Consider the following 112,731-nt stretch of genomic DNA (forward strand, 5'->3'; position numbering starts at 1 on the left):
AGCGAATCGGTCGGTGCACTCGTCCCGTCCGTCAGTCCGTTCTCCTGCGCCTCTTCTCTATTTGCAGGAGGCACCACCTTGAACAAACCCACCGAATTTCGCGCCAGCGATGCCCACGTCGACGAGGCCGCGATCCAGGCTTTGCCGAACTCGCGCAAGGTCTACGTGACCGGTTCGCGCGCCGATATCCGTGTGCCGATGCGCGAAATCAGCCAGACCGATACATCGACCAGTTTCGGTGGCGAACAGAATCCCGCCATCTACGTCTATGACTGTTCCGGGCCCTACACCGATCCGCTCGCCAAGATCGATGTACGCAAGGGCCTCGCGCCGATTCGCGCCGCGTGGATCTCCGAACGCAGCGACACCGAACTGCTGAACGGTCTGACCAGCGACTACGGCCGCATGCGCGAAGCCGATGCGTCGCTCGATCCACTGCGCTTCGAGCTGACCCGTCAGCCGCGCAAAGCCAAGGCTGGCGCCAATGTCAGCCAGATGCACTACGCGCGCCGCGGCATCGTCACGCCCGAAATGGAATACGTCGCGATCCGCGAGAACCTCAAGCGCGAGGATTACATCGCGTCGCTCAAGGCCATCGGCGCCAAGGGCGAGAAGATGGCGGCGATGATGCTGCGCCAGCATCCGGGCCAATCGTTCGGCGCCAGCATTCCGGCGATGATCACGCCCGAGTTCGTCCGCGACGAGATCGCCCGCGGCCGCGCCATCATCCCGGCCAATATCAACCACCCCGAAGTCGAGCCGATGATCATCGGCCGCAACTTCCTGGTGAAGATCAACGGCAACATCGGCAACAGCGCGGTGTCCTCGTCGATCAATGAAGAAGTCGACAAGATGACCTGGGGCATCCGCTGGGGCGCCGACACCATCATGGATCTGTCGACCGGCAAGAACATCCACGAAACGCGGGAATGGATTCTGCGCAATTCGCCGGTGCCAATCGGCACGGTGCCCATCTATCAGGCGCTGGAGAAGGTCAACGGCAAGGCCGAAGACCTGACGTGGGAGCTGTTCCGCGACACGCTGATCGAGCAGGCCGAACAGGGCGTCGACTACTTCACTATCCATGCCGGCGTACTGCTGCGCTACGTGCCAATGACCGCCAACCGGATGACCGGCATCGTCTCGCGCGGCGGCTCGATCATGGCCAAGTGGTGTCTGGCGCACCACCAGGAGAATTTCCTCTACACGCACTTCGAGGAAATCTGCGACATCATGAAGGCGTACGACGTGTCGTTCAGCCTCGGCGACGGCCTGCGCCCGGGCAGTGTCTGGGATGCCAACGATGAAGCACAGCTCGGCGAGCTCAAGACGCTGGGCGAACTGACGCAGATCGCCTGGAAATACGACGTGCAAGTGATGATCGAAGGCCCGGGCCACGTGCCGATGCAGCTGATCAAGGAGAATATGGATCTGCAGCTCGAATGGTGCGACGAAGCGCCGTTCTACACCCTCGGCCCCTTGACCACCGACATCGCCCCCGGCTACGACCACATCACCAGCGCCATCGGCGCGGCGCAGATCGGCTGGTACGGCACCGCAATGCTCTGCTACGTGACACCGAAGGAACACCTCGGCCTGCCGAACAAGGACGATGTCAAGGAAGGCATCATCACCTACAAGCTCGCCGCGCACGCCGCCGACCTTGCCAAGGGCCACCCGGGCGCGCAGATCCGCGACAACGCGCTGTCGAAGGCGCGGTTTGAATTCCGCTGGGAAGACCAGTTCAACCTCGGCCTCGATCCGGACCGCGCGCGCGAATTCCACGACGAAACCCTGCCGCAACAGGGCGCCAAGGTCGCGCACTTCTGCTCGATGTGCGGCCCGCACTTCTGCTCGATGAAAATCACCCAGGACGTGCGCGATTACGCCGAAAAGCAGGGCATTGCCGCGGAAGAAGCACTGAAAAAGGGCATGGAAGTAAAATCGATCGAGTTCGTGAAGCAAGGGGCCGAGGTTTATCACAAGGCCTGATTTCCTCGTATTGCCAATGAAAAATGGCCTGCAATGCGGCCGTTTTTCATTTTCAGCCTCAACGGCTGGATGTACCGCCCAGGACGACCGGCCTTGCTTCGGCAAAGGCCGGCGCGCAGCCGTCTTTCGCTGACAACAACGGTATCCTCACCGGCCAAGCGATGGCGAGCGCCGGATCATCCCAGGCAATAACCCGCTCGTCGCTGGCATCCCAATACTCGGTCGCTTTATAGAGCAGCTCGACCGTCTCGCTCATGGCCAGAAAACCGTGCGCAAAGCCGGGCGGAATCCACAACTGACGCTTCTCGGCAGCATTCAATCTCACACAGAAGCTCTGGCCATACGTCGCGGAACCAGCGCGCAGATCGACAGCGACATCAAACGCCTCGCCGCGAATCACCCTAACGAGTTTGCCCTGTGGCCGATTTTGCTGGTAGTGCAAACCGCGCAGCGTCCCGAACACCGACAGCGAGTGGTTGTCCTGAACGAAGCGCACCGGCTCGCCGAGCGCGGCGGCAAAATCTCGCTCGTTGAAGCTCTCATAAAAAAAACCGCGCTCGTCTTCGAACACGGTCGGCTCGATCAACTTGACATCAGCGATGGCCATTTCAATCAGCTTCATCAGAACACCGTATCGTCGAGCAGCGCGGTCAGGTAGCGGCTGTAGTCGTTATTGCCGAGTGCCGCAGCCAGTCCTCGGATATCTGCCGCATTGATCCAGCCTTGCCGATAGGCGATTTCTTCGGGGCAGCAAACCTTGAGCCCCTGACGCGATTCGATCGTCTGGATAAACTGGCTCGCCTCGAGCATCGCCGCCGGCGTACCGGTATCCAGCCAGGCATAGCCGCGCCCAAGTATCCGCACATCCAGCCTGCCTTGTGCAAGGTAAGCCGCGTTGACGTCGGTGATTTCAAGCTCGCCACGATGCGATGGCTGGATGGTTTTGGCAATCTGCACCGCTTGTGCATCGTAAAAGTACAGACCGCTGACCGCGTATGACGACTTCGGCCACAACGGCTTTTCTTCGATGTTCAGCGCCTTACCCTGCGCATCGAACGCGACAACGCCGTAGCGTTGCGGATCATTGACCCGATAGGCAAAAACCGTTGCGCCCTGGGGTTGGGCTGCGGCAGCTTGCAATAGGGCGGCCAGATCGTGACCGTAAAACAGGTTATCGCCAAGCGCGAGCGCACAGCAATTGTTACCAATGAACACCTCGCCGATCAGCAGCGCCTGAGCCAGCCCATCCGGAGATGCTTGCACCGCGTATTGCAGCGAAATACCCCACTGGCTGCCATCACCGAGCAATTGCTCGAAACGCGGCGTGTCCTGCGGGGTCGAGATAATGAGGATCTCGCGGATGCCCGCCAGCATCAGCGTGCCGAGCGGGTAGTAAACCATCGGCTTGTCGTAGATCGGCAGCAGCTGCTTCGAGACGGCGAGCGTCGCCGGATACAACCGGGTGCCCGAGCCTCCTGCGAGGATGATGCCCTTGCGCGACGTCATCGGGCGGTTCCGTACAGTTGTTTGATCACGTCAGCGACACCGATTTGCCACTGTGGCAGGGTCGTGCCCAGGGCTTGGCGCAGCTTGCGCGTATCCAGCCTGGAATTCGCCGGGCGCGCCGCGGTCAGCGGGTATTCGATCGCAGTGACGGCGCGAATTGCCTCTGCGCTCAAAGTCAACGGCATACCCAACGCCTGTGCGGCGCGGACAATGGTTTGTGCATAGCCATGCCACGATGTTTCACCCGCCGCCGTCAGATGATAAGTGCCTTGAATCTGTTCCCGTTGTAGGCATTCGACCAGCAATTGTGCGCTGATGTCCGCAATCAGGCTGGCCACCGTCGGCGCCCCATATTGATCGGCAACGACCTCCAGATGCTGTCGTTCATGCGCCAGCCGCAAGATCGTTTTAAGAAAATTGTCGCCATGCGCGCCGAATACCCAACTGATTCGCACAATCAGATACCGGCAACCACTCGCATGGATCGCCTCTTCGCCTGCCAATTTGCTCCGGCCATATACCGACAAGGGTTTAGGCGTATCGGTTTCAAGATAGGGTTCGGCCTTGCGGCCATCAAACACGTAATCGCTGGAGTAGTGCAGCAACAGCGCATCCAGGCGCAAGGCCTCGGCGGCCAGAATGGATGGCGCCATCGCGTTGACTGCATAGGCCAACTCAGGCTCTCGCTCGGCTTGATCGACAGCGGTATAGCCCGCAGCATTAACGATCACATCGGGCCGAATATCCTGCACCAGTGCGCGCAGCACGTCAGGATTAGCGAAATCGCAATCGCGGCGACCAACCGCAATCACCTCGCCCAGCACGGCCAGACTGCGTTGCAGCTCAAAGCCAATCTGACCATTTTTGCCAGTAAGCAAAATACGCGGCATTCAGCCCCCCGTCGGTGCCGGGTCAATACCCTCCGCCCACACCGGATTAGCCAAAGACCATGCCACGGTTTTGCGCAAGCCGGAGTCAAACGTCTCGGCCGGCTCCCAGCCCAACTCGCTCCTCAGCTTGTTTGCGTCGATCGCATAGCGACGGTCATGGCCGGCACGATCTGCCACATGGATGATCTGCTTTGCATACGATAGGCCGTCGGCTCGGGGCTGCAGTGCATCGAGCAAGTGGCAAATCGCACTCACTACCTGAAGATTGGTTTTCTCGTTGCCCCCGCCGACGTTATAACTCTCGCCAACGATGCCAGCATCCAGCACCCGGCGAATTGCGGCACAGTGATCGCCCACATACAGCCAATCCCTCACTTGCTGACCATCGCCATAGAGCGGCAGCGTTTTTCCGGCCAAGGCATTCTGAATCACCAAAGGGATCAGCTTTTCCGGAAACTGATACGGGCCAAAATTATTGCTGCAATGAACCACCTGCACCGGCAAACCATAGGTCTGATGCCATGCGCGCACCAGATGATCCGCTGCGGCCTTGCTCGCCGAATACGGACTATTGGGCTGGTAACGGTGCTCTTCTGTGAATGGTGCATCATCAGCCGCCAGTGCACCATAAACCTCATCGGTCGAAATATGCACAAAGCGGAATGCATCCCCTGCCTCATCAGATAATGCCTCCCGGTAGGCACGGGCACACTCCAGCAGGTTAAAGGTGCCGACAATATTGCTCTGGATAAACGCATCCGGGCCACTGATCGAGCGATCCACATGCGTTTCAGCTGCGAAATGGATCACCGCGCGCGGCCTGTACGTTGCCAACAGCTCGGTCACGCACTGCCTGTCGGCTACATCGCCCCGAACGAAGTGATGCCGTGCATCACCTTGGAGTGAAGCCAGCGCGACCGCGCTGCTGGCGTAGCTCAACACATCCAGGTTGATCACTGGCTCATCGCGGCAGGCCAGCCAATCACGTACAAAATGACCACCGATAAAGCCGGCACCACCGGTGACAAAAAGCATTCAACATTCCCCAAGCACAGCAGCCTAAACCAAATGAAGCCCTTGGGCCGGGAAAACCCGGAAAGCTACGGGACGCCAGCCACTGCCCCGCAGCATAGAACGATCCACTACGTTCTTGCTACGTCCTCGCTGGCCGCCATGCCTCGGAGAGCATTTTTGATCGCAGTTTGGCCTGCGGATCCGCCATCACTTTCCGTTTGAAGTCGATAATAAAGGCCGCAAGAACCGCGACAAACAGCCCCAAAACCAAGGCCATCAACACGATCAAACCTCGCTTGGGGCTGATTCGCTTTTGCGGCGGCGTTGCCACATCAACCACTTGAATATTGCTTTGCTTGGATTCGTCCAGCTTGGCCATTTCTACCTGCCGCGCCAACGCCTCGAATAGCACTTCGTTGTATTTCACATCACGCAGTTTGCGCACGTATTCAAGGCTTGCTCCAGGTACCTTGGCTTTGGTAATCAATACGCCGTCAACATCCTGACCACGGGTATAACTAACCAGCTTGGCGCGCAGACTGGCAACCTCGGTTTCCAGCTGCTTCACTTGCGGGTTTTCACCGGTGGCATAGTTGCGCATCGAAGCCAGCTGGACTTCTCGCGCGGCAACCTGCGCCTTCAGCTCGGAAAGCGAGTCCACCGTCGCCCGGCTCTGCTCGTCCAGCTTGACCACACCGGTGCGCTCTTGCAACTGCTTAAGGCTCACCTCCGCCTCGGCCAGCTTAGTCTTTACATCCTTGAATTCGACCTCGAAATACTGCCGGCGCTGCGCGGCTTCGGTTACGGCCAGCAGTGTCATCAGATTTCGCAACTGGCCCACATAGGCATTGGCCATCGCGGCAGCTTGGGCTGGCGATTCATCTTGAATGGAAATGGTAATGAACCCATCCTTGCCACTGACAATTTGCGTCCGCTTTTTTAAGGCTTCAAGTGCATCGTCACTAAAGTGCTGTTTATATTGCTGCTGTAATTTGAACTGTTTCAGAATCGGCTCACGCACCCGACGGCTTTCCAGCATCCCTATGTAGATCGCATTGGGATCCTTCAGGCTCGCAGCCCCGGCGGCGAGCCCGCCCAAACCACCGGCCATACCCCCCAGCTGCGCGAGCAAGGCGCTGCTACCACCTTGCTCTTTCGGGGGCAGAATCGTTGTTTTTGCCTGATAGACCGGCGTAGCCAAAAGCGCATACGCCAACCCCAAAAGGGTAAAAAACAGGGGTATCAAGACCAATATCCGTTTGGCCTTGGCAAGTACGATCAATAGATCAAAAAAATCAAACTCACGCTCTTGAGGAGCAAGACGCTCCCGCTCATTGATGGGTAAATCAGCAAGTTGTGACATGGCTATCGGCTTGAATAAGGGGTAGAAGACTGCAACAGCTCATCAAGCATCAATCCGTCAACACCTTGATACCAGCTGCACCAAGTCCGAATTGATAAAAGATCTGCGCCCACTCTTTCAACTCTTGCGTCCAGGAGCTGTAATCCGCACGCATTGGCAATGCAATCGTATCGCCCGGGTACGCTTTCAGCGAGTCAACCGAACCGAACCAACTGCCCTGGCGACTTTCCACGCTGCCGTCTGCCCGGATCAAATAGGTATAACTGTCGTCTGCGTAGCGGGTTGGGCCACCAGCGAGCTTGATGTAATCGGCAGCCGAGCGATTATCTCTATAGACAAAGGCATTCTGGCTTTGCACGGCCCCCAGCACATAAACCGTGCCTGGCCGGCGTGGCACCGAAAAAGTATCGCCATTTTGCAAAGGGATATCGGGTAAATCAGCGGTCATGCTTTGCGGCCCCGGCATATTCAGCACAATTCGCCCGGAGGCCTTCAACTCACGCATTTTTTCGATCTGCTTGCGGTTACGCTCGGCTTGCTGGGAAACGGCCTGCACATTATCGGCGCTACTGAGATTGACCAGTCGAGCATTGGCCGCGCTCTGGCTATCCTGCTCGAAACGATCAAGTACCTCTTGCAGCCTTTGCTGCTGCTGCTGGCGTACCGATTCGCGCGTCAGTTCGGCCGCATAAAGATAGCCATACGAAGTAACGCCGCCAGCTCGTTCGACCAGCTGTTTCAACGTTTCCCCCGGTTGAACCTGGTACACACCGGGCTGCGCCACTTCACCGCCGATGCGAACGTATTCGCTGCCGATGCGCGGCGCAACGGCGAATGCCTGCGGTACAACCAAGCGGTATATATCGGATGGCTGCAACTTGATGCTGGCCAATGTCCCTATATCGGAACGGGCCAGATCAAGCGTCGTGACTGACTTGAATTGGCGCTCAATTTGCTTTTCTACGACAACGGACTGGCCTTCTGCCGCACCGTCCATTTCTCCGGCCCAACCAACCAGATCCTTCAGCGTTTCGCCCTGCTTCATTTCATAAATGGCAGGTCGTTTGACATTGCCGTTGATTGCGACCATCGCCTTTGCTGGTGGCAGCAAGATGACATCACCATCTTGCAGCTGGACATCCTTATCGCGCTGGCCGTTGATCAGGAGGTCGTACAGATCAAAACGGTTGACCACCTTACCCGCACGTTTCAACTGAATCTCGCGCATGGAGCCGTTTTGTGAAGGCCCACCTGCCGCAAAAACAGCATTCAGCAGGGTGCTCATCGCAGAAAAACTATACGAGCCCGGCGCACGCGCCAAGCCAACGACATAGACCTGGACGCTCCGCGCCTGTGAAATCGTCGCGGTCAAATCGAAATTGACAAAAACACGATTGATCGCCTTCTTCAACGACGATTGCAAATCACGGTATTTGATTCCAGCCACATGAACGTTGCCGACACGCGGCAAATAGACGGCGCCACTGCGATCGACCGTCACGGTCAGATCGATATCCACCATACCCCAGCCACGAACCTGAATTTCATCTCCGGAACCAATCACATAATCGCCATTGACCTGTGAATTCTGCAAGGGCGCATATGCCGAAGACATGTTTCGGAATAGATCATGACCGAAGATGTCGAGTGCCCTATCATTGGGAAGGTTGAAAGCGAGGTTAGCCGTATTTGCGAAACTGACAAAAGCGGATGGCCGATCATCAATCACTGGCGGCGCTGGCACCTGCGATTGCTGTGACCGAACGGCTGGCGAGGTCTGCACGATGCTCGGCAGATCGGGCGCCCCCCCCCCTGTAGCAGGCCCGGGCACTTGTCCTGCAAGCACAACCGAGCTCGCGCCAGCTAACATGGCCAGCGACACCAAAGCCTTACAAAAATGATTCATACCCTGGAAGTGCATATCGGTAACTTCAGCCAAACCTTCAAAAGGAGTCGATTCTATTTCGTCAGTCCCCGACAAGTCAATTTGTAAGGAAAAAATAGTATTTTTCTTACAAATTGTGCGCAAGTCAATCAATTTGAAGAGCATTCCCTATACTCCAGTAAAGTGACGAGCAAACCTACTAATGCATTTAAATAACCCAGTCATGATGACGATTACATCGTAGTTCTGACCATCAAAGCGACGTAAGCACGGCGACAGATTAATTCATCGCCCAACGCGGAACTAAGATATTGCTTCCGTTATAATCCTTCGGATTTCATATACCTGCTGCCCCGTTACCCATGAGCCTGCCGCTGAACCACCTCGAACTCCTTTCCCCCGCCAAGAACGTCGAGATCGGCCGCGAAGCGATCCTGCATGGGGCGGATGCGGTGTACATCGGCGGGCCGAGCTTTGGCGCGCGGCATAATGCCTGTAACGACGTCAGCGAGATCGCCGGGCTGGTGAAGTTCGCGCACCGCTACCACTCGCGCATTTTCGTCACGCTCAACACCATCCTGCACGACGCCGAGCTCGAGCCGGCTCGCAAGCTCATTCACCAGCTCTACGATGCCGGCGTCGATGCGCTGATCGTACAGGACATGGGCATTCTGGAGCTCGGCATTCCGCCGATCCAACTGCACGCGAGCACGCAGTGCGATATCCGTACGCCGGAGAAGGCGCGCTTCCTCGCCGATGCCGGGTTCTCGCAGGTGGTGCTGGCGCGCGAGCTGACACTCAACAAGATCGCCAGGGTGCGCGACACGCTGCCACTGGACACGACGATCGAGTTCTTCATCCACGGCGCGCTGTGCGTCGCGTATTCGGGCCAGTGCAATATCAGCCACGCCGACAACGGCCGCAGCGCCAACCGGGGCGATTGCTCGCAGGCTTGCCGGCTGCCGTACACGCTGACCGACACCGGCGGCCGGGTTGTCGCGTTCGACAAGCATCTGCTGTCGATGAAGGACAACGACCAGAGCGCCAACCTTGAAGCGCTGATCGATGCCGGCGTGCGCAGCTTCAAGATCGAGGGCCGCTACAAGGACATGGGCTATGTGAAGAACATCACCGGCCACTACCGCGTGCTGCTCGACGAAATCCTCGAGCGCCGGCCGGAGCTGATCCGCGCATCCAGCGGCAGCACCGAGCTGTACTTCGCGCCCGACGTCGACAAGAACTTCCATCGCGGCCATACCGATTACTTCGTCAATGGCCGCGAAGGCGGCGACATTGGCGCCTTCGATTCGCCGAAGTACGTCGGCGTCGAACTGGGCACGGTCGGCAAGCTCGGGGCGAACTGGTTCGAGCTCGAAGCCAATGCGCCGCTCGCCAATGGCGATGGCCTCAATTACATGAAGAAGCGCGAAGTTTTTGGCGTACAGGCGAATACGGTCGAAAAAGTCGGTGCCGGCGAAGATGGCACGATCTGGCGCGTGTTTCCGAACGAGGCGATGGCCAGTCTGGCCGGGCTCAAGGTCGGTAGCCGCATCCATCGCAACCGCGATCACGGCTGGGAGAAGGCGCTGGCGCAGAAATCGTCCGACCGGCGCGTTGGCGCATGGCTCACGCTGGCCGACAGCGCCGACGGCCTCGCCCTCACCGTGACCGATGACGACGGCTGTAGTGCCACCACGCTCGCGCCGATGGCACTCGAAGCCGCCAAGGATGCCGGCAAGGCCGAAAGCAATCTGCGCGATGGTCTGGCCAAACTCGGCAACACCATGTTCACCGCGCATGATGTTTCGCTGCATCTGGCACAGCCGTGGTTCGTGCCGGCGTCAACGCTCAACGCCTTGCGCCGTGATGCGATCGAACAACTGGAAACCGCGCGGATCAAGGCGTGGTCACGCCCCGAGCGCAAGCAGCCGATCGCGCCACCGGTGGCGTATCCGGAAACCTCGCTGTCTTTCCTCGCCAACGTCTACAACCAGGCCGCGCGGGCTTTCTACACCAAGCATGGCGTGCAGCTGATCGCCGCCGCCTATGAGGCGCACGAGGAACCGGGCGAAGTCAGCGTGATGATCACCAAGCACTGCCTGCGCTTCTCGTACAACCTGTGCCCGAAGCAGGCCAAGGGCGTGATCGGCGTGAAAGGCCAGATCAAGGCCGAGCCGATGACGCTGAAATCGGGCTCGGAAACCTACACACTGAAGTTCGACTGCAAGCCGTGCGAGATGCACGTGATCGGCAAGATGAAGCCGCACATTTTCAAATCAGCGCAACCGGGCAGCGCGCCGGTGTCGTCCATCACCTTCCACCCATCCCGGCCGGTGTAAGCTGCCAGCAGCCCGCTGCTTGCCTAAGCTGGATGATCGACCATGGCGCAGCGGTGGTGACATGCGTATTCCTTCCTCCTATGTAGTCATCGTGGCGCTGGCTGCGATCACCACCTTGCTGATTCCGGCAACAGCGGATCAGGTCTTCTCGCTGGGCTATGTCAGCCTCGCCAGCGGCTGTATCTCGCTGGTGCTGATGGCTGCGGCGATCCTGTTGGCGACACGCTGGCGCTGGATCGAGGCGCCGCTCGGCGGGCTGGATCAGGTTTATAACAGCCACAAATGGCTGGCGATCTGGGCGCTGGCCTTCGCATCGATCCATCTGGTGTACAAGGCCAAGCTGCCGGATGCGCCCAATATCGTCATCTGGCAGGTAGAGCCGTTCTGGACCCGCAGTCTGCGGGGCTATGCCTTTCTCGGCCTGATGCTGACGATCATCCTCGCGCTCAACCGCAAAATCAGTTACGACCGCTGGCGCTGGATGCATCGGCTATCCGGGCCGATTTTCGTTGTGGTCGCACTGCACTGGCTAACCATCAAATCACCCATCAGCCCAAGCAGCCCGCTTGGCCTCTGGCTCTGGTTCTGGGTACTGATCGGCACCTTCGGATTCAGCTACAAATGGCTCCTTTACCCATTGATGGGCAAGCGGCACCGCTATCGCGTCGAGACCGCCGAGCGCGATGAACGCACGCTCTCGCTCGTACTGGCGCCGATCAATACGCCGCTGCAATTCAAGGCAGGTAACTTCGCCTTCCTGTCGTTTGTCGTGTCGGGATTGCGTGAACCGCACCCCTTCACCATTGCCACCGCGCCCGATGCACAAGGTCGTTTGCGATTCCTGATTCGCAATGCCGGCGACTTCACCGCAGAGCTGAACTGGAAAGCCAAACCGGGCATGGAAGTCGACGTCTACGGCCCCTACGGCGACTTCGTTCGAGATACATCCCGCTGTGGCCCCGAACTGTGGATCGCCGCCGGCGTCGGCATCGCACCGTTTCTCTCATGGCTGCACAGCCTCGATGCCGATACCGTGCACCGGGCCCATTTGCTGGTGCTGCGCGGCAACGAACGTTTTCCGGAGGCCAGCGCACTGCGCGCACTCGCCGGAGAAAAAGGCGTCAAGCTCGATCTGCTGGAGGCGGGCAGCAGCCGGCACGCCAAAAGTGAGCGGCTTGCCAGTCTGATCGCCAACGCAGCAGATGATACCGAGGTCTATTTTTGCGGGCCGGCGGCGCTGCGCGACAAGCTCGTCAAGGCAATCACCCAGCGCGGCTTGCCGATGGCGCAATTTCACTTCGAGCTATTCGATTTTCGCTAAACGCGTCTCACACCGGCAGCCTGCGACACCGCATCCCTTCGATGCGGTGCCCGAACCGCTCAGCCGCCCAGCAGCGCCCGGCGCAAGCCTTCGGGAATCTCGGTCAGGATCAGCGTGCCGTTGTCGCGGTCGTAAATCACCTGACCACTGCGCAGGCTGTTGCGATCGAACTCGATTTTCCAGTGGTCGGCGGCGGCCTTGAAATGCGTCAGCGGTCGGATCGCACGGCGGTCGGGGACGAAACCGCTGGCAACCGCCTTGTCCTCTTCGTTCAGCGCTTCGCGCAGCAGCCCCGGCGAATCGGGCCATGCGCGCTCGACCAGTGTATCCAGACTCACCGGTTCGCCCTCCTCGCCACGCTCCTCCAGATAACCGTGCGCGCGCTCGAACAGCGCATCGCGGGTCTCGGTCGGCATCGCCTGACGCTCGGCAAACTCGGCCAGCCCCTGCACCAGCTTCTGGGTTTCCTTCAGCGCAATCACCACATCGTTGCAACCGAGGAAAAGCTTGAAGTAGTTGGCCACATCGCCACGGCCCTTGAGGAAGCTGATGCAACGCTCGGTGCCGCGCTGCCACGCCGACAGATCAATCCGCCCGGCCACGCGCAAGTTGGCCAGATCGAGATGCGGGCTCTCGACGATGTCCAGATCGTCGCTGATCGCCGTGCCGATCACCTCGGACACCAGCGCGACAAACAGGTAATCGATACCGGCGTGCTCGACCCGGGCGATCAGCACATAGCCACCCGCCGCCAGCGGCTCCTGCTCGGCGCGCACCTGCAGGTGCTGCATCATCAGTTGCGACAGCGTAGCGAAATCGATCGACTGATCGACCACATGCTGGCGGATGAAGCGCGGCATCGGGAAATTGTCTTCGTCGCTCTCGAAGCGCCCGTAACCCTTGCCGGCGCGTTCGCTGTAACGGTCGACCAGATGATCGACAAGGCGCTGTGCCGCCTCGGATTGCTGCACCTCGCCCCGGCGCAAGGCGATCGAAGCCGGCCCTTGCGGCGCCTTGATCAGCTGGTGGACGACGAGGTTGCGGATGGTGTGTTCAGAGGCAGTCATGCGCGGGCCGGATTGAAAGCATAAAACGCGATTGTCCCACTTCACGCACCAAGCCCCAACTACAATGCGGCCAGCCCAGAGGCTGGCCGGGAGACGAATTACAGGTAGCGGCTCCAGAGGACGCGGGCGGTGGTCGCAGAGGATGCCCCTGACCCAGCACCACTACCAGCGCTACCGTCACCGGGCCTGCTACCATCAAGAATGATAGTGGTAGACGCAGAAAATTTGTTGGTGGTTGTGCTGCTCCCACTCTGATGACCGGTCGTGACATAACCGTAGATAGTTGCCGCACCACTCGTTTCTACAACGTCGGCAGCGGTTAGATCCCCATGAATATTGCTATTTGATCCAAGCGTTATTTTCCCACCTGAAAACACTCTATTGGCACTCACTGGATCGACTTTGTATCCACCAGCCAAAAGGGCAACACTTCCAACACTGATGTTTCCAACCATTACCTGACTCAGCGTTGGCGGCTGGACTGACGCACTTCCAGGGCAAAAATTGCTCGGGTAATTGGAAAATGGCTTATTTGCAGACGGCAGAAAATTTCCTTGACAAATATCTACATATTGCGCGGAATTCAGCGCAAAAACAGTAGGTGATCCGCCTTTGGTAAGGATATTACCCGTAGAAATGATCGTGTTATTATATGTTCCGCCGTCAATCGTGAGCGACCCTTCGAACCACAGCACTCCGGGCATCATTGCCGTAGGCGCTGTTAAAATCCATCCGAACGTCGAGTTATAGGCAAGCCTTGAAGTTTTACTATTTCCCTGATCAACAATCAAAACATAGGGGCAGACACTCTTGGCCAAATCCGAGCATAATTTTGTATAAGTTACGTTGTTTTCTTTGACTTCTGAAAGGTAGTAAGCCCCTCTCGCAATGCCATTAATGTTTGAAACGGTAACACGAACATTCGTTCCTTCCATCTCAAATGCATAATTGGCATTACCCTTCAGGGCATACGCATCGATTTCGCTGGAAGTCAGGTCGTCCAATACCAACGCGGGTACATTCACAACAAGATTGGGGTTCGATCCGACATTAACCGTTCCTTGCTTAGTTCCTACTCCTTTGACCTCCCCCCTGATTCCATCAGTTGGCCAGTATGACGAAGCCGTGAAATCACCTTCACCCTGCAGAGCGGCAACTCCCGCCACACTACCAGTATTAATATTACCTTTCGCCAAAACCGTTCCGCGCACGCTTGAGTTTCCATCAAACCCAGCAGCTCCTCGCGTTTTTACATCATTGATTAGTGCACTACTCTTAATCAACACATTGTCATTGGCATAAATTAACCCGACTGGACTGGTGCCGTCTTTCCCCCGCATGGGAGACTTTATCGTAACCTTACCCATTGATTTAATTACGTCAAAATAGCTCGTATTAGTTACAGATATATCACCTTTCGCGGCAAGTATCGCACCTCTATTGCCGTCCGAATCCAGATTGACATGCCCAGTAGCAAAAATTGAGTTAAAACCGACGATCGTACCTTTATTCGTATCAATATTTCCATCAACGGAAAAATCATAGTTTTCCGCCCCTTTCAAGATAATTTCTCCGGAAAGTGCCAAATCACCTTTGATGTTCACTGCTTTGGGCGTCCCTTTTGAAGCCGAGGTAGACGCCAACGCATAGACGACCTGTACCGTCGACGTGGATTGCGCGCGCGTGCCACCCGCGGTCGTACCGGTCACTTCCACGGTCAATTGGGTCGGCACTGGCTTGGTGCCAGCCACTGCGTCTGAGCCAACCACCTTGGCGGTCACACCGGATACCCCCGCCAATGTCAGCTCTATCTTATTGTCCTTGGTGGCTGCGCCCAGCACTTTCAGGTCATCCTGACTCAAGCTGGTGAGATAGACCTTGATCACCTCGACACCCGTCCAAGCCTTGACCTGTGCTTGCGTCATGGCGTGCGAGGAAACCTGCTGTTCTTGCGTGCCACGCACGTAGTAAACGGTACCCAATACCGCCGCTGTCAGCGACAACCCTGTCAGCAGCAGGATCAGGATCGTGGCGATGCCTCGCTGGGCGGCACGAACGGAAATCCGGTGTCTTGTACGCATCATGGCGAATCTCATGGTGTCGGTGCCAAGTGAATATTGGCCAGACAGGTGGAACTAGGTTGAGCGAATTGCGTGTCGCCGGTCGTGCCTGCGTTACTGCTGAGCATCGACAGCTTGACGACGAAGCGGGCCGTCGTGGTTTCCGTGGCGCCGGCCGGCACCGTGGCGGCGATGCCGAAAGGCACGCAGCCAGCCGCCGAGGTCTTGTTGACGCTGATAGTGACGGCGTTTGGCACCACACCGGCCGGGGCTGTTTTGCCCGGATCGACGTTGGGCGGAACCAGCCAGTGGCTGGCGCTTGCCAGATCAATACCCGTTGCACCCCAGATGCCGCTTGGCGACGTGCAGCCGGTTTTGGAAAAGTACTTCAAGCCGCCGCCGGTCGGTGCGTACAGCAGCGCACAGGTATTGACTGCCGCCGAGGCATCGACCCAGCGCCAGAACAACGCATTGCCTGTTGCTACGGTAGTAGACAGCGTGGCCGCCGTCGGTGCCGAAATGCTGTCGTCCGCAGCGTCGGTATAGAGGCGAAAATCGGTGGTTTCGACGAAGGTGTTGAGGCCAAAGCCCGCACTTTGCAGAGACGACTGCACCGACAGAAAGCCCGCTGTGCGCGCACCATCTTGCGATGCGCCAATTTTGCTGAGCACCGTGGTCTGCAGCGTGCTTTTATACAGTCCCATCATCGCCAGCACGATGATCATCGAAATGGTCAGCCCAACCATCATGCTGATAATGGAAATGCCGCGCTGAAGCCGCATGGCGGTTCTCGTCATTGCGCCCCCTGAATGGTGCTGACAGCCACTTCGCCTGTGCCGCCGAGTAGTTCTCTGGACGTGCTGGTATCGCTGGTCGCAACGGAAATGCCGGTCACGACGGCATTTGCAGGCAGGCTGACCGTGGCAATCCCATTGGTGGCAATGGTCACAGGGTGAGTGCCGCCACTCGCAGTATTCCTGTCGCAGGTCACGGCCAATGCCAGCGTACTGTCGCCAACCTTGATGCTGGGTGCGCCGGCACACAGACCGCTGACCCCGTCGGTGGATAGTTTTTCCCGGATCTGGGCAACCACGATGCCCTGACTATTACTGTAGCGCTGCGCCACCGCCGCGCGTGAAGCGGCGTAAGTCAGTCCCAAGCCGATCGCAGCCATCAGCACGATGCCGATCAGCGCTTCGAGCAGCGCTTCGCCACGCTGGCGCACCTGCCGATCAATGCAGAATCTTCTGCGTCCCGTCATCGTCATCTGAAGTTTCATCGCCGTCGCTCACGGAATAACTGGATACAGTAGCCATACCTTGGTTGGAAAAGCCCAAACCCGTTGCAAGGCCGGTCAGGCTGATCGTCGTGCTTGTGGGCTTGCTGCCGCGCCAAACGGCATTGGTCGTGGTACAGGTCACTGCACCCTCGCACACCAATAATTCGTTATCCACCAGCCGCAACACGGCGGCATTACCGGTGGTGGCACCACTCGGGTTGCGCAGCGCCACGGCCTTGGCATGGGCAAAGCCCTGCTTCAAGGTACTGTCGACCTGCTGCACCCGCGCGCTCTGTCCCCAGCGCTGCGTGAACGGCACGCCGACGGCGAGCAGCAACGCGAGGATCGCGATGGTGATCATCAGCTCGATCAGCGTGAAGCCGCGGTGGATTACCACTTGCCCAACCCGCCACACGCGGCCACCGCAGCGGTCGGGGTGCGGGCGCCGGCGCTGTTCAGTGTCAGGGTGCAGCCGGTCATGCCACCCTTACCCGTCGCGGTCAGGGTGTAGTTGGCTCCTGCCGCGGAGAGGTAGGTGTAGTCGAAATCGTTGGTCTGCGCCGGCGTCCAGGTCGTCGCGACCGTCGTCGCAACGGCTGCCGTTGCCTTGGTCGGATAGGTCAGTGTTTTCTGGTAGATGTTTTCCACTGCCAGCGACAGGCTGGCAAGGTCAGCCCCGGCCGTTCTCGCCTTGCTCTTCTTCACGTAATTGCCGTACGCCGGCAGGGCAATGCTGGCGAGGATGCCGATGATCGCGATGGTGACCATCAGTTCGATCAGGGTGAAACCGGCTACGCCATAACCCCTAGGGGTAACTGCTTGTTGCGTTTGCATTTATTCTTGGATTTGGAAAGCAATGGATTGCCCAATCTATCACACCCGTAAGTAAATGGCATGTCGCAACAAGGGCTTACACTCGCAGTGTGCGTAAGCCCCAAATACATGCGCCCCCTAAGCTTCGCCGCCCCCGTTGCGTGCGATCAGGTCGCGATACCAGTAGAAGCTATCCTTACGCACCCGCCGCAGCTCGCGTGCGTCGGTTTCGTCGCGGTCGACGTAGACGAAGCCGTAGCGCTTCTGGTAGCCGTTTAGCCACGAGAGGATGTCGGTGAACGACCACGGGCAGTAGCCGATCAGTTCGATGCCGTCGCTGATCGCTTCGCGGCAGGCGTCGATGTGGCTTTGCAGATAGGCGATCCGGTAGTCGTCGTGGACGGTGTCGTCGTCGCCGAGCACGTCGAATTCGCCGAGACCGTTTTCGGTGATCATCATCGGCAGCCGGTAGCGGCTGCCGATGCGGCGCATGCCGATGCGCAGCCCGGTCGGGTCGATCGCCCAGTCCCAGTTCGACGTCTGCAGGTGCGGGTTAGTCACGGTCCGGTACAGGCCCGGCACGCCCGACGACGGCGTTGTGCCCTTCTGGCCGGTGGTGTTGATGCGCTGCATGGTCACGCCGTCGCGAGGGTTGTCGGTGAACGTCGTGGTGTAGTAGTAATTGACGCCGACGAAATCGGGCTTGCCGCGTGCGAGCAGTTCCAGATCGCCGGGCTGGATGTCCGGTGCTTCGCCGGTCTCGCGCAACCAGTTCAGCGCCGCCTGCGGATACTGGCCGAGGCAGTAGGTATCCAGCCACCAGTGATTGGTGAACTCCTCGGCGTTTTCGAACGCCAGCATGTCGGCCGGGCTGCTCGACGCCGGGTAGGCCGGCGAGTAGGCAAAGCTCGGGCCGATCAGGCCGCCCTGCACGTGCTCGCGGAACGCGGCGATCGCGTTCGCGTTGGCAAGGAAGGCGTGGTGGTTGGCGGTGTAGAAGCGCTTGCGGTCCTGCACCGCCGGCGGGTGCGTGCCGAGCTGGTAGGCGTTGGTCAGGTTGTAGTTCTGCTCGTTCAGCGACACCCAGTATTTGACCTTGTGGCCGTAGCGCTGGAACAGCGTCACGCAGTAGGCGGTGAAGTCGTCGACGATGGCCCGCGATTCCCAGCCGCCGTATTCATCCTGCAGCGCCTGCGGCAGATCCCAGTGATACAACGTCAGCACCGGCGCGATGCCGTGGGCGATCAGTTCGTCGATCAGCGCGTCGTAGAACGCCAGCCCGGCCTCGTTCGGCTCCCCGCGCCCTTGCGGAAAAATGCGCGGCCAGCTGACTGAGAAGCGGTAGGCGCTCAGCCCCTGCTCGGCCATCAGCGCGACGTCCTCCCTGAAGCGGTGATAGTGATCAACGGCGACCTCGCCGTTACTGCCCTTGAAGGTCCGGCCGGGCTCCTTGGTGAACACGTCCCACACCGACGGCCCCTTGCCGTCGGCGTCCCATGCGCCCTCGACCTGATACGCCGCCGACGCGGCGCCCCAGAGGAAATCCTGCGGAAACGGTTTGAGGCGGGCGTGATGCATGGCAAGGCTCCGGTTCGGGATCAGGCTTTGAGCTTACGCCATCGTCCCCGCCGATCGCAGCGGCAGAATGCCGCTGGTGGCGATGCGCGTACCCCCCCTTAACCGTTCGTGATGCCGGCCAGCACCTGTCCCGTCGGCCCGGCCAGCGCGGCCGATTGGCAGTGGCCGGTCTGGTCGTCGAAGAAGAAATCCGGTTCGAACGCGGCAAGGAAAGGACCTTTCTCGAGTCCGCCAAGGAACATCGCCTCGTCGACCTGGATGTTCCAGTCCATCAGGGTGCGGATTGCCCGCTCGTGCGCCGGTGCGCTGCGCGCGGTGACCAGCGCGGTGCGGATCTTCATCGTCGCGTCTGCCGCCTGCAGCCGGTGCAGTGCCTCAAGGAAGGATTTGAACGGCCCGGCCCGCATCGGCACGCGCGAATGCGCGACTTCGTGGGCGTGAAACGCCGGCAAGCCTTCGCCCTGATAAATGCGCTCGGCCTCGTCGGAAAACAGCACCGCGTCGCCGTCAAAGGCGATGCGGATTTCATTGGGCCGCTCGGCCGCGCGCACCGATTCGGGGTAGACGTGCGCGGCCGGGAAGCCGGCGTCGAGCGCCGCGCGGACGTCGTCGGCATTGGCCGACAGAAACAGATTGGCCTTGAGCGGGCCGAGATAGCGGTAAGGCTCGCGTCCCTGGGTGAACACGCCGCGCTCGAGCTTGAGCCCGTGCGCGCCGGCCGAATGAAATACCCGCAGCCCGCTGACCGGGTCGTTGCGCGACAGGATCACCACCTCGACCCGGTGCTCGCCGCCGGCGTTGAACGCCAGCAGCTTCTGCACCAGCGGCAGCGCGACGCCGGCGCCGGCCGAGGCGTCCAGCCGCGCCATCTGCAAGGCCATGTAGGCGTCGGCCGCACCGGACTCGAACACCCGGTTTTCTTCTTCGAAATCGAACAGCGCGCGCGAGGAAATCGCCACGACGAGCTTGTTATCGAGCGTGAACGCCATCATTTGAATCCGGTTAGACCCCAAACCACAGTGTATCAGCCCGTCCCCTTGCTTCGGGACGGCGGGAGCGCGCCATGATCGATCTGTATTACTGGACAACACCGAACGGCCACAAGGTGTCGATTTTCCTCGAAGAAACCGGTCTTGATTACACCATCCACCCGGTCAACATCGGCAAGGGCGAGCAGTTCGACCCGGCCTTTTTGAAGATTGCGCCGAACAACCGCATTCCGGCGATTGTCGATCAAGATCCGGCCGATGGTGGCGCGGCGATTCCGCTGTTCGAATCGGGCGCCATCCTGCTGTATCTGGCCGACAAGACCGGCAAGCTGATTCCGCAGAGCCTGCGCGGCCGCAACGCCGCGCTGCAATGGCTGTTCTGGCAGATGGGCGGCCTTGGCCCGATGGCCGGGCAGAACCACCATTTCAGCCAGTACGCGCCGGAGAAAATCCCCTACGCGATCGACCGCTACGTGAACGAAACCGCCCGCCTGTACGCGGTGATGGACAAGCGCCTTGGCGAAGCCGCGTATCTGGCCGGCGACGACTACAGCATCGCCGACATCGCCGCCTATCCGTGGGTGGTGCCGTACGAGCGTCAGGGCCAGGATCTGGCCGACTTCCCGAACCTGCAGCGCTGGTTCGACGCGATCGCCGCCCGCCCGGCGGTGCAGCGCGCCTACGCCAAGGCCGAGGAGATCAACCCAAGCAAGCCGATGAGCGACGACGAAAAGAAGGTGCTGTTCGGGCAGGACGCCGAAACGGTGCGCAAGCACTGATCTGTCCGCCCGGCCCGTACGCCGGGCGGCATCCGGCAGCGCCGGTCAGGCCATGCCCATGGCCGGATCGCGGTTGCTGTGCTTGCCGGTTTCCACCCGGCCGGCAAAGCACCGTACGAAACCGCCGCCCGTACTGACGCTGAAGTCGTACCACCCGCCCATCCACGCCAGCTGCCAGTGCTGCTCGATCTGCATGCCCGCCGGTACCTCGAAGACCCATGGGCCATCCTGCCGATAGGCATTGGGCTTGACCGTGAACGTGCATGGCACCGTACCGGTATTCAGCATGGTCAGGTACACCGCGTTGCCGACCACCTCGTAACAGACGCGGATTTCCGGATTCGCACCACCGGCGGCAATCGCAGCGGTATCGCCCCGGAAGCCGCGGTGAAAGCCGTTCGGCCCCAGCACCCACAGATCGTACTTGCCGGCGTCATTGCGCAGCGTGTCCCACAGATCGTCGAGCTGTTTGCCCGCTTCCACCGTATAGCGGCGCGGGATTCGATCCAGATGCAGCCGGTCGTACACATGGAAGACCGCACCGGCGGTGCCGGTATTGCTGAAGATCAGCCGCACGCCGCCCACCGCCGTGTCGGCGCGGGCGCTGACATGCAGCTCGTACGGCAGCGCGCGTGATGGTCGCACGCCCGGCGCCTGTACCGGCTTGAGCTGCAATGCCTCGGCCGGCAGCGCGACCTGCGCCAGTGCCTGCTGCTGCGCACGGATCGTATCCGCCTGCGCCTTGCTCAGCGCCGGCATGGGCGGCAGCTTTTCGGTATTCGGGTTGACGAAGTTGAATGCCGAGGTCAGATCGCCGCACACGGCGCGGCGCCAGGCGGAAATATTCGGCTCGAACACGCCGAAACGCTGTTCGAGAAAGCGGATCACCGAGGTGTGATCGAAGGCCTGCGAGTTCACCCAGCCGCCGCGGCTCCACGGCGAAATCACGTACATCGGCACCCGCGGCCCGGGGCCGTAGACGCGCTTGTCCGGCGCCGGTTGCGACGTCGTGCCCGGCGCGACCGGATGGGTATAGCGCTCGAAGGCATAGTCGACGGTCGACAGCCCGGCGCTGCTGCCATCCGGATTCAGTGACGGCGCCGACGGCGACGGCACGTGATCGAAATAGCCGTCGTTTTCATCGAAATTGACCAGCAGCACCGTGCGGCTCCACACCTCCGGATTCGCCGTCAGCGCTTCGAGCACCTGCTGGATGTACCACGCGCCCTGGATCGGGCTGGACGGACCGGGGTGCTCGGAATACGTCGCCGGCGCGACGATCCACGACACCTGCGGCAGCCTGCCGGCGGCGACGTCGGCAGGCAGGCTGTCGAGAAAGCCGCCGTCGGGCATGGTGTTGCCCACGCCCTTGTAGAGCGGATCGATCGCGTCATGCCCCGGCGCGTACGGAATGTACGGGCTGCCGGCCGGGGTATTGCCGATCGCCTCGTTGGCCTTGCGATACTGGCGGAAGCCGGCCAGCGGGTTGTCGCCGAAGTTCTCCGGCAGGTTCTGGTACACCTTCCAGCTGACACCGGCTTGCTGCAGCCGCTCCGGATACGTCGTCCAGGTATAGCCAAGGCTTGATGCCCCCAGGCCGTCCCACTCGTTCACCACCGCGGCCACGCCGGCGCCGGTCGGGCCGTTGGTGCCGGTCCAGAGGAAGAGCCGGTTGGGATTGGTGCCGGCATGCACGCTGCAATGGTAGGCATCGCACAGGGTAAACGCGTTGGCGAGGGCGAACTGGAAGCCCAGTTCCGCCTCCTTGTAGTACCCCATGGCCGCATTGGTTTTATAACGGGGCCACTGGCTCATGCGCCCGTCGTCCCACGCCGTGTGGGCATCGCCCCATGAATGCGGCGTACCGCTGACGCGCTGCGCGTTGCCCTTGCTGCTGTCGAGGTGATACGGCATCACCACGCGCGTGCCGTTGCTTTGCTCCCACACCGACTTGCCGCCGGCCAGGGGAATGCTGAAACGGTCGCCGAAGCCACGCACGCCCGGCAGGGTGCCGAAGTAATTGTCGAACGAGCGGTTTTCCTGCGTCAGGATCACCACGTGCTGCACGTCGTTGATGGTGCCGGTGGCATTGTTGGCGGGAATCGCCAGCGCCCGGCGGATCGCCGGCGGAAACACCGCCATCGTCGAACCGATGGCCGCGGCCTGAAGGAATTTGCGTCGATTGAGTGTCGTCATGATCTGCTTTTGCAAAAAGCGGGCATGGCAGGTGCATGCCCGGCAAGGTCAAGGAGCGCAGTGCTTCTGCGGCTGCGATGCATCCGGCGGCGCCGGCGTCGGCGTGACCGGGATCGGCACCGCGGTCGGTGCGGGTGACGGTGACGGCGCCGGTGCCGCGCCGTCGTCACTGCCGCCGCATGCAGCCAGCGACAGGCTCAGGGTGGTCATCGCCAGCAGGCGGCCCGGGCTCAGGAAAAATGGCGTGGGTTTCATCGGTGTTTTCCGCTTAGGGGTTGAGCGTGGTCAGCGAGCGGTTCGACGCGTAGATCGAACGCAATTCGGTCAGCGTCAGCGTCCGCGACCACACCGCGAAGTCGTTGAATTCCATCTTGCCGCGCGGGGTGGCGCAGCTTGGCGTGCCGCAGTTCCGCTTGTAGTACTGACCGGTGCCGTCCTCGTTCAGGCCCAGTACGCCCAAGCCCTTGAGCTTGCTGATGTCGGTATTGGCGATGGTCTTGTTCTCGGTTTTTTGCTCGCCGATGACCGGGTCGAACAGATAGGCGCTCATTTTCTTGTTGGCGGTGTCGACGCTCAGCGCCAGATACGCCCACTGGTTCGCGCTGAATCTGGAACCGGCAATTTCGTCGCGCACGCCGCCGCTGCCGATGTTGAAGCGCACCTCGCAACCGGTGAACATACCCAGTGCGATGCCGGGATTCGAGCCACTGTCGTAGTTCTTGTTGGACACGATCGCCGCGCCATTACCGGTCCCCATGACGCAGTCGGTCCGCAACCAGAAACCGATCGTGAACTGCGACAGCCCGGCGAAATCGGCGCCGTTCTGCACCAGCTTGTAGCCGCTGTAACCGCTGGCATCGGCGAGCGTGCCGTCGACCCGGAGCGCCTTGGCACCGAACGCGTCGGCGACGAGGCTGCCGCTGTCGATGCCGGTGGCCCAGTTCTGCAGCAGCGATCCGCCACGGACATCGGTGATGCCGCTGTCGAAGCCGTAGAAGTACAGCAGTCCGTTGGTGAGCGAGCGCTCGAGCACCACCGGTTTGACGTAATCGAGCTGCGCCAGAATGGAAACGGGAATCCCGTTCGCCACCACGGTGTAATTGAAGCGGTACAGGCCCGACGCCGCCTGCGCGACGCTGCTGTCGGTAAACGCCGTGGCATCGCCGGGCAGCGTTTGCAGCTTCTGGCCGTCGCGCCAGATTTCGATGCTGCGGCCGGCGTCGGCAAACGAGCGCCAGCTCAGTTGCACGCTGGCGTGATCGCTGCCGGCCTTGCTGCGCAACTGCGCCACCGCCGGATCGGCGAGCAGCGGCGCGCCGTCGATGCCATGACCGGCAAGCGCCGGCTGCTTGCCGGCAAACGCCAGCACCGTCGGGGTGATGTCGGCCAGGCTGGCACGGGCGTAGAGCGCGTCAAAACTCGCCGGTACCGCATCGTTGCTGCCGAGCAGCGCATTGCCGTCGCGGTTGAGCGCGATGAAGGTCAGCGCGTTGTCCAGCGTCGGCAGGCCGTCGCCGCTGCCGGTCTTGGCCAGACCGTGCGCGGCGGTCACGACGACCAGCCAGTCTTCGCCCGGATGGGCCGCAGTACGCTGCGCCACCGCCGCTTGCAAACGCCCCAGCGCCGCGTCGAGATTGGCGAGCACATTGCGATAACCTTGCTGGAAGCCGCTGCTGGCGGCCGCATCGGCCGGCGAATGGAATTGCGCATAAATCAAATCGTAACCGTCGCGGATCCGCGCGCTGGCGCCATCGGCGACGCAGCCGTCGACATTGGCGCAATCGGTGAGGCTGTCCAGCCGGCCGGCGTTCTGCTCGCGTACCAGCAGTTGCGCCAGCGCCGACGATCCGGCCACGCCGGCGGTTTTCGCGCTGCGGCCATCCTTGAGCAGCTTGAAGACGCTGTCGGCGTGCATTGCCTGCCCCGGCGCGTCCGAGCGGACCTGATGGCGGTTGGCCCAAGTCCCGGTCAGCAAGGTGGCCCAGCCCGGGGTATCCAGCGTGGGCTGCTGCGTTTGCGTGCCGCTGACGCCACCGCTGTAGGCAGGCAGCACCTTGAGCCTGGCGAGGTTGGGCAGGCGCCCCTGGGCGATGCCTTCCTTCAGCTGCGGATAGGTCAGCCCGTCGAGCTCGACCAGCAGCACTTTCCTCGCCGTGACCGCAGGAGCCGGCGTGGGCGCTGGCGTAGGGGCCGGCGTCGGATGGCCATCGACGGGCGGCGTACTCGCGTCATCACTGCCGCCGCCGCACCCCGCCAGCACCGCGATCAATGCCAGCGCACACCCCGCATACACGTGCTTCTTCCACAACATTTGCTGCCCCCTCATTGCGCCCGCCGAGCGGTACGCGGGTGATGGCGTCGAATGACGCCAATTGCGCCCTAGCTTAGGGAGGCAGCGCGTCAGCATCATTGCCATCGCCGCAGATGGGCTGATACCGGTATTGGTAAAACGTGGACTCAGACAGGTGCGGGTTGCACATGCGCCAGAAAGGCGCGCAGCAGACGGGCGTTGCTGCGCTCCTTCAGGTGATACAGGTATTCGGACAGCTGCGGCGCGGCGGCAGAGAACGGAATCGCCCGCAGATCGGGATGCTGCGGCGCTTCCGACTGCGGCAACAGGCTGCAGCCCATTTCCCGGTGGATGGCGGCGATGATCGCTTCACGACTACCGATCACCATCATCGGCGCCGGCACGATGCCAACCGTGGCCAGCGCAGCTTCGGTGGCCTTGCGCGTCATTGACCCCTCTTCGCGCAGCAGCAGGCGCACATGCCGCAACTCGTCCAGGTCGATCGATGCGCGGCGCGCCAGCGGGTGATTGCGATGCACGACCAGCAGCAAGGCGTCCCGGGCCAGCAATACCCGGGTCAGGCGCGCATCGTCGATCGCGTGCGACGACACGGCGATATCGAGCCGATGATCGACGAGCATATCGATGATCTGCTGCGAGTTGCCAACGTCGAGCGTGATCCGCAGCTGCGGATGCGCCCGGCCGAAGGCATCGATGCACGAGAGGATGTAATGCGGCCCGGTCACACCGACGCGCAAATGGCCGACGTGCAAATCGCCGGCATTGCGCAGCGCGAAGTCGACATCGCCCAGATGGCGCATCAGCCCTTCGATCATCGGCAGCAGGCTGGCCCCGGTTTCGGTCAGATCCAGCCGGCTGCCGCGCCGGTGGAACAGCGCCACGCCATAGGCCTCCTCCAGCTGGCGAATCCGGCTGGTCACGGTCGGCTGGCTCACATTCAGCCGCTTGGCCGCGATGGTCACGCTGCCCTGGCGGGCCGCTTCGAAAAAAGAGGAAAGCAGAATCGAAAGCACGCAACGCCCCCTGTCGATCAGGGGTGCAACCTTAGGCGGGCAATGTGACAGTTTGCCCGTTGATTGCAAAATCAATCATCGCATCCCTCGCCGGACAAATAAAAAGCGCCGCTGCTGCGGCGCTTTTTGCACAAAGCGTACCGACTCAGGCTTCGGTGGTCGGCGAATCCGGGCCGTTCTTCTTCACCGACTCAATGCCGTTTTCCATCGCCGCCTTGCTGCTGTAATACTCGCTGCGGCCGATTTCCTGGTGATTGGCGGCCTTGAGAATGAAGTACGGCTCACCTTTCGAATTTTCTCGACGCTCGTAACGTTCTTCCAGTGGCGAGTTGGTTTTCACCGACTCGATCCCGTTCTCGGCGGCAGCTTTGCTTTTGTACAGTTCGCTGGTCAGAATCACCTGACCGTTACTGGCCTTGAGATTGAACATGTGCTGACCGTCTTTGGCCAGTTTGAGCTCGTATTTACCTGACATAATTGTCCTCCTGATCGAATGGGCCGAATCCCGCGACGCGGCTGCTCGTTAAAGTATGGGAAAGGAGTGCCATCATGCAACTGATGTATTTCCTGTTGGCAACAGCCATCGGCCTTGTCGTGCCCTTACAGGCTGCGATCAACAACCATCTCAGGCTGCTGATCGGCGGCAGCACCGTGCTCGCGGCGCTGCTGTCCTTCGGGGTTGGCACCATCGCGCTGACGATCGCCGCGCTCGTCACGGGCCAGCGCTGGGCCGGGCTTGCCAATCTGTCCCAGGCGAGCGCCTGGCAACTGGGCGGCGGCATTCTTGGTGCCTTCTTCGTGTTTGGCTCGACGCTGATCGCCCCCCGCATCGGCGTTGCGGCGATGATCTCGCTGATCATCGCCGGCCAGGTCTGCGCCTCGCTGCTGTTCGATCGTTTTGGCATTCTTGGCATGCCGTTACGCGCGATCGGCGGCTGGCGCTTGCTCGGCGCGCTCCTGGTCATCGTGGGCGTGGCGCTGGTCAATTTCGGCGACAAACTACCGCGCGGCTAGCCCCGCTACCGGTGTCATTTTTTCCATGCGCCGACATGAAAAACTGCCGGGCTTTCCGGACGGCGCTGCGCGATCATTCGCAGCATGAACATGTCATCCCTGTCCCGCCATCTCGGCCCTGCATTCGCCCCGCTCCTCGGGATTGCCATTGCCGCCGCGCTCGCCATCGGCCTGCTGACCGTGGTGCGCGATCATCTGCTCGCCAAGCCGGTGCTGCAGGATGCCGCGATCACGCTGAGCAACGGCCAGCTGGCTTCGGCGGCCGACTGGATCGCGGCCAATCGCGGCACGGCCTACAAGCAGGAAGCCGGCAAGCCGTGGACACTGAGCGACAATAGCTGAGCGCTTCGGCCAAGGGCCGCCGCCAACCTAGCCGGTCCGTACAGCCGCAATGAAAAAACCCGCCATCGAGGCGGGTTTTTTCATCTGGCAGCAGCGAAAATCGCTTAGCCCTGGATGCCTTCAAGCATTTTCTGCAGTTCACCCGAAGCGAACAGCTCTTTCATGATGTCCGAGCCGCCAACGAATTCACCGTTGATGTAGAGCTGCGGAATCGTCGGCCAGTTGGCGAATTCCTTGATGCCCTGACGTACTTCCGGGTCTTCGAGCACGTTCACCGCAGCGAACGAGACGCCACAGTTCTTGAGGATTTGTACCGCGCCGGCGGAGAAGCCGCACATCGGGAATTGCGGCGTGCCTTTCATGTAAAGCACAACCGGGTTGGCGGTGACGGTCTGGCGGATGGTGTCTTGTGCGCTCATGGCGGCCTCAAAAAAGTCGATCTATTTACTCGGGTAATTGTACTGGCTGGTGTGCCGCTCAAGCAAGGCGGCCGCCGCTGACGCGATCCAGCCCGGCCAGATCGGTCCACGTCTGTACCTCGACGTAGCCGGCGCCGGTCAGCAAGGCACGGCTGGCCTCGCCCTGATCGAAGCCGTGTTCGAACAGCAGCCAGCCCCCCGGCGCAAGGTGGTCTTGCGCGCCGGCGACGATCACGCGGATGTGCGCGAGGCCGTCGGCAAAATCGGTCAGGGCACCCTGCGGCTCGAAGCGCAGATCACCCTGCGCCAAATGATGATCACCGGCGACGATGTACGGCGGGTTGGAGACGATCACGTCGAATGCTTCGCCCGCCAGTGCGGCAAACCAGTCCGACGCCATCATCCGCACCTCTGCGCCCAACGCCGTGGCATTGCCGCGCGCCACGGCCAGCGCCTCGGCACTGATATCGACCGCGCTCACCGCCAGATCGGCGCGTTCCAGTTTCAGCGTGATCGGGATGCAACCCGAGCCGGTGCCCAGATCGACGAGTCGTGCGCCCTGTGCGGCGCGCGCCAGCGCCAGTTCAACCAGCAGCTCGGTTTCCGGGCGCGGGATCAGCACCGCCGGGTTCACGGCAAAATCGCGGCCGTAGAACTCGCGCGAGCCGACGAGATAAGCGACCGGTTCGCCGGCGCGGCGCCGTTCGGCCAGCGCCGTGAAGGCGGCGGCGGCGGCAGGCGCGACCTCGTCGTTGCCATGGCCGATCAGCCAGGCCCGGTTCACCTGCAGCGCGAACTGCAACAGCACGCGGGCGTCGACGGCATCGAGGCCGGATTCGGCCAGTAATTGGCGGGGTGTGGTCATTGGGCCTGTGTGATTCGAGGTGGTGCGGCATCGTCGAGCTGTACCCGCCGGACCGGCTGCGCATGGGCGCCGTGCCTGGCGATGATGGCCATGATCTCGACCAGCACCGATTGCTTGATGCGGTGAAACTCGACCCACACCGTGGTGTGGGTAAAGCAGTAGATAAAGAACTGCAGCGACGATTCACCAAAGGTGTCGAAATTGACCATCAAGGTCTGGCTCTCGTCGATCTCCGGATGGTTCTGCAGCATCTCGCGCACCTCATCGATGATTTGCGGCAGCACGGCGATGTCGTCGTAGCGCAGGCCGATGGTTTCGCGAATGCGCCGGTGGCTCATCCGTGACGGGTTTTCGACGGTGATGGTGGTAAAGGCCGAATTGGGCACGTACAGCGGTCGCTTGTCAAAGGTACGTATCGTCGTCAGCCGCCAGCCGATTTCCTCGACCATGCCTTCGATCTCGCGGTCGGGCGAGCGGATCCAGTCGCCGATGCCGAACGGCCGGTCCAGATGGATCATCAGCCCGCCGAAGAAGTTGGCGAGCAAATCCTTGGCGGCGAAACCGACCGCGATACCGCCGACCCCGCCGAAGGCGAGCACGCCGGAAATCGAAAAGCCCAGCGACTGCAATGCCACCAGCGCGGCGGTGACGATGACCGAGATCCGCAGCAAGCGGCTCACCGCCATCGCCGTGGTCGGATCGACATTGGGGCGCAAGGCCATCACCGCCTGCGCCACCCGGTCGATAAAGCCGACCAGAAACCAGCTCAGCAAGACGATCACCGCCAATGCACGCACCGGCGCCACGTACTCGAATACTTCCGATTTGGCATACGGCGCCGCCAGACCGGCGGCGACCGACAGGCCGAGCACCCAGATCAGCCAGCCCAGCGGACGCTTGGCCGCGCCGATCAGCGCATCGTCCCAGAACGTGTGCGTACGCTGCGCCAGCCGCACCGCCAATCGGGACAGCAGCGAGCGCACCAGTGCATTGATGCAGACGGTCACCAGCACGACGGCAAAGACTTCGTAAATCCACGCATCGTTGCGGTAAACGGACTGCAACCAGTCCCAGGCAGTACTCACAGACATCGGCTCTCCCTCTTGGCTCATCCGGGCAGCGGCATCGTCGGGCGCGCAGCATGACCTGAAGCAGACCCGACACTAGTCCGTGTGTTCCCGATTGCCGACTTATTACCGCGATCGCCGCCCATTGCCGGCGATCAGGTGAGGAAAATCGTCGCCAGACCGAGAAAGATAAAGAAACCCATGCTGTCGGTCACCGCCGTCAGCAATACGTTGGAGCCATAGGCCGGATCGCGACCGAGTTTTTGCATCGTGAGCGGCACCAGAATGCCGACCAGCGCCGCGACCAGCAGGTTGAGCATCATGGCCGCCATCATCACCACGCCCAGCGCCCATTGCCCGTACAAGAGATAGGCGATCAGCCCGAGCACGCTGCCCCAGACCACACCGTTGAGCAGCGCGATGCCCAGCTCCTTGACGATCATCCGGGTCGTATTGCCCGGCGTGATATGGCCGAGCGCCAGACCGCGGATGATCAGCGTGATCGTTTGCGTGCCGGTATTGCCGCCGATGCCCGAGACGATGGGCATCAGCGTCGCCAGCGCCACCAGATCGGCGATCGTGCCCTCGAACGCACCAATCACCCGGCTGGCGATAAAGGCGGTGCAGATGTTCACCGCCAGCCACGGCCAGCGGTTCTTGGTCGACTTCCAGATGCTCGAGAACAGGTCTTCGTCCTTGAGGCCGGCGAACGACAGCGACTCCGAATCCTCGCGCACCACGTCGAGCATGTCGTCGACGGTCAGCCGCGCGATCACCCGGCGGTTGGCGTCGACCACCGGCGCCGAGACCAGCGCGTAACGGTCGAACGCGTTGACCGCATCGTCAAGCCGGTTTTCCGGGCTGAAGGTGACCACATCACGCGCCATCACCGCCGCCACCTGCTGCCGGGGCGAATTCAACAGCAGGCGCTCCAGCGACAACACCCCGACCAGGGTGCGCTCGCGGTCGACGACAAAGAGCTTGTCGGTGTTCTCGGGCAGCGCGGTAAAGCGGCGCAGATAGCGCAGCACCACCGCCAGCGTGATATCGGCACGGATCGTCACCATATCGAAATCCATCGCCGAGCCGACTTCGTCGTCGCGATACGACAGCGCGCTTTGCACCTGCGCCCGCTCGGCCGGTGCCAACGCACCCATGACTTCGGACAGCACGTGCTCGGGCAGGTCGGGCGCCAGATCGGCCAGATCGTCGGCGTCGAGCGTGCCGGCGGCGGCGACGATTTCGTCGCTGTCCATGCCCTTGAGCAGCGATTCGCGTACCGCGTCGGAGACTTCCAGCAGGATCTCGCCGTCGCGCTCGGCGCGCACCAGCTCCCACACGGTGAGCCTGTCGTTGCGCGGCAGCGCTTCGAGGATCTTGGCGATATCGGCCGGGTGCAGGCGATCGAGCTTGAGCGACAGCTCGGCCAGATTCTGTTTGTGCACCAGCTGCTCGACCAGATCGTGTTTGACCATCGCCTGCTTGTGCACCATGCCTTCGATCAGCCGGTGCCGCTGCAGCAGTCGTTCGACCTGCTGCAGCGTCTCCTGAAAGTTGTCTTGTGTCTTTCGGCTAGGCATGGTCATGCGAAAGTCTTCCCCAAATCGGCGGGCCGAGTGTAGCAGATCACTACGACGCGCCTTGCGTCTGCGCTTATAATCGCGCGGTTTATATCGATCAACCCGGGGCTTTGCCATGCTGTCTGCTTTTATCCTGTCGCAAGGCCGTCTTATCCAGGTTCCGATCGAGAATGCCGCCGATCTCGCCCGCCCCGAGGTGTTCTGGGTTGATCTGGTTGACCCGTCTGATGCCGAGCGCGATCTGGTCGAATCGGTGTTCCGCTACGAGCTGCCCGAAGACGAAGACCTTGAGGACATCGAGGAGTCGGCACGCTGCTACGTCGACCACGCCGGGCTGCATCTCAACTCCTATCTGCTGCATCAGGACAGCGAAGGCGCGGCCAACGTTACCGTCTCCTTCTTGCTCAACCGCGGCCGGCTGCTGACGATGCGCCAGGAAGAGCTGGCGGTATTCCGGCTGTTCCGGTTACGCGCACGCGCACAACCGGGCTTTGTCGAAAATGCCGAGGACGTGCTGCTCGGCATCTATGCGGTCGCGGTCGAATACGACGCCGATGTACTCGAAGGCGTCTACACCAGCCTGGAAAGCGTCAGCTCCCGTGTGCTCAAGCGCAGCGATTCGCTCAACGACGAGGCGATGGCCGAAACGGTCTCCGACATCGCCCAGCAGGAAGACATCAACGGCAAGGTACGGCTGGACCTGATGGATACCCGCCGCTCGCTGTCCTTCCTGCTGCGCAGCCGCACGCTCAATCACGAACAGGAAAACGATCTGCGCGAGATCCTTCGAGATCTGGAGTCGCTGAACAACCACACCGCCTTCCTGTTCGACAAGATCAACTTCCTGATGGACGCGGTGATGGGGCTGATCAATCTGGCGCAGAGCAAGATCATCAAGATCTTCTCGATCGCCGCGGTGGTGTTCCTGCCGCCGACGGTCATCGCCTCCACCTACGGGATGAACTTCGACCTGATGCCCGAGCTGAAATGGGCGTTCGGCTACCCGTTCGCGATCGGGCTGATGATCCTCTCCGGCATCGCGCCGTACTGGTTCTTCAAGCGCAAGGGCTGGCTGTAAACACCGGAGCCTGAATGCGCGTGCTCGTCACTGGTGCGGCCGGATCTGGAACCAGCACCCTCGGTGAAGCCTTGGCACAGCGATGGGGCGTGAGATTTCTCGAGGCCGATGCCTATTTCTGGCTGCCCACGCAACCGCCGTTCTCAGCGAAACGTGAGCCGGCGGAACGGAAAGCGCTGCTTGTTCAAGCCCTGGAAGGCCACGGCAGCTCCGTCGTGGCCGGGTCGGTCATCGCCTGGGGCCCGGAGATCGAAGACACATTCGATCTGGTCGTCTTTCTCTACGTCAGCACCGAAGTTCGCCTGCAGCGGCTGAAGCAACGCGAGGAGACGCTGTTCGGCCAGGCCAACCCCGCCTTTCTTGAGTGGGCGTCGCAATACGATGCAGGCCCTCCGGAAGGTCGTAGCCTGGCCAAACACAATGCCTGGCTTGCTGCACGGCAGTGTCCGGTCGTGCGGCTCGTTGGCGACCATCCGGTGACCGAGTTGCTGTCCCGACTGGTGGGGCCGCTGTCTCACACCTCATTCGGGATGGGCTAAGGTCCGCCCGTTGATCGACTTCACTACTACACTGAACTTGCCAATAGGGCGTGAAGACGCGGCGGGCGAGCGGCGTCATTAAGGTTGATTTCGCAACCATCACCCCCATATGCTGGCCTCTGACTTCGCAAGACAGGACTGGTTGCGCAATGAGTGTCCCGAATCTCACTACCGCGCTGAGCGGCCCCCTTCAAGATCTTGAGCGCCGCATTCTCGACGCCCAGCCTGAAATCGAGCACTGGTTCCGCAATCAGTGGCAGGAATACACGCCGCCGTTCTACGGCTCGGTTGATCTGCGTAACGCCGGTTACAAACTGGCGCCGGTCGACATGAATCTGTTCCCCGGTGGCTTCAACAATCTGAATCCCGAATTCCATCCGCTGGCGGTGCAGGCGGCGATGAGTGCGCTGGAGAACCTCTGCCCCGACGCCAAGCGCCTGCTGCTGATCCCGGAAAACCACACGCGCAACCAGTTCTATCTGCAGAACGTCGCCGCGCTGGCGAAGATCCTGCGTCAGGCCGGCCTCAAGGTTCGCCTTGGCACGCTGAACCCGGACATCACCGAGCCGACCGTGTTCGAGCTCGCCAACGGCACCGGCATCGTGCTCGAGCCGCTGGTGCGCAAGGGCGACCGGGTCGGCCTCGCCGATTTCGATCCGTGCGTGGTGCTGCTGAACAACGACCTCTCCGCCGGCGTGCCGGCGATTCTGCAGGACATCGCCCAGACGCTGCTGCCACCGCTGCACGCCGGCTGGTACACCCGCCGCAAGACCACGCACTTTGCCGCCTACGATGGCGTCGTCGCCGAATTTGCCAAGCTGATCGGCATCGATCCGTGGGTGATCAATCCCTACTTCACCCGCGTCGGCGGTCTGGATTTCCAAGCCCGCGAAGGCGAAGACCGGCTGGCCGCGGCAGTCGACGAGATGCTGGAAAAAATCCGCATCAAGTACGCCGAACACGGCATCACCCAGACACCGTTCGTCATCGTCAAGGCCGACGCCGGCACCTACGGCATGGGCATCATGAGCGTGAAATCGGGTGAAGAGCTGCTCGGGCTGAACCGCAAAGCACGCAACAAGATGTCGGTGATCAAGGAAGGCCTGCAGGTCCACGACGTGATCGTCCAGGAAGGCGTGCCCACCTTCGAGCAGATCGACGACGCGATCGCCGAGCCGGTGGTCTACATGCTCGACCGCTTCGTCATCGGCGGCTTTTACCGCGTGCATACCGATCGCGGCATCGACGAAAACCTCAACGCGCCGGGCATGCATTTCGTGCCACTGGCATTTGCCCAGCCACTCTCGACCCCCGATTGCGACGGTTCGCCCGATTGCATCGCCAACCGCTTCTACGCCTACGGTGTCGTCGCGCGGCTGGCGCTGCTCGCCGCCGCGCACGAACTCGAAACCACGGCGCCGCCCGTCGCGGTTGCGGCTTAAAAGGAATCACCATGCGCCTGCTCGTCATCGCCGATCCGCTTTCCGGTTTCAAGATCCACAAGGACACGACCTATGTGATGCTGCGCGAGGCGGCAAGGCGCGGCTTCAAAATCCACACCGCGCTCGCCGACGATCTGCGCGTCACCCGCGGCCACGTCGAAATCAACGCGCAACCGTTCGCGTTTTCCGCCACCCAGGAATACAAGCACTGGTTCGTTTCGGGCGAGGTGGCCGGGGTGCGGCTGAGCGATTTCGACGCGGTCATCATGCGCAAGGACCCGCCCTTCGATCAGCAGTATCTGTACAACACCTATCTGTTGAGCCTCGCCGAAGCGCAGGGCGCACGCGTCTTCAACCCGGGCCATGCGCTGCGCGAATACAACGAGAAGCTGTCGATTCTCAAGCACCCCGAATTCACCATCGACACGCTGGTGACCCAGCGCGACGACGACCTGCGCGCCTTTCTGGCCGAGCAGCACGACGTGATTCTCAAACCGCTCGACGGCATGGGCGGCATGGGCATCTTCCGGCTGCGGCGCGACGATCCGAACATCGGCAGCATCATCGAGACGCTGACCGATAACGGCACGCGCACGATCATGGCGCAGCGTTACCTGCCGGCGATCAAGGACGGCGACAAGCGCATCCTGTTGATCAACGGCAAGCCGGTCGACTGGTGTCTGGCGCGGATTCCCAAGGACGGCGAAACCCGCGGCAACCTGGCCGTCGGCGGCACCGGCGTCGCCCGGCCGCTGTCGGGGCACGACCGCGAGATCGCCGAGGCGCTCGGGCCGAAACTGGCCGCCGAGGGTCTGCTGCTGGTCGGGCTGGATGTGATCGGCAAGCATGTGACCGAAATCAACGTCACCAGCCCGACGTGCTTTCGTGAAATCACCGATCAGTCCGGCATCGACGTCGGCGCGCTGTTCATCGACGCGCTGGAGCAACGGGTTTCCGGTTGATGCGCCGGCTGCTTGGCCTGATCATCGCCGCCGCCAGCCTGCTGCTCGCCGGCTGCGGCGCTGATCCGCTCTACAAGCAGGAAGGCTATGTGTTCGGTACCCGGGTCGAGGTGTCGATCTGGGGACTGCCACAGCAGGATGCGGCCAGGCACGTCGCGGTGATCCTGGCCGATCTGGATAGGCTCAATGCCAAGTTGCACGCGTGGCAACCATCGGACATCACCCGGCTCAACGCCCATTTCGGCCGCAATGAATCCGGCAATGCCGACACCGAACTGATCGCACTGCTCAAGCAAGCCAAGGATTACGAAGCACGCTCGGACGGGCTGTTCAACCCGGCCATCGGTGGCCTGGTGACCGCCTGGGGCTTTCACCGCGACACCTTCTCGCCGGTCACGCCCGATCCGGTCACGCTCGCCATCCTGCTCGAGCGCAAGCCGTCGCTCGCCGATGTCGAATTCGGCGACGGCGGCGTGGTCAGCAGCCGCAATCCGGCGGTGAATATCGATCTGGGCGGTTTCGCCAAGGGCTGGGCGCTCGATCGCGAAGCGGCCTATCTGCGCAAGAACCGCGTCTACAACGCGCTGCTCAACATCGGCGGCAACGTGCTCGCGCTCGGCAAAAAAGGCAACGAGCCGTGGACCATCGGCCTGCAGCACCCGCGCCAGCCACAAGCGATGGCGACACTGGCGCTGCGCGACGGCGAGGCCATCGGCACTTCGGGCGACTACCAGCGCTACTTCATCAAGGACGGCCGCCGCTACAGTCATCTGATCGATCCGCGTTCTGGGTCACCGGCGCAGACGATGGAGGCCGCCACCGTGCTGGCGCCACCGTCACGCGAAGCCGGTGCGATCTCCGATGCGGCGACCAAACCGGTGTTCATCGGCGGCATCGGTCACGCGCGCCACTACGCGCAGCGCTTCGGTATCAGCGAAGTGCTGATCGTCGCCAACGACGGCAGCGTTTACATCACGCCGGCGCTGCAGTCGCGGCTGAAATGGCTGATCCAGCCGCCGCATTTATACCGCTTGCATTAGCACAGTCGGCCCGCCCCTATCGCGGAAATGCGCCGATTTGAGTTATAACACTGGATTGTTCGGCCTCAAGCCAAGATAGGAAGTAGCCCCGCATGATCGGCATCATCATCGTGACTCACGTGACGCTCGGCGACGCCCTGTACGCCTGCGCCCAGCACATCATGGGGCGACCGCTGCCCAATCTGGCCCAGCTCGCCGTCAGCAAGGCAGACGATCCGGATACCGTTGTGCTGCGCGCACGGGAACTCATCGAGCAACTCGATGACGGCGCCGGCGTCTTGCTGCTCACCGACATTTACGGCGGCACGCCGTCCAACGTCGCCAACCGGCTGATCATCCCCGGCCGGATCGAGGCCGTTGCCGGCGTCAACCTGCCGATGCTGGTTCGCGCACTGACGTACTGCCATCAACCGCTCGAAGTCGTCGTCAGCAAGGCGATTACCGGCGGACTCGAGGGCGTGCTCTACATGCTGCCCGAATCGCACTGATCCAAACGGAGACCCATAAAAATGCCGGTTCAGGACGTGCTCATCGTCAACAAACTTGGGCTGCATGCCCGTGCTTCCAGCAAGTTCACCCAGCTTGCCAGCCGTTTTCAATGCGAAGTCTGGATTACCCGCAACCAGCGCCGCGTCAACGCCAAGTCCATCATGGGCGTGATGATGCTCGCCGCCGCCAAAGGCAGCACCGTCACGCTGGAAACCAGTAACGGCCCCGACGAGATCGAAGCCATGACCGCGCTGACCGCGCTGATCGCCGACAAGTTCGGCGAGGGCGAATAAGCGACCGACCGGAGAAGACCATGAGCCTCACGCTTCACGGCATCGGCATCGGCGGCGGCATCGCGATTGGCCATGCCCACCTGATGTCGCACACCGACATCGAAATTGCCCAGTATCTGCTCGACGATGCCCAGGTGCCCGCCGAGCTGATCCGCTTCGACGACGCGATCCGCCTCACCCGCAAAGAGCTGGAGATGCTCTGGGGCAGCATTCCCGAAAACGCGCCGACCGAGCTGGGTGCTTTTCTATCGCTGCACCTGATGCTGCTCAACGATCACACGCTCTCCAAAGAGCCGCGTGAGCTGATCGAAACGCAACGCTGCAACGCCGAATGGGCGCTGAAGCAGCAGCTCGACACCCTGCTGGCGCAATTCGACGAGATCGAAGAGGAATACCTGCGCGAGCGTCGCAGCGACGTAATCCAGGTCGCCGAGCGCATCTTCAAGGCGCTCGCTGGTCACGATCCGGCCGCGCACTTGCCGGCTGCGCAAGCGCACGACAGTGTTCTGGTCGCACACGATCTGTCGCCTGCCGATATGGTGCTGTTCAAGGACACGAGCTATGTGGCGTTTGTCACCGACGCCGGCGGCCCGACCTCGCACACCGCCATCCTCGCCCGCAGTCTCGATCTGCCCTCGGTACTCGCGCTGCGGCATGCACGCGGGCTGATTCGCGAAGGCGAAATGATCATCGTCGACGGCGTCAACGGCTTCGTGATCGTCGATCCGGACGAGCTGATCCTCGTCGAGTACCGCGCGCGCCAGCTGGAATGGCTGCAGAAGCAGTCGGCGCTGCAGGATATCCGCGCCAGCGTGCCGGTGACGCGTGATGGCGTCGAGGTCGAGCTGTTCGCCAATATCGAACTGCCCGACGACACCGGACTGGCGCTGACCAACGGCGCTACCGGCATCGGCCTGTTCCGCTCCGAATTCCTCTTCCTCAAGGAAGACGCGCTGCCCAGCGAAGAGGAGCAGTTCGAGGCCTACAAGGCCGTTGCGCTGAACATGGCCGGCATGCCGGTCATCATCCGCAGCGTCGACCTTGGCAAGGACAAGATCGCCACCTGGCAGGAAGACACCGATGCACCGAATCCGGCGCTCGGCCTGACCGGCATCCGCCTGTGCATGGCCGAACCGTCGATGTTCCGCACCCAGTTACGCGCCATCCTGCGGGCGTCGGCGTTCGGCAAGATCAAGCTGCTGATTCCGATGATTTCAACCATCGCCGAAGTCAAACAGACGCGCCGTCATCTTGAAGAAGTGAAGGCCGTGCTGCGCGCCGAGGGCGTCGCCTTCGATCACGACATCATGCTGGGCGGCATGATCGAAGTGCCGGCCGCGGCGCTGACCGTCGGCGGCCTGCTCAAGCATCTGGATTTCATCTCGATCGGCACCAACGATCTGATCCAGTATTCGCTCGCGGTCGATCGCAACGATGACACCGTCTCGCACCTGTACGACCCGCTGCACCCGGCCGTGGTCAAACTGCTGTCGCTGATCATCGACACCGCCAACGCCGTCGGCAAACCGGTATCGATGTGCGGCGAAATGGCCGGTGATCCGCAACTGACGCGCATGTTGCTCGGTCTCGGGCTGCGGCGCTTCTCGATGCTGCCGGCGCAACTGCTGAAAGTGAAGCAACAGGTGCTCGGCACCGATGTCGCCAAACTGGCACCGCTGATCGAAGCAATGTGCGAGACCAGCGACTCGGACGAGCTGCGCGCGCTCGCCGCCCAGCTGGACGCCTGAGACGCGACGCCGGCGGTCAGCCGGCGTCACGTTATTTCCGGATGATGCGCAGCGTTGCAAACATCTTGCTGAAGCTGCGCCAAGCGCCGCAGGGCGCAATACGGTATTGCTGCCACAGCCACGGCCTGCCGACAGTTCTATCATTCAGGCAACCCACGCTTTAACGAGTTCGCCATGCTGCACTGGCAGTTCTTTTTCGGCGCTCTGGTCAGTCTGATCACGATGACCAATCCGCTCTCGAAAATCCCGATGTTCATCTCGCTGACGCAAAACATGAGCGAGCCGCGCCGGCAGCATCAAGCGGTACGCGCCAGCGTGATCGCCTTCCTGATCATGACCGTGTGCCTGATCGCCGGGAACATCATCCTCGCGCTATTCGGCATTTCCTACGGCGCCTTGCGCGTGGCCGGCGGCATCGTCATCGGCCTCTTGGGCTACCGGATGCTCTATCACCTGCAAGACCCGGGCATGGCCCCCAAAGGCGCCGGAACCCGCAACCGCAACGACTATGCCTTCTTCCCGCTGGCGATGCCGGCGATCGCCGGGCCGGGGACGATTGCCGTGGTGATCGGCCTGTCGACCGAGATCATCGAAAAGCCGACCCTCACCACCAAAGCCCTCGCTTTTGCGCTGACGCTGGCGGCGATCGGGGTATCCAGCCTGGTGATGTGGCTGACGCTGCGCTCGTCGACCATGATCAGCGAACGGCTCGGCAAGGCCGGGCAGGACGTAATGTCACGGCTGATGGGCTTTGTGCTAATCTGCATCGGCATCCAGTTCATTGGTTCGGGGATACGCAGCTTCATCGCCGGCGGATAATCAATTCGATCATCTAACGCCAGCGCTTTTCCTGATGCCACGCCACGGGGAAAGGATCGCATATGCACTCACTTCGAACATCTGCAAAAGAAACGAGCAACAATCTTGAAAGCGCCAACAAATACGTCATTTCCGTACCGTGCAGACCTTGATGGCCTTCGCGCACTTTCAATCCTATTTGTAATCATTTACCACATAAATCCCCGTCTCCTTCCAGGCGGCTTTGTTGGCGTCGACGTTTTTTTTTGTAATTTCAGGCTTCCTCATTACATCAATCATTCTCCCGCAGATCAGCAATGGCACTTACTCATCACTTGATTTTTATTTACGTCGCGGCAAACGGATACTGCCTGTTCTATTTATAGTCCTCATCGCGACCATGCTTTTCGGGTTTATTGCCACCGGCATCCCCGGAGATCTCAGGGAAATTTCATCGGTTGGCTTATCGTCCGCGCTCTTCAGCAGCAATCTCTACTTGCCATATAAACTCGGCGGCTATTTTGACACAATTAGCAATCAAAAGCCGTTACTGCACACATGGTCGCTCTCTGTCGAAGAGCAATTTTATATTTTCTGGCCACTCGCATTACTATTCATGAAACGCCACCTCCGGGAAGATTACATATTCCGGGGAATCATTGCGCTCTTCATACTGTCATTTCCTTTTTCAATCTATTTATCATTCAGCTCCAGCGCCAATGCAACATGGGGCTATTTCTCCTTGCCAACACGCGCATGGGAGTTGGCAATTGGTGCCGGCCTCGCATTTCTTCCTTCGGTGAAAGATACCTCTAGCCGCCACTTTTATGCTTATCTTGGCGTCATTCTCATCATCGGCTCGATCTGTTTGATATCTCATTCCTCACCGTTTCCCGGCCCACATGCAATCTGGCCATGCCTGGGTGCGGCACTGCTTGTCTATGCCGGGTCGGCACCCGGACTTGCCCGAACTAGCATTGATCGACTCCTTCAGTCCAAAGTAATGACCGCCGTCGGCAGGCGTTCTTATGGTCTCTACCTGTGGCACTGGCCAATACTTTCCTATATGCGGTATTTGCTCGATATCGAAACACTGCCCGTCACGTGGATTATTTCATCCATTATTGCAACGATCATACTGAGTGAACTCAGTTACCGTCTCATCGAGCAACCACTCAGAAAAAAAAGCATCTCGTTCAAAGACATGTTCAGATATTACTATCTGGCACCGCTTTTCATCATCGTTTCCATTCATACGGTCACCTCTCTCGCCTCAAGAAAACCCATTATTGCGGATGCATTGGGCCTGGTTTCAAATCAATCGACCACCCCATATTCAAATCAATGCAGTGGCGAAGATACGATTGGGCCACGCTGTCATTTTTCCTCTGCAGGAGATACGAAGAAAGACATTCTGGTCGTGGGTGATTCACACGCTGGCCATTTGACAGGCTTCCTCAACCAACTACAACCTGTGCTCGACAAATCCATCGACATCTACTTTAACAACAGCTGCCTCACTCTCCTGTCGACCACCGTCAACAACTTGACCGCACCTGAAAGTGCAAAATCAGCATGCCTGCGGCAAAATGAATACTTTGCAGATCATTTCAAAGAATACAAAACTGTTATATTGTCTCATCGCTGGATGGGGTATGACTGGTCTGAGAGCCGGGAAGATCAACTTCGACAAACATTGACAACGCTGTCTAAAAGCAACGTACACGTCATCATTTTTGGCGACATACCAAACTATGACAATGATCAGCTAAGAACAGCATTGGCTTATACCCGACTTGGGCTGCCTTTAAAATCAACGCCAGATTTTATCTATAAAACGAGGAATGCTTATCTTCAGCGAATCGCACAAAGCATTCCGAATGTTAGCTACTTTGATTTTGATTCAATTTTGTGCGCGAACGATCATTGCTCTCCAATAATTGACAATAAAATTATTTATTCAGACAGGCATCATCTTAGCGAGACTGGCGCAGAAATCATTGCCAAGAAAATGCTTCAACCCAAATACTTGGACGTATTGAAATCACTCGTTTCGCAGTAATTAATTGTCCAGTCCCGGCTGGTTACAAGCACGCTTCATTGTCATGTCTTGGCTGATGGCTTTGTGCCGAACAACATCCACATTCAGTTCGTTGGCTAGGAGATACGCAGCTTGATCACCGTTGGCGAAGAAGCAGCCTCGGGTCTTGCGGCGCATCACCGATGCGTAACAATCGTGGGCAGCTTCTACGCGCTCGCCTGCTGCGTTTCGGCCTTGCGCGTCACGCGGCGGCCATCGCCGACCACGTCGGCCAGCGTCCAGTTGTCCGGCAAGGCCGCGACGCCGTCGTCGTAGCGGATGCCGAGTCGTTCGGCGTGCTCGCGGCTGAACGCCAGCCCGGCGTCGAAACCGATGCGGAACAGCGTGTGCATATTCGAGTACGACCAGTCGAACATCTGCGCCCAGCGCTCGGCCGGCAGATCAGGCGACAGCAGCGGCACCTTCAGCAACGCGCGCTTCTGGCTGCCGTCGGCATTGCGGTTGTGCACCAGATCGAAGAGCTTGAGGTCGTCCTTGGCGATTTCGGTCAGCGGCGTGATGATCGACATCACCCACGCGTCGTACAGATCGCGCGGCGCGCGCAGCAGCTTGTCGGCACCGAGCACGTCGAACACCACCACGGTATCGATATCGGGATCGCTGGCATCGTCGCCGATCAGCGCCTTGAAGTTCAGCGTGTCGAGCGCCGCACCCTCGATATAGTGCTGGCCGTCGATCTCCATCGGCGGGTACAGGAAGGGGAAGGACAGCGCGGCGCGGAAATGCCGGACATCGATATCCTGACCGCGCCATTGCGCCATTTCGTGGGTATCGACGTTGTAAGCGTTGAGGTAGACCGGCTTGTCGAAACTGCGCATGGCGTCGAAATCGACGACATCCTCGATGAAGGGCACATGCGCGCACAGGCCGAGACTGTCGGCACTCAGGTCGCTCGGCGTTGCCGTCGCCCACAGCAGTTGCTGCCAGTCGCTCCATAGCCGGAAAGCCGGGCTGGCTTCGGCCATGCCCTCGACCAGATGCGCAAAGGGCGATTGCTTCAGCCCGGCGCGGAACAGGTCGGCCAACGTGCCCGGCTTGCTGAAGACCTTGAAATTGACCGGAAACGAGCGGTAGAGCGAGTCGGAAATCCCCATTTCGACCATGCCGGCCAGCGCTTCGATTGGCGTTTTTCCCTTGGGGGCCGCGTACAGCAGACCGACCAGCGCACCGGCGCCGGAGGTCGAAATCACGTCGAACTCAACCCGTTGCCGCAGCATCGCGCACAGCGCGCCGGCCATCAGCGGCATATTCGGCGCGCCACCACCAATCACCAGGGCAGTCTTGTTTGCTTTTGTCATGCTGTCTCACCTCTGAACAAGGTTTACAGCATAGCGCGCGCCGCTCTCCTCACCCCGCGCCGCCGGGCGATCCGTCGCAACCTGGCCACATATCGGCGATCAACGGCAGCGCCTCGGGTCAGGTCAGTCCTGCGGGCCCTTGCGGCCATAGAGATCAGCCTCGCCCAAGGGCCGGGTCTTGAAACGCCGGTGCAGCCAGAAGTACTGCGCCGGCACATCACGTACCCGCTCCTCGATGAAGGCATTCATCCGCAAGGTGTCGGCTTCGACATCGTCACTCGGGAAATCGTCCCACGCCGGGTAGTAGCGGGTGACGAAATGATTGCCTTCCAGCGTCGTCACCATCGGTACGACGACGGCCTTACCGAGTTGCGCCAGCCGCGCCAGCGCCGGCACGGTCGCGGTCTGGATGCCGAAGAAAGGCACGAAGATCGACTCCTTGCGCCCCAGATCCTGATCCGGCAGGTAATACAGCGGTGCGCCCTGCTTCAGCGCCTTGACGATGGGCCGGATGCCGTCGGTGCGGCGAATCAGCAAGGGTGCGCCAAAGCGCGAGCGGCCGAGGTGCAACAACTGGTCGAACGGATTTTCGTGCGTCGACGTATAGACGCTCGCACCCCAATGGTCGGCGGTATGCAGGATGCCGCCGTAGTCGAGGCCGAGAAAGTGCGGTGCCAGCAGGATCACCGGCCGGTCTTTCACCGCCAGATAATGCGCGTAGCCCTCGCGCCGCACCAACTGGCGCACCAGTTTTTCCGGGCCGAACCACAATTTGCCGTAGACCAGAATACAGCTGCAAAACACCCGGTAATGGGTGCGCAGCGTAGCGCGACGGCGCGATTCCGGCCAGGCGGGGAAGCACAGCCGCAGATTGGTCAGCCCGATCTTGCGGCGGCCCGGCATCAGCCAATACAGCAAGAAGCCCAGCGCGCCGCCCAACAGCCGCAGCAGCGGCATCGGTAGCCAGCGCAGCAGCCAGAACGGCACCGCCAGCAGCTTGGCCGACGGCGACAAGGTCTGCCAGCTTGTCGGCTCGCTCATGCTTTTTCCTCGTCAGGCCCGGGCGCACCGGCCGGGCGCTTGTAACGGTTGTAGCTCCACAGATACTGCGATGGCGCCCGCGCGACCAGGGCCTCGACCGCCGTATTGACGGTGCTGGCATCGGCGAGCGGATCGCCGCTCAGCGGCGGCAGCGGCTCGACGTGCATCCGGTAACCGCGCCCCCAGGAAAGCCGCTCGGCAAAACACATCAGCACCGTGGCGTCGAACTGGCGTGCCAATCTAGGCAGCAAGGTCATCGTGTACGCCGGTTTGCCGAAAAACGGCGCCCATACGCCATCGCCGGCGCCGGGGGCCTGGTCGGGCAGCATATAGGCGGTCTGGCCGGCCTTGAGCGTTTTCAGCAGCAGCCGCACCCCCTTGGCATTGGCCGGCGCCGCCAGCGCATTCCCGCGGTTGCGCGATTCCAGCATCAGCGGTTCGAGCGCGCTGATTTTCGGTGGCCGGTACAGCGCCGCCATTTGCCGTGGCATCCGCATCACCAGATAGGCGCCGCACGCCTCGATCGCGCCAAGGTGCGGCGAGACGAACAGGATCGGCTTCGGGCTCGCCAGCGCGGCCTCGACGTGTTCCCAGCCACGGCGCTCGATCACGAGCTGGGCGACCTTTTCGGCCGGGCGCAGCCAGTGCACCAGCATCTCGGCGCCGGCGCGGCCGTGCTGCACAATACTTGAGCGCAGCAATCGGCTATAATCGGCGTCATTTTTCGCAAGTCCGGACTGGCGCAGATTCGCCGCCAGCCGCTGCCGGTAAGTCGAATCCGCCATCCAGACCAGCCAGCCCATGACGGTGCCCAAGCCGTGATAAAACCATAGCGGCAGCCAGGCGAAGGGGCGAAGCAATCCAAGCAACATGACGTTTCCATTGATGATCTGCGGTAGCGATTTTATCGGCTTTGCCGCGCGCCCGACATGACTTAGGAGCCCAGAGCCCCATGAAAGAATTCCTGTTTACATCCGAGTCGGTCTCTGAAGGCCATCCAGACAAGGTCGCCGACCAGATTTCGGACTCGATTCTCGACGCCATCCTGACCCAGGACAAAAACGCCCGCGTCGCCGCCGAAACGCTGGTCAATACCGGCCTGGTCGTCCTCGCCGGCGAGATCACCACGACCGCCAATATCGACTACATCCAGATCGCCCGCGACACGATCAAGCGCATCGGCTACGACCACAGCGACATCGGCTTCGACTACAAGACCTGCGCGGTACTGGTGGCCTACGACAAGCAAAGCCCGGACATCGCCCAGGGCGTTGACGAAGGCGCGGGCCTGGATCTGGATCAGGGCGCCGGCGACCAGGGCCTGATGTTCGGTTATGCCTGCGATGAAACCTCGCAACTGATGCCGGCATCGATTTATTATGCGCACCGTCTGGTGCAGCGCCAGTCCGAACTGCGCAAGGACGGCCGCCTGCCGTGGCTGCGTCCGGACGCCAAATCGCAGGTCACGCTCAAGTACGATGCCGATACCGGCCACGTCATCGGCGTCGACACCATCGTGCTGTCGACCCAGCACCACCCGGATGTCTCGCACGCGCAGCTCTCGGAAGCGGTGATCGAAGAAATCATCAAGCCGGTCATGCCGTCCGAATGGCTGCAAAATCCGAAGTTCCTCGTCAACCCGACCGGCCGTTTCGTCATCGGCGGCCCGATGGGCGATTGCGGTCTGACCGGCCGCAAGATCATCGTCGATACCTACGGCGGCGCAGCACCACACGGCGGCGGCGCGTTCTCGGGCAAGGACCCGTCCAAGGTCGATCGCTCGGCCGCGTACGCCGGCCGTTATGTGGCGAAGAACATCGTCGCCGCCGGCATCGCCAAGCAGTGCATGGTGCAGGTGAGCTACGCGATCGGCGTCTCCAAGCCGGTGTCGATCATGGTCGATACCTGGGGCACGTCGAAGTTGTCGAACGAGCAGATCGTCAAGCTGATCGAGCGCCATTTCGACCTGCGCCCGAAGGGCATCGTGCAGATGCTCGACCTGCTGCGCCCGGTCTACACCCGCACCGCCGCCTACGGCCACTTCGGCCGCGAAGAGCCGGACTTCACCTGGGAACGCACCGACAAGGCCGAGGCGCTGCGCGCCGACGCCGGGCTGTAACCCAGCCTTGCACTGACAGAAACGGGATGGCTGAGCCATCCCGTTTTTTCGTCTGCCCGCCCCATTGCGAGCCCCTGTGCACAACAAGCCGGATCGATGCGCCCGCAAGCGCGATCAGGCGCGGCAAAGGTAGCAGAGCCATAATCGGCTCTCCGTGTGACCTAGAGCCCCGAGATGCGCCCCTTTCCTTACCGACGATCCACGCCATGACCGGCTGGTTGACGGCGATGTTTGCAGCCGTGGTATCCGGCATGGCGATACGCCGTGGCTGGGGATTGCGACCGGTCTGGTGGCTGGCGTGGCTGGCCCCGCTTCCCTTGTTGCTGCTCGCAGCGACGACACCTCTATGGCAACTGGGCATCGTCGCCCTGCTCGCCGGGCTGATTGGCTACGGTGGCAACTTCAGTTACTTTCGCACGATCATGCCGCTGGGTACGGCACTGACAACGGTGATGATGCTGGCCTGCGGCCTCGCGCTGCTGCTGCTTGCCCAGCAGATACTGTCCGCCGCCTTGCCTGCACCGCTGGCCGTTTTCGCTTGGCCACTGGCACTGGTTTCACTTGAAGCCACCGTCGCCCGACTCTCTCCGCACGGCGATGCGGTCACGCTGGCAACCACACAGGCCGATCTGACCCCGCTGGTACAGATCGCCGCAGTGTTCGGACTGCGCGGCATCGTTTTTGCGCTAGGACTCGGTTCCGCTTGGCTTGCGCTGCTGCTCCAAGTCATCTGGCACGGGGATCAAGACCAGATACCGGCCCTGTGCATTCCCCCGCTCATGCTGGTGACCGCCTTCGCTTACGGCATGACCCGACTGCGGCGGCCTGCGGCAACGGCGGCCACCACCGTCACACTCGCGGTGCGGGACATCGATAACCCCGCCGATGCGGCGAGTCGCACCCAGCTGCTGGCTGCATACACCCACGCGCTCACCAATACCCCGATGCATGGCCTGATCGTGCTACCGGAAAAACTGCTGCTGAGCGATACCGACGCCGACCAGGCGTTCCGGTCGTTGGCACGGTCCCGTCACAGCACGGTGGTGGTCGGATTCGAACACGCACAGGACAACGGCTTGCACAATATCGCCCGCGTCTATCAAGCGGATGGCAGCACGACCGATTACGCCAAGCGCTGTCTGGTGCCCGGCTGGGAAGACGGCTTGGTTGCCGGCAAGCGGCCCGTCGTCTCGCCCAGCCCACAGGGACAGATTGCACTCGCCGTCTGCCGCGACCTGTTTTTCGCTACCAGCACCCGAGACTACGCGCCACCGGCGGCGGAGGCACTGGTGGTGCCGGCTTGGGATTTCGGCGGTGATGGCTGGGTGCGATCCCGTCTCGCGGTGTTGCGCGGCGTCGAATGCGGCTTGCCGGTGCTACGTAGCGCGCGCAATGGTCTGCTGACGATCAGCGATCCATATGGCCGCATCATTGCCGAAGCCCCCAGCAATCCGGAAATGGCGATCGTCAGCTCACCACTGCCTGCATCACTGGCCATACCCACCGCCTACACACGCTGGGGGCGCCATTTCGAATGGCTTTGCCTGCTGCTCACCGCCGGACTGCTCGTCGCCGGCTTGCAGCATTAAGCGATCGGGTCCGTTTCGGCCGGGTCGACATGCGTCATCACATCGAGCACCGGCAGCGCCGCCATCACCCGCTCGCGCACCGCAACGGCGATCGCGTGGCCGGCGGTGACGGTGATCGTGCCGTCGATTTCGAGGTGCACGTCGACCAGGATCATGTCGCCCATCTTGCGCGTGCGCAGGTCGTGCACCCCCTGCACGCCGGGCGTCGCGGCGATGATCGTACGGATATGTTCGATGTCGTCCTCGTCGGCGGCGTGATCCATCAGTTCGTGCAGCGCGCGCCACGCGAAGGTCCAGCCCATGCGGCCGACCATGAAGCCGACGATCAGCGCGGCGATCGGGTCGAGGATGGTCAGGCCGGCCAGATTACCGACGATGCCGATCGCGACGACCAGCGACGACGCCGCGTCCGAGCGCGCATGCCAGGCGTTCGCGGCCAGCAGGCTCGAGCGCACCCGTTTGGCGACGGCGAGCATGTAGCGAAACAGCAGCTCCTTGGCGCCGAGCGCGCCGAGCGCGACCCATAGCGCGACCAGATGCACCTGCGGAATCAGCGCCGGCGTCTGCAACTTCTGCAACGCCGACCACAGCATGCCGACGCCGACCGCCAGCATCAGCAGGCCGATGACGAAGGAAGCGGCATTCTCGTAACGCTGATGGCCGTACTGGTGATCGGCATCGGGCGCCTTGCGGCTGTGGCGGTTGGCGAACAGCACGACGAAATCCGACACCAGATCCGACAGCGAATGCAGGCCGTCGGCGATCAGGCCCTGCGAGTGCGCGAAGATGCCGACGACGATCTGGCAGATCGTCAGGCCGATATTGACGACCACGCTGACCAGCGTGCTGCGCTTGGCCGCCCGGCCGGTCGGGTCTAGATGTTCACGGCTGCGTGTATCGGGGGAGTCGGGGTGGTAGCTCATGCCGGCATTATCCGCGCTGCGCCGTCAGCCTGGGCATGATCAGACACAAAGCCGGCGGTTTGGCCGCGCGGCGTATCGTGCCGCACGCATGAGCGCGGCGCGAAATGCGCCTCCAGGCTCGCCAGCGCCCGTTCGGGCTTGGCGTCGCCGCACATGAACACATCGACGGCGGCAAAGCCGTGCTCGGGCCAGGTGTGGATGCTGATATGCGACTCCATCAGCAGCAGTACGCCGGTGACGCCCTGCCCGGCGCCAAACGGATGGACGTGGCCGAACAGCACCGTTGCACCCGCCGCCGCCGCAGCTGCGTGCAGCGCTGCGGTGATTGCGGTGGCTTCGCTGAGTCGTTCCGGCGCGATGCCTTCCAGATCGGCGAGCAGATGCCGGCCGATGCTCACTTGTGGCCGCCGCTATACGACGAGCCACCGCCGTAATAAGCGCCGCCCCAGCCGCGCGAACTGCGGCCACCCTCGTCGGTCTGCGACAGGTTGAGCATCGTGGAAACGGCGATGACGACGAGGCAATACAGCAGGTAGGGAAAGCGTTGCATGAGCTAGCCGTTGAAGTCCTGGTTGGCCGGAATCCAGATCAGCACCATGGCGATGAAGGCCACCAGCAAGACGTCGAAGTCCAGGCCGGAGGCAAACCAGATCGGTACATTGAACAGCAGCATGGCGCCCATTGCAAAAATCGCTGGCCCGCGCAGCGAGGTGCGTTCGCCCGACAACCTCATCGCCGGCGCGGCGGCGGCCAGGGCCGGCTTGTTGAACCATTGGCCGACGAGCTGCGCCGAGACGCGTTCGCTGCGCGACCAGCCCATCTCGCTCGCGCTCGATTCGCGCGTCAGCTTGACGCCGTTGCGCTCGTAATCGGCAATCTGCGTGCGGTCGCCGACGGCGACGCGCCAGTTGAAGGCTCCGGCGGCGTAGCTGACTGCGGCGGTGTAATCGTAGAGATGGCGGAAAATCTCGCCCTTGTAGCTGGCTTGCTCGCTGCTGGCGGTTTCGGGCCAGATGTCGAGCACGCGCACCTTGTCCCAGCCATCGTCGCTTTCAACCAGCCACTGCAGGCCTCCGCTGGGGTGGTGGAGCAGGTATTCGGTCCAGCTCGACGCCACCTCATCGACTTCGCGGGCGCGCAACAGCCCGATCACCGACCACTTGCGGCCGTCGATCATGCCGACGTCGCCAATCGACAGCGTCGTCACCACCCTGGCCAGTTCGGCGTGTTTGGCGATCAGCGTGGCGGTATCGGCGCTGCAATCGACCTCGGCGTGGCAGGCCGGGCACACCAGTTGCGGCGCGACCCCGGCCGGAAAATCCAGCGGGCTGCCGCAGCTCGGGCAGGCCAAGGTTTGCGGCGTGCCGCGCAAGCGCCCGGCGGCGGCAACGATGGCGTCGTCGTCGCGCAGCAACTGCATCGCCAGCGTGTCCAGCGGCGCGGCAGTGCCGACGTAGACCTGCGGTTCGGCATCGGAATAATCAAGCGTCAGGAAACGTTCGCGGCAGCGCGCATCGGCGACCTTTGCTTCCCAGCCATCGCCAACGACAAACGGCAGCTCGCCCTGACCCCCGGTGCAGCGGGCGCTGCGAATGTCGGACGTCGTGTAGCTGTTGCCGCCGTAACGGTAGATTGCGCCAACGCGCAGGTTCTCAAACGCCGGGATATCGGTCGCGTCGCTAACCGCCAGCGTGAATACATACTGGCCGCCGGCTTCGGCCAGCCAGCCGGCGCTGCCGTCGTCGAACAGCGCGTACCACTCGTTCCAGTAACCGGCGTCGTAACGCAGCTGGATGCGGCCAACGAGCGCGAAGTGCCGGCCCAGATACACGCCGCTGCTGCCGATCTGCAGCGGCGATGCGTCTTCGAGCACATTCGACAGCTTGCCCTGCTCGCGCACGGCGTCCGCATCGCGCAGCACCACGGTGCGGCAGTACTCGCACACGGCCATCACCGAGATGGTCGAACGGAAAACGACCTCGGCACCGCATGAAGGGCAAGCGACGCGATACATCAGCCGATCAGCTTCTTCAGCACTTCGGCCTTGGCGCTGTCGTAATCGGCCGGCGAAATCAGCCCCTGATCGAGCAGGCCCTTGAGTTTGGCGAGCTTGGTTTGCGCATCATCGGCCGCAGCCCCCACCGCAACACTGGAGGTAACGCCTGCGGTGACCGGGGCCACTGGCGCGGCCGGATTGAGCGCACCGCGCATCGCGTCGCTCATCGCCTGGCCGATGCCGACGCCGGCGCCGAGCCCGGCACCGATGCCGGCCAAGCCGCCCTCGTTCTGCGCCGCCAGCGGAATCGCCTGCGCGGTCTGGTACTGGGTGAACTTGTGCAGATCGCCGACCATGCCCATGCTGATCCGGGTGTCGATCGCCTTCTGCAGCTCTTCGGGCAGCGAAACATTCTCGACGGCGAAATTGTCGAGTTCGAGACCGTATTGCGCGAACGTCGGCACCAAGGCTTCGGCAATCTTCTGCCCCATCAGCGCCTGATTGGCGGCCATGTCGAGGAAGGGAATGCCGCTGCCGCCGAGCGTGCTGGTCATCGTCGAAACAACGAGGTTGCGCAACTGCGTTTCGAGTTCATCGCGCGTGTATTGCTCGCGCGTGCCGCTGATCGCGGTGAAGAACAGCTTCGGGTCGATGAGCTTGTACGAATAGATGCCGAACGCGCGCATGCGCACCATGCCGAAATCGGCGTCGCGAATGGTGATCGGCTGCGGCGTGCCCCACTTGCGGCCAAGCTGGACGCGGGTGCTGAAGAAGTAGACGTCGCTTTTGAATGGCGATTCGAACAGCTTGTCCCAGTTCTTCAGATAGGTCAGCACCGGCAAGGTCTGGGTCGTCAGCTTGAACATCCCCGGTGCGAACACGTCGGCGATCTGGCCTTCGTTGATGAACACCGCTTGCTGCGATTCGCGCACCGTCAGGCTGGCGCCGTACTGGATTTCGAAATCCGTCATCGGGAAACGCCAGGCCAGCACACCGTCGCTGTCCTCGTTCCACTGCAGGATGTCGATAAACTGCTTCTTGATGAATGAGCCCAGAGACATGGTCAGACCTCGCTAAACGGTAGCTATGAATTAAGACAGGCAGGCGGCGTTGATCACCCCGACGACCAGCGACACGGTGCCCATCAGCGCGCCCATCGCCACATTGTTCTCGATCAGCGCCTGATTCATCTGCGGCAACAGCCGCGAGAGCAGCGCATACGCCAGCAGCTGCACCAGCATCGCCGTGGCCGCCCACAGCAGGAACATCGGGTAACTGGCGTGGATGATCGCGCTGGCCGCGAGTGTCAGCGAAAAACCCAGCAGCGCGCCGCCGAACGACAGCGCCGCGGCAAGGCAGCCCTGGCGGATCAGCGCGATCTCGGCGAACGGCGTCACGCGGGTATAGATCGCCGCAAACACGGCAACCAGCGCCAGGCCCGAGAGCAGATAGATCAAATAGGTGTACAGCGGTAGCATGCCGGCATCCTTGCTGAATCAGGCGTGAAGTTTACGTCAAACAAAAGCATTTAATCATCACTCCGGGTTGTTGCCTTGGATCGTTTGCTTATTCTTTCGGTTTTTGTCGTCGCGTCTTGCGGTCTGGCCTACGAGCTGATCGCCGGCGCGCTGGCGAGCTATCTGCTCGGCGATTCGATCCTGCAGTTCTCGTCGATCATCGGCGCCTATCTGTTTGCGATGGGTATAGGCTCGCACCTCTCCCAGTATGTAAAAGACGATGACACGCTGGCGCGTTTCATCGATATCGAGCTTCTGGTCGGCCTGATCGGCGGCGTCGCGGCGACGGTGTTGTTTTTGGTGTTCAGCTGGCTGGCAACGCCGTTTCGCACCGTGCTGTACGCGCTGGTGGTGATCATCGGCATCCTCGTCGGCATGGAAATTCCGCTGGTGATGCGGGTGCTGAACCAGCGCCAGGCCGAGTTCCGCGAGCTGGTGAGCCGGGTGCTGACCTTCGATTACCTCGGCGCGCTGGCGGTATCCCTGCTATTTCCACTGGTGCTCGCGCCCAAGCTCGGGCTGGCGCGTACCGGCTTCCTCTTCGGCATCTGCAATGTCGCCGTGGCGATCTGGACCGCACACCATTTCCGCCATGCGCTGCCCGGCTATCGCGCCCAGCTCAGTCGCGCACTCGTGGTGCTGGCGCTGCTGATCGGCGGCTTTTTCGCCGCGGATCACCTGGTGCAATGGTCGGAGAAAGGCATCTTCGGCGATGACATCATCCACGCCGAAACCACGCCCTATCAGCGCCTGGTGGTGACCCGCTGGCACGACGACCTGCGGCTGCACATCAACGGCAATCTGCAATTCTCCAGCCGTGACGAACACCGCTACCACGAGGCGCTGGTGCATCCGGTCATGGCCACCTTGCCGTGGGCCCGGCGGGTGCTGGTACTCGGCGGTGGCGACGGACTGGCCGCGCGCGAGTTGCTCAAGTACCCGCAGATCGAATCGGTCACCCTGGTCGATCTCGACCCGGCGATGACCAAGCTGTTTTCGACCGCACCCGCGTTGACCGCGCTGAATCAAGGCTCGCTCAAGGACAAGCGCGTGCACGTCGTCAACGACGACGCCGGGCGCTGGCTGGAGCAAAACGACGAGGTCTTCGACGCGGTGATCATCGATTTCCCCGATCCGTCCAACTTCGCGCTCGGCAAGCTGTATTCGGTGCCGATGTACCGGCTGCTGAAGCGCCATGTCGCCGAATCGGGCTTGGTAGTGGTGCAGTCGACCTCGCCGTATTTCGCGCCGCAAAGCTTCTGGAGCATCAACGCGACGCTGAAGGAGGCCGGCTTCAACAATACCTGGCCGTATCACACCTACGTGCCGTCGTTTGGCGAGTGGGGCTTCATCATCGCCGGCGCGCGTTACACGCCACCGACGGCGATACCGGTGCCGACGCGCTATCTCGATGCCGGCGCGATCAAGCTGATGTTCGACTTCCCGCCCGATATGCAGCCGAGCAAGGTCGAGCCGAACCGGCTCAATACCCAGTCGCTGGTGCATTATTTCGAGCAGGACTGGCGCAACGTGCAGCGATGAGACGCAGGCAGTTTCTCCAAGCCGGCATCGCCGCGACCCTCGCGGCCACACTGCCCGGCTGCGGCGCCTTCACGCCGCGCATCCGCATTGCCCGCCCCGGCATGGACACCGGCCATGCGCTGCGCGAACGACGCGCCCTGCCTCCCCCTAGTCAAAACATCAGCGGCGAAATCCATACCGACGTGGCGATTCTCGGCAGCGGCATTGCCGGGCTGACCGCGGGCTGGCGGCTGGCGCGCGAGGGCTATCGCAACTTCGTGCTCGTCACCGGCCCCGAGCCGTTCGGCAACGCCGCCGCCAGCAATCTGGCCGGCATGGCCTGCCCGACCGGCGCGCACTATTTACCGCTGCCGACGTTGGCATCGAAGCATGTGCGCACGCTGTTGGCCGAGATGCGTCTGAGCAACGACGCCTTCGCCGCCGCGCCCGAATACGACGAGTCGGCACTGGTGCACGCGCCCGAATCGCGACTGTGGATCAACGGCCGCTGGCAGGACGGTGTGCAGCCACATCATGGCGTGCCGGCGCATGAGGTCGCCGAGCAGCAGCGCTTTTATAGATATGTCGAGGCGCTGAAAACCCGGCGCGGCAGTGACGGTTTGCGCTTGTTCGAGATCCCGCTGGCACTCTCATCCAGCGATCCGCAATGGCGCGCGCTCGATGCCGAGACCTTCGCGCACTGGCTGGCGCGCAACGGTTACACGGCGCCCAGCCTGCTGTGGTATCTGGAGTATTGCTGCCGCGACGATTTCGGCACCGATCTGGCGCATACCTCGGCGTGGGCCGGGCTGCATTACTTCGCCAGTCGCGACGGCAAGGCACGCAATGGCGACGGCGATGCGGTGCTGACATGGGCCGACGGGCTCAATACCCCGGCGCGGCACCTGCTGGCCGCGATCACGCCGGCACGCACGCTGGCGGGTAGCGTCGTGCGCGTGCGCGAGCGCCGCGACGGCGTCGAGGCGCTGGTGTGGCAAGGCGGCAAGCTGATCCGCATTCACGCCAAACGCGCGGTGATCGCGATGCCGCTGATGGTCGCGACGCATGTGGTCGAAAACATCGGCGCTTACGGTTTCGATCCGGCGATCCACACGCCCGAGCACGCACCGTGGCTGGTCGCCAATTTCGCGATGGATCATTTTCCGAGCGAGCAAGGCGGCGAAGCACTGGCGTGGGACAACGTCGTTTATCAGGGCAAGGGCCTCGGCTACGTCGTCGCCACCCATCAGCTGATCCGCGCCGCGCGCCCCGAGCGCAGCGTGTTTACCGCCTACTACGCACTCTCGGATCGCTCGCCGCGCGAGGTGCGCGCCTGGTTGGCAAAGGCGAGCGCCGACGAACTCTATGAGCTGGCCGCCAGCGATCTCGCCACCGTGTACGGCTGGCGGCTGGCGCGCAATTGTCGCGACGTTGAAATCACGCTGCGCGGCCACGCGATGCCGTCGCCGCGGCCGGGCTTTCTGAACAACGCCGGCACGCAGGCCTTGGCTCGCGCCGACGGCAAGCTATTGTTTGCGCACAGCGATCTGTCGGGATACTCGATTTTCGAGGAAGCGGCGTGGTGGGGCTGGAAGGCGGCCGAGCGCTTGCTCGGTTGACCGCCGGGGCTGTGGCACAATCGGCAAAATCACTCAGACACAGGGCAAGACCATGCAGCACCTCTCTCCAACCGTATTGGCCGACTGGCTCGCCGACGACACCCGCGCCAAGCCGGTCTTGCTCGATGTGCGCGAAGGCTGGGAAGTCGGCATTTGCAGCCTGCCCGGCATCACACATATTGCGATGGGCGAGATACCGTCGCGCCAGCTCGAACTCGACCCGGACGCGCCAACGGTGGTGATCTGCCACCACGGCATGCGCAGCTATCAGGTCGCCGGCTTTCTGGAGCGCAACGGCTTCAGCCAGCTGATCAATCTGGATGGCGGCATGGCGGCGTGGGCCGATGAGGTAGACCCGGCCTGCCCGCGCTACTAAACCGATCTCATTCGATGGCTGCGCCTGCCATCCCGGCCCCATCCGATGCGCCGAACACCCCAAGCGGGCTTTCTATCGGAGCATGCTCATGGACCTCAAGCCCATCCCGGCGCCTGCGCGTCGGGTGAGCCCGACCGGGCGGGCTCACCTGCTGAAATAGCTTCAATCCATCGGACATTTATCCCGCACAACCCGACTCAATTCAAAGCTGAATCAACCGAATACTTGGCGCCGGTCAGCGTCAGTTCGGCGGCCAAGCCGGTTTCGGTCATCTGATACATCCACACACCGGGCGCAATGCTGGCGGCACCGGCGTAATCGGCACCTTCCTTGCCGCTCTTGGCCGAGGCATTGGCCTGCGCGCCGAACTGCCAGCCCGAATGGATGAAGTTGTTCAGCGCGCCGCGGCTCTCGAACACGAAGACCTGCCGGTAGCTTTTGGCGCCAAGACCAAAACCGGCCTGCGCGCCGACCATATCCATATAGGTAACGTGGCTGTTGCGACGGTCGACCGCAATGCCATGACCCGTACCACCGCCGGCAACCATGAATTTGGCGCTGAACGCGTCGAATACCGCATAGCCGACGCTATGTCCGAGCAGCTTTTTCGACGCTGGATAGCTGTGGTACAGCTGGGTGAGGGTCTGCGCACTCATCGAGCGCAGTTTGCTGCGCGTCGTGGCAGGGCTATCGGACGTGAAGAGCCCGGCATGGGCCATGGCGCTGCAGGCCAGCAAGGCAAGAATAAGTATGCGGCGCATGACAGCCCTAGATTAGTCGTAAAAGACAACTACTTTATCCAGAAGTGACGTCGCCGGCAGGATGCAAATACCCGCCGGCGGCGTGAACGCTCACTTGCCGGCGTTGAGTTTCTTGTCGACGTAATATTTGCTGCCGGCGACCGTTGCCTCGGCGGTCAGGCCGTTTTCGGTGAATTGATAGGCGTAGACATCGCGCGAAATCATGCTGGCGCCGGTCAGGCCGATGCCCTTGTCGTTGGCCTTGGCCGCGGCGGTCGCCTCACCGCTGAAGGCCCAGCCCGAAGTGATGAATTTGTTGAACGACTTCTGGCTCAGGAACACCAGCACCAGCCGCGAGTTCTTGATGCCCAGACCAAGCCCAGCCTTGGCTTGGGCGACGCCCATGAAGGTTTCCTTCTTCGACGGCAGGCTCACCGCCACGCCGCTGCCTCCACCGGCCCCGGCGAACAGGATCATCGCACCGCCGGTATCGAACACCGCATAGCCAGCCGACTTGGCGATCGCGGCTTGCGTATCGGGGTGGGCCTTGTACAAATCGGCCAGCGTTTCGTTGGCGATCTGGCGAATCTTGGCGCGCTGTGCGGCCGGCGTCTTCGCCTGCGCTTCAGGCTGGGCCTGATCGCTGATGGCCTCGGCCAATACCGGTTGCGCCGCCAGCACGCCGATGAATACGATGGGGAATAACCACTTGCGATTCATGATCTGACCTCCTTGCGCTGCGGGGATGAACTCTCAAGATAGTTCATACGCTTCAATGGATTACATAATAATTCCCAAACATGGGCCGCAGTGGCTGGCTCCGGAACCATAGAAACCACACCGACAGGCGCGTGCTACAGTCGGGCGCTACACAATGACCGCTGCCAGACGATGGCACCGTCAACAAGGATATCCACCATGAGCCTGACTAGCGGCTTTTTCATCCTGCTGGTGCTGCTCGGTTTCAGCGCCTTCTTTTCCATTTCCGAGATCGCGCTCGCCGCCTCGCGCAAATTCCGGCTGCAGACGATGGCCGACGAGGGCGAGACCAACGCGCCGCTGGTGATCGCGCTGCAGGAAAAACCCGGCGACTTCTTCACCGTGGTGCAGGTGGGCGTCAATGCGGTTGCGATTCTGGGCGGCATCATCGGCGACAGCACCTTCACCCCCTATCTGAGCAAGATCATCCATTCGCTGTATCCGGACGAACAACTGGCCACCACCTTGAGCTTTCTGGCGTCCTTCCTCATCACCACCGCGCTGTTCATCCAGTTCGCCGATCTGATTCCCAAGCGCCTGGGCATGCTGCAGCCCGAACAGATGGCGGTGCGCATCGTCCGGCCGATGATGCTCTGCACCAGGCTGCTGCGGCCGCTGGTGTGGTTGTTCGATGGCATCGCCAATCTGATTTTCCGCATCTTCAAGGTGCCGATGCAGCGGATCGAATCGATCACCTCGGACGAGATCGTTGCGCTGGTCGACGCCGGCGCCGAAGCCGGCACCTTGCAGCGCAAGGATCACCTGTTCATTGAAAACATGTTCGAGCTGGGCGAGCGCTTCGTCACCTCGGTGATGACCTCGCGCGAGCTGGTGATTTTCTTCACCGACACCGACAGCAACGACACCATCCGCCAGAAAATCACCGACGAGCCGCACGCCAAGTTCCTCTTGTGCCGCGACGGCATCGACAGCGTCTACGCCTATGTCGACGCCAAGGATCTGCTGCAGCATGTGCTCAAAAGTGCGCCCGAAGCCTTGCAGGCGGGCATGCGTCAGGTCGCGGTCAAAAGCGTGCTGCTGGTGCCCGATACGATTTCGCTGTCCGAGGCGCTCGACCGTTTCAAGGAAACCCACGAGGACTTCGCCGTCGTCATCAACGAATACGCGCTGGTCGTCGGCATCTTCACGCTCAACGACGTGATCCGCCATCTGATCGGCAACGTCACCGACCTCTCGCAGCAGGACCAGATCGTCCGCCGCGACGAAACCTCTTGGCTGGTCGACGGCGTCACGCCGATCACCGATCTGAAATCCGTACTGGAGATCGACGACCTGCCCGACGAGGAGAACTACGAAACCGTCGCCGGGCTGTTGATGTATCTGTTGAAGAAGATCCCGAAGAAGGCCGAAGCGATCAACTGCCGCGGCTACCGGTTCGAGGTCGTCGACATCGACCACTACCGGATCGATCAGGTCCTGGTGACCCGGCTGCCGCCGGGCGCAACGCCCGCCGCATCGAACGGAGACGGCTGACGGATTCATCAAAAGCCGATAGAATTCAAGCCCTTCCGAGGAGCGTTGCGACCCCGCCCGGCCATCAGCCAGACGGCGCCAGGCTCGGAATGAATCCAACGGCGCTCACCTGACCAACCCGTGCCGGGCACGGGGATAGCGGGTGAGCCGCATCCCTCCCGGCCACACGAAGGACTACACCGTGGCCGAATTCAACGATTTTCACGTCGCCGATCTCTCCCTTGCCGCCTGGGGCCGCAAGGAGCTGAACATCGCCGAAACCGAAATGCCGGGCCTGATGGCCGTGCGCGAGCAGTTTGGCGCCGCGCAGCCGCTGAAGGGCGCGCGCATCGCCGGCAGCATCCACATGACCATCCAGACCGGCGTGCTGATCGAGGCACTGCAGGCGCTCGGCGCGCAAGTGCGCTGGGTGTCGTGCAACATCTTCTCGACCCAGGACCACGCCGCCGCGGCGATCGCCGCCGCCGGCACGCCGGTGTTCGCGTACAAGGGCGAATCGCTCGAAGAATACTGGGACTTCACCCACCGCATTTTCGACTTCGGCGACGGCGAATACGCCAACCTGATCCTCGACGACGGCGGCGATGCAACCTTGCTGCTGCATCTGGGCGCACGCGCCGAAACCGATCTGTCGCTGGTTGCCAAGCCGACCAACGAAGAAGAAACCGTGCTGTACGCAGCGATCAAGGCGCAAATCGCCAAGGATCCGAAGTGGTACTCGACCCGCCTCGCGCACATCAAGGGCGTGACCGAGGAAACCACCACCGGCGTGCACCGGCTGTACCAGATGCACGAGAAGGGCCAGCTCGCCTTCCCGGCGATCAACGTCAACGACTCGGTCACCAAGTCCAAATTCGACAACCTGTACGGCTGCCGCGAATCGCTGGTCGACGGCATCAAGCGCGCCACCGACGTGATGATCGCCGGCAAGGTCGCGATCGTGCTGGGCTACGGCGACGTGGGCAAGGGCTGCGCGCAATCACTGCGCGGCCTCGGCGCGACCGTGTGGGTCACCGAAGTCGATCCGATCTGCGCGCTGCAAGCGGCAATGGAAGGCTACCGCGTGGTGCTGATGGACGAAGTCGCCGATCAGGGCGACATCTTCGTCACCACCACCGGCAACGTCGCCGTGATCACCCACGATCACATGAAGGCGATGAAGCACAACGCCATCGTCTGCAACATCGGTCACTTCGATTCGGAAATCGAAGTCGCGTCGCTGCGCCAGTACGAGTGGGACAACATCAAGCCGCAGGTCGACCATATCGAGTTCGAAGACGGCAAGCGCATCATCCTGCTGGCCGAAGGCCGCCTGGTGAACCTCGGCTGCGCCACCGGCCACCCGAGCTTCGTGATGTCGAACTCGTTCGCCAACCAGGTGCTGGCGCAGATCGAACTCTTCACCAAGCTCGAGCAATACCCGGTCGGCGTGTACGTGCTGCCCAAGCACCTCGACGAAATGGTCGCCCGCCTGCATCTGGGCCGCATCGGCGCCAAGCTGACCACGCTGACCGACGAACAGGCCGCGTACATCAATGTGGCCAAGAGCGGCCCGTTCAAGCCGGCGCACTACCGCTACTGATCATTCGCTGGCTGCGCCTGCGCATCTCGCACCCGTCCGGTACTCGAAATCCTCATGGACCACATGTCCATTCCGGTTTCTGTGTTCCGGGCGGACGCGACCTGCTTTGGCTCGCTCAGCGACTGAGACTGATTTGTACCGTCCGACAGCACTTGCCAAGAGCCGCCGACAAAACGCAGCGCAGCGGTGCTGGCAAGGCGTACGAAGCGCAGACAGTACAAGTTGGTACGGCAAGCGAGTACAACGCAGCCAGCAGCGTTTTGTTGGCGGATCCAAGGGGCTTCGGCCCCTTTTCTGCGCCCGCGTCACACGCAGGTGATGCCAGCCGTGCCAAAATCGGCCAGACACTTTCCAACTTCATACGCCCTGCCACCGGACAACCGCGCCATGCACCATCAACCCGTTTTCATTGCTCCGACCCGCTACACCGATGCCGACGCTGCGCTGGCGCAAGTCCGGGCCGTTTACGAATCCAGCCTCGCCCACCTGCGTGACGCGATGGCGCGCTTTGTCGCCGGCGAAACGCTGCCCGGCCATGTGCGCGCCTGCTATCCCTATGTGCGCATCCAGACCGACACCGTATCGCGGCTGCACCCGGTCGACGGCCTGCACCTCTCGTTCGGCTTCGTCGCCGGCCCGGGGCGCTTCGAGACCACGCTGACCCGGCCCGATCTGTTCGAGCGCTACTACCACGAGCAATTCGCCTTGCTGCTGCAGAACCATGGTGTCGAGCTGGAAATCGGCGTCAGCACCCAGCCGATCCCGGTGCACTTCTCGTTCGCCGAGAACGACCATATCGAAGGCAGCCTTAGCCCTGGGCGGCGCCAGCTGATGCGCGACGTGTTCGACCTGCCCGATCTGGCGGCGATGGACGACGGCATCGCCAACGGCACCTACGAGCCGAAAGCCGGCGAACCGCAGCCCTTGTCGCTGTTCACCGCACCGCGCGTCGATTATTCGCTGCACCGGCTGCGCCATTACTCGGGCACCCAGCCCGAGCATTTCCAGAACTTCATTCTGTTCACCAACTACCAGTTCTACATCGACGAATTCATCCGCCTCGGCCTCGAGGCAATGAGCGATCCGGACAGCGAATACATCGCCTTCGTCGAGCCCGGCAACGTGATCACCCGTCGCGTCGGCCTCGCCGCCGAGGCCGCCGATGCGCTCGGCGTGGCGCCGCCGCGGCTACCGCAAATGCCGGCCTACCACCTGATTCGTGCCGACCACAGCGGCATCACCATGATCAATATCGGCGTCGGCCCGGCCAACGCCAAGACCGCGACCGACCACGTCGCCGTGCTGCGCCCGCACGCGTGGATCATGCTCGGCCATTGCGCCGGCCTGCGGCAGACGCAGCAGCTCGGCGACTACGTGCTGGCGCACGGCTACGTGCGCGAAGACCACGTGCTCGATCAGGATCTGCCACTGTGGGTACCGATTCCGGCGCTGGCCGAAATCCAGGTCGCGCTGCAGGCGGCGGTGTCCGACGTCACGCAGATCGCGGGGTCGGAGCTGAAACGCGTCATGCGCACCGGCACCGTCGCCAGTACCGATAACAGAAACTGGGAGCTGCTGCCGGACAACGCGCCGCAGCGCCGCTTCAGCCAGAGCCGCGCCGTCGCGCTCGACATGGAAAGCGCGACCATCGCCGCCAACGGCTTCCGCTTCCGCGTCCCCTACGGCACGCTGCTGTGCGTATCGGACAAGCCGCTGCACGGCGAGATCAAGCTGCCGGGCATGGCCAACCACTTCTACCGCGAGCGCGTCGACCAGCACCTGCGCATCGGCATCCGCGCAATGGAGCTGCTGCGCGAACAGGGCGTCGACCAGTTGCACAGCCGCAAGCTGCGCAGCTTCGCCGAAGTCGCTTTCCAGTGAGCCCCATGCAGTCCGACCCCCGCTTGTTCGCCCCCGCGACCGGGCGCAACCGCGACGCCATTCTGGCCGTGCTGCAGCGCGTGCTGCCCGAGACCGGCACGGTGCTGGAAATCGCCAGCGGCAGTGGCCAGCACGCGGCGTACTTTGCCAGCGCGCTGCCGGCGCTCGTCTGGCAGACCAGCGATCCGGATGCGCCATCACGCGCATCGATCGCCGCGTGGACCGCGCCGGCCGTCCCGGTGATGCCGCCACCGCTGGCGCTGGACGTGCGCGATGCCGACTGGGGCATAGCCTCGGCGCAGGCGCTGGTGTGCATCAACATGATCCATATCTCGCCGTGGTCGGCGACGCTGGCGCTGTTCGCCGGCGCCGCCCGCGTGCTGCCGGCCGGTGGCGTCGTCTACCTGTACGGGCCGTATCGCCGTGACGGTGCGCACACCGCGCCGAGCAACGCGGCATTCGACGCGCAGCTGCAGTCCGTCGACCCGGCGTGGGGCGTGCGCGACCTTGAAGCCGTGACCGCCGTTGCCTTTGAGGCCGGCTTCGAGCTGACCGAGGTCGTCGCGATGCCGGCCAACAACCTGAGCGTCGTATTCCGCAAACACGGCTGAAGCGCGGCCGGCCAGGCGCCACCGGTAAAAAAGTGGCGCGCGCCGGCCCCGGCGCCGTGTACATTCCATCCAAACTCCGGCTCCCCGGTGCAAACCGAAAGCTTCATTCCGGGCAAGGACGCCGCGCTCGAATCGCCCATCCGCACGCTGGCCGCGCGCGGTTTCCGTCGGGAAGAATCATCGTGGTTCAACCCGGTCGAGGGCGCCAGGTCGGTGCATGTGCGCGACCGCGATTACCCGATACTGCTCGCCGCCGACGACAAGCTCTTTGCCCAATCTCAATCTTAAGACGCCAATGACCGACACCTTCACCGAACACGCCGAACCGAGCGAACCCGCCGAAATCAGCGCGCTTGCCGAATATCTGCAAGCGCACCGCGCCACGCTGGTCACCACCGACGGCAGCTATGCCGTCTCGGTTCACGGGGAAATCCGTGTCGGGGATCGCGTGGTGCCCTACCACGTGGTGCCCGATGCCGGTTTTCTCGGCAAAACGGCCAAGTGGCGCAAGCTGACGACGACCGCCAAGCTGGCGCTGCTGCAGGAGCGCTGGAATGCCGCCGCGCAGCGCACGATGGAAGCCGCTTTGCACGACTGCGCCGATGCCGTGATCGACATCGCCACCGAATGCGAAATCGATCCGACCGGTGCACTCAACGCGCTGCAGGCCAAGTACGAACGCGCCAGCGATCGCTGCCGGCTGGCGCTGGACCGGATCAATGCCCAGCAAGGCACGCGCGCGGCGACGCGGCAGGCCGAAAAAACCCGCGATGCGGTGAATCTGTCGCTGTACCCGGAATCGTTCGGCATGGCGCAGAGCATGCCGCGGCATTTCATCGCCGTGCTCGGCCCGACCAACTCGGGCAAGACGCACGCGGCGATGGAGCATCTGGCCAAAGCTAAAACCGGCGCCTACCTCGCGCCGCTGCGGCTGCTGGCGCTGGAGAACTATCACCGGCTGCTCGATGCCGGCGTCGCGGTCAGCCTGATCACCGGCGAGCAGCGCAAGCTGCACCCGCAAGCGACCCACGTCGCCAGCACCGTCGAGATGCTCAACCCGAACAAGATGATCGACGTGGCGGTGATCGACGAAATCCAGCTGCTCGACGATCCCGATCGCGGCGCGGCCTGGACGGCGGCGGTGTGTGGTGTGCCGGCCAACACCGTTTACCTGCTCGGCGCGCTCGAAGCGCGCGAGGCGATCGAATCGCTGGTCAAGCGCGTCGGCGGCACGCTGGAAATCCGTACGCTGGAACGCAAGTCGCCGCTGACCATGGATCCGGCGCCGCTGGGCTCGCTCAAGCACCTCAAGCCCGGCGACGTGCTGATCGCGTTTTCGCGCCGCGAGGTGCTCAACTGGCGCGATCAGGCGATTAGCGAGGGCTTCGCCGTGTCGGCGATCTACGGCAACCTGTCGCCCGAAGTGCGTCAGGCGCAGGCCGAGCGCTTTGTCTCGGGCGACACCAAGATCATCGTCGGCACCGACGCGATCGGCATGGGGCTGAATACGCCGGCACGCCGGGTGATCTTCACCACCGCCAACAAGTGGGACGGTTACAGCGAAGGCACGATCACCGCCAGCCTGGCCAAGCAGATCGCCGGCCGGGCCGGGCGCTTTGGCGCGCACGAAGCGGGCTTTGTCGCCGGTTTCGACGCCCGCACCCACAAGATCATCGCCGAGCTGCTGCGCGAAAAGCCCGAGCCGCTGCCGGCAACCGGTTTCTTTGTCGCGCCCAATATCGATTACCTGCGGCAGATTTCCGCCGCGACCGGCCAGACCAAGCTGCATGCGCTGCTGGAACTCTTCACCAAGCACATCAATGTGCACGATGAATTTTTCCTGCCGGCCAACCTGTCCGACCAGATGGAAAAAGCCCGCTGGCTGGATGCGCTGAATATGTCGCTGGAAGATCGCGTCACCTTCAGTCTGTGCCCGGTATCGACCAAGATCCCGATGCTGGAAAGCGCGCTGCAGGACTGGGCGCGCAACCACGCCGACAAACGCCCATCGTCGCTGTTGCGCATGGAAGGCATGGGCGGGCGCAACGAGCTGCAATATCTGGAAGACAGCTGCAAGCTCTATTCGGCCTATGCCTGGCTCGGCTACCGGATGCCCGAAACCTTCCCGCACGAGGAGATGGCGCAATCGCTGATGCAGTCGACGTCGGAGAAAATCGATTTGATGCTGCAAAAGCAGAACAGCCGCCAACGGCAAGGCCACGGGCAGGCGCACCCGCCCAAAAACGGCGGCCGGCGGCGCTTTAACCGCTAGGGCTGGCGGTATGGTCGCCGCGCGCGGCGCGCAGGCGCTGCACCAGCGCCTCCAGCTCGATCCGCCAACACGGCCAGGCGCCCGTTTTCGGCAGCGCCTGGCGTCCGATTTCGCGCAGCAGATCACCGATCTGCCAGTCGACCTCCTGCACCAGCGCCATCAGCTCCTGCGCGACCTGCTCGTCATTGATGGCGTAATCGAGCGCCAGCTCGAACCGGCGTGGATCGATGCCGAGCTGGGTGAGCATGCCGTAGATCCGCTCCAGCCGCTCGATCACGAATTCGGGCAGCTCGGCGGCCTGCAAACGGCTGCGCTGGGCCCGCCAATCGTCGAACAAGGCCACTTGCCCGCCCAGTTGCTCGGACAAAATCAATAACCGTGCTTCGGAAGGCTGGCTGTGGCCGGGCAGGACAATCCCCTGCAAACCGCGCACCAGCAGGTCAATCGCACCGCTTAGAAAACAGGAGCGGATCAGCCGCAGCCAGATCAGCACAGCCGCTGGCCTGCGATGCGGCATGACCGAGCCTACGGCCTCGGCCACCGCCAGCAACTCGCCCAGTGGGTGCAGTGCGCTGTGCGCGCCATGCGCCGGATAGCCACTGCCGTCGATACGCTCGTGATGCTGCAGCACGGCGAGCACGGCGGCTTCGGGGACTTCCGGACAGCTGCGCAAAAGCTGTGCAGCGGCCTGAGGATGTGCATCGATCACGCTCAAGCTTGCCTCATCGCCACTGGCCGGGATCAGGCTATCAAGTCTGGCAAGGCCGATATCGTGGAACAGCGCCGCGATCAGCAAGGCGGTGCGATCGGCCTCCGGTCGCAGCGAACCGGCGGCGAGGTAATCGGCAAGGATGGCAACGATCAAATGATGCTGATATAGCTCGGGACTCTCGGCAAACAAGCGGGCCAGCTGACGCGAAAGTTTTTCCGGCAGCGGCAAGCCGGCCAGAGCGTGCTTGTAGGCGAGCGGATCACTTGAGCGCGCGATCAGCGTGGCCAGCGTAGGCAGTTGCTGCAGCGCCTGCTGCGCATGCTCGGCAATCTCCTCGCCGCGCAAGCCGGCACCGACGAAGAGCGGCACCGCCGGGGCGCCGGCACGCGTGCCACCTGACCGATCTTCCGAGTGCGACATGAGCGGCTCCAAAGCAACGCTGATGTTTGCCAGTATAGGCACTGCCGCAGCGCTCGTTGCTTGAGCAAAGCGGATGGGCGAGGAAGCGCGCTCAGGCGTCCGGATAACGCGCTTGTGCCAGCGCCAGCCACGCGCGTGCAGCGTGCGAGAGGTAACCGTCGCGCGACCACGCCAGCGCGATTTCCCACGGGATATCGGCTTCCAGCTCGCACACCGCCAGCCCGTCGCGCGCCGACGCAGCGATTTCCGACGTCGGCAGCAGCGCGACGCCGATGCCGCCGCGCACCATCGCCTGGATCAGCCCGAGCTGGCCGCTGCGACCGGTGACCTGCGGCGCGAAGCCGGCATCGGCGCACGCCGAGACGATCCGGTCATTCAGCGCGAAACCGGGGGTGAACAGGATGAAGGGTTCGTCGGCCAGCTCGGCCAGCGCAATCCGCGGCCGGTGCGCCCAGGCCGAGCGCGCCGGTGCGATCAGCGCCAGCCGGTCGCGTACCAGCGTCAGCGTCTGGTAGCGCGGATCGTCAACCGGACGCAGCAGCCCGCCGAGTTCGAGCTCGCCGGCCAGCAGCGCCGCTTCGATCGCGATCGCGCCGTCCTCGAACAGCTTGAGCTCGACGCCCGGGTAATGACGCTTGAACTCGCTGATCAGTGCCACGAACACCCTCCCCCCCAGCGACGGCACGCCGATGCGCAGCTCGCCGCGCGCCAGCCCGGACAGCCCGTCCAGCTCCGCGCGCAGCTGGCTGGCGTCGGCGAGCATCCGCTCGGCATGCGCCAGCGCCACGCTGCCGGCATCGGTCAGCCGTGGCCGCTTGCCTTCGCGCACGAACAGCTGCTGCCCCAGTTCGTCTTCGAGCTGGCGCACCAGCTTGCTCACCGTCGGCTGGGTCACGAACAGGTGCTCGGCGGCGAGCGTGAAGCTGCCACGGCGGGCGACTTCGGCAAACGCGCGCAGGGTACGCAATTCCATGTCGGCCCTTGTCATTCCAGATTGGCATCGATTCCATAAGGATAATTCATCTTTGTAATCAATGTGGCGGCATACACTTCGGGCTGTATTCCTCAGGAGGCCGTCATGGCTACCGCCCGTGTGACCGGGCTCTTCAGGCTGGTCACCCAATTGCTGTTGATCTTTGCCGTCTGGTTCGCCACCGACTGGTTTGCCCGCGTCATCGCCTCGCCGATTCCGGGCAGCGTGATCGGCCTGGGCGTGGTGCTGGCGCTGCTGCTGTGCGGCGTACTGCATACCGATACGATCCGCCGCGGCGCCGAATGGCTGCTCGCCGAGATGCTGCTGTTCTTCATTCCGCCGTGCATCGCCGTGGTGCAGTTCGGCGCGCTGTTCAAGGCCGAAGGCTTGCAGCTGATCGCGGTGATCGCGCTGGGGACGCTGATCGTGATGGCCGGCACCGCGCTGGTGGTCGACATCGTGTTCCGCTGGGAGCACCGCCGCCGCATCCGCGCCAAATCGCGTCGCCGCCAGCTCGCCGGAGCACTGCAATGAACGCCGCCCTGCTCGCCCCGCTCAGCCTGATCGTGACCATTGCGGTGTACTACGCCAGCAAGTCGCTGTACCGCCGGCATCGCCGCATCTGGTTTGCCCCCATCGTGCTGGCACCCCTTGTGCTGATGGCAATAGTACTGACGATTGACCTACCGTATCGGGTCTACAATGCCGACGCGCACTGGCTGGTTTGGTTGCTTGGTCCAACTACTATTGCATTTGCCGTGCCGATTTACGACCAGCGCGACATCATCCGCCGCAATCCGCTCACGCTCAGCGTCGGCGTGTTGGCCGGCGTGGCGCTCGGTATCGGCTCGTCGTGGTTGCTCTCAAGGCTGTTCCGGCTGCCCGACGAGCTGACGCACAGCCTGCTGTCGCGCTCGGTGTCGACGCCGTTTGCCGTGGTCGCGACCGACGCCTTTGGCGGTTCGCGCGAGCTGACCTCGCTGTTCGTCGTTGTCACCGGCGTGTTCGGCATGGTGATCGGCGAAACGGTGATGCGGGTGCTGCCGCTGCGCTCGCGCATGGCGCGCGGCGCGATGTTCGGCGCGGCCAGCCACGGTGCCGGCACCGCCAAGGCGCGCGAAATCGGTAACGAGGAAGGCGTCGTCGCCAGCCTCACCATGACCATGGCCGGTATTGCCATGGTGTTGATCTCACCGCTGCTTGGAGCGTGGTTATGAAACGTCCGATTCCCTGGTGCTGTGCACGCCGCCGTGCACGCTTGCGCGTACAACCGAAACGCACGCCGCAGCGCAGCGACGTGGTCGGCGGCACGCCCGAGGTCGAGCCGTTGGCGCCGCCACGCGGCAAACTCACGCCAACATGAAGCGATTGCAGGCGCGCTGACGCTACCGGGCGGCGGTGCGGTGGTAAGATTGACGGGATTTTTCACCGAACAGCCGCCATGACCCGCCCGCCGATCAGCTTCGAATTTTTCCCGTCCAAAACGCCCGAAGGCGTCGAGAAACTGCGCAACACGCGCCGCCAACTCGCCCAGTTCAAGCCCGAGTTCTTTTCGGTGACCTTTGGCGCCGGCGGCACCACGCAGGACGGCACCCGCAACGCGGTGTTCGAAATCCAGTCCGAAGGCCATCAGGCGGCGCCACACCTGTCGTGCATCGGCTCGACCCGCTCGACCATTGCCGAGCTGCTGACGAGCTACCGCGAACACGGCATCCGCCGCATCGTGGCGCTGCGCGGCGACATTCCGTCGGGCATGGTCGACGTCGGCGAATTCCGTTACGCCAACGAGCTCGTGGCCTTCATCCGCGAACAGCACGGCGACTGGTTCCACATCGAAGTCGCCGCCTACCCCGAGTACCATCCGCAGGCACAAAGCGCCGAGGCCGACCTGCGCGCCTTCGTCGGCAAGGTGCACGCCGGCGCCGACGCGGCGATCACCCAGTACTTCTTCAACGCCGACGCCTACTTCCGCTTCGTCGATGAAGTACAGGGCCGCGGCGTCAGCATCCCCATCGTCCCCGGCATCATGCCGATCCAGAACTTCAGCCAGCTCTCGCGCTTCTCCGACATGTGCGGCGCCGAAATCCCGCGCTGGCTCAAGCTGCGGCTGGCATCGTTCGGCGACGACAGCGCATCGATCCGCGCCTTCGGCCTCGATTTCGTTACCGAGCTATCGGATCGGGTGTTGTCGCAAGGCGCACCGGGGCTGCATTTCTATACGCTGAACGCCGCTGGGGCGGTGAGCACGGTTTGCCAGCGGTTAGGATTTTAAGAAGCGATTGATGAACACAGCGAAACGGCCCGGAAGGGCCGTTTTTCATACGTGGCCGTGGCGCGAGCAGGTCAACGGCTTAGCGCCTGCGGCGCGGTGTTTTGATATGCCGGTTCCGCCCGGCGGACGGGGTACTTTCTTTGCTTCGCCAAAGAAAGTACCCAAAGAAAGGCGACCCCGCATCCGCGCCCGCTTCGCGGGTGCCCTGTGCTGCTCAGTCGCCACGGCGGGAATCGCAAACTCGCTGCGCTCAAACAGCGATCCCCGACAGCCCCGTGGCGGCTTGCGCTGCTCGGCGCTACTGAGGGGATCTGGGCGGTATGCAGTTGGTCGAGAATGAAATGGTGGTAATGATCCTTTGGCGTTGAAAAGAGCCGCTTTTCAATCCCGTTCGCCAGCGCCGAGGAGTGGAGCGAGACAAGCAGTTTTATCGCTTGGCTCGCGACCGATCGAGGGAAGCCCGGAGGGCCGTAGGGCGCGGGTCGCCTTTGGGGTGAAGGGGGCTTTGGCGAGACAAAGCTCCCTTCCCGTTAGCGCGGCGGAACGCGCACCTAACGCTTTTAAAACCGCGCCGCAGGCGCTAAGCCTAAACCTTCCCAGCCACCTCCCGCCGATACTGCTCCGGCGTCGTCCCCGCCTGCCGCTGGAACATCGCGATAAACGCCGAACTCGTGCTGTAACCGAGATCCAGCGCAATCACCTGCACACTGCGGCCGGCCTCCAGCGCGTCGATCGCCCGCAAAAATCGCAGCCGCTGCCGCCATTCGCCCAGACTCATCCCCAGCTCCCGCTGGCAATGCCGTGCCAGCGTGCGCTCGGTGACGTTGACGCTGGCCGCCCACGCCGCCAGCGGGCGGTTGTCGCCGGGGTCGGCCTGCAGCGCAGAAAGTACGCCGACCAGCGCCGGCGATTCGGCCAGCGGCAGATAGCGCGGTTCGACCCGCGCGCAGGCAAGCTGGTCGACGACGACCTGCGCCAGCCGCCGGTCGGCCCCGCTTTCGGGCACGGCCACGCCGCGCTCGGCGAAATCGACAAGGATGGCGCGCAGCAAGGGGCTGATCGCCAGCGTGCACGGCTGCGCCGGCAACACCGTACATAGGCTCGCATCGAGATCGAGCGCCCGGTACAGCACCGGCATGCGGTTGTAGCTACCGTGAGTGACGCCCGGCGGCAGCCAGACCGCATATTGCGGCGGCGACAGAAAGCGCTGGCCGCCGACATCGACCTGCATCACCCCGTGCGACACATAGTTGAGCTGGCCGAAATCGTGCCGGTGCGGCTGGCATTCGGTATCGGCGGCGAGCGCATCGAAGCGGAAGCAGATCGGGTAAGCCAGCGCCGGCAGATCGGTGCGGGGGGAATATTGCTGCGCCATATTGTCCGGAACCCGGGATCGAATGTCTGGAATTCATTATATCCAGCCGATAAGACAGGCGGACAATCCGTACCAGACTCCGGAGATCACGATGACACAACTGCTCTTTCCGGTGCTGGCGGTGCTGATCTGGGCCGCCAATACCGTCGTCAACAAGCTCGCCGCCGGCGCGATCGGCCCGGCCGAGATCGGCTTCTATCGCTGGCTGCTCGCGGCGCTGCTGTTCACGCCGTTCATGCTGCGGCCGCTGCTGCAGCACCGCGCCGCCCTGCGGGCGCAGGCGGGCAAGATCGTCGTGCTCGGCCTGCTCGGCATGGTCATCTACCAGAGCCTCGCCTACTACGCCGCGCACAGCACCTCGGCGACCAATATGGGCATCATCCTGTCGCTGATGCCGATGATGGCGCTGGCGCTGGCGATCGCCCTACTCGGCCAGCGGCTGACGCTGGGCGCGATCGCCGGCTCGGTGGTGTCGTTCGCCGGCGTGCTGATCGTCGTCTCCGGCGGCAGCGTGGCGGCGCTGCTGCAACACGGCGTCGGCACCGGCGATGCGCTGATGCTGATCGCGACACTGGCGTATGCGCTCTACAGCGTGTTGCTGAAAAAATGGCAGATCAAGCTGCCTTCGCTGGTGCTGCTGTACCTGCAGATCCTGGTGGCGGTGGTGCTGCTGTTGCCGCTCTACCTTGCATCACCCAAGGTCGGCCTTTCGGCCGCCAATATTCCGCTGGTGCTGTACGCCGGGCTGTTCGCGTCGATGCTCGCACCGCTGCTGTGGATGCACGGCGTGGCCAAGGCCGGGCCCAGCCGCACCACGCTGCTGTTCAACCTGTCGCCGGTGTTCACCGCGCTGATCGCCGCGACGCCTGTCCTGCACGAGCGGCTGGCGTGGTACCACCTCGTCGGCGGCGTGCTGACGCTGGCCGGCGTGCTGCTGAGCGAGCGCTGGAAACGGCCGTTGTCGCGCCACCCGGCCTGATCCTGCTCACCCGGCGTGCCGATGAGGTGGTACACGCCTGTCGGCGCAAGACCACACAAGGAGGCAGCCAAACCCTTCGCCATGGTCAACACTGGATAAAGCCGTAAGAACCTGTTCAGTGTCTGTCGCCAGACGAACACGCTGGATCAAGGTCCGAACTAATAACGCCAGAACCGGCATGCTGCAGAGCAGCGGCGGCCGGTTCGCAAGCGTACCCCGGGGCTGCCCGGCCCCGGCTTGGGGAGAACACGCATGATGCTCGTGCTGCTTCATCTTGCCGGTGGTGTCGCCCTGTTGACCTGGGGGCTGCACATGGTCGAAACCGGTTTCATGCGGGCGCTGGGTGCATCGCTGCGCCAGTTGATGAGCCGCAGCCTCGGCAGCCGCTGGCGCGCCTTGTGCGCCGGGCTGGCGATCACCACCGTGCTGCAAAGCAGTACCGCGACCGGCCTGATCGCGACCTCATTCGCCGCGCGCCGGCTGCTGACGCCGATTGCCGGTCTGGCAATCATGCTGGGCGCCAATCTTGGCTCGACACTGATCGTCCAGGCTTTCTCGCTCAAGCTCGGCTGGGTATCGCCGCTGTGTCTGATCGCCGGGCTGTTGATGTTCGAGCGCGGCAAAGGCTCGCAGACGCGCGATTTCGGCCGCGCCTTCATCGGTATCGGGCTGATGCTGCTGGCGCTGCGGCTGCTGGTTGAAACCATGCGGCCGGCCGAAGCGGCACCGGCAATGCGCGCGATCCTCGACGTGCTGGCCGACCAGCCCTTGCCGAACGCGGCGATTGCCGCGGTGCTGACCTGGCTGGCGCATTCGAGCATTCCTACCGTGCTCTTGGTGATGTCGCTCGCCGGCTCGCACGCGATCCCGGCCAGCACCGCGCTGGCGATGGTGCTCGGCGCCAATATCGGCAGCGCGCTCAACCCGTATTTCGAAGGCAACAAGGGCAACGACAATCTGCGCCGCCGCCTGCCGGCCGGCAACCTGCTGCTGCGCGGCGGCACCTGCCTCTTGCTGCTCGCAGCGGTGAATCCGCTCGCGCAGGCGCTCGCCAGGCTCTGGCCCGACCCCGGCCACCTGGTCGCCGATTTTCATACCCTGCTCAATCTGGGCATCGCGCTGTTTTTCATCGGCCTGCTCAAGCCGGTCTCGCGGTTGCTGGAGCGCGTTTTCCCCGAAAACAACACCGCCGCCGACCAGCCCGACGCGCCGCGCTACCTCGATCCGTCGGCGATCGGCACGCCGTCGCTGGCGCTGTCGTGCGCCACGCGCGAGGCGCTGCATATGGGCGATATCGTCGAGGACATGCTGCGATCGAGCATGCCCGTGCTGCTCGGCGACGACAGACACCGGATTTTCGAAATCACTCGCCGCGACAACGCCGTCGACCGGCTGCACGAGGCGATCAAGCTCTACGTCACCGAGATCACCCGCGAAAGTCTGTCGCCGCAAGATGCGGCACGGGCGATGGCGATCATCGGTTATGTGATCAACATGGAGCATATCGGCGATATCGTCGACAAGAACCTGATGGAGCTGGCCGGCAAGAAAGTACGCGGGCGCTTGAGCTTTTCACACGACGGCGCCGCCGAGCTGTCGCGACTGCATCTGGAGGTACTCGAAAGCTTCCACCACGCGCAGGCGGTGTTCATGTCGAGCGATATTTCCACGGCCGAATCGCTGCTGCAAAGCCGGATGGCGGTGCGCGAGCTGGGACGGGAAGCCGCCGACAACCACCTGGCGCGGCTGCGCGACGGCGTGCCCGAGAGCATTGCCTCAAGCTCGCTGCACCTCGACGTACTGCGCGATTTGCGCCGCATCCATTCGCACATCTGCGCGATCGCCTATCCGGTGCTCGAACAGGGCGGCACGCCCGCCCGCCCGAAGGTACAGGACGCCGAGGTCTGGCATGGCGCCGCCGGGCGGGTCTAGTTGCCACATGAAAAACGGCCCCATCGGGGCCGTTTTGATTGGCTGCTCAGCCGCTTACAGACCGGTCGGCTGCACCGGCACGGCATTGCTCGCCGGCACGATACGGGTGCTCTTGCTGTCGGTAAGCACGTCGACGCGCTGGCCGACCGCCAGCGGCGTATCGGCCTTCTGGACCACGACGATGCGCTGGCCATTATCCAGCCGCACGGTCACCTCATAGGCATCCTGCTGGGTCACGCCCTTCTCGATCGCGTTACCGGCAAGGCCACCGACGAGGGCGCCGATAATGCCCGAAATGATCTGGCCATTGCCGCCACCGATATTCGTACCGGCGGCAATCCCGCCGATCGCGCCACCGGCGATGGTGCCGACGCCAGTGGAATCCTCCATTTTCACCGAGCGCAGATTCTCGATCGCGCCCGATTGCACCGTCGCGGCGCGCATCATCTGGTCGCGGTTATAGACATCGGCCGAGGTATTGGCACAGCCGGCAACGAAAACGACGCTGGCGCCGGCCAGCATCAGGGCAATCAGTTTAGGGGCACGCATCGTGAGCCCTCCCGGTAGTCGATCATCAATGTCGCAATTGTAGTGATCGACGACCGCGGCGGCTGTGGACGATGTCACACCCGCGCACGCCGCCGATACCAGCCGCTCAGCGACCAGCGCTCGCGCCGCGCCGGCAACACTTCGTGCTCGAAGCGGTCGGACATGAACACCGCCAGCGTACCGCCCAGCGGCGGAACGTCGATGTGGCGACCGTCATCGAGGTAGAGCCGCAGTTCACCACCATCATCCTCGCCCCACTCGGGGTTCAGGTAGAGCACGATGGTGACAACGCGGGTGTCCTCGCCGCGATGCTGATCCAGATGGCGTTTGTAGAAGCGCCCTGCCGGATAGACCGCCAGATGGCATTCGAGTTCGGCCAGACCGAGGTAGAGCGCGGCGTTGAGTTCACCGCGCAGCGCCTCCAGCCGGCCCTGCGCAACGCTCGCCGCCGGGTCCGCGTCAGCCGTCCTGGCATGGTCGAGCCACAGCACCTCGTCGCCACGGATCTCGCCGTTGACCGCATGGCCGCCGGCACGGCCGACGCCGGCGCGGGCGAAGTCGGTGCGGCGCGCTTGCGACGACGCCACCAGCGCACTCACCTCGGCCGGGCTGAGGAAGCCCGGCAGCACGCACCAGCCGGTATCAACCAGCGCGCTGGCGACGCAATCGAACCCACTCACGTACGGTCTCCTGATGGTTGGGCAACGCCTGCTGCACGACCGGCTCAGCCGGTCTGGGCGCACGGGCCGGGAAGAAGAACTCGCCCGGCTTGCGCATGAAGCGGCGCGCCAGCTTGCCGAGCAGCGGCTTGGTCGCCTGGAAGGTCAGCTTGCGCGAACGCAGCGCCACCCACAGTGCCAGGCCGAAGCTGACCGCGAGGTTGGTCATGCCGATCAGCGCGATGCCGAGCACCGACATCGCGACGATATGCCAGTCGAGCTGGAAGTTGTACGCCACCGCCGCGAACGACAAATAGGCCGACGAGAAGGTGATGTGGCGGATGTCGATCGGCAGCCCCAAGAGGAAGCCGACGGTGCCGATCATCCCGAGCATCATGCCGAAGTAGAAGTTACCGGCCAGCGCGCCGAGGTTGTTCTCGATGTACTTGGCCAGCCGTTTGGCGCGCGATTCGCCGACCAGCCAGTTCAGCCACGGCAGCGCCGCGACCCGGTCGGGAATGCGGTTGTAGATCGCCTTGTTGTCGTAGTAGCCCGAAATCAGCCCGGCCAGGAACAGGCAGCAACCGGCGATCGCCGCGTGGAACAGCGCCAGACTGGCGACCGGCGATAGATCGCGCAGCAGGTGGTCGGCCTTGGCGGTGTCGATCACCGGTGCGCCGAAGTACCAGTTCCAGCTCATCGCGATCAGCAGCGCCACCGGCATCACCAGCGCGACGTTACCGACGATGGCAATGAACTGGGTGCGGATCACCTTGACGATCAGCCCGGTCAGCTCGTCCAGATCGACGCGCTGCGTCTTGCCGCGTTTGCTGCTGGCGTGAATCGTCGCGGCGATCTTCGCCGCCGTCATCGCCGGCTGCTTGGTGGCGATGGTGAAATGCAGCATGTGGATCAGCATGAAGCCGAACGCGTAGTTGAGGCCGAACAGGATCGCCTCGAGCAGCGGCGGAATGTGCGCTTTGGCGGTCAGCAGCTTGAGCAGCGCCATGAAGCCGACGATCACGCCGGCGCCGGCGGCCGATTTGAACATGCCCATCCATTCGCTGCGTGTTTCGGCGATGTAATGCTCGCCGGTGTGGCTGGCGTGTTCGGTCACCTGCAGTGCCAGCAGCGAGGTATTGTCGGCAAAGACGTCGCGGATCCGGTACTTGCGGTTCTCGGCGCGCACCAGCGCCACGAGGCCGTCGATGATCAGCTCGGCCTTGTCCGGATTCGGCACCGGGTCGATCAGCAGCAACAGCATGCGCATGCGCTCGACGTGCTGGTAGAGCCGCACCATGTGGTAGGTCAGGCCGACCGAGATGCCGTTCTTGGCTGCGCTTTTCCTGACCTTGGCGATCAGTTCCTCGCACTGATCCAGCAGCACCAGGATGGATTTGACATCCTCTTCGGGCAGCGTCTGGTCAATCATCGTCCTGCGGTAATGCTCGATATAGGCGAGCGTTTCAACGTTCTGGCGCACAAAGGGCGATTCGAAGCGTTCGATATCCGGGTTGTTGCGCACCAGCTCGGGCTCCAGCCCGATCGCCGAGAGCCGGCACGACAGCACCTGGATCGCTTCGAGCACCTGCACCCTGGTCTTGTTGATGCTGCCCTGATCGGTCTCGTCGTGAAAGTGCAGCGATCGCCCCAGCGCCAGCCAGGCCTCGCGGCTGATCGCTTCGAGCCAGATGTAATCGGTTTTGCGATGAAACAGCGCGCCGAACACGTCCTTGAGCGAGTAGCGGTTGAACACCGGCGGCAGCACGCGGTAGCCGATGCGCCGCGTCAGCGCGGTGTAGAAGGTCTCGTTCGAGAGAATGCCGGTGTCGGTATACAGCTGTACCTGCTTGCGCGTCGACAGCAGGTACAGCAGATGGCGCCGCAAGGCGGCACGGTAATCGGGGTACTGCTCAAGCAGATAGGCCAAGGCCTGCACCGCATTGTTCGCGGCGACGGCGTCGGCGTGGTCACGCGGGCGCATCGTATCGACGAGCTCGCGAAACAGGTCGAAGGCGCGCTCGGTCGGCGCGCTGACCATGACTCGCAGGGTGGCTTCCATTCGGTTTCCAGTAGTGTTTTGTCGATTTTATCGCAGCGGACGTCAGCGCAGCCGGGCCAGCAGCCGTCCGATCATGGACTCGGCCTCGTGACGATAGTGCCCGCCAAACAGATTGTAGTGATTGAGCAGATGGTAAAGCTGGTACAGCCCCCGCCTTGCGGGATAGCCCGCATCCAGCGGCCAGGCGGCGCGGTAGCCATCGTAAAAGCGGGCGGAGAAACCGCCGAACAGCTCGGTCATCGCCAGATCGGTTTCCCGGTCGCCAAAGTACACGGCCGGATCGAACAGCACCGGCGTACCGTCGGCCAGGAAGCCCGCATTGCCCGACCACAGATCGCCGTGCAGCAACGACGCCAGCGGCGTGTAGCCGTCGAAGAACGCCGGCAAGGCGTCGAGCAGCGCATCGGCGTCGCGAAAGCACGCGCCGCTGGCGGCCGCCAGTTCGAGCTGCGGCGCAAGCCGTCGCTGTGCCCAGAACCCGGGCCAGTCGGCCAGCCAGCCATTGACCTGCCTTGTGCTGCCGATGGTGTTGTCGATGTCCCAGCCGTAACGCGGCATCGTCAGCCGGTGCACCTCGGCCAGCGCTTCGCCCAGCCATTCGAGCGCCAGCCACGCATGGTCGCCGGCCACGCCACAGGCGATCGGCTGCGGCGTGCGAACGCGTGCGCCCAGCGCGGTCAAGCCGGTCGCCTCGGCCTCGAACATCGCCAATGCGTCCCGACGGTTGCGCTTGATGAAATAGCGGCTGTGACCGATGTCGAGGCGGAAAGCGGCGTTGATATCGCCACCGCCGACGGGCACCACGGCGCCGAGCGCGCCGCCATCGCCGCCGGCCGTACGAATCGCCGCGGCAATCTCATTCCACATCGCATTCTCCAGGTCGGCTTCTGCCAGTGTGCCCAGCATGCCCGATGACGACCGGGTAACGCAGCGTAAACCCTTGGACTTGAAAAACGACAAAACGCCCGCAGGATGCGGGCGTTCGAGGGGCAAGCGCCGGATTACTGCGCGTTCGGATCGGTGACGAAACCGATGCGTTCCAGCCCGCTGCGCTGCGCCGCGGCCATGGTTTGCGCGACCGCTTCGTAGCGCACGTTGCGGTCGGCGGTCAGGTGCAGCTCGGGCTGCGGCTTTTTCTCGGCCGCGGCCTTGAGCCGCTCTTCCAGCGCCGCTTCGTCGATCTTCTCGCCCTGCCAGAAGCGCTGGCCGGTCGCGTCGATCGACAGCGCGATGTTCTCGGGCTTGAGCTGCTGCGGCTGGTTGGCCGCGCGCGGCAGATCCATCTTCACCGCGTGGTTAATCACCGGCACGGTGATGATGAAGATGATCAGCAGCACCAGCATGACGTCGACCAGCGGCGTCATGTTGATCTCGCTCATCACGTCATCGTTGTCGTCAAGGCCGCCGAACGACATCACTTGCTCCCGTTGACGACGTTCAGCGACGGCGCCGGCGAGGCTGCGGCGCTGCTGCCGACGCGCGAGCCGGTGACGAAGTAGGCGTGCAGATCGTGGGCGAAGCGGCTCAATTGCATCAGCACCGCCTTGTTGCCGCGCACCAGCGCGTTGTAACCGAGTACTGCCGGAATCGCCACCGCCAGACCGAAGGCGGTCATGATCAGCGCTTCACCCACCGGGCCGGCGACCTTGTCGATGCTGGCCTGGCCGCTCACACCGATACTGACCAGTGCGTGATAGATCCCCCAGACGGTGCCGAACAACCCCACGAACGGCGCGGTCGAACCGACCGAGGCCAGAATCGACAGCCCCGACTGCATCGACTGCTGTGCATCGTCGATCGCGCGGCGCAGGTTGCTGGTGACCCAGTCGCTGACATTGAGCGCGCCGTGCAGGTCGTTCTTGTTGTGCGCATGGTGAGCCACCGCATCGGCGCCCTCTTCGGCGATATGCCGGAACGGATTGTCCTGACGGGTTTCACCGAGCACGGTCAGGCCGGCGGCGAAATCGCGCTGGTGCCAGAAATCGTTGCTGGCCGCGCTGGCCTGACGCTTCAGGCGCACCAGCCGCCATGCCTTGAGCACGATCACGCACCACGACGCGATCGACATCAACAGCAGCAGCACGGCGACACCGCGGGTAACGAAATCGCCCTGCGCCCAAAGCGCGGCGATGCCGTAGGGATTGGTTTCCATCTTGTTTCCTTGTGCGAATAGGGTAGCCGCCGCTCGGGTTCGGCCGTTTAGTTCGCCATATTAACGAGAATTGTTATCATCCTCAATATATGCAGCGCAAGATCGCCGTTAAAAATGGCGCCCCGCCAGCATCCGTCATCGGCTAACCCACCCTCAGGCTTGGCCCCATCACGCATGACATCTTGCCCAGGCACGCTGCTGCCTCCCGGCCAAGGCAGTAAACAGCGGCACAGGCAAGGCAAATGCGGCCACTGTCTTACGCCGACAGCATCCTAGAATGCAGGCAGCTTCGATATGTTCATGTCGCCCCTCCCCACCCAGCCCGAGGCATCATGCTGAACAGAATGATCTGCCGCTTGCAATCACTCGATACGCCGCAGGCCATCGCCGAGCCTTTGGCGCAGCCACGCAGCAAGAGCCGCTTGCCGCGCATCATCTTGTCGTTGCTGGTTGTGATCGCACTACCCGCGCTCGGGCTCGGTATTGCCGTATTGAAGGCGCACTGGTCGCTGCAGCAGCAAGCCAGGGAGGCCACGCACAAGGCCATCACGACGCTCGATCATATGATTGCCAACGGCGATGCCGCCAGCCTGGCGGTAGAGAATCTTGCCGGCCAGCCCTGCGATTACAGCGTCGAGCGCGCACTGCAACGACAGGTTGCCATCGTCCCCTACGTTCGCTCGGTTCATCTGCTGCAGCACAACCGGCTGTACTGCAGCTCGCTGCTTGGAAAAATCGATGAAGAAGACGACACCGGCAGCGACGGGGCTGCGCGGCTGCAGCTCAAAGAGGGGAATATCACGACGCCGGACGTGCCTATCCTGATCGTTCGGCGAACCACGAACGAGGGTTCGGCACTCGCCGTGGTCGACGGACGCTATCTGCACACCGCACTGCAACTGGCAGCCAAAAACAGCGAGCTGTTCATCATCGTCGGCAACAACTACATGGACAAGCGCGGCCACGTCGGCCACGGATCAACGCCGCCGCTGGAGCTGGCGCAATCGACACTCGCATCGAAACAGTTTCCGTACATGGTCATTGCGGGTTCGCCCTCCGGATCGGTGAAACGCTATCTGCTCGATTACGATCTGGCACTGCTGAGCTTGCTCATTGGCGCAGGCTTCGTTTGTGGCCTGGCCTGCTACCGCCTGCTCGGGCGTCCAAGCTCGCCGCGGGCTCAGCTGCAACGCGCACTCGAGGCCGGCGAGTTCGAACCCTTTCTGCAGCCCATCGTCGCGACCGAAGACGGCCGGTGGATCGGTGCCGAAGTGCTGATGCGCTGGCGGCTACCGGGCGAAGGGCTGATCCGCCCCGATCTGTTCATCCCGATGGCCGAGCAAACCGGGCTGATCCTGCCAATGACGCGCGATCTGATGCGCCAGCTCGCCAAGGCGCTGGCACCGCACATGGCCGAGCTGCCGTCGGCGTTTCATCTCAGTATCAATATCAGTGCGGCCCACTGCCACGATCCGCAACTGCTTGATGACTGCCGCGAATTTCTCGCGGCCTTCCAACCGGGGCAGATCGAACTGTGGCTGGAGCTGACCGAACGCGAGCTGATCGAGCCGACCGAGCAAACCGATGCGCTGTTCAAGCAGCTCGACGCCGAGGGCATCAAGATCGCCATCGACGATTTCGGCATCGGTCACGCCAGCCTCAATTACCTGCAACGCTTCACCGTCGATGCGCTCAAGATCGACCAGAGCTTTGTCGCGCGTATCGGCGCCGACACCCTGTCCGGGCATCTGCTCGACACGCTGGTCGAATTGGCCGAGCGGCTGGAAATCGACCTCATCGCCGAAGGCGTAGAGACGGCGGAACAGCGCGATTACCTGCAGGCACTGCACGTGCGCTATCTGCAGGGCTATTATTTTGGCCGGCCGATGCCGATGAGCGAGTTCATCCACGCACTGCGCAACAAACGCCCCGCGGACATCGACGTTGCAACCGAAATCCAGCCCTGATACCACCATGAAACCGCTGCTCTACACCTTCCGCCGCTGCCCGTACGCGATGCGCGCGCGCCTCGCCATCGCCGCCAGCGGCGTCGACGTCGAACAGCACGAGGTTGTCTTGCGCGACAAGCCGGCCGCGCTGCTCGCCGCCTCGCCCAAGGGCACCGTGCCGGTGCTGTGCCTGCCCGATGGCCGGGTGATCGAGCAGAGCCTGGACATCATGCTGTGGGCGCTGGCGATCAACGATCCGCTGTGCTGGCTCGCCGATCGGGATAACGCGCTGGCGCTGATCGTTGATAACGACGGCGGCTTCAAACAGGACCTTGATCGCTACAAGTACGCCGAGCGCTTTCCCGAGCATCCGGCCAGCCACTACCGGCAGCGCGGCGAGCGCTTTCTCGCCCGGCTCGAAGCGATGCTCGCGCAGCAGCCATATCTGGGCGGCGCGCACGCCGGGCTGGCCGATGCGGCGCTGTTTCCCTTCGTGCGCCAGTTCGCCCATGTCGACCACGCGTGGTTCTACGCTTCACCGTATCCACGACTGATCGCCTGGCTCGACGACTGGCTGGCCTCCAGCCTGTTCGCCACGGTGATGCACAAGGCGCAGGCGTAAAAAAAGGATGGCGACGCCATCCTTTTTTCCGGGGCCAGCCTCGGCCTCAATCACGGCGGACACACGCGATGACTTCGATTTCAACCAGCGCATCCTTCGGAATCCGCGCCACTTCGATGCAGCTGCGCGCCGGGAAAGTGCCGGTCTCGGCGAAGAAGGCCGAATAGGCTTCGTTGATCTCGGCAAAGTGGTTCAAGTCTTTGACGAACACCGTGGTCTTGATCACGTCGGCGGCGGTCAGGCCGACGGTGGCAAGAATGTGCGCCACATTGGCCAGCGACTGTGTCGCCTGCGCGCCGGCGCTGGCCGGCATTTCGCCGGTGGCGGCATCGATCGGCAACTGGCCGGACAAGAACACCAGATCGCCGAATTGCTTGGCTTGTACATAAGGGCCAATCGCGGCCGGGGCTTGGGGGGAATTCAAGGTATTCATCGGTATGCTCCTGAGAAGGATATTCGGGAAGGATGCCGGCCCGCCTCGTGAGCGAGCCGGCGACTGCGATCAGCAGCTGTTTTTCTGAACCATGATTTCTATGATCTGCCGGTCGGTCTGCACCATGCTGCCGCAGGCCAGCGCGCACAGATTGTCGATCGACGCGTCGACCTCGTCGGCGACGATGCCCTCGTTACCGGTCACGCGGGTGTGGTCCAGCGCCATCAGCACCGCCTTGTACGCCGCAGTGGCCGAGGTCGAAACCTTCATTGCGCAGCTGTTCGACGCGCCATCGCAGATGATCCCGGCGATATCGCCGACCATGCTGCAAATCGCCATGCTGACCGCGTCGTAACCGCCACGCAGCAACCAGGCAATGCCGGCAGCCGCACCCATCGACGCGGTGGTCACCGCGCACAGCGCCGACAGCTTGGGCAGCTTGCCGTGCACATACACCGCCATCAGGTGCGAGAGCATCAGCGCGCGCGCCAGCGTTTCGTCGTCGGCCTTCACATGCTCGGCCACCACCACTACCGGCATCGTTGCGGCGATGCCCTGGTTGCCGGAGCCGGAATTGCTCATCGCCGGCAAGGTGGCACCGCCCATGCGGGCGTCCGATGCCGCGCTCGAGCGGATCAGGATCCGGGTCAGCAAGTCGTCGGACAACAAGCCGTTCTGGATCTGCCGTTGCAGGGTAGCGCCGATATGCAGGCCGTACTGACCGCCCATACCCTCGCTGGAGAGCGCGCCATTGAGCTTGGCCGATTCGAGGATAAAGGCGATGTCGGCGAACGGCGCCATGGTGGCGAAATCGTACACATCGCGGGCAACGGCGCCAGCAAGGTTGTATGCAGCCTCGGCCTCTGCACCGCCGGCCTCGGCTTCAAACAGCACTTCACCGTCTTTTTCGATGCGCACCACCTGGGTATGTGCATCGGCGATACAGACGCGAACCCAATGATCGCCGGCTTCGACCCTGGCCTCGGCGTAGAGGATGTTGGCGACATCGGCGATGCCGACATGGATCTGCTGCGCGGCGAGCATTGCCTTGCCGGCGGCGACGATCTCGGGGGTCAGCGACTTGAGCACCTCAAGCCCGGCATCCGGATCGCCACCGAGCGCGCCGACGGCGGCGGCAATCGGCAGGCCGACGGTACCGGTGCCCGGCACGGTGACGCCCATGCCGTTCTTCATCAGGTTCGGCGAGACCTTGGCAACGAGGCGTTCGGGCGTGACGCCCAGCTCGCGGGTCGCGATGGCCGAAGCCAGCGCCAGCGAAATCGGTTCGGTGCAGCCCAGCGCCGGGGCGACTTCTTGCTTCACGGCCTTGATGAATTCTGGCCACAGTTGGGTATTCATGATCTTGCTCCTTGTTCCGTTCGAGTCTGACTGTTTGTACATGACAGGCAATCAGGGAAACTCACGAGAAGGCGAGGAAGGGCGACACGCACAGCAGGATGCCGGTGGCGATGATGATCTTCAGGCCGATGCCCTTGTACTTGTACAGTGCCGGCACCTTGTAAACGAGGTAGGCCGGGATCAGGCAGCCAACCAGACCGAAGATCGGGCTGCAGATCGAGGTAAAGCTCAGCACCGGTGCGTTCAGCACGATCGCACCCCACGACACCAGCACCGCGAACACCAGGATGCCGCTGGCAACCATGCCCTTGTTGATGCGGTTTTCCGGCATCACGCGGCGCAGCACGTTCATGGCGATCCCGTTGCAGGCTTCGCGGAAGCCGAGGAAGACACCGAAGTAAGCGGTCATCACGGCAAAGATGTTCAGCACCAGGGTCATGATCTTCACGACCGAGCTGCCTGCATCGTGGCCGGTCATCGTTTGCGCGACCATCGCCAGCGCCGAGATATTGGCTTCGTGTGCATGCACCGCTTGTTCATGGCCCATCGCCAGCGTGAACGACACCGCGTAGAAGAACACCACCACAAAGAGGATGCCGAAGGCGATATTCATCGCACGCATGGCCTTGAAGCGGGCGACGTCGATCGATTTTTCCTTGGCGCGATACGAGATCACCATCGGCGACAGGCTCTGGATGAACAGGATCGAGGTCAGCGTGAACGGCAGCATCACCACGGCTTGCTTGATCAGCTCGGCCGTCGTTGGCAGCGTGCCGACGTTATGGATACTCCAGTGCGGCACCATCGACATACCAAGGAAAGCGACCACGCAGAGCTTGATCAGCACCATGCCGGTAGCAACCTTGAACAGCAGCGCTTCGCCACGCGAGGCCATCGTCACCAGGCCGATGATCAGCGCCAGGCCATACCACCAGTGATTCGACAGCAGATCCTTGGTCAGGCCGAAGCTCTGGATGAACGACGCGCTGTCGTTGGTGATGGCGGTCGAATACACGAAGACCCAGATCACCAGCATCACGAAGTACAAGACCCCGAGCACCATGCCCCAGTTCTTGCCCAGATAACCGGCAATCACCCCGGGGTAATCGGTGCATTCCTTCGACGCCGCCAGCGTATTGATGAACAGCCGCTGGAACAGATACATCGCCGGATAACCGACGATCGACGACGCCAGGAACACCCACAAGCCCATCAGGCCAACCTGAACCGGCAGGAACACGATACCGGCGCCAATGGCCATACCGATGCTCATGATCACCCAGCCCCAGTCGGTGCTGTCAAAGCGTGTGGCTTCCTTCCACTGCCGCTCGCTCATACCGGCCTTGCCGGCACGGGTGGTCGGCGGCGCGACCACATCCCGATCTAGTGTTGTGTCCATTTGGTTTACCTCTTGGCGTTACGTTTAATTGACTCGGAAATGCTTTGGCGCAAGCGCGACCGCTCAAGCCTTCAGGTAGCGGTACAACGTTGGCTCGGAGATGCCCAACATCTGCGCGGCTCTGGCGATAAATCCCTTCACCAGGAAAACACCGCTCTGGTCGAGTCTTTGCACGACCTCTTTCTTCTCGTCGGCACTCATCTTCACGGGCGCAACGGGATAGCTGGCGATCACATCGGTCAGCAACTGCTCGCCGACGTGTTCGATCGAATTGGAAAAGAGCTCTTCACCCTTGTCATCGCTGCACACCGGCAGCAAGGTGCGCACCGCGTCGAGCGCGGCATTGAAATGGCTGTCGTCGCTGTTGAAGCAAATCATTGCCACCGGCTTGCCGGCCAGATCCTGAATCACCAGCGACGACGAGCGCAGCGCGCGGCCGTCAACCGTCTTGCCGGTGTAATTGGTGCGGAACGGCGCGCCGCGTGACTGCAGGCAATCGCGCGCCATGCGCAGCGTCAGGTCGGTCGCCGGGGCGCCGACTTCGCGCCGGGTGATGTGGCCGTTGCGGATCACCGCGAGCGAATGCGCCAGATCGGTCAGGTCATGGATCACCACCTCGGTGTGCCTGCCCAGCGCCTGCCCCAGGAAGTCGGCCAGTTGTTCAAGATCGATGGTGAGTTTCATGATGAAAAATTCTCTTCGCCGATAAAAATTTCTTGTACGTAGCTTATTAAGGTTGAGTACAGAAACCAACAGGCGGCCGACATCAGCTTGATCCAGATCAAATGTAAAAACTGACAATCACACTAAAGGCTTTTAAATCATCAACTTATGGAACAACCTTGTCAGGAAAAAACCGCAGCGCCGAGTCGATAAGAATTTAGCGGCGACGGCAGTAGATGAGGAAAATCGACACATGCAAGCTCGTCAGGGAGTAGGCAATCGGGAAATCCAAACGAAAAAGACCGCCACAATGGGCGGTCTTTTTCGTTTGGATGGCAGAAAACTACGGCGCGGTCGCATGTTCCAGTTGGGTCAGCCATGCCAGCGCATGCGCACGGCCGCTGCCACACATCTGAGCCTCGGCCTGCAAGCCGCCGCACACCGCCGGGCGGGCCGGATCGGTGAAGATCGCGCAGCGCAGATCGTCGGTCAGCTGAATGCAGGGAACGCCGGCTGGTTTGCCGTTCGGCATGCCGGGAATCGGGCTGGTGATCGACGGGGCAATACAACAGGCAGCGCAGGAAGGACGGCAGGAAATCGGCATGGGCGCGATTGAACCGCAGCCGCTTGTCGCAGGCAAGCGGCGCAGCCCGGCGGCGGGCTGTTGCCGCCGCTGAATTGCTTGTAAGCTCGCTCGAACACCGGAGACCGATCCGGATCAAGAAGAATCAGGCGCCGGGCAACGACCCTGCGCCAGGGATGGAAGAGATGAGTCTGATCTACCTTGCGTTGACGCTGGCGCTGCTGCTCGTCAACCTCGCCGGGCTGGCGCGCTTGGGCGCCCGCTGGCTGCCCGACGCGCAACTGGCGCGTGCCGGCGCCGTGCTGGCCTTGTGCCTGGTGCTGTTTTTCGTCGAGCACTTTGTCGGCCTTGGGCGGCTGGCGTGGTTGTGGCCGGTGTCGACGGCGCTTTCGGTCGCGCTCTTGTGGAAGCCGGCGCAGCAAGCCGGTTTCTGGCGCGCGCAATTGCCCTTCCTGGCGCCTTTTCTGCTTGCACTGGCATGGCGCTGGGGCTACCCGAACATCGACGCGACCAGCGAACACCTGACCGACCTGTATTTCATCAGCAACTACATCGGCGGCGACACCCTGCCGCCGCCCGACCGCTGGCTGCCCGGCGCGGCCTTCGACTGCTACTACGCCTTCCTGCATTACACCGTCGCGCTGATGGGCCGCTGGCTGCACCTGTCGGCCGGGCAGGCGATGAACCTCGGCAGTGCCGTGCTGTTCGGCCTGATCGGCAGCCTCTCCTGGTCGATCGCGCGGCGCTTCGTCGGCTCGAACGTGCTGCGCAGCCTGATCGTGGCAACCGTTGTCGTCGGTGGTAGCGGCGTCGCACCGCTACTGAACGTGCTCTATGTCCCGAGCGATGCCAGCCCGGCCGCGGCACAATCGGCATCAATCACCCGGCTGTGGGCGAACACCCGCTTTATCGGCCTGTACGACCGGCTCTCGAACTCGGTGCCGGGGCAGAAGCTGTTTCCGCCGGGCGAGCCACCGGCGATGGAACTGGCGCTGGAAACGCCGTCCTATCTGCTCTACCTCGGTGACGTGCATCCGCCACTGGCCGGCTTTGTACTGCTGCTGTTCGTGCTCGGGCTGATCGCGCGGATCGAGCGCCCCGAAGACGGCGATGCCGCCAATCCCAACGTCGCCGCCGCCGCGATCGGTGCCAGCGTCGTGCTGACGATCGCCGCCAACGCCTGGGTGCTGCCGCCGATGGCGGCGCTGGTCGCCGGCTGGCTGCTGTACCGCTGGCGCGGCAAGGCAGCCTGCCTGGTGATCCCGACCGCCGCCGGCGTGGCGGCCGCGCTGGCGCTGCTCTATCCCTTCCTGTCCTACTTCGCGCTGGCCGGCCTGCACACGCCTATCGTGCTGACGAATCCAAGCGAGTATTCGCCACTGAACGAATGGCTGCTGCTGTGGTGGCCGGTGCTGCTGCTCGTCGTGCTGGCCTTGAGCCAGGGCCCGCGCGCGCGGCTGGCATGGTGGAGCGCGCTGGGCGTACTGGCGATGCTGGCATTGTCCGAACTGATTACCGTCGACGACCCGCTGGGCGATCGCCTGCAGCGCTTCAATACGGTGCTGAAGTGGTGGTCGTGGTTGTGGCCGGCATCTATCGTCTGGCTAGCCGCGCTCAACCTTGGCAGCGAGGCGCGCTGGCGCCGCTGGCTGGCCGTCGTGCCGCTGGCGGCATCGCTAACGCTGCTGCTACCGCAACTGCAATTCTGGTGGAGCAACCCGCGCCCCAACGCCGGCCAACTGAGCGGCGATGCCTGGCTGAAGCAGGACGATGCCAACAGGGCCGTCCTCACCTGGCTCAAGGCCGCGCCGCAGGGGCTGGTGCTGGAAAGTGCCGATCACACCGCCTACAGCCCGAGCAGCAGCTTTGCGCTGTTCAGCGGCAAACCGTCGGCGCTGGGCTGGCCAGCACACGTGGCGCAATGGCGCGGCAACCCGCCGTATATCGGTGCCCGTGCCGATACCGCCCGCGCGCTTTATGCCGGTCAGAACGCCAGCGCGTGGTTGCGCGGCGAGAAGATCGACTACATCGTCTGGAGCCGTTTTGACACCGCGCGCGGCCCGGCCGTGCTGGCCCAACTGAAAACCCTGCTCGCCCCCGATTACTACTGGCAGCCGCTATGGCAAGCCAGCTCGCAGGCCGGTAGCGATGAATACGGCGTGTTCGTGCGCAAAAAGGCCATCCAGCCATGACCCTGATTTATTACACGCTGACACTCGCGCTGATCCTCGCCCACTTCGCTGCGGTATCGGCGCTGTTCTCGCGACTGATCCCATCGTTCCACGTCGCCCGCGCCGCCGGGGTGCTGACGATCACGCTGGCCTGTTTCTTTCTCGAACACTTCCACGGCTGGGGCAGGCTCGCCGGCTTGTGGCCCTTCACCGCTGCCGCATCGGCGCTAGTGCTGTGGTGGGACAAAGATCGCCTCAAGACCGCCGGATTCTGGCGCAGCGAAGCGCTGTTCTGGGGCTTCGTCGGCTACGGGCTGATGTGGAAATGGTTTTACCCGTCGATCTACCCGACCAGCGAACGCGTGACCGACCTGTTTTTCATCGGCAACTACATCCCCGGCGCGACGCTGCCGCCGCCCGATCACTGGTTCCCGCCGCGGGTGTTCGATTTCTACTACGCCTTCCAGCATTACGGCGCGGCACTGATGGCGCGGCTGTTCGCGCTCAAACCCGGTTTCGCCTACAACCTGGCGATGCCGCTGTTGATGGCGATGAGTGCGACGCTGGCATGGGACATCGCCAGCCGCTTCATCGCCTCGCGCTGGCTGAAAATCCTGCTGGTCGCAACGCTGGTGATCGGCGCGACCGGTGCCAGCCCGATGGTGCATCTGATTCGCCAGGGCGACGTCAACCATCCGAACGCCGAGGTCAACGACCGGATGTGGGCAAGCGCGCGCCTTGTCGGCCTGTACGACCAGCGCCTCGACACCGAACTCGGCCACTCGCTCTACCCGCGCGAAACCCGTTTCGAGACGCGCGAGCTGCCGCTGGAAAACTTCGGCTATCAGTACTTCGTCGGCGATTACCACCCGCCGCTGGGCGGCTTCTTCCTCTTGCTGCTGGCGCTGGCACTGATGGCGATGATAGAAACCGGCAGCGGCAGCCGCCGGATCAATACCGCGCTGATCGGCCTGACCGTGCCGGTGACGATTGCGACCAATACCTGGGTGTTCCCGCTGCAAGGCTTGCTGGTTGCCGGCTGGGCGATTTGGTACAGCCGGCGCAAGGCCAGCGATGACACGGCCCGCCCTGCTGGCACCGACTGGCCGGCGCTGATCGCCGGCGGCGTCGCCGCCCTGCTGCTGCTCTACCCTTTCCTGATCGGTTTCGCGAGCAAATCGCTGAGCACGCCAATCCGCATCGTCGCGATGCTGGACCACACGCCGCTGCTGCAATACCTGACGCTGCAATGGCCGCTGTTGCTGCTGATCGCGCTCGGCCTGATCGTCGGCATCTCGCAGCGGCAATCCCGCGGTTTCACGCTCTATATGGCGCTGGCCTTCGGCGCGCTGTTGCTGCTGTCGGAGATGATATTCGTCGATGATCCGTCCGGCGGGCGTTTCGAGCGCACCAACACGGTGATGAAATGGTGGGGCTGGATCTGGACCGGCGGGCTGGCCGTGCTCGGCGCGCTGCTGCTCGGCCAGTCGCGCCGCTGGATCAAGCTGCTGATCGCCGCCGCGCTACTGCTGATCACCGCCAGCTACGCATGGGACAACATCCGCTATCTGGCCAATGCCAGCCCCGCGGATCGTGGTCGCCTTGATGCCACCGCCGTGTATACCCAGGATGCCAGCGTGCGCGATCTGTTCCGGCTGATCGAGCGTCAGCCCGACGGCATCGTGCTCGAGAACGTCTACGGCGATGCCTACACCGACAGCAACATCTACGCCGCCTTCGCCGCCAAGCCATCGCTGCTCGGCTGGCCGTCGCACCTGATCACCTGGCACGGCAACACGCCCGAAGCCTGGATCACCCGCGACGCGATCCGCAACTTCTACGCCGGCACGCTCGCCGATCCGCTGGACTGGCTGACGCTCAAGCAAGTGCGGTATATCGTCTGGAATCCGCGCGACGCACAAAACCCCCAGGCATGGTCGCAACTGCAGCAAGCCATCGCCGCGGGCTACGACTGGCATCCGGTCAGCAGCGCCGGGCAAGCGCCGGTCGGCCTGTGGATCCGCCGTTGAGCAAGAGTCAGAGAATGAAAAAGCTCCATCACCAGTTCCTGCACTTCGCCGCCGTCGGCCTCGCCGGCACCGGCATCCAGTACGTGACGCTGTGGTTCGGTGTCGAGCATCTCGGGCTCGCCGCGGCCGTCGCCTCCAGCGTCGGCTATGTGCTCGGCTGCTTTGCCAACTACGCGCTCAACTACAAGTACACCTTCAAGAGTGGCAAATCGCACGCCGAAGCGGCGAGCAAGTATTTCACCATCGTCGGCGTCGGCTGGTGCCTCAATGCCGCGCTGATGACGCTGTTCGTCCACACCCTGGGCTGGCAGTATTTTGTCGCCCAGATCATCACCACCGGCATCGGGCTGATCTGGAACTTCGGCGGCAGCCGGTTCTGGGCGTTCCGGGAGCACAGACATGAAAGCTGACGCAGTCCTGCCGCTGATCTCGGTCATCGTTCCCGCCTACAACGAGGAAGCGGTGCTCGAACAGTTCCATGCCCGCATGAGCGCGCTGTTCGACAGCCTGCCGGCGTATCGCTGCGAAATGGTCTTCGTCAACGACGGCAGCCGCGACGCAACGCAGGCCATCATCGAGCACTTGTGCCAGAGCGATGCGCGCGTCGCCGGCATCAATCTGTCGCGCAATTTCGGCAAGGAAATCGCCATGACCGCCGGGCTCGACCACGCCCGTGGCGACGCGGTGGTGATCATCGACGCCGACCTGCAGGATCCGCCCGAACTGATCCGCGAGATGCTGCGCGAATGGGAAGGCGGGTTCGATGTCGTGTACGCCCGGCGCACGGTGCGCGACGGTGAAAGCTGGGTCAAGAAAGCCACCGCGTCGGCGTTCTACCGGACGATGAACAGGATGTCGGGCCGGGTGCACATTCCGCGCGATACCGGCGACTTCCGGCTGATGAGCCGCCGGGCCGTCGATGCGCTGCTGCAATTGCGCGAGCAGCACCGGTTCATGAAAGGGCTGTTTGCCTGGGTCGGCTTCAAGACCCGCGCCATCGACTACCGCCGCGACCCGCGCGCGGCCGGCATCTCGAAGTTCAACTACTGGAAGCTGTGGAATTTCGCTTTAGAAGGCATCACCGCGTTCACGATCGGCCCGCTGAAAATCGCCACCTATCTGGGCCTGACCACCGCGCTGCTGGCCTTTGCCTACGGCGCATGGATCATCGCCAAGACACTGATCTGGGGCAATCCGGTGCACGGCTACCCGACCATCATGGTCACCATCCTGTTCCTCGGCGGCGTGCAGCTCTTCTTTACCGGCGTGCTCGGCGAATACATCGGGCGGATTTTCAACGAAACCAAGCAGCGCCCGCTGTACTTCACCCAGGACCTGCTGCCATCGCGGATCAGCGAGCTGGCGGCGAACCCGGCACCGCACTCCGAGAGGCAGCTACCGCACGACGAGCGCGGCAGCCTGATCGACGGGCGTTAGTTCGATGCGTACAAAAAAAGACGCCCTTGGGCGTCTTTTTTAATCACGGCAGTTCGGCTCAGCCGAACAGCTTGCCCTTGAGCAAATCCAGCCCTTGCGCCAGCAGATCACCGCCTTGCTGCACCTCACCGTTCGGCGTGAGTTTGTCGACAAGCTGCGGCAGTGCTTCGGACAATTGGCCCGCAGCCGCGCTCGGATCGATACCGAGCTTGGACGCGATTTGCGACACCGCATCGCTACCGAGCACGGCCTGGATTTGATCGGCCGAGATCGGCAGATTCTGACCGGTCGAAATCCACGACTGCGCGACTTCGGCCAGACCGCCTTGCTGAAACTTTTCCACCAGCCCTGAAATGCCGCCCTGTTGCTCCAGCAAAGGGCCAAGCGCGCCAAGCAAACCGCCTGCGCCTTCCTGATTGCCACCGCCCAGCGCACCCGTCAATTGATCCAGAAGTCCCATGTTTTTCTCCCACTTTTCAAGTGGCCACACACCGCGGCCGGGTCATTGTTTCATCGTAGTCAAGCACGACGGCCTGCATTATCAGCATCACCGTGCTTTACATGATAGACGGCCCATACCGACTTGCCCGTGACAAATCCAAGACGGCACCAGCCTGAAAACACCAACGGCGATCATTGATCGCCGTTCGCGCATCACGCCGCCGGATAAACGCGCGCCTCGCGCGGGTTCAGCCACACGGCTTCGCCAACCTGCCAGCCGCCTTCGTGATAGCGCTCGCGCGTCAGCTCGACCTCTACCACTTCGGCATCCTTGACGTCGACCTCCAGCCGCACCGTCGCGCCCAGCAAACGCGTGTGGCTGATCACGCCGGCGATCGCCTTCTCGGTGGCGACGCGCGACAGGTCGATCTCGTGCGGCCGCACGTAAACGACGGCCTTGTCGCTGCCACCGCCTTCGGCGGCGAAGCGTGCGCCACCGACCTCGGCCCAGCCTTCGTGCACGCGCGAATGGAACAGGTTCACGTCGCCAAGGAACTGGTACACGAAGGGCGTCGCCGGCGTGTCGTACACCTGCTCGGGCGTACCGACCTGCTCGATCTTGCCCTTGTTCATCACCACCACGCGGTCGGCGACTTCAAGCGCCTCTTCCTGATCGTGGGTGACGAACACGCTGGTGATGTGCATTTCGTCGTGCAACCGGCGCAACCAGCGGCGCAACTCCTTGCGCACCTTGGTATCGAGCGCGCCGAACGGCTCATCGAGCAGCAGCACCTTGGGTTCGACCGCCAGCGCGCGGGCCAGCGCGATCCGCTGGCGCTGGCCACCCGACAATTGCGCCGGATAACGGTCGGCGAGCCAGTCCAGCTGCACCAGCTCCAGCAGTGTATGAACCTTTTTCTTGATCTCGGCCTCGCTGGGCCGGGTCTTTTTCGGACGCACGCGCAGGCCGAAGGCGACGTTCTCGAACACCGTCATGTGGCGGAACAGCGCGTAATGCTGGAACACGAAACCGACCTGGCGCTCGCGCACATGGGTGTCGGTCGTATCCTCGCCGTGGAACAGGATCTGCCCTTCATCGGGCGTTTCCAGCCCGGCGATAATGCGCAGCAAGGTGGTCTTGCCGCAGCCCGACGGCCCCAGCAGCGCCAGCAGTTCGCCCGAAGCGATGTCGAGCTGGAGATTGTCGAGCGCGACGAAATTGCCGAAGCGCTTGGAAATACCGCGAATATCGATGCTCATGGTTCTCTGGTCCTTACTCTTCGGTCGCGTGACGGCGGTCCAGCTCGGCCTGCCGTTCGGTGCGCCATTCAACCCACGATTTGGCGGCCAGCGTCACCAGGGCCAGCAAGGCCAGCAGCGAGGCGCACGCAAAGGCGGCGACAAAGTTGTATTCGTTGTAAAGAATCTCGACGTGCAGCGGAATGGTGTTGGTCTGGCCACGGATGTGCCCCGACACCACCGACACCGCGCCGAATTCGCCCATCGCGCGGGCATTGGCAAGGATCACCCCGTACAGCAGGCCCCACTTGATATTCGGCAGCGTCACGCGCCAGAACATCTGCCAGCCGGTCGCGCCGAGCACCATTGCCGCCTGTTCTTCGTCCGAGCCTTGCGCTTCCATCAGCGGAATCAGCTCGCGCGCGACGAAGGGGAAGGTCACGAACACCGTCGCCAGCACGATGCCGGGCACGGCGAACATGATCTTGATGTCGTGCTCGGCCAGCCACGGCCCCCACCAGCCCTGCGCGCCGAACAGCAGCACGTAGATCAGGCCCGCCACCACTGGCGACACCGCGAACGGCAGATCGATCAGCGTGATCAGAAAGCTCTTGCCGCGGAACTCGAACTTGGCGATCGACCACGCTGCGGTCAGGCCGAAGATCAGGTTCAGCGGTACGGCGATCGCCGCGGTAATCAGCGTCAGCTTGATCGCCGACACCGCATCGGGTTCGACCAGCGCGGCCAGATACAGATGCCAGCCCTGACGGAACGCTTCGACGAACACCGATACCAGCGGTACCAGCAGGAACAGCGCAACAAACAGCAACGCGATCCCGATCAGCAACCAGCGCACCGGGCGCGATTCGGTCGTGACGATCGAGCGCGGCGCATTACTCATACCACCAGCCATGTTATTTCCTCCGCCCGAGTCGTTTCGCCGTCCACCACTGCAGGCCGTTGATGACCAGCAGCAAGGCGAACGACACCGCCAGCATCACGCACGCAATCGCCGTCGCACCGAGGTAGTCGTACTGCTCAAGCTTGGAAATGATCATCAGCGGGGTGATTTCCGACACATAAGGCATGTTGCCGGCGATGAAGATCACCGAGCCGTACTCGCCGATCGCGCGGGCAAACGCCATCGCGAAACCGGTCAGCAAGGCCGGCAGGATGGTCGGAACGATGATCTTGCCGAACACCTGCCAGCGCGTGGCGCCAAGGCTGGCGGCGGCTTCTTCGAGTTCCTTTTCCAGATCCTGCAGCACCGGCTGCACCGTGCGCACGACGAAGGGCAGCGTGATGAAGGTCAGCGCCAGCACGATGCCGATCGGCGTGAACGCCAGCTTGATGCCGAGCGGCTCGAACCACTGGCCGATCCAGCCGTTCGGCGCGTAGATCGTCGCCAGCGCGATACCGGCAACGGCGGTCGGCAGCGCGAACGGCAGGTCCACCAGTGCATCGACGAGGCGCTTGCCCGGGAACGGGTAGCGCACCAGCACCCAGGCGATCAGCAGGCCGAACACCAGATTGATCAGCGCCGACAGCAGCGAAGCGCCGAAGGTGATCTTGTACGACGCGACCACGCGCGGCTCGGTGACGATGCTCCAGAACGTGCCCCAGTCGAGGGCGCTGGTTTTGACGATCAGTGCGGAGAGCGGCAGCAGCACGATCAGCGAGAGATAAAGCAGCGTGTAGCCGAGCGTCAGATTGAAGCCCGGCAGCACGCTGTGTTGTTTGAAGGCCATGCCTTCCCCCTGTTTATTATTGTGTCGCCGGCCGGTGATGAATCATCACCGGCCGAAGCGTTTACTTCTTCGCAATACTTGCAGCAATCTGGTCGTACACGCCGCCGTCGTCGAAATACTTCTTCTGCGCAACCTTCCAGCCGCCGAATTCGCCGATGCCGAACAGCTTCACCGCCGGGAACTGTTTGGCGTACTTGGCGGCGACGGCCTTGTCACGCGGACGCAGATAGTTCTGCGCGGCCACTTCCTGACCTTCCGGACTCCACAGGTATTGCAGATAAGCCTCGGCCGCCTTGCGCGTCCCCTTCTTGTCGACCACCTTGTCGACCACCGCGACCGGCAGGTCGGCGTCGATCGAAATGCTCGGATAAACGACCTCGAAACCGCCGCGACCGAATTCGCGCGCGATCATTTCGGCTTCGTTCTCGAACGTCACCAGCACGTCGCCGATATTGCGCTGCATGAAGGTCGTCGTCGCGGCGCGGCCGCCGGCGTCGAGCACCGGCACGTTCTTGAATACGCCAGTGACGAAATCGCGCGCCTTGGCGTCGTTGCCGCCCGGCTGCTTCAGCGCATAGCCCCAGGCCGCGAGGAAGGTGTAGCGGCCATTGCCCGAGGTTTTCGGGTTAGGCACCACCACCTGCACGCCCGGCTTGACCAGATCATTCCAGTCCTTGATGCCCTTGGGGTTGCCCTTGCGGACGATCAGCACCTGCAAGGAGCTGAACGGTGCGGCCTCGTTCGGAAATTTCTTATCCCAGCCGGCGTTGATCTGGCGACCCTTGTCGACGATGGCGTCGATGTCGGTGCTCTGGTTCATGGTCACCACGTCGGCCTCGAGGCCGTCGATCACCGAGCGCGCCTGCTTGCTCGAACCGCCGTGCGATTGCTGGATCGTCACCTTGTCGTTGAACTTGGCCTGGTAGTGCTTGGCGAAGACCGGGTTGTAATCCTTGTAGAAGTCGCGCATCACGTCGTAAGACACGTTCAGCAAGGTCACATCGGCCAGCGCCGGAGCGCTAGCAAACACGGAAAGAAGCAAGGCGGGAATCAGTTTGCGCATGGTCGGGGCCGTTGGGGCAAGAAAATCGATCGGCCGATTATGCACCGCCGCAATATTCCCCCAAAGAATAATCAGTTACAAATACCGACGAATATCACATAAGGAATTTCAGCTGAAATCTGCTCGGAACGCATTTTTCACAAACGTCATAAAATAATGACGCCATGCCAACAAACCACTACGCACGTCGTCAGCAAACTTGAAATTTATGCCGGCACTTGGCACGATGCAAAACTCCCTCCCGCTCGTGCCGGCCATGCCTTCCGCTTTCTCCGCCGTAAACGATGCTTGTGCGCAAATCGCCACCGCACAGGCCTTGCTCGCCAGCGAGCACGCCGCCAGCGATGTGTTGCGGCCTTTGCTGGCTCTAGCCAGAACCGAACAGCTCGGCGAAATCGGCTTGCTGCTTGGTTCCAGCCTCCAGCTCGAAGCGCTGCTGCCGCAAGCGATCGAAGCCTGGCTTAGCGCGCTGGATAGCGCGCTCTCCTGCGGGCAGACCGGGATCGCCGCCGCACTCTGGCTGGCGCTCGCCGCCGTCGGCCGAGAACACGGGGATGCGGCGCTGGCCTTGCGCCTCGATCAGCACGCAGCCCAGCTTGCCGCGCTGACGAGCAATCAGCCGTTGCGCATGCAAGCGGCGCTGGCCGTCGCCGCCGACCTGTTTGCTTTGGGCGAGCGTGCCGATGCCGCTCTTGCACTTGAGCAGGTTCTGGCAAGCCAGACGCTCAGTGCGCTTCATGACGCCCGGCAACACGAACAAATCGCCTCCTTGCTGCTCATCGCCGGCAAAGATGACGAAGCCTGCCGCCATTACGCCGCCGCCGCCGGGCATTACCGCAACGACGGCGCGCCGCTGGGCGAGCTGCGTTGCCGTTTGCAACTGGGCGAACTGGCGCAGGACAAAGAAGCCAATACGCGCGCGGCGCAACTGGCTGCCGAGCTGGGCCACGCCCGGCTGGATCGGCAGCAACATCGGCAACTCGCTGCTTTGTTCGAAGCCAGCGGCGAGCTGGCGCTGGCGGTCACGCACCTGGAAGCGGCACTGGCGACGCCTGCTGTGGCTGTACCGGTGCCGAGCCGGCGCATCAATGCTGTGGCGATGCGGCTACAACTGCTCGCATCCGAGCTGGAGCTGTCGCAATTACGCAAGCAGCCGCAGCAGGAAACCGAGCAGGATGCGCTGAGCGGCAATCTGACACGTGCCGCGCTCAATACACGGCTGCCGGCGCTGATCGCCGCCGCCCACGACGGCCAGTCACTGAGTCTGTTGCAGATCACCATCGACCGTTTTTCCGAGATACGCGCCCAGCGCGCCCGGCATATCGGCGACGATGTCGTGCGTACCGTGACCGCGCTGCTGCGCATCGATCGCCGGCCCGCCGAACTGCTGGCGCGGATCGGCGACGATGAATTCCTGCTGGCTCTTCCCGGCCGTGATGCCGAAGCGGCGCAGCAGGAAGCGGAAATATTGCGCCAGCGTATCGCCGGCTACGACTGGGCCAGCCTGCATCCGGCGCTCGCCCTCAGCGTCAGCATCGGCTGCGCCAGCTGCCTGCCAGGCGATTCGACCGATGTGCTGCTGTTCCGTGCCGATCTGGCACGCTATCTGGCACAGCGCGGTGGTGGCAACCACGTCAGCTGTGCTGCGGAAGTGAGCCAATGAACGATCACCGCAGCCTGCTCGCCGAACTCGAACCGATCGCCGTCGCCGCCGAGAACGGCTCACCGCCGCCCCCAGCCGAGGTCGAAATGCTGCTGGCGCGCGCGCGCGACTGCGGCGATGCACGGATCGAAGGCCTGGCGCTGCTCACGCTTGGCCATGCCTGGCAGCATGTCGGCCGGCTGCGTGCGGCGCAGCAGGCTTTCCGTGATGCGGCGGCACGCTTTCGCAGCGCCAATCATGGCCGTGGCCGGATCGAAGCGCTGATCGAACTCGGCCGTGCCCGCTATGCCGCCGGCGAAATTGCCGCGGCGCTCGACACCTGGTCGCAATGCCTGGAGCTGGCGCACGAAAGCGACGACCGCTATCACTGCGCCCGCGTCTGCCTTGGCGTCGGCCAGGCCTGCGTTGCACTGAACGATCATGCCGGCGCGCTGCGCTACCACGAGCTGGCGCTGACGCTGGCCCGCCCGCTCGGCCACGACAGGCTGACCTGCGAGGCGCTGATCAATGTGGCCGGCGATGCCTATCGCCTGCAGCAGCATGTGCGTGCGCTGGCGGCGCTGGCCGATGCCGATGCGCTGTTGCAAACCAAGGTCAGCAATCGGGTCTGGGCCGCCGAGGTTCATTATTACCGGGGGCTCGTTTGCCTGGCCAATGGCGATCTCGAAGCGGCGCTGACCCCGCTGCAAACGGCCTATGCCGCGCATGCCGACAACCATAACGTCTGGGGCGAGGCGCACGCCTGCCATGCACTTGGACAGGTACACGAAGCGCTCGGACAGAAAGACCGCGCGCGGGATCGTTACCTTGCCGCACGGGCACTGGTCCAAAGCGCCGGGATGATGGCCGTGCACCAGCACATCCTGCGCCGGCTGGTCGCGCTGGCGCGCGGCTGCGATGACTTTGCCGCCGCGCTGGCGTGGCTGCACGAGCTCGATCTGCTCGACGCCACCGCCAGCAACGCCTCCAAGCCACGCTGGACGCCCGCCCAGCAAAGCAGACTGAACGCGCTTGAGTCACGCAGCCGCGTGTTGGCGGTTCGACTCCAGCTGGCACAGCCGGGCTAAGGCCGCATAAAAAAACCGGACATCGCAAGATGCCCGGTTTGAGACCTATGTGTACTGCGGGTAAAGCTTAGAAGTCGGTACGCAGACCGACCGACAGCGCGTAGCCGTCCTGGTTGGCGTAATCCGGCGTCAACGACCCCGAGGCGTTCTTGAACTTGCCCTTGGAATCGTTATCCACGTTCACCAGGTAGGTGTAGAAGCGGGTTTGCTTGGTCGCGTAGTACACCAGACCCAGCGAAGCTTGTGCGCCGCTGGCATCGGTCACGCCCAGTTGCTCGTCCGACAGCGCGTACACGCCCTGGACTTCGAACTTGCCGAACTTGTAGTTACCGACAACGGCGTAGTTTTCCCAATCGCTGCTGGTCTTGCCGTCGTCGCTGTTGACGTGTTCCCAGCCGCCGCCCAGTTGCAGGCCGAAGTCGAACTTGTAGCCCAGCGCCAGGTTGGTCGCCCAGGTGGCGGCGCCGCTGGTGGCGGCGGTGATGCTGTTGTCGGCGTTGCTGATGCCGGTGGCTTGCGCGAAGGTACGATCCTTGGCGTAGAAGCCACCCAGACCGCCGACGAAGCCGTAGCCGCTGTACAGCGCCGCAGCGGTGTAGACCGGTGCATTGGTGCTGGTTTGTGCGTTCTGGTCAACACCCCACGAACCGCGAACCTGGAAGCCGCTGAACACCGGCGAATCGTAGCTCACCGAGTTCTGCAGACGGCTGTTGAGCTGGGCGAATACGGCGCCCTTGCCCTTGTAGTCGGCGGTGTCGGCGAAGTTATCGAACAGGCTCGACAGATCCGACGAGGTCAGCAGCGTCTTGTAGGCGCTGTCGTAGTTACCGAAGCGCACGGTACCCCAGTCGCCCTGCCAGCCGCCGAAGGTGTTGCGGCCGCCCCAGGTGGTGTTGCCGGTGCCGCCGTTGCCCGAGGTCTTGATGGCCGATTCGATCTGCCAGATCACCTTGCCGCCGATGTCGAGCTTGTCCGAACCCTTGAAGCCGAAGCGGGACGATTGGTCGATCAGCTGGACTTCGCCACGGTAATCCTTGCCGCCGGCGTCCTTCAGTTGATCGTATTCGAGCGATTCGCGGATCGAACCGTAGACGGTGACTTCGGCATACGCCGCGCCGGCGCTCAGCACGGTCGTGGCGAGCAAGGTGGAAAGGATGGTGCGTTTCATTGGTTCTCCCTGTTTTTGGAACGGCTGGCCTGCGGTGCTCGTACCGGCACCGGTGCGCCGGACAGCCGTTTTACGGATGTTTACAGTGTCGCGATCGACACTTCGGTCGCTTTCACAAAGGCAATGACTTCGCTGCCCGGCGCGAGCTTCAGTTCCTTGACCGAACGCGTGGTGATCACCGAGGTGACGATGCCGGCCGGCGTGGCGACGTCGACTTCGGACAACACCGGGCCTTCGATGATTTCCTTCACGGTGCCGCGGAACTGGTTACGGACATTGATCGACTGGATGCTCATGATGTTCTCCTGCAGGTGTAGGGGTGACAGGGCTAGGTTAGCGCGGCCTGAATATCGCCAGAAGTAATTTGATTTTTGTTTTTTATTCCAAAACATCAACACAAGTTGTCAGACTTACAAGGCCCAGCGCAAGGCACTCGGCGCGATCGGCGGCAGCGGTTCGGGCTGGGCCGCATCGGGCTGCTGCAGCACCCGCGCCAGCAGGCGCTCCTGCAACAGCGCAAAGTGCGGATCGCCACGGCGGCGTGGTCGTGCCAGCGGCACCGCCAGATCAAGCCCGACCCGACCCTGCTCGACCAGCAGTACCCGGTCGGCGATGGCCACTGCTTCTTCGACGTCGTGCGTTACCAGCAGCACGGTGAAACCGTGCTGGCGCCACAGCCGCTCGATCAGTTGCTGCATCTCGATCCGGGTGAGCGCATCGAGTGCGCCGAGTGGCTCGTCGAGCAGCAGCAGTTGCGGTTCGTGGATCAGCGCCCGCGCCAGGGCGACGCGCTGGCGCTGACCGCCCGAGAGCTGGCTCGGCCATTTGTCGGCATGCTCGGACAGGCCGACCTCGGCCAGCACCGCATGCGCGCGCGGCTGCCACTTGCCCTTGAGGCCGAGGCCAACGTTGGCGATGACGGTTTTCCACGGCAGCAGCCGTGCATCCTGGAACATCAGCCGGGTATCGAAATGACCGGTATCGAGCGGGCTGCCGTCGGCACGGATCGTCCCCGACGTGGCGTGATCCAGCCCGGCCAGCAGCCGCAGCAGCGTCGATTTGCCGCAACCGGAGCGGCCGACGACGGCGACGAATTCGCCGGCGCGGATGTCGAGGTCGAGGTGGTCGAGCACGGTCTGCTCGCCGTAGCGGCGGCTCAGGCCGCGGATCGTCAGCGCGACGCCGAGGGCGGGTTCGAGTTGGGGAGAGGTCATGGTGGGCTCCTGTGCCGGATGGCCGGCGATTTCTGAATTTGTTGAGGACTTACTTGGTTCTGCGCCTGCGGCGCGAGTAAAGGCTATTGATGCGCGTTCCGCCGCGCGGACGGGAAGGGAGCTTTGTCTCGCCAAAGCCCCCTTCACCCCAAAGGCGTGCGCTGCATCGCGCGTCGCTAAGCGGCAAAGCCGCTAAGCTTTGGCGTGACCGCGCCCTACGGCCCTCCGGGCTGCCCTCGATCGGTCGCGAGCCAAGCCATGAAACCGGCTCGTCTCGCTCCACTCCTCGGCGCTGGCGAACGGGATGAAAGGCGACGCACTTTTCGTCGCAACGGGTTTGCCGTCTGTTGGTTCACTACCGATTGCATGCCGCCCCGATCCCCTCAGAAGCGCCGAGCAGCGCAAGCCGGCACGGAGTTGTCGGGGATCGCTGTTTGAGCGAAGCGAGTTTGCGATTCCCGCCGTGGCGACTGAGCAGCACAGGGCACCCGCAAAGCGGGCGCGGATGCGGGGTCGCCTTTTCTTTGGGTACTTTCTTTTGGCGAAGCAAAAGAAAGTACCTCGTCCGCCGGGCGAAACCGGCATCAATGCCTTTACCACCGCGCCGCAGGCGCTTACCGCAAGCAATCTCGCGACATCCGCATCACTGATACGCCGGATGCCACCTCAACCACCCCCGCTCCAGCCCCCTCGCCGCCACGTCGCTGCCCTTGCCCAGCACCGCGTACAAGAGGATCGCCAGCACCACGACGTCGGTCTGCAGGAACTCGCGCGCATTCATCGCCAGATAGCCGATGCCCGAACTCGCCGAGATCGTTTCGGCGACGATCAGCAGAATCCACGCGAAACCCAGTGCAAAGCGCACGCCGACCAGGATCGACGGCAAGGCGCCGGGCAGGATCACGTCGCGGAACAGCGGCCAGCCGCGCAGGCCGTAGCTTCTGGCCATTTCAACCAGCCCGGTATCGACCGAGCGGATGCCGTGATAGGTGTTGATGTAGACCGGAAACAGCGTGCCGAACGCGACCAGAAACAGCTTGGCGGCCTCGTCGATGCCGAACCACAGGATCACCAGCGGGATCAGCGCTAGCGGCGGGATGTTGCGGATCATCTGTACCGTGGTATCGAGCAGCAGTTCGCCACGTTTGGACAAGCCGGTGATCAGCCCGAGCACAAGGCCGAGGCTGCCGCCGATGCCAAAGCCGACCGCGGCACGCCAGAAGCTCACCTTCAGGTGCGCCCACAGCTCGCCCGACTCGGCCAGCCGGAGCGCGGCGTCGAGCACCGCGCTCGGTGCCGGCAGGATGCAGCTGGTCAGCACGCCGTGGGTGGCGAACCATTGCCACGCCAGCAGCAGCAGCGCCGGCACCGCCCACGGCGCCAGACGGCGCGTGAAAATCGTCGCTACGCTCATCGCCGTCCCTCCTCAGCGCTGCGCAACGAGGCGCGGTGCCGGCGGCACGATGTCGTTGGCGATCACTTCGCCAAACGGCCCGGTCAGATTGACCTTGCCGGCCGGTTTGGCGTGATCGAGCGGCAGCAGCGGGAACAGCAGTTCGGCGACGCGGTAGGCCTCCTCGAGGTGCGGGTAGCCCGAAAAAATGAAGCGATCGACGCCGATATCGGCGTATTCCTGAATCCGTGCCGCGACTTCCTCGGCGCTGCCGACCAGCGCGGTACCGGCACCGCCACGCACGAGGCCGACGCCGGCCCACAGGTTCGGCGAGATTTCCAGATTATCGCGCCGGCCGCCGTGCAGCTCGGCCATGCGGCGCTGGCCGACCGAATCGAAGCGGGCGAACGCCTGCTGTGCCGAGGCGATCGTCTCGTCGGTGACGTAGGAGATCAGCTTGTCGGCGGCGCGCCACGCTTCCTCGCTGGTTTCGCGCACGATCACGTGCAGGCGGATGCCGAAGCTGATGCTGCGACCCAGCGCCTCGGCCTTGGCGCGCACCGCGGCGATCTTCTCGGCCACCGCTTCGGGCGGTTCGCCCCAGGTCAGATAAACGTCGACCTGTTCGGCGGCCAAGGCTATCGCCGGTTCGGACGAACCGCCGAAATACAGCGGCGGATACGGCTTTTGCACCGGCGGGAACAGCGTCCTGGCATTCTCGACGCTCAGATGCTTGCCGGAGAAATTCACCGTCTCGCCGCTGGCGACGCCACGCCAGATTTTCAGGAATTCGTCGGTCACTTCATAGCGCTCGGCATGGGTCAGAAAGCTGCCGTCGCCGCGCTGCTCATCCGGATCACCGCCGGTGACGACATTGACCAGCAAGCGGCCACCGGCGATCCGGTCGAACGTCGCCGCCATCCTTGCCGACACCGTCGGCGAAATGATGCCCGGGCGGATCGCGACGAGGAACTTGAGCCGCTCGGTCAGCGGCGCCAGCGATGACGCAACGACCCACGAGTCCTCGCAAGAGCGGCCGGTCGGAATCAGCACGCCCTCGAAGCCGAGGTTGTCGGCGGCCTGGGCGATCTGTTTCAGATAGGCATGGTCGACGGTGCGCGCACCGACGGTGGTACCGAGATAACGGCTGTCGCCGTGGGTCGGCAGGAACCAGAACAACTTCATGATGTTTACTCCAGCTTCGCCGCCTACTGCGGCGCAAGCACGATGTCTTTGACGGTCACTGTTTTCGGAATCAGCTTCAGCTCGGCGAAACGGTCGGCAATCCGCTGCTGCTCGGCGACGACCTGGGACGTGAGCCAGGTGACCTTGAAGCTCGGCCGGCGCTGCACCATGGTCTCGAAGATGGACGCGTCGAGGCCGACGGCCTTGCCGAGGATCTGCGCGGTTTCCTTCGGTTTCTGCTCAAGGAAGTCGTCGTTGCTTGAGAGCGCGTCGAACACCGTCTGCAGCAGCTTGCCCTGACGCTCGGCAAAGGCCTTGGACGCGAGGTAGAAGCTCTGGTTGGCGACCAGCCCTTGCCCGGTGCTCAGTACCCGCGGCTTGACCGCTTTCTCGGCGGCGGCGTAATACGGATCCCAGATTGCCCATGCATCGACCTTGCCCGACTCGAACGCGGCGCGGGCGTCGGACGGCGTCAGCCATACCGGCTGGATGTCCTCCCAACGCAGCCCGGCCTTATCGACCGCGCGGATCAGCAGCCAGTGCGCGCTCGAACCCTTCTGCAAGGCGATGCGCTTGCCCTTCAGCTCGGCGAGCGTTTTGATCGGCGAATCGCTCGGCACGAGGATGGCCGACGCTTGCGGCTTCGGCGGCTCGAAGCCGACGTAGACGAGCTGGGTGCCGCCGGACTGGGCGAACACCGGCGGTGTGTCGCCGGTCATGCCGAAGTCGACCGAACCGACGTTCAGCGCCTCCAGCAGTTGCGGGCCGGCCTGGAATTCGGTCCATTTCACCGTATGCCCCTGCGCGGCGAGCTTCTTTTCCAGCAGGCCACGGCTTTTCAGCACGATGAGGTTGAGCGAGCTTTTCTGGTAGCCGATGTGCAGTTCGGCGGCTTGCGCACTGCCGGCGGCGATCAGGCCGGCGAGCACGAGCGAGACAAATTTGTTCAGCATGGCGGTCACCGTTGCGAGACCAGCGCATCCCTGACCTTGATCGGCTTCGGAATCAGCTTGAGTTCATAAAAGACGTCGGCGAGCTTCTGCTGCTCGGCGGCGACCTGCGCGGTCAGCGGCGTCACGCCATAGCGGTAGCGGGAAAGCGCCAGCTCGACCACCTCGGGCGACAGCCCCTGCTGCGGCGCGATGATCGCGGCGGCCTTGTCGCGGTTGTCCTGCAGCCAGCGCCCCTGCGCGAGCGTGTCCTCGAACAGCGCCTTGATGATTTGCGGGTTCTTCTCGGCAAAGCCGCGCTCGGCCAGGTAGAAGGCGAAGTTGTTGACCGTATCGCGACCGTCGGCGAGTACACGGGCACCGATCTGCTTTTCCGCCGCCGCGAGGAAAGGATCCCAGATCACCCATGCATCGACCGAGCCGCGCTCGAACGCCGCGCGGGCGTCGGCCGGCGGCAGAAACACCGGCTGGATGTCGCCGTACTTCAAGCCGTTCTTCTCGAGCGCCTTCACCAGCAGGTAGTGGACGTTCGAGCCCTTGTTGAGCGCGACCTTCTTGCCTTTCAGTTCGGCCACCGACTTGATGCCCGAGCCCTTGGGCACGACGATGGCCTCGGCCGCCGGCGCGGCCGGATCGTTGCCGATGTAGACGAAGCGGGCACCGGCGGCCTGGGCGAAGATCGGCGGTGCCTCGCCGACATAGCCGACGTCGATCGCGCCGACGTTCAGGCCTTCGAGCAGCTGCGGGCCGGCCGGAAACTCGACCCATTTCACGCTCGCACCCAGCGGCGCGAGTTTCTTCTCCAGCGTGCCCTGGCTCTTCTGCAGCACGAACAGGCTGGCCGATTTCTGGTAGCCGATGCGCAGCGTTTCGGCCAGTGCGGTGGTCGACAGCGTCGCGGCGGCCAGCGCGGCGATGGCGGTAACGAGCAAGCGTTTCATGGTGTTTTCCTTATCAAGTATTGGGGCACTGCGCAGCCGACAGAACCCAGCGAAGCGGTGCTGACAAGGGGCCCTTTAGGGTCCGAACGCAGACAGTACAAATTAAGTACGGCAAGCGAGCACAACGCCGTCAGCAGGGTTTTGTCGGCCGCGCTAGACGCTGATGCGCGCTTCGCGGATCTGCTGGTTCAGCTGGTCCGGGTGCAGCAGCACCTGGCCCGGATCGGGCAGGTGGGCCAGAAAGCGCGATACCGCCTGGGTGAGCCGCTGTTCGATCTCGCGCGTCAGCTCGAGATAACCGTCGTCGCGCCACGTCAGTTCGCGCTCGGTCGCGTAGATGCCGCCGACGATGTGGCGCGCCTTCAAGGAAGTGAGCACCGGCTGCAGCGCGTAATCGACCGCGAGCATGTGCGCCGGGCTGCCGCCGGTGGCCAGCGGCAGCACCGCGTGATGGTGCAGCGCGCGCTCGGGCAGCAGATCGAGCAGCAGCTTCAGCGCGCCGCTGTAGGCGGCCTTGTAGACCGGCGTCGCGACGATCAGCCCTTCGGCCTGCGCCACGGCCTTCTGGAAGGCGATCACCGCCGGGTCGTCGAACTTGCCGAACACCAGCGTTTCGGCGTCGAAATCACCAAGGGTGAAGGCGCGAATGGTGACGCCGTAGGATTCAAGCAATCGGGTGGTGCGGTTCAGCAAGCCTTGCGAGCGCGACTTGGCGCTGGGGCTGCCTGACAAAGTGACGATGGTGGCCATCGAAAGTCCTTCTGGCGTGAACGCCATTTCTTTATTAACCAGAAGGAATTTAACTTGGTTTTCTTATAACAAAAAATATCTATTGGTTTATCGCTGATAACCAGAAATTTGTTTTGCTGTCAGCCTGTCAGCCGCGCCGCTTGATCCGGAGCGAGAGCCCCCCACCCAGCTCGAAAACGGCGGAATTCACCGGAAACCGGGGTGCGGGTGGGGAGGGAAAACCCGAGAGCGCGCGCGGCCCCTGCCTGCCAAGAACACGCGAGGAGCCATCGTGACGTCGATGCGAGAGCAATGCGGCGCGCCAGCGGCGCGAGGAGATCGCGCTGGCTGGCGGCGGAGAAATCGGCAAGCGGGAAGGTTCAGGCGGCGAACCGGATTTCCCGTGCCGAGCGCAGCAGAGCGCCGGGGAAAGGCAATGCCTTGGGCTCTTGCTGCAGCGATATGCCCGGTGATGGCGCTTCATTGCTACCGTACAAAGGAAGGAGCTGGCTCAGGAGCTTGAGCCCCAACGGCCAATCCTCAAGCCCCGATTCGGCGTTGATATGGCCCAAGCCGGCGAGCTGCACGCAGCGGCTGCCCCAGTCGCGCGCCAGCGTGATCGAACGGGCCGGGCTGCACACCGGATCGTTATCGCTGGCGATCACCACACTGGCAAACGGCAGCTTGGCCGCCGGCAGCGGCAGGAAGGTCGCAAACGACGCCGGCGCATCCTCGCGGCTAACGTCGGCCGGCGCGACCAGCAGCGCACCGACCACGCGTGCGGCATGACCGGAGAGCATCGCCCAGTGGCCCAGCGTGACGCAGCCGAGGCTGTGCGCCACCAGAATCACCCGCCCCGGTGCCGCGGCGACCGTGCGTTCGAGCCCGGCGACCCAGTCGCGCGCGTTCGGCTCGTTCCAATCGTGCTGCACCACCCGGCCAAAGCCCACGTACTGCGCGCACCAGCGGCTCTGCCAGTGCGCCGGGCCCGAATCGTGCCAGCCGGGGACCACGATGATGCTGTTACCTGCGGCCAGCCAGTTCTCTATCGTATCCATCAGCCTCTCCAGCGCGGTTGATCGAGCAGGAAGCCTTGCAGCGCGTCGGCGCCGGCATCGATGGCGATCTGCTTTTGCGTTTCGGTTTCTATCCCCTCGACGACCACCTGACCGCCGAGTTCATGCAGCAATTCGACCAGCTTGGGCAAGGCCCGGCGCAGCCGCGGCGAGGTTTCGGCCTCGGCGATCAGGATGCGGTCGAGCTTGATCACATCGGGTTCGAGCTGCCACAGCCGGTCGAGGTTGGCGTGGCGGCGGCCGAAATCGTCGATGGCGATCCGGTAGCCGCGCGAGCGGTAGCTTTGCAGCGCCGCGCGGGCACGGTTGATGTCGGACTCGGCGATTTCGTCCTCGCCGATTTCGAGCACGATGCGCGACGGCTGTGAGCCCAGGCTTTCGAGGATGTCCTGGAACACCGCACCGTGGCGGTCGCTGACCTCGGTGAGCAGCTTGGGGTGCACGTTCAGGTACAGCGTCGCGGCGCGGTCGGCATGGCTGGCGTAGTTGAGCAGGTGCAGCGTGCGGCAGAGCCGGTCGAACGCCACCAGCCGGCCTTGCGACTCGGCGTGCTCGAATGCGCTGAGCGGCGGCAGGGGCTTGTGCCGCACCGACGCGCGCAACAGCGCTTCTTCGCCGATCACCCGGCCATCAACGCCATGAATCGCCTGGAATACGCTCGATAGCGACAGGCCCAGCGCGCGCACCACGACGCCGCGCGCGGCCTCGATACCGAAGCTGGCGGCTGGCCAATCTTCACGCACGCTTGCCGGCACGGGCAGACGCTTGAACCAGGATTCCAGGGGCGAATTCATCACGTTGTTCTTATATCAATCGGGGAAAAAAGAGGCCGGCGGAGCCGGCCCTGAATCAACTGCAAGAGGAGGAGACACTACAAAAGAGCAGACGGCATCCACGACACCGCTGCGACAGGTGCGATGAACAAAATCCAGCGCAGCGGTGCTGGCAAGGCGCACGAAACGAAGACAGTACGTTCAGTACGCCGAGTGAGTGCAACGCAGCCAGCAGGATTTTGTTCGTCGCACCTAAGCGGGTTGCGGGGTCAGGCGCAGATACGGCTTCACCGCGACATAGCCCTTGGGAAAGCGCCGGGCGATTTCGGCTTCGTCCTGCAAGGACGGCACGATCACCACGTCGTCGCCCTGCTGCCAGTCGGCCGGCGTTGCCACCTTGTGGTACTCGGTCAGTTGCAGCGAGTCGATCACGCGGAGGATCTCGGTGAAGTTGCGCCCGGTGCTGGCCGGATAGGTCAGCGTCAGGCGGATTTTCTTGGCCGGGTCGATGATGAATACCGAGCGCACCGTCGCCGTGGCCAGGGCGTTCGGATGAATCAGGTCGTACAGCTCGGCGACCTTGCGGTCATCGTCGGCCAGGATCGGGAAGTTGACCGTGGTCTGCTGCGTCTCGTTGATGTCGACGATCCACTTGTGGTGCGACTCGAGCGGATCAACGCTCACCGCCAGCGGCTTGACGTTGCGGCGGGCGAATTCGTCGGCCAGCTTGGCGGTCTTGCCCAGCTCGGTCGTGCATACCGGGGTGAAGTCGGCCGGGTGCGAGAACAGCACCACCCAGTGGTCGCCGGCCCAGTCATGAAAGCGGATCTCGCCTTCCGTCGACGATTGGGTGAAATCGGGGGCGGTATCGCCAAGGCGCAAGCTCATCGGTCTATCTCCATCCAGTGGAAAGCGGGCGCCGGCGGCGCCCGGGTCAAGCGGTTTAGCGTTTCGCGGCGATCGACGCCTGAATCTGGTCGAACACGCCGCCGTCCTCGAAGTAAGTCTTTTGCGTCTTGGTCCAGCCGCCGAACACGTCGTCGATATCGAACAGCTTCACGCTCGGGAACTGCTTGGCATATTTGGCCGCGACATCCTTGTCGAGCGGACGGTAGTAGTTCTGCGCGGCGAGTTCCTGGCCTTCCTTGCTGTACAGATACTTGAGGTATTCCTCGGCCACCTTGCGGGTGCCCTTCTTGTCGACGACCTTGTCGACCACCGCGACCGGCGGCTCGGCCTTGATCGACAGGCTAGGCGCGACGATGTCGTACTTGTCCGGGCCCAGCTCCTTCACCGCCAGCACCGCTTCGTTTTCCCACGCCAAGAGCACGTCGCCCTGACCGCGCTGGGTGAAGGTCAGCGTTGCGCCACGCGCACCGGTATCGAGCACCGGTACGTTCTGGAACAGCTTCTGGGTGTATTCGCGGGCCTTTTCATCCGAACCGTAGGTCTTCTTCGCCCAGCCCCACGCCGCGAGGAAGTTCCAGCGCGCGCCGCCCGAGGTCTTCGGGTTCGGCGTGATCACTTTCACGTCGCTGCGAACCAGATCGCCCCAGTCCTTGATGCCTTTCGGATTGCCCTTGCGCACTAGGAACACGATGGTCGAGGTGTACGGGCTGGCGTTGTCCGGCAGCTTCTTCTGCCAGTCCGGCTTGAGCAGCTTGGCCTTGGTCGACAGCTCGTCGATGTCGTAAGCCAGCGCCAGCGTCACCACGTCGGCTTCAAGGCCGTCGAGCACCGAGCGCGCCTGCTTGCCCGAGCCGCCGTGCGATTGCTTGATGGTCACGTCATCGCCGGTCTTTGCCTTCCAGTACTTGGCAAAGGCCTTGTTGTAGTCCTGATAGAGCTCGCGGGTCGGATCGTACGAGACATTGAGCAGCTCGACCGAGGCGGCCCAGCTGGGCGCGCTCACCGCGAAGGCCAGCGACACACTCAGAAACAATTTGCGATAAGACATGACCGGCTCCCGTTTATTTGGAATAAGAGTTAACGAGATGCAGTCTGCCAGCGATTTTTCATCGCCAGAAATAATATTGTTTTTCTAAATTAGTTTTTTTGGATATATACGTCCATGGCATGTAAGACATGGACATGACACGCCAGCCGCGGCGTCGCCACGGTATCGGGCTGCGCGCACGCGGCGTCCTTGGGCAGCTCGCCACGGCGGATCAGCACATTGCGCTCCATCTTCGACAGCGTCAGCACACCGCCGCTGCCGGCATGCTCAAGGTGCAGCAGGCAGGCGCCGCAGGTGCCCTGTGCACAACGCCACGACAAGGCCAGGCGACCGTCGCGGCCCAGTTCGCGCACCACGTCGATCAGCCGCGCGCCATCGGCGGCCTGATACACGACGACGGTATCGGCGGAATGAAAACGGAGTTCGGGCAAGGCAGGCTGGCTCTGGAATCGGACGCCCTAGTGTAGCGCCGGCTGGGCGGCAGGATGGCGGGCCACCGCTCAGCGCCGCAGTATTCCGTCGCCGGCCCACTGTTTCAGCAGGCCGGCAGCCAGCATCGGTAGCTGCGACACTTCGTCGACCCGCGTCGCGAGCCACTCGCACAAGGCGGCGAAGTCGACGCCGTCGCGCCCGATCAGCCGCAGCGCACCGGCCTCGAGCCCGGACAGCGAGCGATAGCGGGTTTCGCCGCTGGCGGCGCGCCACAGCAACCAGCTGAGCGGCTGCGACTCGGGCGCTGGCGGCGCCGCGTCGGCCTGCAGCGCCTGACACAACTGCGGGGTATTCCAGTGCAAATCCAGCAGCGCGGCGGCCGGGATCAGCCGCAGCGGCAAGCTCGCCCACTGCGCCGGCGACAGCACCGCCAGCGCGGCCTCGTCCAGCCGCGCGGCGTCGGCGGCGTCGAAACTGGCGGCGCTCGCCCATTCCCACGCGGCCAGCTCGGCCAGCATCGGCACCTCGGCATACGGCGCGGTCGCGGCCAGAAAGGCGGCCAGCCGGTCGCCGAACCAGCGGATCGAACGATGCGGCGACGGCTCGGCGGCCAGATACGCTGCGGCCAGCGCATCAAAGTCGTCATCCCCGAGCAACCGGTGCAGATTGGGATGGTTGGTCTTCAAGGCATCGCGCAGCCGCGCGCGGTAGGCGTGCCGGTACACGTTCAGCCGCGTGCCGCTGGCAAAGGCCGCGCTCTCGTTCAACAACAGCGACAACGGCGCGGCCTCATCGGCGCAAATCAGTTCGGCAAACGCCGTTTCAAGCGCACAGAGGCTGCTCATGGTGAATTCCAAGGTCGGCGGCAAGGCGGCGGGCGATGTCGAGTTCGGCGATCAGTTCGTTCAGCGGCGGGATCGCGTCGTCGCGTTCGATCATGGTGCTGACCGGGCCGAAGCGGCCCAGCGCCTCGGTATACAACTGCCAGACCGGATCGACGATGGCCGCGTCGTGGCTGTCGATCAGATGATTGCCGTGATCCTGGTGGCCGGCCAGATGAAACTGGGCGATCCGTTCGGCCGGCAGCGCCGCCAGATAGGCGTGCGGATCGAGGCCGTGGTTGCGATGGTTGACGTAGACATTGTTGAGATCGAGCAGGATCAGGCAGTCGGCCCGCTCGGCGAGCGCGGCCAGAAACTGTGCTTCCGGGTAGTCGTCGCCGCGAAAGGTCGCGTAGCTCGAGACGTTTTCGAGCAGGATGCGCCGCCCGAGCGCGTCCTGCACCTGCGCGACCCGCTCGGCCACATGCGCCAGCGCTTCGTCGGTCCACGGCAGCGGCAGCAGATCGTGCAGATTGCGGCCGGCCACGCCGGTCCAGCACAGGTGATCGGACAAGCACAAGGGCTCGACCCGATCGGCCAGCGCGCGCAGCTGGCGCAGATAGCCGCGAT

At 62.9% G+C, this 112,731-nt stretch carries 109 protein-coding genes, 1 pseudogene and 2 riboswitches (2 of these 112 only partly in view); of the genes and pseudogenes, 42 read left to right on the top strand and 68 right to left on the bottom strand.

Features of this window, described 5'->3' with window-relative positions; all coding sequences use genetic code 11:
- A riboswitch (TPP riboswitch) is annotated at positions 1-17 on the top strand; it begins 85 nt to the left of the window's first position.
- A 61-nt stretch (positions 18-78) separates the two neighbouring features.
- Positions 79-1,992 carry a phosphomethylpyrimidine synthase ThiC gene (thiC, locus tag JLC71_RS11695; protein WP_200915633.1) on the top strand — a complete coding sequence of 638 codons (1,914 nt, stop codon included), beginning with the start codon at positions 79-81 and terminating at the stop codon, positions 1,990-1,992.
- 58 nt (positions 1,993-2,050) lie between these two features.
- Here the strand turns inward: thiC and rfbC are convergent, their stop codons facing one another.
- From rfbC to JLC71_RS11725, 6 genes are all read right to left on the bottom strand, one after another.
- Entirely contained in the window at positions 2,051-2,614 is a 564-nt protein-coding gene (gene rfbC, locus JLC71_RS11700) for a dTDP-4-dehydrorhamnose 3,5-epimerase (protein WP_200915635.1), read from the bottom strand.
- Positions 2,614-3,498 (bottom strand): glucose-1-phosphate thymidylyltransferase RfbA, encoded by an 885-nt coding sequence (rfbA, locus tag JLC71_RS11705; RefSeq protein WP_200915642.1) that lies wholly within the window; start codon positions 3,496-3,498, stop codon positions 2,614-2,616. The genes rfbC and rfbA overlap by 1 nt, the downstream gene beginning before the upstream one ends.
- On the bottom strand, positions 3,495-4,388 hold the full coding sequence (gene rfbD / locus JLC71_RS11710; protein ID WP_200915644.1) for a dTDP-4-dehydrorhamnose reductase: 894 nt from the start codon (positions 4,386-4,388) through the stop codon (positions 3,495-3,497). Before rfbD ends, rfbA begins: the two co-directional genes overlap by 4 nt.
- Positions 4,389-5,423, bottom strand: a complete 1,035-nt coding sequence (rfbB, locus tag JLC71_RS11715; protein WP_200915646.1) for a dTDP-glucose 4,6-dehydratase — start codon at positions 5,421-5,423, stop codon at positions 4,389-4,391.
- A 118-nt stretch (positions 5,424-5,541) separates the two neighbouring features.
- The gene (locus JLC71_RS11720; protein ID WP_200915648.1) at positions 5,542-6,765 is read right to left on the bottom strand and encodes a GumC family protein; all 1,224 of its coding nucleotides are present in this window, start codon (positions 6,763-6,765) and stop codon (positions 5,542-5,544) included.
- 49 nt (positions 6,766-6,814) lie between these two features.
- Complete coding sequence (locus tag JLC71_RS11725; protein WP_200915650.1) at positions 6,815-8,815, bottom strand: SLBB domain-containing protein; 2,001 nt, start codon at positions 8,813-8,815, stop codon at positions 6,815-6,817.
- Positions 8,816-9,012: 197 nt separating this feature from the next.
- Here JLC71_RS11725 and JLC71_RS11730 point away from each other — a divergent pair, with 197 nt between their 5' ends.
- Positions 9,013-10,989: a peptidase U32 family protein gene (locus JLC71_RS11730; RefSeq protein ID WP_200915651.1), complete on the top strand. Its 1,977-nt coding sequence runs from the start codon at positions 9,013-9,015 to the stop codon at positions 10,987-10,989.
- A 61-nt stretch (positions 10,990-11,050) separates the two neighbouring features.
- A complete protein-coding gene (locus tag JLC71_RS11735; protein WP_200915652.1) occupies positions 11,051-12,310 on the top strand; it encodes a ferredoxin reductase family protein in 1,260 nt (419 codons plus the stop codon).
- A gap of 59 nt (positions 12,311-12,369) precedes the next feature.
- Here JLC71_RS11735 and JLC71_RS11740 read toward each other — a convergent pair whose 3' ends face one another.
- From JLC71_RS11740 to JLC71_RS11775, 8 genes are all read right to left on the bottom strand, one after another.
- Positions 12,370-13,377 carry a nucleoid-associated protein gene (locus JLC71_RS11740; protein WP_200915653.1) on the bottom strand — a complete coding sequence of 336 codons (1,008 nt, stop codon included), beginning with the start codon at positions 13,375-13,377 and terminating at the stop codon, positions 12,370-12,372.
- 98 nt (positions 13,378-13,475) lie between these two features.
- Entirely contained in the window at positions 13,476-15,461 is a 1,986-nt protein-coding gene (locus tag JLC71_RS11745; protein ID WP_200915654.1) for a hypothetical protein, read from the bottom strand.
- A gap of 8 nt (positions 15,462-15,469) precedes the next feature.
- A complete protein-coding gene (locus JLC71_RS11750; protein WP_200915655.1) occupies positions 15,470-16,162 on the bottom strand; it encodes a hypothetical protein in 693 nt (230 codons plus the stop codon).
- A 68-nt stretch (positions 16,163-16,230) separates the two neighbouring features.
- The gene (locus tag JLC71_RS11755) at positions 16,231-16,716 is read right to left on the bottom strand and encodes a hypothetical protein (protein ID WP_200915656.1); all 486 of its coding nucleotides are present in this window, start codon (positions 16,714-16,716) and stop codon (positions 16,231-16,233) included.
- Positions 16,670-17,131: a pilus assembly FimT family protein gene (locus JLC71_RS11760; RefSeq protein ID WP_374757601.1), complete on the bottom strand. Its 462-nt coding sequence runs from the start codon at positions 17,129-17,131 to the stop codon at positions 16,670-16,672. Before JLC71_RS11760 ends, JLC71_RS11755 begins: the two co-directional genes overlap by 47 nt.
- Positions 17,107-17,550, bottom strand: coding sequence for a type IV pilin protein (locus JLC71_RS11765; protein ID WP_200915658.1), 444 nt, complete (start codon positions 17,548-17,550; stop codon positions 17,107-17,109). The genes JLC71_RS11760 and JLC71_RS11765 overlap by 25 nt, the downstream gene beginning before the upstream one ends.
- Before the next feature lie 117 nt (positions 17,551-17,667).
- Positions 17,668-19,107 carry a glycoside hydrolase family 1 protein gene (locus tag JLC71_RS11770; RefSeq protein WP_200915659.1) on the bottom strand — a complete coding sequence of 480 codons (1,440 nt, stop codon included), beginning with the start codon at positions 19,105-19,107 and terminating at the stop codon, positions 17,668-17,670.
- Positions 19,108-19,205: 98 nt separating this feature from the next.
- Positions 19,206-20,096, bottom strand: coding sequence for a 5'-nucleotidase (locus JLC71_RS11775; RefSeq protein WP_200915660.1), 891 nt, complete (start codon positions 20,094-20,096; stop codon positions 19,206-19,208).
- A gap of 74 nt (positions 20,097-20,170) precedes the next feature.
- Between JLC71_RS11775 and JLC71_RS11780 the strand changes: the two genes are divergently transcribed.
- The gene (locus JLC71_RS11780; RefSeq protein ID WP_200915661.1) at positions 20,171-20,875 is read left to right on the top strand and encodes a glutathione binding-like protein; all 705 of its coding nucleotides are present in this window, start codon (positions 20,171-20,173) and stop codon (positions 20,873-20,875) included.
- Between the two features lie 45 nt (positions 20,876-20,920).
- Here JLC71_RS11780 and JLC71_RS11785 read toward each other — a convergent pair whose 3' ends face one another.
- From JLC71_RS11785 to JLC71_RS11805, 5 genes are all read right to left on the bottom strand, one after another.
- The gene (locus JLC71_RS11785; RefSeq protein WP_200915662.1) at positions 20,921-23,071 is read right to left on the bottom strand and encodes a phosphocholine-specific phospholipase C; all 2,151 of its coding nucleotides are present in this window, start codon (positions 23,069-23,071) and stop codon (positions 20,921-20,923) included.
- Between the two features lie 48 nt (positions 23,072-23,119).
- Positions 23,120-23,326 (bottom strand): hypothetical protein, encoded by a 207-nt coding sequence (locus JLC71_RS11790; RefSeq protein ID WP_200915663.1) that lies wholly within the window; start codon positions 23,324-23,326, stop codon positions 23,120-23,122.
- A gap of 13 nt (positions 23,327-23,339) precedes the next feature.
- Positions 23,340-25,397, bottom strand: coding sequence for a LamG-like jellyroll fold domain-containing protein (locus tag JLC71_RS11795; protein ID WP_200915664.1), 2,058 nt, complete (start codon positions 25,395-25,397; stop codon positions 23,340-23,342).
- Between the two features lie 131 nt (positions 25,398-25,528).
- Positions 25,529-26,395 (bottom strand): LysR substrate-binding domain-containing protein, encoded by an 867-nt coding sequence (locus JLC71_RS11800; protein ID WP_200915665.1) that lies wholly within the window; start codon positions 26,393-26,395, stop codon positions 25,529-25,531.
- Between the two features lie 145 nt (positions 26,396-26,540).
- The gene (locus JLC71_RS11805) at positions 26,541-26,870 is read right to left on the bottom strand and encodes a YegP family protein (RefSeq protein WP_200915666.1); all 330 of its coding nucleotides are present in this window, start codon (positions 26,868-26,870) and stop codon (positions 26,541-26,543) included.
- Positions 26,871-26,944: 74 nt separating this feature from the next.
- Here JLC71_RS11805 and JLC71_RS11810 point away from each other — a divergent pair, with 74 nt between their 5' ends.
- Together JLC71_RS11810 and JLC71_RS11815 are read left to right on the top strand one after the other, a co-directional pair.
- Entirely contained in the window at positions 26,945-27,409 is a 465-nt protein-coding gene (locus JLC71_RS11810; RefSeq protein WP_200915667.1) for a DMT family transporter, read from the top strand.
- 90 nt (positions 27,410-27,499) lie between these two features.
- A complete protein-coding gene (locus tag JLC71_RS11815; RefSeq protein ID WP_200915668.1) occupies positions 27,500-27,751 on the top strand; it encodes a hypothetical protein in 252 nt (83 codons plus the stop codon).
- A gap of 104 nt (positions 27,752-27,855) precedes the next feature.
- Here JLC71_RS11815 and grxD read toward each other — a convergent pair whose 3' ends face one another.
- From grxD to mgtE, 4 genes are all read right to left on the bottom strand, one after another.
- Positions 27,856-28,170: a Grx4 family monothiol glutaredoxin gene (grxD, locus tag JLC71_RS11820; protein WP_200915669.1), complete on the bottom strand. Its 315-nt coding sequence runs from the start codon at positions 28,168-28,170 to the stop codon at positions 27,856-27,858.
- Between the two features lie 58 nt (positions 28,171-28,228).
- On the bottom strand, positions 28,229-29,035 hold the full coding sequence (gene prmC, locus JLC71_RS11825) for a peptide chain release factor N(5)-glutamine methyltransferase (protein ID WP_200915670.1): 807 nt from the start codon (positions 29,033-29,035) through the stop codon (positions 28,229-28,231).
- Entirely contained in the window at positions 29,032-30,126 is a 1,095-nt protein-coding gene (locus JLC71_RS11830; RefSeq protein ID WP_200915671.1) for a mechanosensitive ion channel family protein, read from the bottom strand. Before JLC71_RS11830 ends, prmC begins: the two co-directional genes overlap by 4 nt.
- A gap of 131 nt (positions 30,127-30,257) precedes the next feature.
- A complete protein-coding gene (gene mgtE, locus JLC71_RS11835) occupies positions 30,258-31,688 on the bottom strand; it encodes a magnesium transporter (RefSeq protein WP_200915672.1) in 1,431 nt (476 codons plus the stop codon).
- Between the two features lie 109 nt (positions 31,689-31,797).
- Here mgtE and corA point away from each other — a divergent pair, with 109 nt between their 5' ends.
- The 11 genes and pseudogenes from corA to JLC71_RS16750 all read left to right on the top strand — a co-directional run bounded on the left by corA (position 31,798) and on the right by JLC71_RS16750 (position 42,133).
- Positions 31,798-32,760: a magnesium/cobalt transporter CorA gene (gene corA, locus JLC71_RS11840; protein WP_200915673.1), complete on the top strand. Its 963-nt coding sequence runs from the start codon at positions 31,798-31,800 to the stop codon at positions 32,758-32,760.
- A gap of 14 nt (positions 32,761-32,774) precedes the next feature.
- Positions 32,775-33,299 (top strand): AAA family ATPase, encoded by a 525-nt coding sequence (locus tag JLC71_RS11845; protein ID WP_200915674.1) that lies wholly within the window; start codon positions 32,775-32,777, stop codon positions 33,297-33,299.
- A 149-nt stretch (positions 33,300-33,448) separates the two neighbouring features.
- The gene (gene gshA, locus JLC71_RS11850) at positions 33,449-34,741 is read left to right on the top strand and encodes a glutamate--cysteine ligase (protein ID WP_200915675.1); all 1,293 of its coding nucleotides are present in this window, start codon (positions 33,449-33,451) and stop codon (positions 34,739-34,741) included.
- A gap of 11 nt (positions 34,742-34,752) precedes the next feature.
- Positions 34,753-35,703 (top strand): glutathione synthase, encoded by a 951-nt coding sequence (gene gshB, locus JLC71_RS11855; protein ID WP_200915676.1) that lies wholly within the window; start codon positions 34,753-34,755, stop codon positions 35,701-35,703.
- Positions 35,703-36,743, top strand: coding sequence for an FAD:protein FMN transferase (locus JLC71_RS11860; protein ID WP_200915677.1), 1,041 nt, complete (start codon positions 35,703-35,705; stop codon positions 36,741-36,743). The genes gshB and JLC71_RS11860 overlap by 1 nt, the downstream gene beginning before the upstream one ends.
- A 92-nt stretch (positions 36,744-36,835) precedes the next feature.
- Entirely contained in the window at positions 36,836-37,231 is a 396-nt protein-coding gene (locus JLC71_RS11865; RefSeq protein ID WP_200915678.1) for a PTS sugar transporter subunit IIA, read from the top strand.
- Between the two features lie 21 nt (positions 37,232-37,252).
- Positions 37,253-37,525, top strand: a complete 273-nt coding sequence (locus tag JLC71_RS11870; RefSeq protein ID WP_200915679.1) for an HPr family phosphocarrier protein — start codon at positions 37,253-37,255, stop codon at positions 37,523-37,525.
- Positions 37,526-37,545: 20 nt separating this feature from the next.
- On the top strand, positions 37,546-39,273 hold the full coding sequence (ptsP, locus tag JLC71_RS11875; RefSeq protein ID WP_200915680.1) for a phosphoenolpyruvate--protein phosphotransferase: 1,728 nt from the start codon (positions 37,546-37,548) through the stop codon (positions 39,271-39,273).
- A gap of 174 nt (positions 39,274-39,447) precedes the next feature.
- Positions 39,448-40,092, top strand: a complete 645-nt coding sequence (locus JLC71_RS11880; RefSeq protein WP_200915681.1) for a MarC family NAAT transporter — start codon at positions 39,448-39,450, stop codon at positions 40,090-40,092.
- 105 nt (positions 40,093-40,197) lie between these two features.
- Positions 40,198-41,155, top strand: a pseudogene (locus tag JLC71_RS16745) (acyltransferase family protein); the annotation flags it as partial.
- 120 nt (positions 41,156-41,275) lie between these two features.
- Positions 41,276-42,133 (top strand): SGNH hydrolase domain-containing protein, encoded by an 858-nt coding sequence (locus tag JLC71_RS16750; protein ID WP_491523250.1) that lies wholly within the window; start codon positions 41,276-41,278, stop codon positions 42,131-42,133.
- 185 nt (positions 42,134-42,318) lie between these two features.
- Here the strand turns inward: JLC71_RS16750 and JLC71_RS11890 are convergent, their stop codons facing one another.
- The 3 genes from JLC71_RS11890 to JLC71_RS11900 form a co-directional block, all read right to left on the bottom strand.
- Complete coding sequence (locus JLC71_RS11890; protein WP_200915683.1) at positions 42,319-43,470, bottom strand: patatin-like phospholipase family protein; 1,152 nt, start codon at positions 43,468-43,470, stop codon at positions 42,319-42,321.
- 123 nt (positions 43,471-43,593) lie between these two features.
- Complete coding sequence (locus tag JLC71_RS11895) at positions 43,594-44,511, bottom strand: LpxL/LpxP family acyltransferase (RefSeq protein WP_200915684.1); 918 nt, start codon at positions 44,509-44,511, stop codon at positions 43,594-43,596.
- Positions 44,508-45,383 carry a lysophospholipid acyltransferase family protein gene (locus JLC71_RS11900; protein WP_200915685.1) on the bottom strand — a complete coding sequence of 292 codons (876 nt, stop codon included), beginning with the start codon at positions 45,381-45,383 and terminating at the stop codon, positions 44,508-44,510. The genes JLC71_RS11895 and JLC71_RS11900 overlap by 4 nt, the downstream gene beginning before the upstream one ends.
- 80 nt (positions 45,384-45,463) lie before the next feature.
- Here JLC71_RS11900 and metK point away from each other — a divergent pair, with 80 nt between their 5' ends.
- Positions 45,464-46,630 carry a methionine adenosyltransferase gene (gene metK / locus JLC71_RS11905; protein ID WP_200915686.1) on the top strand — a complete coding sequence of 389 codons (1,167 nt, stop codon included), beginning with the start codon at positions 45,464-45,466 and terminating at the stop codon, positions 46,628-46,630.
- 206 nt (positions 46,631-46,836) lie between these two features.
- The gene (locus JLC71_RS11910; protein WP_200915687.1) at positions 46,837-48,219 is read left to right on the top strand and encodes a nitrilase-related carbon-nitrogen hydrolase; all 1,383 of its coding nucleotides are present in this window, start codon (positions 46,837-46,839) and stop codon (positions 48,217-48,219) included.
- Here the strand turns inward: JLC71_RS11910 and JLC71_RS11915 are convergent.
- Genes JLC71_RS11915 through JLC71_RS11940 form a run of 6 tightly spaced genes read right to left on the bottom strand, consistent with a single transcriptional unit; the run spans position 48,216 to position 52,616 of the window.
- Positions 48,216-49,142: a cation diffusion facilitator family transporter gene (locus JLC71_RS11915; protein ID WP_200915688.1), complete on the bottom strand. Its 927-nt coding sequence runs from the start codon at positions 49,140-49,142 to the stop codon at positions 48,216-48,218. The genes JLC71_RS11910 and JLC71_RS11915 overlap by 4 nt on opposite strands.
- Positions 49,139-49,540 (bottom strand): adenosylmethionine decarboxylase, encoded by a 402-nt coding sequence (gene speD / locus JLC71_RS11920; RefSeq protein WP_200915689.1) that lies wholly within the window; start codon positions 49,538-49,540, stop codon positions 49,139-49,141. Before speD ends, JLC71_RS11915 begins: the two co-directional genes overlap by 4 nt.
- Positions 49,537-49,692, bottom strand: a complete 156-nt coding sequence (locus JLC71_RS11925) for a hypothetical protein (protein ID WP_200915690.1) — start codon at positions 49,690-49,692, stop codon at positions 49,537-49,539. Before JLC71_RS11925 ends, speD begins: the two co-directional genes overlap by 4 nt.
- 3 nt (positions 49,693-49,695) lie before the next feature.
- Positions 49,696-51,156: a DUF4178 domain-containing protein gene (locus JLC71_RS11930; RefSeq protein WP_200915691.1), complete on the bottom strand. Its 1,461-nt coding sequence runs from the start codon at positions 51,154-51,156 to the stop codon at positions 49,696-49,698.
- Positions 51,156-52,193: an SPFH domain-containing protein gene (locus tag JLC71_RS11935; RefSeq protein ID WP_200918347.1), complete on the bottom strand. Its 1,038-nt coding sequence runs from the start codon at positions 52,191-52,193 to the stop codon at positions 51,156-51,158. The genes JLC71_RS11930 and JLC71_RS11935 overlap by 1 nt, the downstream gene beginning before the upstream one ends.
- 36 nt (positions 52,194-52,229) lie before the next feature.
- Positions 52,230-52,616, bottom strand: a complete 387-nt coding sequence (locus JLC71_RS11940; protein ID WP_200915692.1) for a DUF350 domain-containing protein — start codon at positions 52,614-52,616, stop codon at positions 52,230-52,232.
- 75 nt (positions 52,617-52,691) lie between these two features.
- Here JLC71_RS11940 and JLC71_RS11945 point away from each other — a divergent pair, with 75 nt between their 5' ends.
- From JLC71_RS11945 to JLC71_RS11955, 3 genes are read left to right on the top strand one after another with little or no spacing between them, the layout of a single operon-like run.
- Entirely contained in the window at positions 52,692-54,197 is a 1,506-nt protein-coding gene (locus tag JLC71_RS11945) for a polyamine aminopropyltransferase (protein WP_200915693.1), read from the top strand.
- Positions 54,194-55,795: an NAD(P)-binding protein gene (locus JLC71_RS11950; protein ID WP_200915694.1), complete on the top strand. Its 1,602-nt coding sequence runs from the start codon at positions 54,194-54,196 to the stop codon at positions 55,793-55,795. The genes JLC71_RS11945 and JLC71_RS11950 overlap by 4 nt, the downstream gene beginning before the upstream one ends.
- A 52-nt stretch (positions 55,796-55,847) precedes the next feature.
- The gene (locus tag JLC71_RS11955) at positions 55,848-56,171 is read left to right on the top strand and encodes a rhodanese-like domain-containing protein (protein WP_200915695.1); all 324 of its coding nucleotides are present in this window, start codon (positions 55,848-55,850) and stop codon (positions 56,169-56,171) included.
- A gap of 197 nt (positions 56,172-56,368) precedes the next feature.
- Here JLC71_RS11955 and JLC71_RS11960 read toward each other — a convergent pair whose 3' ends face one another.
- Complete coding sequence (locus JLC71_RS11960) at positions 56,369-56,932, bottom strand: lipid-binding SYLF domain-containing protein (RefSeq protein ID WP_200915696.1); 564 nt, start codon at positions 56,930-56,932, stop codon at positions 56,369-56,371.
- A gap of 90 nt (positions 56,933-57,022) precedes the next feature.
- Positions 57,023-57,631 carry a lipid-binding SYLF domain-containing protein gene (locus JLC71_RS11965; protein WP_200915697.1) on the bottom strand — a complete coding sequence of 203 codons (609 nt, stop codon included), beginning with the start codon at positions 57,629-57,631 and terminating at the stop codon, positions 57,023-57,025.
- Between the two features lie 198 nt (positions 57,632-57,829).
- Here JLC71_RS11965 and paeA point away from each other — a divergent pair, with 198 nt between their 5' ends.
- The 6 genes from paeA (at position 57,830) to JLC71_RS11995 (ending at position 65,510) form a co-directional block, all read left to right on the top strand.
- Positions 57,830-59,164: a polyamine export protein PaeA gene (gene paeA / locus JLC71_RS11970; protein ID WP_200915698.1), complete on the top strand. Its 1,335-nt coding sequence runs from the start codon at positions 57,830-57,832 to the stop codon at positions 59,162-59,164.
- Positions 59,165-59,195: 31 nt separating this feature from the next.
- Positions 59,196-59,278, top strand: a riboswitch (S-adenosyl-L-homocysteine riboswitch).
- A 67-nt stretch (positions 59,279-59,345) separates the two neighbouring features.
- On the top strand, positions 59,346-60,746 hold the full coding sequence (ahcY, locus tag JLC71_RS11975; RefSeq protein WP_200918348.1) for an adenosylhomocysteinase: 1,401 nt from the start codon (positions 59,346-59,348) through the stop codon (positions 60,744-60,746).
- A gap of 387 nt (positions 60,747-61,133) precedes the next feature.
- Positions 61,134-62,627 (top strand): AMP nucleosidase, encoded by a 1,494-nt coding sequence (locus JLC71_RS11980; protein ID WP_200915699.1) that lies wholly within the window; start codon positions 61,134-61,136, stop codon positions 62,625-62,627.
- A 5-nt stretch (positions 62,628-62,632) separates the two neighbouring features.
- Positions 62,633-63,238: a DUF938 domain-containing protein gene (locus JLC71_RS11985; RefSeq protein WP_200915700.1), complete on the top strand. Its 606-nt coding sequence runs from the start codon at positions 62,633-62,635 to the stop codon at positions 63,236-63,238.
- Between the two features lie 87 nt (positions 63,239-63,325).
- The gene (locus tag JLC71_RS11990; RefSeq protein WP_200915701.1) at positions 63,326-63,526 is read left to right on the top strand and encodes a hypothetical protein; all 201 of its coding nucleotides are present in this window, start codon (positions 63,326-63,328) and stop codon (positions 63,524-63,526) included.
- A gap of 7 nt (positions 63,527-63,533) precedes the next feature.
- A complete protein-coding gene (locus JLC71_RS11995) occupies positions 63,534-65,510 on the top strand; it encodes a helicase-related protein (RefSeq protein WP_200915702.1) in 1,977 nt (658 codons plus the stop codon).
- Here the strand turns inward: JLC71_RS11995 and JLC71_RS12000 are convergent.
- Both JLC71_RS12000 and JLC71_RS12005 read right to left on the bottom strand, forming a co-directional pair.
- Positions 65,500-66,642 carry an HD-GYP domain-containing protein gene (locus JLC71_RS12000; RefSeq protein WP_200915703.1) on the bottom strand — a complete coding sequence of 381 codons (1,143 nt, stop codon included), beginning with the start codon at positions 66,640-66,642 and terminating at the stop codon, positions 65,500-65,502. The two genes, JLC71_RS11995 and JLC71_RS12000, sit on opposite strands and share 11 nt — an antisense overlap.
- Positions 66,643-66,733: 91 nt before the next feature.
- Positions 66,734-67,615, bottom strand: a complete 882-nt coding sequence (locus JLC71_RS12005) for a LysR family transcriptional regulator (RefSeq protein ID WP_200915704.1) — start codon at positions 67,613-67,615, stop codon at positions 66,734-66,736.
- Between the two features lie 105 nt (positions 67,616-67,720).
- On the opposite strand from JLC71_RS12005, the gene JLC71_RS12010 reads away from it, so the two are divergent.
- The 4 genes from JLC71_RS12010 (at position 67,721) to metF (ending at position 69,887) form a co-directional block, all read left to right on the top strand.
- Complete coding sequence (locus JLC71_RS12010) at positions 67,721-68,149, top strand: CidA/LrgA family protein (protein ID WP_200915705.1); 429 nt, start codon at positions 67,721-67,723, stop codon at positions 68,147-68,149.
- Positions 68,146-68,832, top strand: a complete 687-nt coding sequence (locus JLC71_RS12015) for an LrgB family protein (protein WP_200915706.1) — start codon at positions 68,146-68,148, stop codon at positions 68,830-68,832. Before JLC71_RS12010 ends, JLC71_RS12015 begins: the two co-directional genes overlap by 4 nt.
- On the top strand, positions 68,829-68,978 hold the full coding sequence (locus JLC71_RS12020) for a hypothetical protein (protein ID WP_200915707.1): 150 nt from the start codon (positions 68,829-68,831) through the stop codon (positions 68,976-68,978). Before JLC71_RS12015 ends, JLC71_RS12020 begins: the two co-directional genes overlap by 4 nt.
- Positions 68,979-69,056: 78 nt before the next feature.
- Entirely contained in the window at positions 69,057-69,887 is an 831-nt protein-coding gene (metF, locus tag JLC71_RS12025; RefSeq protein WP_200915708.1) for a methylenetetrahydrofolate reductase [NAD(P)H], read from the top strand.
- 586 nt (positions 69,888-70,473) lie between these two features.
- Here metF and JLC71_RS12030 read toward each other — a convergent pair.
- Entirely contained in the window at positions 70,474-71,262 is a 789-nt protein-coding gene (locus JLC71_RS12030; RefSeq protein ID WP_200915709.1) for an AraC family transcriptional regulator, read from the bottom strand.
- A 91-nt stretch (positions 71,263-71,353) separates the two neighbouring features.
- Here JLC71_RS12030 and JLC71_RS12035 point away from each other — a divergent pair, with 91 nt between their 5' ends.
- Entirely contained in the window at positions 71,354-72,241 is an 888-nt protein-coding gene (locus tag JLC71_RS12035; RefSeq protein ID WP_200915710.1) for a DMT family transporter, read from the top strand.
- A 252-nt stretch (positions 72,242-72,493) separates the two neighbouring features.
- Complete coding sequence (locus tag JLC71_RS12040; RefSeq protein ID WP_200915711.1) at positions 72,494-74,173, top strand: Na/Pi cotransporter family protein; 1,680 nt, start codon at positions 72,494-72,496, stop codon at positions 74,171-74,173.
- A gap of 54 nt (positions 74,174-74,227) precedes the next feature.
- Here the strand turns inward: JLC71_RS12040 and JLC71_RS12045 are convergent, their stop codons facing one another.
- The 6 genes from JLC71_RS12045 to JLC71_RS12070 form a co-directional block, all read right to left on the bottom strand.
- Positions 74,228-74,722, bottom strand: a complete 495-nt coding sequence (locus JLC71_RS12045) for an outer membrane lipoprotein (protein ID WP_236250878.1) — start codon at positions 74,720-74,722, stop codon at positions 74,228-74,230.
- Between the two features lie 74 nt (positions 74,723-74,796).
- Positions 74,797-75,402, bottom strand: a complete 606-nt coding sequence (locus tag JLC71_RS12050) for a 2OG-Fe(II) oxygenase (protein ID WP_200915712.1) — start codon at positions 75,400-75,402, stop codon at positions 74,797-74,799.
- Positions 75,365-77,443 (bottom strand): site-specific recombinase, encoded by a 2,079-nt coding sequence (locus tag JLC71_RS12055; RefSeq protein WP_200915713.1) that lies wholly within the window; start codon positions 77,441-77,443, stop codon positions 75,365-75,367. The genes JLC71_RS12050 and JLC71_RS12055 overlap by 38 nt, the downstream gene beginning before the upstream one ends.
- A 42-nt stretch (positions 77,444-77,485) precedes the next feature.
- The gene (locus tag JLC71_RS12060) at positions 77,486-78,349 is read right to left on the bottom strand and encodes a fructosamine kinase family protein (RefSeq protein ID WP_236250879.1); all 864 of its coding nucleotides are present in this window, start codon (positions 78,347-78,349) and stop codon (positions 77,486-77,488) included.
- 95 nt (positions 78,350-78,444) lie between these two features.
- Complete coding sequence (locus JLC71_RS12065) at positions 78,445-78,858, bottom strand: ExbD/TolR family protein (RefSeq protein WP_200915714.1); 414 nt, start codon at positions 78,856-78,858, stop codon at positions 78,445-78,447.
- The gene (locus JLC71_RS12070) at positions 78,858-79,595 is read right to left on the bottom strand and encodes a MotA/TolQ/ExbB proton channel family protein (RefSeq protein ID WP_200915715.1); all 738 of its coding nucleotides are present in this window, start codon (positions 79,593-79,595) and stop codon (positions 78,858-78,860) included. Before JLC71_RS12070 ends, JLC71_RS12065 begins: the two co-directional genes overlap by 1 nt.
- Before the next feature lie 332 nt (positions 79,596-79,927).
- Here JLC71_RS12070 and JLC71_RS12075 point away from each other — a divergent pair, with 332 nt between their 5' ends.
- Both JLC71_RS12075 and JLC71_RS12080 read left to right on the top strand, forming a co-directional pair.
- Entirely contained in the window at positions 79,928-81,562 is a 1,635-nt protein-coding gene (locus JLC71_RS12075) for an EAL domain-containing protein (RefSeq protein WP_200915716.1), read from the top strand.
- A gap of 7 nt (positions 81,563-81,569) precedes the next feature.
- Entirely contained in the window at positions 81,570-82,166 is a 597-nt protein-coding gene (locus JLC71_RS12080; RefSeq protein ID WP_200915717.1) for a glutathione S-transferase, read from the top strand.
- Positions 82,167-82,212: 46 nt separating this feature from the next.
- Here JLC71_RS12080 and JLC71_RS12085 read toward each other — a convergent pair whose 3' ends face one another.
- The 5 genes from JLC71_RS12085 to JLC71_RS12105 all read right to left on the bottom strand — a co-directional run bounded on the left by JLC71_RS12085 (position 82,213) and on the right by JLC71_RS12105 (position 86,624).
- A complete protein-coding gene (locus JLC71_RS12085) occupies positions 82,213-82,599 on the bottom strand; it encodes a Rid family detoxifying hydrolase (RefSeq protein ID WP_200915718.1) in 387 nt (128 codons plus the stop codon).
- 69 nt (positions 82,600-82,668) lie between these two features.
- Entirely contained in the window at positions 82,669-83,958 is a 1,290-nt protein-coding gene (locus JLC71_RS12090) for an L-cysteine desulfidase family protein (RefSeq protein WP_200915719.1), read from the bottom strand.
- 61 nt (positions 83,959-84,019) lie between these two features.
- Complete coding sequence (locus JLC71_RS12095) at positions 84,020-85,357, bottom strand: amino acid permease (protein WP_200915720.1); 1,338 nt, start codon at positions 85,355-85,357, stop codon at positions 84,020-84,022.
- 63 nt (positions 85,358-85,420) lie between these two features.
- Entirely contained in the window at positions 85,421-86,041 is a 621-nt protein-coding gene (locus tag JLC71_RS12100) for a helix-turn-helix transcriptional regulator (protein WP_200915721.1), read from the bottom strand.
- Positions 86,042-86,363: 322 nt separating this feature from the next.
- Positions 86,364-86,624: a YkgJ family cysteine cluster protein gene (locus JLC71_RS12105; RefSeq protein WP_374757602.1), complete on the bottom strand. Its 261-nt coding sequence runs from the start codon at positions 86,622-86,624 to the stop codon at positions 86,364-86,366.
- A 164-nt stretch (positions 86,625-86,788) separates the two neighbouring features.
- Here JLC71_RS12105 and JLC71_RS12110 point away from each other — a divergent pair, with 164 nt between their 5' ends.
- From JLC71_RS12110 to JLC71_RS12125, 4 genes are read left to right on the top strand one after another with little or no spacing between them, the layout of a single operon-like run.
- Positions 86,789-88,795, top strand: coding sequence for a DUF2298 domain-containing protein (locus JLC71_RS12110; protein WP_200915723.1), 2,007 nt, complete (start codon positions 86,789-86,791; stop codon positions 88,793-88,795).
- Positions 88,792-90,804 (top strand): DUF2298 domain-containing protein, encoded by a 2,013-nt coding sequence (locus JLC71_RS12115; RefSeq protein WP_200915724.1) that lies wholly within the window; start codon positions 88,792-88,794, stop codon positions 90,802-90,804. The genes JLC71_RS12110 and JLC71_RS12115 overlap by 4 nt, the downstream gene beginning before the upstream one ends.
- Positions 90,805-90,818: 14 nt before the next feature.
- Positions 90,819-91,214 (top strand): GtrA family protein, encoded by a 396-nt coding sequence (locus JLC71_RS12120; protein WP_200915725.1) that lies wholly within the window; start codon positions 90,819-90,821, stop codon positions 91,212-91,214.
- Complete coding sequence (locus tag JLC71_RS12125; RefSeq protein WP_200915726.1) at positions 91,204-92,241, top strand: glycosyltransferase family 2 protein; 1,038 nt, start codon at positions 91,204-91,206, stop codon at positions 92,239-92,241. Before JLC71_RS12120 ends, JLC71_RS12125 begins: the two co-directional genes overlap by 11 nt.
- A gap of 58 nt (positions 92,242-92,299) precedes the next feature.
- Here JLC71_RS12125 and JLC71_RS12130 read toward each other — a convergent pair whose 3' ends face one another.
- From JLC71_RS12130 to JLC71_RS12150, 5 genes are all read right to left on the bottom strand, one after another.
- Entirely contained in the window at positions 92,300-92,701 is a 402-nt protein-coding gene (locus tag JLC71_RS12130; protein ID WP_200915727.1) for a YidB family protein, read from the bottom strand.
- A gap of 194 nt (positions 92,702-92,895) precedes the next feature.
- A complete protein-coding gene (locus tag JLC71_RS12135; RefSeq protein ID WP_200915728.1) occupies positions 92,896-93,942 on the bottom strand; it encodes a sulfate/molybdate ABC transporter ATP-binding protein in 1,047 nt (348 codons plus the stop codon).
- Between the two features lie 13 nt (positions 93,943-93,955).
- On the bottom strand, positions 93,956-94,834 hold the full coding sequence (cysW, locus tag JLC71_RS12140; RefSeq protein WP_236250880.1) for a sulfate ABC transporter permease subunit CysW: 879 nt from the start codon (positions 94,832-94,834) through the stop codon (positions 93,956-93,958).
- Between the two features lies 1 nt (position 94,835).
- Positions 94,836-95,669 (bottom strand): sulfate ABC transporter permease subunit CysT, encoded by an 834-nt coding sequence (gene cysT / locus JLC71_RS12145; protein ID WP_200915729.1) that lies wholly within the window; start codon positions 95,667-95,669, stop codon positions 94,836-94,838.
- A gap of 61 nt (positions 95,670-95,730) precedes the next feature.
- Positions 95,731-96,732 carry a sulfate ABC transporter substrate-binding protein gene (locus tag JLC71_RS12150; RefSeq protein WP_200915730.1) on the bottom strand — a complete coding sequence of 334 codons (1,002 nt, stop codon included), beginning with the start codon at positions 96,730-96,732 and terminating at the stop codon, positions 95,731-95,733.
- Positions 96,733-96,958: 226 nt separating this feature from the next.
- On the opposite strand from JLC71_RS12150, the gene JLC71_RS12155 reads away from it, so the two are divergent.
- Positions 96,959-98,395, top strand: coding sequence for a tetratricopeptide repeat-containing diguanylate cyclase (locus JLC71_RS12155; protein ID WP_200915731.1), 1,437 nt, complete (start codon positions 96,959-96,961; stop codon positions 98,393-98,395).
- Positions 98,392-99,462, top strand: coding sequence for a tetratricopeptide repeat protein (locus tag JLC71_RS12160; protein ID WP_200915732.1), 1,071 nt, complete (start codon positions 98,392-98,394; stop codon positions 99,460-99,462). The genes JLC71_RS12155 and JLC71_RS12160 overlap by 4 nt, the downstream gene beginning before the upstream one ends.
- Positions 99,463-99,529: 67 nt before the next feature.
- Here JLC71_RS12160 and JLC71_RS12165 read toward each other — a convergent pair whose 3' ends face one another.
- The 15 genes from JLC71_RS12165 to bufB form a co-directional block, all read right to left on the bottom strand.
- Positions 99,530-100,630 carry a porin gene (locus tag JLC71_RS12165; protein ID WP_200915733.1) on the bottom strand — a complete coding sequence of 367 codons (1,101 nt, stop codon included), beginning with the start codon at positions 100,628-100,630 and terminating at the stop codon, positions 99,530-99,532.
- Between the two features lie 80 nt (positions 100,631-100,710).
- Positions 100,711-100,926, bottom strand: coding sequence for a TOBE domain-containing protein (locus tag JLC71_RS12170; RefSeq protein ID WP_070529472.1), 216 nt, complete (start codon positions 100,924-100,926; stop codon positions 100,711-100,713).
- Positions 100,927-101,040: 114 nt separating this feature from the next.
- A complete protein-coding gene (locus JLC71_RS12175; protein ID WP_200915734.1) occupies positions 101,041-101,844 on the bottom strand; it encodes an ATP-binding cassette domain-containing protein in 804 nt (267 codons plus the stop codon).
- A gap of 643 nt (positions 101,845-102,487) precedes the next feature.
- Positions 102,488-103,258 carry an aliphatic sulfonate ABC transporter permease SsuC gene (gene ssuC, locus JLC71_RS12180; protein WP_200915735.1) on the bottom strand — a complete coding sequence of 257 codons (771 nt, stop codon included), beginning with the start codon at positions 103,256-103,258 and terminating at the stop codon, positions 102,488-102,490.
- Between the two features lie 12 nt (positions 103,259-103,270).
- Entirely contained in the window at positions 103,271-104,422 is a 1,152-nt protein-coding gene (gene ssuD, locus JLC71_RS12185; RefSeq protein ID WP_200915736.1) for an FMNH2-dependent alkanesulfonate monooxygenase, read from the bottom strand.
- Positions 104,423-104,445: 23 nt separating this feature from the next.
- Complete coding sequence (locus tag JLC71_RS12190) at positions 104,446-105,375, bottom strand: sulfonate ABC transporter substrate-binding protein (RefSeq protein WP_200915737.1); 930 nt, start codon at positions 105,373-105,375, stop codon at positions 104,446-104,448.
- A gap of 5 nt (positions 105,376-105,380) precedes the next feature.
- Positions 105,381-106,313 (bottom strand): sulfonate ABC transporter substrate-binding protein, encoded by a 933-nt coding sequence (locus JLC71_RS12195; protein ID WP_200915738.1) that lies wholly within the window; start codon positions 106,311-106,313, stop codon positions 105,381-105,383.
- 153 nt (positions 106,314-106,466) lie between these two features.
- Complete coding sequence (ssuE, locus tag JLC71_RS12200) at positions 106,467-107,063, bottom strand: NADPH-dependent FMN reductase (RefSeq protein WP_200915739.1); 597 nt, start codon at positions 107,061-107,063, stop codon at positions 106,467-106,469.
- Between the two features lie 359 nt (positions 107,064-107,422).
- Positions 107,423-108,100 (bottom strand): RBBP9/YdeN family alpha/beta hydrolase, encoded by a 678-nt coding sequence (locus JLC71_RS12205; RefSeq protein ID WP_200915740.1) that lies wholly within the window; start codon positions 108,098-108,100, stop codon positions 107,423-107,425.
- Positions 108,100-108,912 carry an EAL domain-containing protein gene (locus tag JLC71_RS12210; protein ID WP_200915741.1) on the bottom strand — a complete coding sequence of 271 codons (813 nt, stop codon included), beginning with the start codon at positions 108,910-108,912 and terminating at the stop codon, positions 108,100-108,102. Before JLC71_RS12210 ends, JLC71_RS12205 begins: the two co-directional genes overlap by 1 nt.
- A 231-nt stretch (positions 108,913-109,143) precedes the next feature.
- Entirely contained in the window at positions 109,144-109,779 is a 636-nt protein-coding gene (locus JLC71_RS12215) for a peroxiredoxin (protein ID WP_200915742.1), read from the bottom strand.
- Between the two features lie 55 nt (positions 109,780-109,834).
- On the bottom strand, positions 109,835-110,848 hold the full coding sequence (locus JLC71_RS12220) for a sulfate ABC transporter substrate-binding protein (RefSeq protein ID WP_200915743.1): 1,014 nt from the start codon (positions 110,846-110,848) through the stop codon (positions 109,835-109,837).
- 89 nt (positions 110,849-110,937) lie between these two features.
- A complete protein-coding gene (locus tag JLC71_RS12225) occupies positions 110,938-111,279 on the bottom strand; it encodes a ferredoxin (protein WP_200915744.1) in 342 nt (113 codons plus the stop codon).
- Between the two features lie 69 nt (positions 111,280-111,348).
- On the bottom strand, positions 111,349-112,125 hold the full coding sequence (locus tag JLC71_RS12230; protein WP_200915745.1) for an HvfC/BufC family peptide modification chaperone: 777 nt from the start codon (positions 112,123-112,125) through the stop codon (positions 111,349-111,351).
- On the bottom strand, positions 112,103-112,731 hold the 3' portion of the coding sequence (gene bufB, locus JLC71_RS12235; protein ID WP_200915746.1) for an MNIO family bufferin maturase. 217 nt of this gene lie beyond the right edge of the window; the window shows 629 of its 846 coding nt (coding positions 218-846); its start codon lies beyond the right edge, outside the window; it ends in the stop codon at positions 112,103-112,105. Before bufB ends, JLC71_RS12230 begins: the two co-directional genes overlap by 23 nt.

This window comes from Jeongeupia sp. HS-3 (assembly GCF_015140455.1).
Lineage (GTDB): Bacteria > Pseudomonadota > Gammaproteobacteria > Burkholderiales > Chitinibacteraceae > Jeongeupia.

Bases quoted from the DNA above. Each gene is read 5' to 3' on its own strand.
- JLC71_RS12090 (WP_200915719.1), bottom strand. From the start codon at position 83,958: ATGAATACCCAACTGTGGCCAGAATTCATCAAGGCCGTGAAGCAAGAA.
- metK (WP_200915686.1), top strand. From the start codon at position 45,464: ATGAAAGAATTCCTGTTTACATCCGAGTCGGTCTCTGAAGGCCATCCA.
- JLC71_RS11980 (WP_200915699.1), top strand. From the start codon at position 61,134: ATGCACCATCAACCCGTTTTCATTGCTCCGACCCGCTACACCGATGCC.
- gshA (WP_200915675.1), top strand. From the start codon at position 33,449: ATGAGTGTCCCGAATCTCACTACCGCGCTGAGCGGCCCCCTTCAAGAT.
- JLC71_RS12215 (WP_200915742.1), bottom strand. From the start codon at position 109,779: ATGAGCTTGCGCCTTGGCGATACCGCCCCCGATTTCACCCAATCGTCG.
- JLC71_RS12010 (WP_200915705.1), top strand. From the start codon at position 67,721: ATGGCTACCGCCCGTGTGACCGGGCTCTTCAGGCTGGTCACCCAATTG.
- JLC71_RS12150 (WP_200915730.1), bottom strand. From the start codon at position 96,732: ATGCGCAAACTGATTCCCGCCTTGCTTCTTTCCGTGTTTGCTAGCGCT.
- rfbA (WP_200915642.1), bottom strand. From the start codon at position 3,498: ATGACGTCGCGCAAGGGCATCATCCTCGCAGGAGGCTCGGGCACCCGG.
- JLC71_RS11795 (WP_200915664.1), bottom strand. From the start codon at position 25,397: ATGAGGGGGCAGCAAATGTTGTGGAAGAAGCACGTGTATGCGGGGTGT.
- JLC71_RS11720 (WP_200915648.1), bottom strand. From the start codon at position 6,765: ATGTCACAACTTGCTGATTTACCCATCAATGAGCGGGAGCGTCTTGCT.
- JLC71_RS12070 (WP_200915715.1), bottom strand. From the start codon at position 79,595: ATGGAAACCAATCCCTACGGCATCGCCGCGCTTTGGGCGCAGGGCGAT.
- ssuD (WP_200915736.1), bottom strand. From the start codon at position 104,422: ATGAAGTTGTTCTGGTTCCTGCCGACCCACGGCGACAGCCGTTATCTC.
- ssuC (WP_200915735.1), bottom strand. From the start codon at position 103,258: ATGAGCGTAGCGACGATTTTCACGCGCCGTCTGGCGCCGTGGGCGGTG.
- JLC71_RS11735 (WP_200915652.1), top strand. From the start codon at position 11,051: ATGCGTATTCCTTCCTCCTATGTAGTCATCGTGGCGCTGGCTGCGATC.
- JLC71_RS12020 (WP_200915707.1), top strand. From the start codon at position 68,829: ATGAAACGTCCGATTCCCTGGTGCTGTGCACGCCGCCGTGCACGCTTG.
- JLC71_RS11780 (WP_200915661.1), top strand. From the start codon at position 20,171: ATGATCGATCTGTATTACTGGACAACACCGAACGGCCACAAGGTGTCG.
- JLC71_RS12000 (WP_200915703.1), bottom strand. From the start codon at position 66,642: ATGTCGCACTCGGAAGATCGGTCAGGTGGCACGCGTGCCGGCGCCCCG.
- JLC71_RS12125 (WP_200915726.1), top strand. From the start codon at position 91,204: ATGAAAGCTGACGCAGTCCTGCCGCTGATCTCGGTCATCGTTCCCGCC.
- JLC71_RS12040 (WP_200915711.1), top strand. From the start codon at position 72,494: ATGATGCTCGTGCTGCTTCATCTTGCCGGTGGTGTCGCCCTGTTGACC.
- JLC71_RS11910 (WP_200915687.1), top strand. From the start codon at position 46,837: ATGACCGGCTGGTTGACGGCGATGTTTGCAGCCGTGGTATCCGGCATG.
- JLC71_RS12175 (WP_200915734.1), bottom strand. From the start codon at position 101,844: ATGACCTCTCCCCAACTCGAACCCGCCCTCGGCGTCGCGCTGACGATC.
- JLC71_RS12165 (WP_200915733.1), bottom strand. From the start codon at position 100,630: ATGAAACGCACCATCCTTTCCACCTTGCTCGCCACGACCGTGCTGAGC.
- JLC71_RS12030 (WP_200915709.1), bottom strand. From the start codon at position 71,262: ATGGCGCAGCAATATTCCCCCCGCACCGATCTGCCGGCGCTGGCTTAC.
- ssuE (WP_200915739.1), bottom strand. From the start codon at position 107,063: ATGGCCACCATCGTCACTTTGTCAGGCAGCCCCAGCGCCAAGTCGCGC.
- JLC71_RS11770 (WP_200915659.1), bottom strand. From the start codon at position 19,107: ATGCATCACGCCCGCCTCAAACCGTTTCCGCAGGATTTCCTCTGGGGC.
- JLC71_RS11810 (WP_200915667.1), top strand. From the start codon at position 26,945: ATGCAACTGATGTATTTCCTGTTGGCAACAGCCATCGGCCTTGTCGTG.
- metF (WP_200915708.1), top strand. From the start codon at position 69,057: ATGACCCGCCCGCCGATCAGCTTCGAATTTTTCCCGTCCAAAACGCCC.
- JLC71_RS11790 (WP_200915663.1), bottom strand. From the start codon at position 23,326: ATGAAACCCACGCCATTTTTCCTGAGCCCGGGCCGCCTGCTGGCGATG.
- JLC71_RS11930 (WP_200915691.1), bottom strand. From the start codon at position 51,156: ATGTATCGCGTCGCTTGCCCTTCATGCGGTGCCGAGGTCGTTTTCCGT.
- JLC71_RS11725 (WP_200915650.1), bottom strand. From the start codon at position 8,815: ATGCTCTTCAAATTGATTGACTTGCGCACAATTTGTAAGAAAAATACT.
- JLC71_RS11900 (WP_200915685.1), bottom strand. From the start codon at position 45,383: ATGTTGCTTGGATTGCTTCGCCCCTTCGCCTGGCTGCCGCTATGGTTT.
- JLC71_RS12170 (WP_070529472.1), bottom strand. From the start codon at position 100,926: ATGAGCATCCAGTCGATCAATGTCCGTAACCAGTTCCGCGGCACCGTG.
- JLC71_RS12065 (WP_200915714.1), bottom strand. From the start codon at position 78,858: ATGTCGTTCGGCGGCCTTGACGACAACGATGACGTGATGAGCGAGATC.
- JLC71_RS12160 (WP_200915732.1), top strand. From the start codon at position 98,392: ATGAACGATCACCGCAGCCTGCTCGCCGAACTCGAACCGATCGCCGTC.
- JLC71_RS11890 (WP_200915683.1), bottom strand. From the start codon at position 43,470: ATGACAAAAGCAAACAAGACTGCCCTGGTGATTGGTGGTGGCGCGCCG.
- JLC71_RS12035 (WP_200915710.1), top strand. From the start codon at position 71,354: ATGACACAACTGCTCTTTCCGGTGCTGGCGGTGCTGATCTGGGCCGCC.
- JLC71_RS11775 (WP_200915660.1), bottom strand. From the start codon at position 20,096: ATGGCGTTCACGCTCGATAACAAGCTCGTCGTGGCGATTTCCTCGCGC.
- JLC71_RS11865 (WP_200915678.1), top strand. From the start codon at position 36,836: ATGATCGGCATCATCATCGTGACTCACGTGACGCTCGGCGACGCCCTG.
- paeA (WP_200915698.1), top strand. From the start codon at position 57,830: ATGAGCCTGACTAGCGGCTTTTTCATCCTGCTGGTGCTGCTCGGTTTC.
- JLC71_RS16750 (WP_491523250.1), top strand. From the start codon at position 41,276: ATGTTCAGATATTACTATCTGGCACCGCTTTTCATCATCGTTTCCATT.
- rfbD (WP_200915644.1), bottom strand. From the start codon at position 4,388: ATGCCGCGTATTTTGCTTACTGGCAAAAATGGTCAGATTGGCTTTGAG.
- JLC71_RS12055 (WP_200915713.1), bottom strand. From the start codon at position 77,443: ATGGAAGCCACCCTGCGAGTCATGGTCAGCGCGCCGACCGAGCGCGCC.
- JLC71_RS11845 (WP_200915674.1), top strand. From the start codon at position 32,775: ATGCGCGTGCTCGTCACTGGTGCGGCCGGATCTGGAACCAGCACCCTC.
- JLC71_RS12005 (WP_200915704.1), bottom strand. From the start codon at position 67,615: ATGGAATTGCGTACCCTGCGCGCGTTTGCCGAAGTCGCCCGCCGTGGC.
- grxD (WP_200915669.1), bottom strand. From the start codon at position 28,170: ATGAGCGCACAAGACACCATCCGCCAGACCGTCACCGCCAACCCGGTT.
- JLC71_RS11940 (WP_200915692.1), bottom strand. From the start codon at position 52,616: ATGCTACCGCTGTACACCTATTTGATCTATCTGCTCTCGGGCCTGGCG.
- JLC71_RS12155 (WP_200915731.1), top strand. From the start codon at position 96,959: ATGCAAAACTCCCTCCCGCTCGTGCCGGCCATGCCTTCCGCTTTCTCC.
- JLC71_RS12230 (WP_200915745.1), bottom strand. From the start codon at position 112,125: ATGAGCAGCCTCTGTGCGCTTGAAACGGCGTTTGCCGAACTGATTTGC.
- JLC71_RS11745 (WP_200915654.1), bottom strand. From the start codon at position 15,461: ATGATGCGTACAAGACACCGGATTTCCGTTCGTGCCGCCCAGCGAGGC.
- JLC71_RS11860 (WP_200915677.1), top strand. From the start codon at position 35,703: ATGCGCCGGCTGCTTGGCCTGATCATCGCCGCCGCCAGCCTGCTGCTC.
- rfbB (WP_200915646.1), bottom strand. From the start codon at position 5,423: ATGCTTTTTGTCACCGGTGGTGCCGGCTTTATCGGTGGTCATTTTGTA.
- JLC71_RS12080 (WP_200915717.1), top strand. From the start codon at position 81,570: ATGAAACCGCTGCTCTACACCTTCCGCCGCTGCCCGTACGCGATGCGC.
- JLC71_RS11765 (WP_200915658.1), bottom strand. From the start codon at position 17,550: ATGCAAACGCAACAAGCAGTTACCCCTAGGGGTTATGGCGTAGCCGGT.
- JLC71_RS11965 (WP_200915697.1), bottom strand. From the start codon at position 57,631: ATGAATCGCAAGTGGTTATTCCCCATCGTATTCATCGGCGTGCTGGCG.
- JLC71_RS12100 (WP_200915721.1), bottom strand. From the start codon at position 86,041: ATGAAACTCACCATCGATCTTGAACAACTGGCCGACTTCCTGGGGCAG.
- JLC71_RS11830 (WP_200915671.1), bottom strand. From the start codon at position 30,126: ATGTCTGTGAGTACTGCCTGGGACTGGTTGCAGTCCGTTTACCGCAAC.
- JLC71_RS12220 (WP_200915743.1), bottom strand. From the start codon at position 110,848: ATGTCTTATCGCAAATTGTTTCTGAGTGTGTCGCTGGCCTTCGCGGTG.
- JLC71_RS12210 (WP_200915741.1), bottom strand. From the start codon at position 108,912: ATGAATTCGCCCCTGGAATCCTGGTTCAAGCGTCTGCCCGTGCCGGCA.
- JLC71_RS12110 (WP_200915723.1), top strand. From the start codon at position 86,789: ATGAGTCTGATCTACCTTGCGTTGACGCTGGCGCTGCTGCTCGTCAAC.
- JLC71_RS11985 (WP_200915700.1), top strand. From the start codon at position 62,633: ATGCAGTCCGACCCCCGCTTGTTCGCCCCCGCGACCGGGCGCAACCGC.
- JLC71_RS11995 (WP_200915702.1), top strand. From the start codon at position 63,534: ATGACCGACACCTTCACCGAACACGCCGAACCGAGCGAACCCGCCGAA.
- JLC71_RS11750 (WP_200915655.1), bottom strand. From the start codon at position 16,162: ATGATCATCGTGCTGGCGATGATGGGACTGTATAAAAGCACGCTGCAG.
- JLC71_RS12190 (WP_200915737.1), bottom strand. From the start codon at position 105,375: ATGCTGAACAAATTTGTCTCGCTCGTGCTCGCCGGCCTGATCGCCGCC.
- rfbC (WP_200915635.1), bottom strand. From the start codon at position 2,614: ATGAAGCTGATTGAAATGGCCATCGCTGATGTCAAGTTGATCGAGCCG.
- cysW (WP_236250880.1), bottom strand. From the start codon at position 94,834: ATGGCTGGTGGTATGAGTAATGCGCCGCGCTCGATCGTCACGACCGAA.
- JLC71_RS12115 (WP_200915724.1), top strand. From the start codon at position 88,792: ATGACCCTGATTTATTACACGCTGACACTCGCGCTGATCCTCGCCCAC.
- JLC71_RS11960 (WP_200915696.1), bottom strand. From the start codon at position 56,932: ATGCGCCGCATACTTATTCTTGCCTTGCTGGCCTGCAGCGCCATGGCC.
- JLC71_RS11895 (WP_200915684.1), bottom strand. From the start codon at position 44,511: ATGAGCGAGCCGACAAGCTGGCAGACCTTGTCGCCGTCGGCCAAGCTG.
- JLC71_RS11955 (WP_200915695.1), top strand. From the start codon at position 55,848: ATGCAGCACCTCTCTCCAACCGTATTGGCCGACTGGCTCGCCGACGAC.
- ptsP (WP_200915680.1), top strand. From the start codon at position 37,546: ATGAGCCTCACGCTTCACGGCATCGGCATCGGCGGCGGCATCGCGATT.
- JLC71_RS11740 (WP_200915653.1), bottom strand. From the start codon at position 13,377: ATGACTGCCTCTGAACACACCATCCGCAACCTCGTCGTCCACCAGCTG.
- mgtE (WP_200915672.1), bottom strand. From the start codon at position 31,688: ATGACCATGCCTAGCCGAAAGACACAAGACAACTTTCAGGAGACGCTG.
- JLC71_RS11925 (WP_200915690.1), bottom strand. From the start codon at position 49,692: ATGCAACGCTTTCCCTACCTGCTGTATTGCCTCGTCGTCATCGCCGTT.
- JLC71_RS11730 (WP_200915651.1), top strand. From the start codon at position 9,013: ATGAGCCTGCCGCTGAACCACCTCGAACTCCTTTCCCCCGCCAAGAAC.
- JLC71_RS11755 (WP_200915656.1), bottom strand. From the start codon at position 16,716: ATGAAACTTCAGATGACGATGACGGGACGCAGAAGATTCTGCATTGAT.
- JLC71_RS11785 (WP_200915662.1), bottom strand. From the start codon at position 23,071: ATGACGACACTCAATCGACGCAAATTCCTTCAGGCCGCGGCCATCGGT.
- JLC71_RS11915 (WP_200915688.1), bottom strand. From the start codon at position 49,142: ATGAGCTACCACCCCGACTCCCCCGATACACGCAGCCGTGAACATCTA.
- JLC71_RS12130 (WP_200915727.1), bottom strand. From the start codon at position 92,701: ATGGGACTTCTGGATCAATTGACGGGTGCGCTGGGCGGTGGCAATCAG.
- gshB (WP_200915676.1), top strand. From the start codon at position 34,753: ATGCGCCTGCTCGTCATCGCCGATCCGCTTTCCGGTTTCAAGATCCAC.
- JLC71_RS12105 (WP_374757602.1), bottom strand. From the start codon at position 86,624: ATGCCGATTTCCTGCCGTCCTTCCTGCGCTGCCTGTTGTATTGCCCCG.
- JLC71_RS12135 (WP_200915728.1), bottom strand. From the start codon at position 93,942: ATGAGCATCGATATTCGCGGTATTTCCAAGCGCTTCGGCAATTTCGTC.
- JLC71_RS11880 (WP_200915681.1), top strand. From the start codon at position 39,448: ATGCTGCACTGGCAGTTCTTTTTCGGCGCTCTGGTCAGTCTGATCACG.
- JLC71_RS12120 (WP_200915725.1), top strand. From the start codon at position 90,819: ATGAAAAAGCTCCATCACCAGTTCCTGCACTTCGCCGCCGTCGGCCTC.
- JLC71_RS11870 (WP_200915679.1), top strand. From the start codon at position 37,253: ATGCCGGTTCAGGACGTGCTCATCGTCAACAAACTTGGGCTGCATGCC.
- JLC71_RS11950 (WP_200915694.1), top strand. From the start codon at position 54,194: ATGAGACGCAGGCAGTTTCTCCAAGCCGGCATCGCCGCGACCCTCGCG.
- JLC71_RS12045 (WP_236250878.1), bottom strand. From the start codon at position 74,722: ATGCGTGCCCCTAAACTGATTGCCCTGATGCTGGCCGGCGCCAGCGTC.
- corA (WP_200915673.1), top strand. From the start codon at position 31,798: ATGCTGTCTGCTTTTATCCTGTCGCAAGGCCGTCTTATCCAGGTTCCG.
- JLC71_RS11815 (WP_200915668.1), top strand. From the start codon at position 27,500: ATGTCATCCCTGTCCCGCCATCTCGGCCCTGCATTCGCCCCGCTCCTC.
- JLC71_RS12095 (WP_200915720.1), bottom strand. From the start codon at position 85,357: ATGGACACAACACTAGATCGGGATGTGGTCGCGCCGCCGACCACCCGT.
- cysT (WP_200915729.1), bottom strand. From the start codon at position 95,669: ATGGCCTTCAAACAACACAGCGTGCTGCCGGGCTTCAATCTGACGCTC.
- JLC71_RS12195 (WP_200915738.1), bottom strand. From the start codon at position 106,313: ATGAAACGCTTGCTCGTTACCGCCATCGCCGCGCTGGCCGCCGCGACG.
- JLC71_RS12015 (WP_200915706.1), top strand. From the start codon at position 68,146: ATGAACGCCGCCCTGCTCGCCCCGCTCAGCCTGATCGTGACCATTGCG.
- JLC71_RS12060 (WP_236250879.1), bottom strand. From the start codon at position 78,349: ATGCTGGGCACACTGGCAGAAGCCGACCTGGAGAATGCGATGTGGAAT.
- prmC (WP_200915670.1), bottom strand. From the start codon at position 29,035: ATGACCACACCCCGCCAATTACTGGCCGAATCCGGCCTCGATGCCGTC.
- JLC71_RS12075 (WP_200915716.1), top strand. From the start codon at position 79,928: ATGCTGAACAGAATGATCTGCCGCTTGCAATCACTCGATACGCCGCAG.
- JLC71_RS12205 (WP_200915740.1), bottom strand. From the start codon at position 108,100: ATGGATACGATAGAGAACTGGCTGGCCGCAGGTAACAGCATCATCGTG.
- JLC71_RS11805 (WP_200915666.1), bottom strand. From the start codon at position 26,870: ATGTCAGGTAAATACGAGCTCAAACTGGCCAAAGACGGTCAGCACATG.
- JLC71_RS12085 (WP_200915718.1), bottom strand. From the start codon at position 82,599: ATGAATACCTTGAATTCCCCCCAAGCCCCGGCCGCGATTGGCCCTTAT.